Genomic DNA, 108842 nt, shown 5'->3' with positions numbered 1-108842 from the left:
TCGGTGACGTCGGCAAAGACGGTTGGCTGGACGTAATAGCCTTCGCCGGAGACATTGTTCGGAATGCCGCCGCCGGCGATCAGCGTCGCGCCCTCGGCTTTGCCCTTTTCGATATAGGAGAGCACTTTTTCCCGCTGGGTCCAGGAGACCATCGGGCCTATCTGCGTTGTCTCCTCCATCGGGTCGCCGATGATCATCGCCTCGGTGCGCTTCTTCAGCCGCTTCAGGAATTCCGCCTTGATCTTGCGGCTGACGAACACGCGGGTCCCGTTCGAGCAGACCTGGCCGGTCGAATAGAAATTCCCGAGCATGGCGCCGCCGATGGCGCTGTCCATATCGGCGTCGTCGAAGACGATCAGCGGCGACTTGCCGCCGAGTTCCATGGTCACATGCTTCAGGCTTCCGGCAGCGGCGGCCGCCACCTTGCGGCCGGTCGGCACCGAGCCGGTGAGCGAAACCTTGGCAACGTCAGGATGGTTGACGAGTAGCGGCCCGGTGTCGCGGTCGCCCTGGATGACATTGTAGAGGCCCTTCGGCAGACCTGCCTCCAGCAATATCTCGGCTATCTTAAGCGCGCCGAGCGGCGTGTTCTCCGATGGCTTGAAGACCATGGCGTTGCCGGCGATGAGCGCAGGCGCCCCTTTCCAGCAGGCGATCTGCTGCGGATAGTTCCAGGCGCCGATGCCGACGCAGACGCCGAGCGGCACGCGCTTGGTATAGGCAAAGTCGCCGCCGAGCGGGATATACGAGCCGTTGAGGCCGGCCGCGGCAATGCCGCCGAAGAATTCGAAACTGTCGGCGCCCGATGTCGGGTCCGCGACGATCGTCTCCTGGATCGGCTTGCCCGTATCGAGCGTCTCGAGCTCCGAGAGTTCGCGATTGCGCTCGCGCATGATGTCGGCCGCTCGCTTCAGGATGCGGCCGCGCGCCGTCGGGCTCATCGCCGCCCATTCCGGCTGCGCGCGCTTGGCCGCGGCGATCGCCATTTCGACGATTGCAGGCGTTGCCGCATGCAGCCGGGCGATCACCTCGCCGGTGGCGGGGTAGATGCTCTCGATCACGGTGCCGGCGGCATCCTCGACATATTCGCCGTCGATGAAGTGCGATGCTCTAGGTTGGGCTTTCATCTTATTCTCCGCGCGGATAGCGTTTGGATTCTTCGAGGATGTTCAGGTCCATGTGGTTTCTCATATAGCGCTCGGAGGCGCGTTGCAGCGGCTGGTGGTCCCAGGGGTAATAAGCGCCGTTGCGCAGAGCCTCATACACCACCCAGCGTCGCGCCTGGCTTTCGCGCACCGCCGCGTCGAAGGCGCCCATGTCCCAGCGCTCTTCCCGCTTGCCGCGGAAAAGCGCGACGACCTCGGCAAAGTCCGGATCGTCGGCGAGATTGTTGAGTTCCAGCGGGTCGATATCAAGGTCGAAAAGCTGGTCGGGATCGAGCATGCAATGGATATATTTCCACTTGCCCTCGCGAATGCCGACGATCGGCGCATAGGACCCTTCGGCCGCATATTCCATCAAGACAGGCGCGGTGCGCTCAACCCCGTTCATCATTGGAACGAGGCTCATGCCATCGGTCCATGGCCTGACCTCGTCCATCGATATGCCGGCGAGTGCCGCAAGCGTCGGCGTAACGTCGAGGTTCGAGGTCGGGGTGACGTGCAATCCAGGCTTGATGCCCGGTCCCGCGATCATCAGCGGCACGCGGGCAGAACCCTCGAAGAAGCTCATCTTGAACCACAGCCCGCGTTCCCCAAGCATATCGCCATGGTCGGAGCAGAACAGGATGAAGGTATTATCGAGCATCCGCGTCCGGGTCAGCGTGTCGATCAGGTCGCCGATCTTCTCGTCGAGATAGGAGATATTGGCGAAATAGGCCTGCCGCGAGCGGCGCACATTCTCTTCCGATACGTCGAAATTGTCGTAGTCGCAGGCGTGGATGAGCCGCTTCGAATGCGGATCGAGCTGGTCCTCGGGCAGGGCGCCGATCTCGGGCGTCAGCTGTTCACAGCCCTCGTATAGATCCCAGAACTTTCGGCGCGCAACATAGGGATCGTGGGGATGGGTAAAGGACACTGTGAGGCACCAGGGTCGCCGGCCCTGATCGTCGTTTTCGCGCGAGAGATGATAGAGCTTCTGGTTGGCGAGAAAGGCGACCTCGTCGTCATATTCCATCTGGTTGGTGATCTCGGCGACACCGGCGCCGGTGACCGAGCCGAGATTGTGATACCACCAGTCGATCCGTTCTCCGGGCTTGCGATAGTCAGGAGTCCAGCCGAAATCGGCGGGGTAGATGTCGGTGGTCAGCCGCTCCTCGAAACCATGCAGCTGGTCCGGCCCGACGAAATGCATCTTGCCGGAGAGGGCGGTGTAATAGCCGGCACGGCGAAGGTGGTGCGCATAGGTCGGGATCGACGAGGCATATTCCGCGGCATTGTCATAGACGTTGGTCCGGCTTGGCAATTGACCCGCCATCAGCGAGGCGCGGGCAGGGGCGCACAGCGGCGAAGACGTATAGTTGTTGCGGAAGCGCGCCGAGCGGGCCGCAAGCGCCTTCATGTGCGGCGCATGCAGGAAATCAGCCGGACCATCGGGAAAGAACTTCCCATTGAGCTGATCGACCATGATGATCAGGATATTCGGCTTCGTTTCGGTCACAGGGTCGGTCCTTTAAGATCAAAATCACATTGGATGCGGAGCTTGCCCCTCACCCTAACCCTCTCCCCGCAGGCGGGGAGAGGGGACGACAGAAGGTGCCGCATCCCCTTCGCCCCGCTTGCGGGGAGAAGGTGCCCGAAGGGCGGATGAGGGGCTCTTCAGTTCCGCGCCGAATGCCCCAAGCTGCACCCCCAAATAATCCTCCGTCAGCGCGATCGAAGCCTCGATACCGATCGGCGCCGAGCGCAGACTTTGGCGGATATAAAGCCCATCGATCATCGCGGCTGCGCCCTCGGCAATACGTTCCGCGTCATGACGCGCGCACAGATGCCGCAGACTGGCAAGAAGGTTCGAGCGCAACCGGCGGGCATAGATGACGAGGAAGCGCCGCGTCTCCTCGGAGCGCTGCGCCTCGGCGTAAAATGCAAGCCAGGCCGCGATCGTCTCCGGGGAAAACTGGTCCGCCTGGAAACTCACGCGGATGAGGGCGGACAGCTTCTCACGTGGCGTATGAACTGATTGAATCGCTTTCACGGCGTCCTGATGCAACTGCTTCAAAAGACTCCGGATTGTCTCGATCAGCAGGTGCTCCTTGCTGCCGAAATAATGGTGCGCCAGCGCCGGCGAAACCCCAGCCTCACGAGCGATCTCGGACATGGTGACAGACAGCGAGCCGTGATCGCCGATCACCCTGAGCGCCGCATTCACCAGCGCCTTCCGGCGCACCGTCTCCATTCCGACTTTCGGCATAGTCCACCTCCGTTATCAGGGAATAGTATTTTTGATTGATCCATCAATCAATAAAAAATTTATGGGATTTATTTTCGCTCACAGGTAGTGGAAAGCTTGACGACTAGCGCGTTCGGTACATGTAGTTCATAATTCCAAACGGCCAATGGCAAGCGAAAAGGGGTGAGATCATGGTCACTGTCCTGGGTGAACTGCCGTCGTCGGCAATGCGGGCAAAGTGGGGCTGGTTTGTAGGGCTCGGCGTGCTGCTACTCGTCTGTAGCTTCATCGCTTTTGGCAATCTGTTCGTCGCAACTGTCGTATCGGTTTATTATGTCGGCATGCTGATGTTGATCGGCGGTATCGTCTATCTGGTGCATGCCTTCCAGGTCCGCACCTGGGAGCATATCATCACCTGGACGTTGAACGGCCTGCTCTACACGCTTGCCGGCATCTTCGCCTTCATCAACCCTATCCTCGCCTCGGCTGCCCTGACGCTGCTTCTTGCGGTCACGCTGATTGTCGCCGGCGTTCTACGCATCTGGGTCGGCCGCCGGTTGAAATCGTCAAGCGGATGGGGCTGGATACTGTTCGGCGGCATCGTCACCGTGCTGGCGGGCGTCGTCGTCGCCCTTGGCTGGCCGGTCAATAGCCTCTGGATCCTGGGCCTTTTCCTGGCGATCGACCTGTTCTTCCAGGGCTGGACGCTCGTCGCCTTCGGTCTTGCCGTCAAGAAGTAACCCGGGCGGTGGATAACGGGTACAACATTGGTAACGAAGCGCTACTTTTTGACAAGAAGCGTGAGCAGGCGTAACCTTTGTGGGGTAGCCGTCGTTGACGGCCTGGATACTGCAAGGCGTCCTGATGACCAAGGCGCTAGAGCGCCGCTCTTCCGAAAGGATGTGCAGAGGTCGCTCTAACACTTTGGAAATGTTGCATGATTTATCTTGAACCGAATGCGGTTTAAGGCGTTATGCAATAGCGAGCAATCGTCGGACCCATGACGGAAAACGGTCATGTGTCTCCCGAGCAGGGTTTCTGCCCACTGGTAAAAAGGGAGGAATATCATGCCGATGGTAACCGTTTCCATCTCTCCGCTGCAGGTCGCCGGCATTCGTGCGGCCATCGACAACGGCAGCTATGCCTCGAGCAGCGAAGTTGTGCGCGAGGCTCTGCGCATGTGGGACGCGGCGCGCAAGCGCGGCGAACTATGCGATATCAAGCGCGCGGCCAATTCCCCTGACGACAAGGCCAGGAGCGGCAATCGCTGTGTCGCCGATATGTTTGCCGATTATGAAGCGGAACGCCGCCGCCACGCCTAACGGAAGACGGATGTCACCTAAACGACGCGCTCAGTGAAGGCCTTCGAGCGCGTCGCAACGCGTCGTTCTGAGGCGATGCGGTTTTGTCGATGGCGGTTCGGCAGCGAATTCTAACGTAACGCCATAGCTGATTCACGCGATAGTGGCACAATTGCGCGCATATCTGCGTTTTCACAAAAGTTTCACGAAGGAGAAAGGTTTCGTTGATCGTTCCCGGCGAAGGTCCGGCCGAACGTGAAACGAGAACCGTCGTGGAGACTGGCATGTCTGTGGCTGCCGCTACCGAACTAGGAATGCTGCGCCGCTACGCCAGCGATCAGCTCGTGACACTGGCGAAGGTCGTTGTCGAAAGTGCCTTTCAGCCGATCGTGGAAGCCGGCACCGGCGCAGTCTTCGGCTATGAGTCCCTGATGCGCGGTCAGGAGCGGATCGGCTTCGAGAGCCCCATCGACATTCTCGACGAGGCGGAGCGCATCGGCCAACTCCTGGCGCTTGAGCAGATGGTCTCGAGCAGGGCGCTCGCGAAATTCTTGACCCTTCCCAACAGGGCGACCGCCACGCTTTTTCTCAATCTCGATGTTCGATTGATCGCAAGCGGCGAAGAGCTCCTGGACGGTCTCTTGCAGCACCTGAAAAACGCCGGCATCAAGCCGTCTTCCATCTGCTTCGAGTTGTCCGAACGCTTCGACAACAGCAAGGTGCCGGAGTTTGCGGCTCTCGTTGCCAAGATGCGCAGGACCGGTTTCAAGCTGGCGGTCGATGATTTTGGCGTCGGCCATGGCGAGATGAAGCTGCTTTGCGACCACGCGATCGACTATCTGAAGATCGACCGCTATTTCATCTCAGGCATCGATGGGAACGCTCGCAAGCGCCACCTCCTGAAGAACATCGTCAATATCGCGCACGTCCTCGGGACACGTGTCGTTGCCGAGGGCATCGAGACCGAGGCCGAGTTCCTGGTCTGTCGCGATTTCGGCGTGGACCTGGTGCAAGGCTGGTTCATCGCCCGTCCGACCACCCTGGTCAACGAGCTGAAACCCTCTTTCCCGCATCTGCGCGATCTCGGAAAACCCAAAGGCAGCCATCAGGCGCTCGACGAAATCCTCATCCGCAAGCAGATCGAGATGCTGCCGACGGTGAACGAAAACGACAATATCGACAGCGTCTTCGAACTCTTCCGCCGCAATCCGCGCCAGTCGTTCTTTCCCGTCGTCAGCGCCGATAACGAGCCGCGCGGCATCATCCCCGAATATCATCTCAAGGAGTATATCTATCAGCCCTTCGGCCGCGAGCTTCTGAAGAACAAGGCCTACGCGCGCGCAATCTCGCATTTCATCGAGAAGGCGCCGATCGTTTCCCTCGATTCAGGCGCCGATAAGCTGCTGGAGATTTTCGCCAATATGGAAGGCAGCAGCTGCCTGATCGTCACCGAAAACATGCGCTATGCCGGCATCGTCTCCGCCGCCTCGCTCCTCAAGGTCATCAATGAAAAACAGCTGAAGGTCGCGCAGGACCAGAATCCCCTGACCGGCCTGCCCGGCAACCGGGCCATCGGCGAATTCATGCAGGCCGCCGTCCGCGACGGCGATGTGACGCGTCATTTCTGCTATTGCGATTTCGACAATTTCAAGCCGTTCAACGATGCCTATGGCTTCCATTTCGGAGACCATGCGATCTCGCTCTTTGCCTCGCTGATGCACCGCTATTTCTTCGCGGATCACCACTTCCTCGGCCATGTCGGCGGCGACGATTTCTTCATCGGCGTCACCGGCTCGAGCGTAGTAGAGCTCGGCAAAGTCATCGATCGGCTACTTACAGATTTCCATGACGGGGTATTTGCCCTTTATTCGGAAGCAGATCGCGCTGCCGGCCGCATGAAGGGCCATGACCGCAGCGGCGCCGAGACCTTCTTCCCCCTCATGCGCTGCTCGATCGGCGTGCTCGAATTGCCGAGAGGTCTCGTCATCGACGATGTCAGCCGCGTCGGCACTGCCATTGCCGGCATCAAGGCGAAAGCCAAGGAAAGCGACAGCGGCGTCGTCTTTCACCCGATCGGCGATGCCTATTGACCGAGACCAATTGCCGCCCTTGCCATCTGGCTCCTTTCCAAGCCGATCGCGCTGGACTATGTCCATAGCTCCGAGGGGACAGAGGAGGCCGGTCGATGAGTTTGCCAACTGAAATGCGCTATGTGGCGCTCCCGTCCTTCGGCCCTCCCGAGGCGATGACGATCGTCAAAGGGCCGCTTCCGGTCCTGAAGCCGGGGGAAATTCTCGTCCGTGTCGAGGCGATCGGCGTCAACCGGCCGGATATCGCCCAGCGTCAGGGCACATATCCGCCGCCGAAGGAAGCAAGCCCGATCCTTGGCCTTGAGATAGCCGGCGAAGTCGTTGACGTCGCAGAGGGCACCAGAGAATTCGCCATCGGCAACAAGGTCTGCGGCCTGACCAACGGCGGCGCCTACGCCGAATATTGCGTGTTACCCGCCGGCCAGGCGCTCCGCTTCCCGAATGGCTACGACGCGATCAAGGCGGCGGCTCTCCCCGAAAACTATTTCACCGTCTGGGCCAACCTGTTTCAGATGGCCGGACTGACGGAAGGCGAAAGCGTGCTGATCCACGGCGGATCGAGCGGCATCGGCACCACGGCCATCCAGCTCGCCCACGCATTCGGCGCCGAGGTCTTCACGACGGCGGGTTCGAAGGAAAAGTGCGAGGCCTGCGAGAAGCTTGGCGCAAGGCGCGCGATCAACTACCGCGAGGAAGATTTCGCCGAGGTCATCAAGGCTGAAACCGCGCATGGCGTCGACGCTATTCTCGACATGGTCGGCGCGGATTATCTCGAGAGGAACCTGGCTTCGCTCGCCAAGGACGGCTGCCTGTCGATCATCGCTTTCCTAAGCGGCTCGATGGCCGAAAAGGTCAACCTCGCCCCGATCATGGTCAAGCGCCTGACCATCACCGGCTCGACCATGCGCCCTCGCAGCCCGGAAGAGAAACGCGCCATCCGCGACGAGCTGCTGTCCGAGGTCTGGCCACTGCTCGACGCCGGCACCATCGCCCCGCTGATCGACAAGACCTTCGCCTTCGACGACGTCGTCGAGGCACACAGGCTGATGGAAACCAGCAGCCACATCGGCAAGATCATGCTGAGGGTGGGTTAGTTGGAGTTTGGGTCTGGGGTCGCGGGACGGGGGCGTTAGGGCTATTCCGAAGTCCTGGCAGAAACCCCCTCTGTCGGCGACGCCGACATCTCCCCCACAAGGGGGGAGTTTGACCGCAACGTCTCTGCGCCCCTGACAGCTGCGGACCGTGCGTGGGAAAAGAACGATCTCCCCCCTTGTGGGGGAGATGTCACGCAGTGACAGAGGGGGGTAAGCCTCCACATGCTCCAATCGTCAAAGCGGAATCTCCGTCTTCGAAAGCCGCTTTTAGATAGGCCCTGATCGCTTCGGGACTATCCAGATGTTTGATGGATCCCATACCCTAGTTTCGAGTGCCATCGATCAACCTTTTCGCGAGTAACTCTTCATACCTATCTCATCTGTCGTCATCGCGCGCGCCTGCGCTCGGCAACGCCAAACAGTTGGCAATCCATCACCCACCCGCTATCAATGCCCAGACCAAATCTTTGAGAGAGCGCCTGCATGTCCAATCCTGTCTGTGTCGAAGTCACCCGCGGAAACCTCGTCGAGAGCCGGCATAGTGCCTCGGTTGCTGTAGTCGATGGCGATGGCAAGCTGGTCTTCTCGCTCGGGGATGTCGATGCCGCCGTTTTCCCGCGCTCGGCCTGCAAGGCCATGCAGGCTCTGCCGCTGGTCGAGAGCGGCGCTGCGGATGCTTACGGCTTTGGAAACAAGGAGTTGGCGCTCGCCTGCTCGTCGCATAGCGGGCAGGATGAGCACGTGGCGCTCGCCGCTTCGATGCTCGCCCGCGCCGGGCGCAATGTGGATGCGCTCGAATGCGGCGCCCATTGGTCGTTCGACCAGAACACGGTGATCCACCAGGCCCGCACCATCGACAAGCCGACTGCCCTTCACAACAATTGCTCCGGCAAGCATTCGGGCTTCGTCTGCGCCTGCTGCCACCAGGACATCGATCCCAAGGGCTATGTCGGCTACGATCATCCGCTGCAACAGCAGATCCGCGACACGATGCAGAGCCTGACCGGCACAGCACTCGGCGTCGACAACTGCGGCACGGACGGTTGCTCGATCCCCAATTACGCGGTCCCGCTCAAGAGCCTCGCCCATGGCTTTGCCAAAATGGCGACCGGCGCCGGCCTTGAGCCATTGCGTGCCAAGGCCTCGCGCCGGCTGTTCGAAGCTTGCATGGCCGAGCCCTTTTATGTCGCCGGTACCGGCCGCGCCTGCACGGCGCTAATGCAGCTCGCTCCCGGCCGAATCTTCGCCAAGACCGGCGCCGAAGGCGTCTTCTGCGCTGCTATCCCGGAAAAAGGCATCGCCATCGCGCTCAAATGCGATGACGGCACCGGACGGGCCGCCGAGGCAGTCGTCATGGCAACGCTTGCCCGCTTCTTCGAAAAGGGCGGGGAGGTCCATGAAGGCCTTATGGCCATGGCCAACAAGTCCCTCAGGAACTGGAACGGCATCCACGTCGGCGACATCAGGGTCACCTCAGCGCTGACAAACTGATTGTCCCGAAAAAGGCCGTTCCCGGCTTTATGTAACTTATTGCTAATATAATTCAGCAAAATCCGCGGGCCGTTAATGTGGATTTCAGCTGTTTGCGTACACTCTTCCCTCATGTGATTTCGTCTTGGCCGTCATGAGGTGGAGGCATGTTCGCGGGTCGTTATATCTGGTGGGGTTTGGTCAGTATCGCGGGGTTCCTGTTCTTCGCGGTCTATTTCGATTACGTCAGCTGGGCGATCGTTCAGGGCTCCGGCTGCGCCAAGAGCGCCGGCTCCTGCGGGCCGCTCATCGATTTCCTCTCGGGGACGGTGAAGCCCGGCGGTGTTTGGCTGGCAGGCATCATCCTGTTCGTCTGCACCGTCGCCCGCATAAATTACCTCAAGCTCAGTCCTCTCTGGTGCGCGGCCGTGGCCGTATGGTTCGTGGCGATCGGCCCATTTCCGATGCTGTTCACCAATATCTGGCACGGCGAATTGCAGTTCCAGGCGATCTTCGATGCGCTGCCGATGCCGCTGCTTTTTCTCGCAGCTTTCGGTGCCTATCTGGCTCTGCCGTTCGAGGAAAATGGACGCGAACCTTTCGGGCCATGGCGGCCTCTGCATTACTTAGTGGCTCTCGCCGCCGCTCATTCCGTCTTGCTGGCAATATCGGAGAACTCGGCGTTCCCGCTGTTCCTGTCGGAGGAACTCCGGTTGACGGGCCTGGCGGCGACCATTGCAGGCATCCAGCCGCAGGCGATCTATCTCCTGCAGTTCGGCACCATCGACGATACCGCCTCTTATGTCGCCCTTGTCATTTTCATCCTGTCCTTGCTCGGCAGCCTTCTGCCTGAAAGATGGGTTGCGGCCGGCGGAAAATCGCTTCAGCCTTTCACGCAGGCAGGATCGCCACGCCGGCGTTCCGGTAGGGCTTGAGACTGTCCTCGCCAAGGCTGCGCGGCACGATCATCCCTGAAATGGCCGCCAGCGGCAGGATGTGGCATGGGGACACGGCGTCGAGCTTCTCCTGCGTCACCGCTACAAAGGTCTGGTCGGAACATTGCGCGATATGTCGCTTGATCGCGGCCTCCTCGAAGTTGCCCGTGGATAGCCCGCGCGAGGGATGGATCGCGGTAACGCCGAGGAAGAAGATATCCGGCCGCACCGTCGAGATCGCCGCCATCGCCGCCGCACCCGTCGCCACCATCGAATGCTTGTAGAGCCAGCCGCCGATCAGGATCACGTCGGCCGTCGGGTGATGCTCGAGTTCGCCGGCGATCGTCGGGCTATGGGTGACGAGCGTGAAGGCGAAATCCCGCGGCAGATGCCGGGCGATCTCCTCGGTCGTCGTCCCGCCGTCGAGAAAGATCGTCTGGCCCGGCCTTACCATGCCGGCGGCATAAGCCCCCAATTCCCGTTTCTCGTTCGACGATAGATTTCGCCGGGCCGAAAAGTCCGGCAGGGGAGGGGCGATCGGCATGGCGCCGCCGTGAACGCGCTTCAGCAATCCCTCCGCCGCCATTTCCCTGAGATCGCGCCGGATCGTGTCCTCCGAAACATCGAGGCTCTCGGCGACGCGCTTGGCGATCACCTGTCCGTCCCGGCGCAGGATGTCGAGGATCGTCGTTTGGCGTTGACTGGTCAGCATGCACGCTCCTGCATGAAATTGCGCGATTTCAAGTACATTATCGAATCAGACTCGACAATCAAGAAAAATAACGCATATTCGTGCAAATTCCCGCATGAGGCGGGAGAAAAGGAGAAACGACATGCTGATTTTGATTGCCGGCCCCTATCGCTCGGGCACCAACGACGACCCTTCAAAAATGGCTGAGAACCTGGCCCGGCTGGCTGAGCCGTCCTATGCCCTGTTCCAGGCCGGCCACCTGCCGATGATTGGCGAATGGGTGGCGCTCCCGGTCTGGCACACCGCCGGTGGCAAGGCGGTCGGCGACGACCTCTACGAGGAGATATTTCATCCGACGGCTGGCAGGCTGCTGCAGCTTTGCGAAGGCGTGCTCAGGCTTGAAGGCGCGAGCAAGGGCGCAGACAACGATGTCCGCATCGCCCGCGAACGCGGCATCCCGGTCTGGCATAGCCTGGCGGAGGTCCCGGGCTGCGCATGACCGAAAGGGGGCCGGTCGCAATGCGCCGGTTCCATCTGCCCATAATCTCTCCATCAAGCGCGTTTCCGCCACCCCGGGAACGCGCTATAAGTTGCTTGTAAGAGGGAGAGAAGAATCAGCATGCTGACATTATATTTTTCGCCGGGAACCTGCGCGCTCGCCAGTCTCATTGCACTCGAAGAGGGCGGCATGGCTTATGAACCGAAACGGGTGGACACCTCGAAGGCCGAGCATTTGACGCCGGAATATCTGGCGATCAACCCCAAGGGCCGCGTCCCCGCAATGGTGACCGAACGGGGCGCGCTGACGGAAACCCCGGCTATTCTCGCCTATATCGCCCAGGTCGCCTCGTCGGCACGCCTGGCGCCACTCGATGACTTCTTCGCGTTCGGTCGCATGCAGGCTTTCAACAATTATCTCTGCTCGACCGTGCATGTGAACCATGCGCACGGTCGTCGCGGCGCACGCTGGACGGACGATGCTGCCGCGATCGAGACGATGAAATCCAAGGTCCCCCAGACGATGGGCGACAGCTTCACCATCATCGAGGACAAGATGCTGGCCGGCCCCTGGGTCATGGGCGACAGCTATTCGGTCGCCGACGGCTACCTCTTCACGATGGCCCGGTGGCTTGCCAGCGATGGCGTCGATCGCAGCCGTTTCCCGAAGGTAAGCACCCATCACGACCGCATGCTGACCCGCCCGGCGGTGCAAAGAGCGCTTGCGGTGGAAAAGGCCTGATCAACTCTAGTCAAAGCTCGCCCTCAGCTTGCGCGGCGCCCGAAACCGCCACGCGTCGGCGAGCCTTTGCTTGAGCTCGTCGTCGCCGATCACCGCCGCCCGCAACGGCAGCGACGGCCAGCCGCGATAATGGTCGGTCTGATAGTAGATCTCGGGCGCCATTTCGATGAGCGGCTCCTTGTCGGCGATAGGGATCGCCAGCACGATCGTTTCGGCATTCTTGACGGAAACAAACGCCTTTCCGCCGACCTTGAGCGCCGGCGTCCCATAGTTCGTCCCGATCTCGACCTCGGGAAGGCCGGCCTCGGTTGCCAGCCTCTGCAGGCGGTCGAAGACTGTGTCGATGTCGGCGCTGGTCATGGTTGTTCGCCCCCGGTGGTCTTGACCGGATTATACGGCCGCAGACATTTCCTCCAAGAGGGGACGACCTCGTTTGTCGCGGTCTTTCGATCAATCACGAAGATCAGGGACGACAGAAGGCGCGTCTATCCCCTTCGCCCCGCAAGCGGGGAGAAGGTGGCCGACAGGCCGGATGAGGGGCCGTGGCGAGTTCTGCGTCCACCCGTCCAAGGTTCTCGGGCATCAGCGGCAAATCCGCCAGTTCCAGCAGCGACATGGCCGCGAGGTCAGGGTGCAGCAGCGGATCGGCTTCGCCGGCATTGGCGGGGGATTTGATAGACCTGAAGAAAATCTGCAGCAGCGACATGGCTGCCTCCTTTCTCCGTTCCCAGGGAAGCTCAACAAGAGAGGCAATTCCGGAACGAAACCTGTTTCATGCCGCCAAGATCGCGCCAGAACCAAAAAAATTCAATTGAGAATGCAAGGCCGCCGCTATAGATATCCTATATGCAAAACCTCAATAGCGTGCATCTGAACGGCCTGCGGGCACTGGAAGCGGTTGGCCGTCTTGGCTCGCTTCAGGCAGCGGCGGACGAGCTTGGCGTGACGATCGGTGCAGTCAGCCAGCAGATCATCAAGGCGGAAGCCCAGCTTGGCCGCAAGCTGTTCGATCGCACGCCGAAGGGCATGGTGGCGACCGAGGCGGGCTTGCCGGTGCTGGCGCGGCTGGGCGAGGGTTTCCAGATATTGTCGCAGGCGGTGTCGGCGGCGCAGCGCCAGGACGATACGATCCTCACCATATCGGTGGCGCCGATCTTTGCGGCACGCTGGCTCGTCCATCGCCTTGATCGATTCTCGGCCTGCCACCCGGATATTCGCCTGCGCATGTACGCGACAATGCAGATCGTCGATCCCTCAAGTTCCGATGTCGACATCACTATCCGCGTCGGGGCAGGCAAATGGCCGGGTGTCAAAACCGAGCTGCTTCTCGCGCAGGAAGTCTTTCCGGTCTGTTCGCCGGCGATTGCCAGCAAGCTGAAGTCGCCTGAGGAAATATTGGCCGTTCCGGCCATCATCGACGGGCCGGCGATGTTTACCTGGGAGGTCTGGTTGCGCGAGGTCGGCCTGTCCGGTGCAACCATGGTGCCGCGCCATGTCTTCAACGACGCGTCTCTCTGCCTCGACGCCGTCATCGCCGGGCAGGGCGTCATGCTCGCCTGGCAGACGCTCGCCGCCTACGCGCTGGAACACGGGCAGCTGGTGGACCCCTTCGGCATCCGCGTCCGTACCGGCTTCGGCCACTATTTCGTGACGCCCGAAGGCGTGAGAGAGCCGAAGAAAGTCACCGCGTTCAAGAACTGGATCCGCGACGAGATGGCGGAGAGCATGCGCATTTTTGCCTGATGCATGTCGCCCAAAAGTGCGCAGCGGTTTTGGGATAACGACATGCACAAATAAATGCAGCGCCTACTCCGCTTCTTGCATCCTTGTCGCCTGCATCGCCTTGTAGCCGGCCCGCGACTGGCAGCGGTCGATCCAGGCCTTGAGATTGGGACGGTGGTCGAACAGCATCTTTTCCGACTGCACGTAGCGAAGCACTTCGGCAAGGTTGATATCCGCCGCGGTGAAGCCATCGCCAACGATGTAGTCGCGACCGTCGAGATGCTGCTCGAGCACGTCGAGCGGGCGCTTCAGCGAACGACAGGCAGCCGTGATTACAGCCTGACCGGCCTCGCTGTTTTCCTTTCCGTGATCGTATGTCAGCACGACCTTGATCGTATGCGGTTCCAGGGTTGTCGCGGCGAAGGTCGTCCACATGATCAGCGATCCGCCTTCCTCGACGGTCTTGCCGGCAAGCGGTCCGCCGTATTTCCGGGCGAGGTAGAGGTTGATGGCAAGCGATTCATGCATCACGAAGTCGCCGTCCTTGATCGCGGGGATCAGGCCCATCGGGTTGATTGCGACAAATTCAGGAGACATCGTATTGATCGGCGCGTCTTTCGCGAGAGGATTGTCGAGACGCCACGCTTGAATGACGGGTACCGACTTGAACTCGATGCCAAGCTCCTCCGCCATCCAGTAATTGCGCGAGGCGCGCGAGCGATAGACGCCGTAGATCGTCAGCATTGTTGCATCCCCTTTATTATCGGCACGACGCTATGCAATCGCCGGCTAAAACGAAAGCGGTCGGCGTTGATATCGTGATGAATGCTTTTGATGGGTCGCGTCAGCCGAGCCGGTTGCGCTCGATCGTCAGGTTGCGAAATGACGAGCTGGCGGTGACGAGATCAGCGGACGCTGCCTTGTCCCAGAGAAAGCCGACGATCGCTCCCTTCGCCGCATCCTCGAACAGATTGTCCGAGATGACAGCACTGCCGGCGCCGTCGGCCACGGAGACGGCACAGCCGACACCGGAATGCCTGATGATGTTGCCGGTGGCGACGACGTTTCGGAGATAGGGACCCCAACCGAGCTTCAGGCCCCAGAGTGGGGCATTCTCGATGACGTTGGAGGCGATCAGCGTGTCGGCCTCGGCTGAAATGCCGATGCCGAAGCCGCCGTCCTGCTCATAGGGTGCCTTCAGCGACAGGTTGCGCACGACGTTGCCGGTGACGCTGGCCAGCCGGCCGCCCTTGTCGAAATTGGCGATCGAGATGCCGTTGGCAGCGCCGTTGATCAGGTTGCCGCTGACAACGGCACCCTCGAACTCGAATTCGCAGAAGATCGCCGTCTCGCCGGATCGCAGGCACTGGTTGTCGCTGATCTGCACGTTTGAGGCGGAGTTTGCCCTCACGGCGGTGAAGGCGCAGTCGGAGATGTGATTGTTGTTGACCATGACGTTGTTGGCACGAAAGACATTCACGCCATTGCCGTTCTGGCCCGTGCCTCCGTCGTTGGCGCCAATCCTCGAGATGCGGTTGCCGGTGACGATGGTGCCGTCCTCGCCCTTCTCCCAGCGGTGGACAAGGATGCCGCCATTGCCGCAATCCTCGACGCGGTTCCCGGTGATCGTGAGGTCTGTCGACTGGACGGCATAGATGCCGGCGTCGGCCGCACCGGAGATGCGGCTGCGCTCGATCCGCCCACCGCTGCGCTCCAGCTGCAGCGCGTGCTTCCGGCTGCCGGCGATCTCGCAATTGTCGAGCAGAACCTCGCCGACAGCGGAAAACTGCAGCAGGGCGCTCGCATAGTCGGCAAGCCAGCGATTGGCGCCGTCGATGACGAGGTCGGTCAGCTGGATGCGCTTTGCGCCGGTCGCTGCCATCAGGTGGCCGTCGCCGCCGTAGACGATCCGCGTGGCGCCGGGCACGCCGATCAGCCTCGTATTGTCGGGAAGGGTAAGGTTCGAGACGGTGTAGGTGCCGGGCGGCAGGAAGACCGGTGCCTTGTCGCGCGCCGCCGCATCGATCATCGCCTGGAGCTTGCGGCTGCCATTGTCGGTCGCATCAGGCGTCGCCTTGAAGGCGACGGCATCAATGGCGCCGCGCATGTCTGCCGACGCGACCTTTGCAAGTGGCGCCGCAAAGACCCGCGGGGCAAGGGTCGCGGCTGCGGCAGCGCCTGTCAGGGCGGCGATGATCTGGCGGCGGGTGAGCATGTTCAACTCCGATCTACCCCGATGTGCATGCAGGAATCATGCCGCGCAGATTGTGCCGTTATGGGACGTCGGCGAACCGCGCATCCGGTAAATTAGGCATTTTTGCCGAGCGTTTGATGCTCCCTTTACCTTTCCAGTTAAGCCAGTCGAAGGAAAATGGTTGTATAAGCAAATTATATTCAATTTTTCCGTTCTCTGCTGGTTGATGGCGACGTTAGAGAAGTGCGTATCATGCGAAAGAAAAGCACTCTGCGATTGCTGGCGAAGCCACCCCTGGCCAGTCAAGGCACGGACGCTGAACGGCTGCAGGCGGTGACGCAGGCGCTGCTGGCCTTTGGCGCCCATGATGTCGTAAGCCGCATCGACGACCTCAGGTTCCGCGCAGCCGTCCACGAGCTTCCAGACTTTTTCTACATCAAGGACCGCTCCAGCCGCTTCTTGTATGCAAACTCCGCGACCGCCCGAAGTGTGGGCGTCGACGACCCCACGACACTTGTCGGCAAGACCGACTTCGAGCTGTGGAGGCATGAGAAGGCGGTGGAATTCATGCGGATCGAACAGGAAATTATCGCGACGGGCGAACCGCGGCTCGACGTGGAGGACTGGATTCCTCCCGTCGGCGACGGAGAGATGACCTGCCGACTGACATCCAAGATGCCCCTGCGAAACGACCGGAATGAGATCATCGGCCTCATCGGCATCTCCCGGGATATCACCGAGCGCAAGCGCCAGGAACAATTGCGTCGCCGCCAGGCGGAGATCCTGGAAATGATTGCCAAGAACGAACCGCTGGAAGCGATCCTCGAAGCGCTGGTGTTGCTGGTTGAAGAGGAGCTATCGGGCATTAGCGGCTCTATCTTGCTGCTCGACCCGGATGGTCTCCATCTTTTCCGTGGCGCAGCGCCAAACCTGCCGGCGGCCTACAACAAGCTTATCGACGGCGTCGCTATCGGTCCGAAGGTCGGTTCCTGCGGCACGGCGGCGTGGCGTGGCGAAAGGGTGATCGTCTCCGACATCCGGACGGACCCGCTGTGGGAGGACTTCCGCGGCGTCGTTTCCCAATTCAATCTGCGATCCTGCTGGTCGACGCCGATCGTGACTGCCCAACGCAACGTCCTCGGCACCATCGCTCTCTACTCGCCTCAGGTCCGCGAGCCGACGGAGAGCGAGCTGGAGATGGTGGCTGTGGCGACCCATATCGCCGGCATCGCCATCGAGCGCAAACGCGCCGAGGACCGCATCTATTTCATGGCGCATCACGACGACCTGACGGGATTGCCCAACCGCGCTTTCCTCAAGGATCAGATGGCAAGGATCCTGTTTCAGGCGCGGCGCCACAATCGCAGGGTTACCGTCGCCTATATCGACCTCGACAATTTCAAGGACATCAACGACGGCCGCGGTCACGCCGCCGGCGATGACGTGCTGAAGGAGATTTCCGCGCGCATGGTCAATTGCGTGCGCGCCTCCGATATCGTCGTCCGTCTCGGCGGCGATGAGTTTCTCGTGGTTCTCGTGCACCAGGCAAGCCATGATGCCGGGATCATCCGCCGTCTGCGCGAGCTCAAGAGGGTGATCGCCCGACCCCTGAAGATCCAGGGGTGCGATATCGTCGTTACCAGCAGCATCGGCGTCGCGTCCTTCCCTGATGATGGGCACACCCAGGAGGAGCTTCTCGCCAACGCCGATGCCGCGATGTACCGGGCGAAGAACCTCGGCCGCAACACGATGCAACATTACACGCGCCAGCAAGACACCCGTAAATCCGTGCCGCTCAGCGAAGAGGAGGAACTTCGCTACGCGATCGCGGCGAACCAGCTCTTCGTCGACTATCAGCCGCAGATCGAGCTCGCATCCGGTAGGATCGTCGGGACCGAGGCGCTGGTGCGCTGGCGTCATCCGACGCTGGGCCTGTTGCCGCCAAGCCAGTTCATACCGCTCGCAGAAGATACCGGGATGATCATTCCGCTCGGCCTTTTCGTACTCAACGAAGCCTGCCGTCAAAACAAGTCCTGGCAGGATCTGGGCCTGCCGCCGATGATCGTCGCCGTCAACGTCTCGGCAAAGCAGTTCGGAGATCCGGCACTGGCCGAGCACGTCGTCGAGGCGCTCCAGGCGAGTGGCCTCGAGCCGCAATGGCTGGAACTGGAACTCACCGAGAGCACATTGATGGACGATGCGCCCCGCGCGCTTTCGGTCATGCAGGCGCTGAAGGCCTTGGGCGTTCGCCTGTCCATCGATGATTTCGGCACAGGCTATTCCAGCCTCTCGGCGTTGAAGACGTTTCCCTTCAACCGGCTGAAAATGGACCGGTCGCTGGTCGATGCCCTGCCGCGCGACGACACCACCGTTGCCATCGCCTCGGCAGTGATCTCGCTCGCCCGCAAACTGAAGCTCTCCGTCGTCGCCGAGGGCGTCGAGACTGACGAGCAGCTGGAATTCCTGCGCGAAAGCCTTTGCGACGAAGCCCAGGGCTACCTCATATCGAGGCCGGTCGCGCCCGACGCGATCGAACGCCTGCTGCAAGAGCGCAAGATGCTGGCAAGCCGGGCGTGAGCGTCCCGGCGGCTTCCAGGCGCTCGTTGCGATATCCTCACATCATCAGGTGCCTGGCCTTCGGCCAGACATACCAGCCAGCGATGCCTGCCACGGCAATCCAGATTCCAACGATCACCAGCAATCCTGCTCGACTGACGGGACGGCCCTCCTGCTGCGAGGCAAGACCGCGAAACTCGGCCATCAGCACCGGCGGCACGAGGCGCACGGCAAGCAGAATGCCGAGCGGAACGATGAGCAGGTCATCGAGATATCCGATGATCGGAATAAAATCCGGTATCAGGTCGATGGGCGAAAGTGCGTATGCGGCAACAGCGCCGGCGACAATCTTTGCCGATGTTGGCGTCCGCCGATCCCTGGCGGCCAGCCAGAGCGCAATGACATCGCGCTTGATCAGTCGTGCCCACCGTTTTGCAGCTTGAATTCCGTTATCCAGGATCATTGCGCACCGAGCGGCCCCTAAGATTAGCCGGAGCCCACTACAATCGAATTAAAGAACCGCTCGCAACAGTAAAAACAGTCCCGCTCTGGCCCTCGACGGAAATGCCGCTATCTTGGCTCGGATGAGGCCTGACGCGTTGCTTTATCCAGCCCCCGAAGGGCTCTTCTGTCCGCTTGGCGGATTTTACGTCGATCCCGTGCGTCCGGTCGACCGCGCACTGGTGACCCATGGCCATTCCGACCACGCAAGATCGGGCCACCGGCATGTGCTCGCCACCCGCCAGACCCTCGACATCATGCGGCTGCGCTACGGCGATGACTTTGCCGGCGCCGAACAGGCGGCGGCCTTCGGCGAGGAGATCGACATCAATGGCGTCAGGGTGAGCTTTCATCCGGCAGGCCATGTACTCGGCTCCGCCCAGATCGCCATCGAAAAAGACGGCATGCGCATCGTCGTCTCCGGTGATTACAAGCGCCGCCCCGATCCTACCTGCGCCGCCTATGTGCCGGTGCCTTGCGACGTCTTCATATCAGAGGCGACCTTCGGCCTGCCGGTGTTTCATCACCCCGACCCGATGGCGGAAACGCGGCGCCTGCTCGCCTCGCTGAAGCAATTCCCCGAGCGCACGCACATGGTCGGCGCCTATGCGCTTGGCAAGGCGCAGCGGGTCATTCGCCTCCTGCGCGACGCGGGCTACGACAAGCCGATCTACATCCACGGCGCGCTGACGAAGCTTTGCGAATACTACATCAGCCAGGGCATCGAGCTTGGCGAACTGCTGCCGGCGACGATCGAAAGCCGTGGCGACCAGACCATGTTCCATGGCGCGGTCGTCGTCGGCCCTCCATCTGCCTTCGCCGATCGCTGGGCGCGGCGCTTCCACGACCCGGTCGCAGCCTTCGCTTCCGGCTGGATGATGGTCCGCCAACGCGCCAAGCAACGCGGCGTAGAGCTGCCACTGGTCATATCGGACCATTGCGACTGGCCGGAACTGATCGAAACCATCTCGGAGCTGAAACCGGGCGAAGTCTGGGTAACCCACGGTCGCGAGGAGGCGCTGGTCCGCTGGTGCGAACTCCAGGGCATCAAGGCCAAGCCCCTGCATCTGGTCGGCTATGAGGACGAGGGGGATTGATGGGAAGCGAGCGGGAAAGCACGTCGGCGGCGGCATCCTCCCCCTTCTCCCCAGCGGGGAGAAGATGCCCGTTAGGGCAGATGAGGGGGTGGAGGAGCGATAGCGACGACCGGAAGGACTTGGCACGACCGTCACCGTTTCCGCCGCGCCGCCCCCTCATCCGCCCTTTGGGCACCTTCTCCCCGAGGGGAGAAGGAGACATCAGGGGAGGAGCGGCATGAAAGCCTTTGCAGACCTCCTCGATCGCCTGGTCCTGACACCAAGCCGCAACGGTAAGCTCAGGCTGCTGACGGATTACTTCCGCGATACGCCGGACCCTGATCGCGGCTATGGCCTGGCCGCGATCGCGGGGACGCTGGAGGTCCGGGACGTCAAGCCGGCCATGCTGCGCGATCTCGTGCTCGAGCGGATGGACGAGGTACTGTTTCGATATTCCTATGACTATGTCGGCGATCTCGCCGAGACGATTTCGCTGGTCTGGGACAACGAGGTCGACATCGAGCGCGCGGGTAGCACTCAGCCAGGATTGGCCGAGGTCATCACCGAGATGAACGCGCTTGGCCGCACCGAGGTCCGCGCCTACGTCCGCCAGATGCTCGACCGGCTCGATCCGTCCGGACGCTTCGCTTTCATCAAGCTGGCGACGGGGGCGATGCGGATCGGCGTGTCCGCGCGTCTTGCCAAGCAGGCGCTGGCTGAGCTGTCCGGCAAGGACGTCACCGAGATCGAGACCCTGTGGCACGGGCTGCAGCCGCCTTACGAGACGTTATTCCAGTGGCTGGAGGGCAGGGGCGACCGGCCCGTGCTGGCGACGCCTGCCATCTTCCACTCGGTCATGCTCGCCAATCCTGTCGAGCCGGGCGATCTGGACGGTCTCGCTCCCGCCGATTTTGCCGCCGAATGGAAATGGGACGGCATCCGCGTCCAGCTGTCGCGTTCGGGATCGACGGCAAAGATCTATTCGCGCTCCGGCGACGATATCTCCGGCGCCTTTCCCGATATCGTCGATGCGATCACCTTCGAAGGGGTGGTCGACGGCGAACTGCTGATCGGCGGAACCACGCGCTCCAACAGCCCGACGCGAACATTCTCCGACCTGCAGCAGCGCCTGAACCGCAAGACCGTCAACGCGAAAATGCTGGAGGAATACCCCGCCTTCATCCGCGCCTACGACCTGCTTTTCGACGGCGAGGAGGATGTGCGGGCACGCGGCTTCATCGATCGCCGCGGCCGCCTGTCGGAGATCATCGACACAGCCCCGCACGACCGCTTCGACCTGTCGCCGCTGGTCGATTTCTCGTCCTGGGACGAGCTGGACAAGCTGCGCTCGGCACCACCTGATCCTGTCATCGAAGGCGTCATGATCAAGCGCCGCGACAGCCCCTATCAGGCCGGACGCCTGAAGGGACCCTGGTTCAAGTGGAAGCGCAATCCGTTCAACGTCGATGCCGTGCTGATGTACGCGCAGCGTGGCCACGGCAAGCGCTCGAGCTACTATTCGGATTTCACCTTCGGCGTCTGGTCGACGACGCCGGAGGGCGAACAGTTGGTCCCCGTCGGCAAGGCCTATTTCGGCTTCACCGACGCGGAACTCGAGGTGCTCGACAAGTTTGTCCGCAACAACACGACCGAACGCTTCGGCCCAGTGCGCGCGGTCCGGGCGGAGCGCGATTTCGGCTTCGTCGTCGAAGTGGCGTTCGAAGGCATCAACCGCTCGACCAGGCACAAATCAGGCGTGGCCATGCGTTTCCCGCGAATTGCCCGCCTGAGGCCGGATAAGCCGCCTTATGAGGCCGATCGGCTGGAAACCTTGGTGGCGATGATTGACGCAAAGGCTCCCTCTGCCGAATATTAGAAACAGCCTGATTCCTCACCACAATGTGAGTTGGCGCTGACTTTCATCCTGTGCGAGAGTTTTGCTCGCCGGGTGTTCATGGACGGAGCATGCAGAATGCCTGAAGTAAAAGCGTATCGTCCGACCCGTCGCATGTTGCTGGGCGGCTTTGCCGCGTCCCTGCTGCTGCCGAAAATCACAAGCGCCGCGCCTGTTACGGCTGCCGCAGCAGTTCCCGCGGTCGCATCGGCAGCGGATGCCCACCCCGATCCCATCCAGTTGACCGGCGATTACGCACACGAACGCCGCAAATTCCGCACCGACCTTTTGAACAAGGGCCCAGCGCCCGATACTTTCGAACCGCTCGTTGCCCCGCCGCAGGCCGATCAGATCTTCTACAAGACCGGCTATGGTGGCGAACTGGAGCTTGTCGCCTGGGTATCGCGCTACGACCGGAAGACGAAATCGCGCCCGGCCGTCCTCTTCCTGCACGGCGGCAATGCGATCGGCCAGGGCCACTGGCTGCTGATGAAGCCCTATATCGACGCCGGCTATGTGGTGATGATCCCGTCGATGCGAGGCGAGAACGGCCAGAAGGGCAATTTCTCCGGCTTCTACGACGAGGTTTTCGACGTCCTGGCAGCGTCGGATCGGCTACGGCACCTGCCGGGCGTCGATCCACACCGCATGTTCATCGCAGGTCACAGCATAGGCGGCACGCTGGCGATGCTGGCCGCAATGTCGACCAAACGTTTCCGCGCCGCAGCCCCGATCTCCGGTGATCCCGATGCATTCGCCTTCTTCGATCGCTATCCCCAGGATATCCGCTTCAACGACAAGAACCCGCACGAATTCGAGATGCGCTCGGCGGTCTGCTACGCCCACAGTTTCAAATGCCCGATCAAGCTGATGCACGGCACGGGAGAAACGCACTTCGTCACGCGCCTTGGCCTGGTCGCCAAGCGCGCCCGCGCCGCCGGCGTCAACATCGACGTCGCCATGCTCCCCGGCAACCACTTCTCAGCACTCCCCGCCGAGATCGAACAGAGCATCCAGTTTTTCAAAAGCGTGGCGGCTTAGAAAGGCTACCCCATCAGTTTGTCTATCAGCGCACTCGCCGCCTCTGCAATCACGGTGCCGGGCGGGAAGATTGCGTCGGCTCCGGCAGCTTCGACTGCGGGAAAATCCTGGGGTGGAATGACGCCGCCGACGGCGATCAGCGTCTTGTGGGCGCCGCGGCGGGCGAGCGCCTCTTTCAGTTCCGGCACCAGCGTCAGATGGCCGGCCGCAAGCGACGATGCGCCGACGACATCGACGCCTTCGCGCACAGCCAGGTCGGCGACCTCCTCCGGCGTCTGGAACATGGCGCCGACGACGACGTCGAAGCCGAGATCGGCGAATGCCGTGGCGATGACCTTCTGGCCGCGATCATGGCCGTCCTGGCCCATCTTGGCGACGAGGATGCGAGGCTTCTCACCGCGTTTTCGAAGGAATTCCTCGACCTTCGCCACCGCCTTGTTGAACACGGGATCGTTGCTGCCGACCTCGGCGCGATAAACACCGGAGATCGTCTTCACCTCGGCAACGTGGCGGCCGAAGGCCTTCTCCATCGCCAGCGAAATCTCGCCGACCGTTGCCCGGGCGCGTGCCGCCTTGATCGCAAATTCCAGCAGGTTGCCGGTGCCGTCCCGAGCGGCGGCGGTCAGCGCATCCAGCGCATTCTCGACGGCGGATGTCTCGCGCGTGCCCTTCAACTGCTGCAGCTTCGATAGTTGCCGTGCGCGGACCTCGGAATTGTCGACCTTCAGCACATCGACCTCGATATCCGTCTCCGGCCTGGCGAAGTTGATGCCGACGACGATCTGGTGCCCGCTGTCGATGCGCGCCTGCGTCCTTGCCGCTGCCTCTTCGATCCGAAGCTTCGGAATGCCCTTTTCGATCGCCTTCGCCATGCCGCCCAGTGTCTCGATTTCCTCGATATGGCTGAGCGCCCGGGCGGCAAGATCATGCGTCAATCTCTCGACATAGGCGGAGCCGCCCCAGGGATCGATGGTCCGCGAAGTGCCGGATTCCCTCTGCAACATGATCTGCGTGTTGCGGGCGATCCGGGCCGAGTGGTCGGTCGGCAGCGCCAGCGCCTCGTCGAAGGAATTGGTGTGCAGCGACTGGGTGTGCCCCTGCGTCGCGGCCATCGCCTCGACCATCGTGCGGATGATGTTGTTCATCGGATCCTGCGCCGTCAGCGACCAGCCGGAGGTCTGGCTATGGGTGCGCAGCGCCAGCGATTTCGGGTCCTTGGGCGCGAAGTTCTTCTTTATCAGCGCCGCCCAGATCAGCCGCGCCGCACGCATCTTCGCGACTTCCATGAAGAAATTCATGCCGACCGCCCAGAAGAACGACAGCCGCGGTGCAAAGCTGTCGATATCAAGCCCGGCGGCAACCCCGGCGCGGGCATATTCGATACCGTCGGCGATGGTATAGGCAAGCTCAAGGTCGGCCGTCGCTCCGGCTTCCTGCATGTGATAGCCGGAAATCGAGATCGAATTGAATTTCGGCATCCGCCGGCTGGTATAGCTGAAGATGTCGGAGATGATCCGCATCGAAGGCTGCGGCGGATAGATATAGGTGTTGCGTACCATGAATTCTTTGAGGATATCGTTCTGGATCGTGCCGGAAAGCTTGTCCTCGGAAACGCCCTGTTCTTCCGCCGCGACGATGAACAGCGCCATGATCGGCAACACGGCGCCGTTCATGGTCATCGACACGCTCATCTCGTCGAGCGGTATGCCGTCGAACAGCTGGCGCATGTCGAGAATGCTGTCGATCGCCACGCCCGCCATCCCGACATCGCCGGCCACCCGGGGATGGTCGCTGTCATAGCCGCGATGCGTGGCCAGATCGAAGGCAACGGAAAGCCCCTTTTGCCCGGCCGCCAGATTGCGCCGATAGAAGGCATTGGACTCCTCCGCCGTCGAAAACCCGGCATACTGCCGGATCGTCCAGGGCTGCTGCACATACATCGTCGGATAGGGTCCGCGGATGAAGGGTGCGGCACCGGGATAGCTATCGAGGAAATTCAACCCCTCGAGATCGGCCGCCCCATAGACGCTCTTGACCGCGATGCCCTCGGGGGTCTGCCACGGATCGGCGGCGATTTCGGCGGCGGTGGCTTTCGGGCGCGACCAGGGGAGGGCGGAGAAATCGGGGATCATGGCCGGCGCTCCATTGATGGTGCCGAGGCTGCTGCACCCCCCTCTGTCGGCCGTGCCGACATCTCCCCCACAAGGGGGGAGATCAATATGCGGCGAGTGCGGCATCCTCCAAATCTCCCCCCTTGTGGGGGAGATGTCACCGCAGGTGACAGAGGGGGGTATCCTTGCTCCGAACCAATCGTCATATCCCCATCTCCTCATCCAGCCGCACCGCCTTCAACCCGGCGACATCCACCGCGACCAGCGGCCCAAGCACCTCCACCGGCCGCTCGACCTTGGCCGGAAACAGCGTCGTCCCCACGATCAGTCTATTCGGACGCTTTTCACGCGACCGAGCAATCATCGCCTTGAGCGAACCATCCCCGATCGCCGCCGAAAGCCCGCCACGACGCTCGATATCGCCGAAAATCTCCCACGCCGTCTCCGCCAGCGCATCCGTCAGCGCCTCGACTCCGCCGGCACCGGCCGCGGGATCGTTGACGTGGTCGAGATGGCTCTCGGCGATCAGCACCACTTGCGTATTGCGGGCAAGGCGGCGGGCAAGCGGGTCGGGGATGCCATGGGCGAGCGTATACGGCAGCACCGAGATTTCGTCGGCACCGCCGGTGCCGGCCGCAAACACCGCGATCGTGTTGCGCAGGATGTTGGTTTCCGGGTCGAGCCGCGTCAGCATGCGGTAGCTGGTTTCCATGAACAGATGCGCCGAGAGCGAGGGATCGCAACCACAGGCCTCGGAGAGCCGCGCGAAGATCAGCCGCGCCGCCCGCGCCTTGGCGATGGTCACGAACTGATCCTGGTCGGCGGAAAGGCAAAGGCTGATCGCGCCAAGCATCGTATCCGGAGCGATGCCGTCCGCATCCAGCACCCGCAGATATTCGGCGACTGCCGCCGCCACGATGGCCAATTCCTGCGCCTCCGTCCCGCCGGCATTATGCACCGGCCGTCCATCGGCGTTGAGAATGGTGCCGGATACGCCCACGGCCTGAAGATGCCGGAACCGGTCGGCAGCCCGACCAAGATCTGCCTCGCCTCCCGAAAGGGCGGCAGCTGACAGCGGATCGAGACCGAAGTGGACGGCATGCGCAGTGCCGGCCATCGCCGCCACGACATGATCCGCCAGCTCGGCAGAATGCGAGCCGGCCTCGATTCGCAACGAGAAATTCTTGTCCGAAGATGCATCGGCAAGCCGAGCAGGGATGTCCCGCACACCGCTGACGTCGAGCCCCAGCCCGAACGCCGAAGGACTATCCTTCATCACCAGGCTGATGCCGCTCGCCCCATTGCCGCGGTCATCGGCCAATTGCGCAAAGGCACGTTCCGTGTCGGGATCATCCATGCGCTGGGTGACGGTCCAGGGCTCCAGCGGCCGACGCCGCATCATCGGCGTCGCATCGGCGCGGCGCGCGTAAAGCGGCTGGATCGCGATACCGTCATCGGTTGCCGACACCAGCGTCTCGGCAAAATCCGCGCCCTTCAGCGCCTTGCCGACCAGCTTCAGCCATGCCTCGTGGTCAGTCGCGGCAAAAGCCTGCGGGTCCAGAATGTCAGCGTCCATGCGATCCTCCGTCGGACGGTGTTTTAAAGCATGATCCCGAAAAGTGCGAAGCGGTTTTCGGATGAGATCATGCGAAAGCAAGCAAGCCGGTGATCCTGAAGGGCACGAAGCGGTTTTCGGCAAACTGAGCTGGTGAAAGGTCGGCGTCGGACAGCTTCACCCATTGCCTTTAATCATGCAGAAAATAAATCAAGGTTGTATTTAAAAATATATCTCGCACTGCTTGCTTTGAAATGTCATTAGCGGAGGCACCTCGAACGGATTTGAGATAACATGTGCAGACGACTGTCGCTGATACCTGTCGCTGTTTTGCTCGTCGTGGGTTGGATGGTACTTTCGGGGTTCGACCATCTGACGCAATCGATATTTGGCAGCGGCGGCAGCGCGTCCATGAGCGTGGAACCGTACGAGATTCTGCTGCGCAACGCTGCCTGGCCTTCTGGCCGGTATTCGGGTGCCCGCGACAAATTTACGGAGTGGAAACTGGTCGTCCCGCGAGCTTATCTCGTGAACGAGATCGGTACAAATGGCGCTATTTACTGGCCGGTACAAGCAAGATCAAGAACAAGGACTACAGGCGATGCCTTGCTGGACTGGCTCGCAGGACGCCACTATCAATCGTATTATCCAGACTTGGATACCGTCCTCGACTCCGCTTCATCCGAGTTAAAACCAGCAGTCTTCGCTAGCGAGGAAGAACGACGACAGTCATTTGTCGGCATTGGTTTGGGGAACCGCAGTTCGTTTCCCGATGTGCCAGTGGCAGATTATTGCGTTCGGGAAGACGACGCCAATGCGCTCCTAAAATCAGTTGGAAGCAACGTTACGCTATACGGCTGTATGGCGGAGATGCCACGCTGCAATATCAAGACGATCCTGGACGGATGGACTGTCGACATTACCGTTCCCCGGCGCCTTTACAACCAGCCGGATAATATGTGCCGCATAGCCCGTGCTTTTCTCAATAAATATACGACGAAGCGTGATCCGTATTATCCTCCGAGCGCTCTTGACGAAACCAACGCCACCCCTCCTTCCCGAACGCCAGCCTCGCGCCAGCCGTGACTGCCATCATCGCCCCGACCTAACTGTATTCACGCGGTTTCGATGATGGCTGATCATATGTCCTTTTCCCGCCTTCTGCTTTTGGCCGCCGGCCTTTCCTGCGTCGCCTATCTGGCGAGCTGCAGCATCATACCCGATACCGGCGCCACCGATCCGGATCGCTTTGTGCTCGAAACCGCGCCGGTCTTCTACAGGCCGGAAGGGATCGATCCCGACAAGGTGAAGCGCCTGCCGGTGCAGCCGGTGCCGCAGGTGCGCGATCTCTACCAGACGCAGTTCCACCAGACCTACGGCCTGCCGGTCTCCAACCCGGTGCACGAGGCGATGTACGGGCAGCTGAACGAAGACGATTTCACGCTTCCGGCGGTCCCCTACAAGCGCATCGATCCACGCTTCCTGCGCCAGGAAATCAGCTATCGCACCACGGAGAAGCCTGGCACGATCGTCGTCGATACCAGGAACTATTTTCTCTATCTCGTAGAGCCCGGCGGCAAGGCCATGCGCTATGGCGTCGGCCTTGGTTCCGCCGGCTACGCCTGGTCGGGCAGGGGCGTCGTCCAATGGAAGCAGAAATGGCCGCGCTGGACGCCGCCGTCCGAAATGGTTGCCCGCGAGCCGGAGATCAGGCCGATTTCGGCTGAGCGCGGCGGCATGAACCCGGGCCCGACAAATCCACTCGGCGCCCGCGCGCTCTATATCTACAACAATGGCAAGGACACGCTCTATCGCGTCCACGGAACGCCCGACTGGCAGTCGATCGGCAAACCGACCTCCTCCGGCTGCGTGCGCATGCTGAACCAGGATGTCATCGATCTCTACAATCGCGTTCCGGCAAGATCGGCAATCGTGGTGATGTAACGGCCGCTGACGCGGGTTCCGACTGTTGCATAATTTTGCCCCTGCGCCGAATTCGGCCCAGGCGATTACGCAATCGCCACAAATTTGCGTGATGTTGCATCTGCGTGATAGCGGTGCTCGTTCCAGCCCTTTAAGTTGGCATTAAGCCTTGGCGTTCTTCAATTGCGGGAACTGATTCGGCTCGCTGCCGTTTTCGACAATCCCGCCGCCCGCGCACCATGGAATGATGCCAGATGAATCTGCCCTCCTCTCTTTCTCGCCGCAAGTTTTTGGCCTTCGCAGGCATCGGCGCCGCGTCGACGCTCGCCGGCTGCGCATCGTCGGCCGGCCCGGGCATGCAGACCGTGGAATACCGCGACCCATACTACACAGGCCCCGTGGGCGGAGGTCTGTTCGGCTCCGGCCTGTTTGGCGGTGGGTTGGGCGAACAGCCGGACCCGGCCGTCATATACGCGCCGCAGGAAGACAACGGCTTTCTCCTCCCTGCCATACCCTACCAGCAGATCGACCCCCAGTTCTATCGCCAGCGCGTCGCCAATACGACAGGCCAGCCCGCCGGCACGGTCGTCGTCGACACGCGGACGCGCTTCCTCTACCTCGTCGAAAGCGGCGGTGGCACCGCGATGCGCTATGGCATCGGCGTGGGCCGTGAGGGCTTTGCCTGGCAGGGCGAGGGCGTCATCCAGTGGCGCCAGAAGTGGCCGCGCTGGAATCCGCCGAACGAAATGGTCGCCCGCCAGCCCGAACTGGTCAAATATTCGATCGACAATGGCGGAATGGACCCGGGTCTCAAGAACCCGCTCGGCGCTCGTGCCCTCTATATCTTCCAGGGCAATCAGGACACGTTCTATCGCCTCCACGGCAATCCGGATTGGCGCTCGATCGGCAAGGCCGTATCCTCCGGCTGCATCCGCATGCTGAACCAGGACGTCATCGATCTCTATGATCGTGTTCCGAGCAAGGCCCGCATCGTCGTCATCCAGTAGACGGCTTATTTTTACGCAATTCCGGACGCAAAACCGCTGCGCACTTTTGCCGGAATTGCCCTAGACCGCAGCTCACACGGCTGCGGTCAAATTCGACCGTAGCTGGTGCAGCCGTTCGCGCAGGCTCCCCATTTCCTCCATGCTGCAACCGGCCGCATCGCCGATCGCAGTCATGATCCCGTCGACCTCGCTCTTCATTGCGCTGCCGGTTTCGGTCAGCGAGACGATGACCTGACGTTCGTCCCTCGGGTCACGGGTCCGCCCGATCAGGCCGTTCTGCTCCAGGCGCTTCAGCAGCGGCGACAGCGTGCCCGAATCGAGATCGAGCTGCTCGCCGATTGCCTTGACCGGCAGCCGTCTTTTCTCCCAGAGCACCAGCATCACGAGATATTGCGGATAAGTGAGCCCGACGCGATCGAGGATTGGCTTATAAGCACGGGTAAAGGCATGCGCCGTCGCATAGACGGCGAAGCAGAGCTGCCGCTCCAGCCGCTTTTCCTCTTCCGGTATTGTCAGCTTCACATCCTTGTCAGTCATCTCGTCCTGCCATTCAACCAAGAGATAAGTGTTCCAGCTTCAATTTTCAAAAGCAAACGACAAAATCATATTGCGCACAATTAAATTGTGCGATACACAAGATCATCCAAACGAAAAAAGGAGCTTGGACATGCCTATTCTCTACACCACCAAAGCATCCGCCACCGGCGGCCGTGCAGGCCATGCCGCATCCGAAAACGGCGTGCTCGACGTAACGCTGACGGTTCCGAAGGAACTCGGCGGCGATGGCGCAACCGGCACCAACCCCGAGCAGCTGTTCGCCGCCGGTTATTCCGCCTGCTTCCTTGGTGCTTTGAAATTTGTCGCCGGACAGCAGAAGATCAAGGTCCCGGAAGACACGAAGGTCACGGCAACGGTCGGCGTCGGCCCGCGCGAAGATGGCGGCGGCTTCGGTATCGAGGTTTCGCTGTCGGTTCACATCCCTGGTATGGACAAGGCCGAAGCCGAAAAGCTCGCCGCCGCCGCCCACATCGTCTGCCCCTACAGCCACGCCCTGCGCACCTCGACCGAGGTCCCGGTAACGGTGGCCTAGTTCATCTCTTTTCACCTTCTCCCCTCGGGGAGAAGGTGGCCGAAGGCCGGATGAGGCGCTCTTCCTCCCTCTGGGGGAAGTGGTCTCAACATAGCGATTAGATCGTCTGCAGGATCTCATCGTGGGTTGTACCCGCAATAAAGCAGTCACTGGCCCCTCCCAGCATCTTCTGAAACTCGGGATCGGTATTGATCTTCTGATGTTCGCGTTCATACGCCTGCAAGTCGTCATGCGTGGAATACCAGAATACCCTGGTCGGATTTCCGGCAAGCGGTCGACTGGCCGTGATCTTTATGTTGTGCTTTTCTTCAATCAGCTTTGCTGCGCTTTTAACGAAGGCAAAGGCATCAGGTAGTTTTCCGGATGCGATCGCCGCACTACGAATCCACGTGATCATAGGTAACTCCATTGGGTTTTTGACGAGGGCCGAGCGGTAAACACTAGGGGCTTCTGCTGCCAGATTCTGTCAGCAGCCTGGCCCAATGCTGTTCAGCGCGGTTGTTTCGGCCGTTTCCCGTAGGCCACCAGAAATGCCTCGACCGATGCATCTGCGTGCCGTTCAAGCTCAGTTTTCGAGCGCGGGTTGCTGTTTCCGGTAAACATGGCTTCGTTCATGGGAATCCAAAGAAGCATGCCAAAGAAATGGCTGGCTGCCAGATAGGGGTCAGGAACCTCGAGCAGGTCCCGGGCCGCAAGCTTCTGAAAGCACGACGCCATAGTTGCCAACATCCGCTCGAAGCCTTTTTCGTACCAGTCGCGGCCAAGTTGGGGCATTCGATCTGCATTGGCGATGATGAGGCGCCGCAGCTTCAACAACTCTTCATCCAGCAGCATCGTCACCAAACGTCGAGCCAGCTGATGCAGGCCACCCTTCATGAAGCAATCTTCGGAGAGCAGCGTCGCCACCAGTTCGATGACATCGTTGGTCCGGACAGCGGTGGATCGGACAACTTCGGTAAAGAGCGTCTCCTTGTCCGTGAAATGCTTATAGACCGTCTGTTTGGAGACCGCCGCGTTGGTGGCGATTTCCTCCATGCTGGTTCCGTCATATCCCTTGCTGACAAACGCCGCCGTGGCCGCTTTTATGATTTCGCGATCCTTACGGGCTGACCTGCTCTCATTGTCGATTTCCATTCCCATCGAGCTTAGTACTAGACAGTACCGTACCCGAATGCTAGTAAAATTCGGGTACTAGACGGACTAGTACTCATAACGACGCGATAGGTGGAACCGATGACAAAGATGATTTTTGTGAACCTGCCGGTAAGCGATATTTCCAAATCAACAGCCTTCTATGAGGCCGTTGGTGGCACCAAAAACCCGCAATTCTCGGATGAAACGGCCTCATGCATGGTATTCTCCGAGACAATTTACGTGATGCTGCTGACTCATGATAAGTACAAGTCATTCACCCAGCGGCCCATCGCCGACGCGCACAAAACTAGCGCCGCGCTCCTCGCTACGACTGTCGATAATCGCGCCGATGTCGACAGCATCGTCGATATTGCCGCTGCCAATGGAGGCGTCGCCGATCCCAATCCGAAGCAAGATCACGGCTTCATGTATGGGCGCAGCTATGAAGACCCGGATGGTAATGTTTGGGAAATCATCTGGATGGCTGCCGCATCGTAGCACTCGGGGCCGATGTGGGTTCTCACCACAGGCGGAGCGCCGCGCTTCATCTGTGCAGCTCACGGGAACTGTGGCATAACTGAGCCATGGCAATGAATGTCTTGGCGGTCCATCGTGACACAGTCGGGACGGAACAGGCGGCGGGCAGTTCACTTGCAGCCGCCTATTCCGTGGGCGTTCTCTGCTGGCTGCTGTCCGCCGGCGTCTATATCGCGGCGAAATGGGTCTCTTCCGAGATGCCGCCCTGGGCGCTCTGTTTCTGGCGCGTTCTGATCGCCTGGGCTATCCTGATGCCGATCGTGCGTCGGCATTTCGGCGACATGGTCGTGCTGGCGCGGGCTCGCGCCCTCGAACTCCTTGTCATTGGCGGCATGGGGCTGGCGATCTGCCAGGGCATGATATTTGTTGGCCTCGAACATGCCGATGCCACCACCGCCGGCATCATCATCGCCCTGATCCCGATCATCACCATGATCCTTGCCCGTCTGGTTCTGTCCGAGCCGATGGGACGCTGGCAGGTGATCGGATCGATCCTGGCCTTTCTCGGGATCGTGGTCATCATCATCAAGGGCAGTCCGGCCGCGCTGCTGCGGCTCGACCTCAATCCCGGTGAATTGTGGATCGTCGCCGGCGCGTTCTGCTTCAGTCTCTATACCGTCCTGCTCCGCCGGGCGAAATTCGATATGAATCGCCTGGCGCTCCTAGTGCTGCTGCTCGGTGCGGCGGTGCTGACGGCGCTGCCCTTCTACCTGTTCGAGCTATTCCTAGATGAGCGCTCGACGCTCAACGGCAGCGGGCTCATCGCGCTCGCCTATGTCGCGATCCCCGGCGGCGCAATCATGTACTACCTCTTCAATCGCAGCATCGAGGCCCTGGGCGCGGCGCGGGCCGGCGTCCTCCTCTACATCCAGACCATCTTCATCGCCGTGCTCGCCTATCTGATCCTCGGCGAGCAGTTGCAACGCTATCACCTCGAAGGCGCGGCACTCATCATCGCCGGCTTGCTTCTCATCATCCTGCTGAAGCCGAAGACCAAGGCTGCGGCAAGCGCCTGAGGGCGAGGGCAAGCGGACATCGCTGGTCGCGGGTCTTCGTCACAGAACTCATGAATCGCGCAACGAAGGCTCTGCGCTCGCGATTTGATCCAGATTTTCGATCAGCCGCTCAAGCAGATCGACAAGTTGCACCGCTTCCGCATCCGTAAACCCGGTCAATGCTTCACGATTCCCTTGGAACAGGGTCGCAGTTGCCTCAGGCATGCGTTCCTGTGCGGCCTTGGTCAGCACGATACGGCTGCTCCGACCGTCCGCCGGATCGCGTGTCCGCTTTATCAAGCCATCCCTCTCCATGCGAGCGAGCATCTGGGCCATCGGCGGTTGCTCTACCCTGGCGAAGCGGGCGAGGTCGCGCTGCGTGCTCGCGTTACCATTCTGCAGCGCGACCAGCACAGGCAACTGGCCAACACCGAAGCCGAGCGGTTTAAGGCGTGTTTCGCTAAGGCGGGCAAACCCCCGCGCCGCAAGACTGATGAGATGCCCCGGCGTAGAAAGCACGTCTTCATCCATTCCGCTCACCCCTTGCTGTGCTTGACTACGAGATACATATGTACATATATATCTCGATACGCGGTAGTAGGCAATGTCGCTTCGATGCCGCCCAGCTATTCTTTCAATCTTCATTGAGGAAACGATATGTCGGAAAATGACATCCAAATGCTCAAGCGCATTTATGACAGCTTCAACGCGAGAGACATCGATGGTGTACTTGCCGTACTTGCCGATGATGTCGCCTGGGCCAACGGCATGGATGGAGGCCACGTCCATGGTCGCGAGGCCGTGCGCGACTACTGGACGCGTCAATGGGCTGTCGTTAGCCCACACGTTGAGCCGGCAGCATTCGAAGAAACGAAAGATGGTGCCGTAGCTGTCGAGGTGATCCAGTCAGTGTTTGACCTCAACGGCCAGCCGCTGGAGGGGCAAACCCATGGCCTAAAGGACAAGACCGTAACGCACATCTTCCGCCTGGAAGCCGACAAGATCGTTCGCTTCGATATCCAGGATGCGCCGTAAGCATCGCGCGAAACTATGCTGGGAAGACCGTTCCTGCGGCACTTGAGACCCAGGCCGGCGTCTCGGGTTGGCCCGAGGCGGACATTAACCGAACCCAACGATACAAGCCAGGAAGCCGCCACCTGCTGTTACATATCAGCGTTGCATAACAAGGCGTATGCGTTTGCCTAAGATGAGATCATAAGGCGCCTAGCTGATGCACAAGAGGGTCTTTATGATGGATTGGGTCCCTATAGTCTTCGTTACGTTTAAGGTTCTCGCGTTAGGCACGGCCATGTTCTTCGCCATCAAGTGGCATTACGATCAAGGGGAGAAGGGGGAGAGGCGAGCGGTACTACGCTCGGGCGGCAAGATGGCCGCAGTCTTCGTTCTAGCGCTACTAGGCGTGGGGCTCGTCGCCTTCATCCTTAGCAGGATGCTCGGTTTGGACTTGAGCTTCCCATGATGGCATCAATAATGTACCTAGCCCCGCAGGGGCTCCCGGAGGGCCGACGAGACCTTCGGTGTCATTAGTCGGTCTCTAATGACATGGATTCTGGCTCCTTCGGTGGGCAGATTCTCCTGTGATCGGGAGGGTTTCAGATGGCGGGGTTTCAGTTCGCGCACATGTAGAATTTCAGCCGGAAGGGAGACAAGGGAGGCCGCACGAGCGACCTGAAGCTAACGTCTCCTATTGGCGCGATCCGGAAGGTTCCGGACTTCCGCCTGTCGGCCCAGTGCGGAGTTTATTGCGAAGCCACGTCGATTCAGTATGATTAAAACTTCGATTGATCAGCCAGTGGGATCGACGTGAAGATGCTAGCGTTCGAAAGTGACTGGTCACGTTTTCACGGCGACACCCCGCCTTTGGCATTCATGTTAATAGAGGTAGCGGGAAAGCCGTGGGTTCGTTTTCACGCTCTAGCTGACTCCGTCCGGTATGCGGAGACCGACGAAGAGCGCGGCGAAATTCGGCGAAGGGCGATCACTTTGGCGAATGACACCCTTGGAAGAAACGCCGAATGCTGGCTGGTTCAGTGTCGGATCGAAGGGTATTCAAAGCCGTACTGGAAGCCCCTTGAGACCAATCCTGATCCTGGGCTTAGATTTCGTGACGATGACGATGATTTTCATTGGGTAGCATCGGTGTCATGTGTTTTCTGGCGAGAAGAAGTCTTCAATGATCTTCTGAAAGACGTTGCCGACGACGCCACAGGGCCGACGCTTTGGTGCAACCGACAGACTGGTAAGGTATTCGCGCCGTACGATGGCGGCTTCGACATTTTCCCGACTTCCACGGCTGAGGTCGTCGAATTAAAGGAGCGCCACAAAGCCTGGTTGTCCGTGGAACCGTCGGGCCTTTAGCGAGAAGCGTGACCGCCGACGTCCGCAAATGGCGCAATCCGGAAGAGCTTTGTTCGCAGTCGGCCCACGGCAATGGCGCAATTACCTCCTCCACCCAAGCTTTCGCCATCGAGCGCCACCGAAAATCCAACATACTTCTTTTCTTCTGCAAATAATCGTCTATATATTTGCTGAGGAAAGGAATTCTCATGGCAATGGTCCAAACGGCTGAAAGACCCGGCGCCAGGGAGGCGGCGGTCATTACCAAGGCGGCGGTGAATGCGGCGGATAGGCTGGGGCTCAGCGCTCGGACGCTGGCGGCGGTGATCGGGGTTTCCGAGGCGACGGTATCGCGGATGAAGCGGCAGGACCTCAGTCTTGAGCGTGGTAGCAAGTCCTTCGAGCTGGCGATCCTTCTCGTGCGGCTGTTCCGCTCGCTCGATGCCATCGTCGGCGGCGACGAGGCTGTGGCGCGGCAATGGCTGCGCAATGCAAATCTCGCGCTCGGCGCCCCACCCGTCGAAAAGATCATCTCCATTTCCGGATTGACCGATGTCCTTGCATACCTGGACGCCCGCCGCGCTCTCGTCTGAGGCGCTGCCTGTCGCCGGCCGCTATTGGCGGCTGGTGGAGGCCCAGCATCAGGTCTCGACGCTGAAACTGGTGGATAATCTCGAGGAGCAGGCGCTGCTCGAACAGCTGCTGGAAGAAAGCAAGCCGGCCCTGCCGCCGGAATGCGCCGGCCTCGATTATCTGCTGGCCACACCCTTCCGCTACGGCGCCGTCTATCCGCACGGCTCGCGCTTTCGCCGCGCAGGGCGAACGCTCGGCGTGTTCTACGCCTCCGAAAAGGTGGAAACGGCGCTGGCCGAGATGGCGTTCTATCGGCTGCTGTTCTTTGCGGACTCGCCAGACACGCCGTTGCCGGGCAATGCAGCCGAATATACCGCCTTTGCCGCATCCGTCGCCACCGAGCGCTCCATCGATCTCACAAGGCCGCCGCTTGATAAGGACCGCAAGGCCTGGAGCGATCCCCTCGAATACGGCCCCTGCCAGTCGCTGGCCGAAGCGGCGCGGGCAGGGGGCATCGAGGCGATCCTCTACCGCTCTGTCCGCGATCCGCACGCCGGGAAGAACCTCGCGCTTCTGACAGCGCTGGGCTTTGCCGCCCGCGAACCGGTGGAGCGCCAGACATGGCGCATCCGCCTTTCGGCCACGGGCGTACAGGCCCTGTGCGAATTTCCGAAAACCCGCATCGGCTTCGTCAGCGCGGATTTTTCAGGTGATCCGAGGCTGGCCCGTCAGGCGATATGATGGAAGCTGCCGGTGCCCTGCACCTTATTTCTCAAATTCTCGGCGCGCTTCCTCCACCTGCTGGAGGTTTTCTGCCGCCCAGATCCAGACGCCGCAGAAGGCAGCGCCGAGGCTCATGCCGAGCGGCGTCAGCCTGTATTCGACCTTCGGCGGCACGACGGGATGAACGGTCCTCTTGACCAGCCCGTCGCGCTCCATCTGGCGCAACGTCTGCGTCAGCATCTTCTGGCTTATCCCTCCGACGAACTCTCCAATCCGGGTGAAGCGTAGCTCGCCCTTCTCTGCGAGAACCTCCAGGATCAGCATGGTCCATTTGTCGGCGACCCTGCCGATCAGGTCCTTCACCAGCACCTCGATCCGCGGGTCCAGATCATCGGGCGGCGTCGTGGCGCTATACCGCCTGGCCGCCGCAATCTGCTCGTCTGTAAACCGCGAAAGATCAGCCATGCGACACTCTCCTTTGGGAAGCTACGGCGCCGGGGAGCGCCTGCTTTCATTTAGAGAGCGTAATGCGCCGCGAGGGTGGCGGCAAGCCGGACCCAGCGCGCTAGACGCCGACTTGATCCGGGCCTTGTGCGGCCACGCCGAAGGGTTGGAAGTGTTTCAGGTTATGCGTGATGACCGTCAATCGGTGAAATTTTGCCGTGCCGGCAATGACGGCATCGGCGGCTCCGGGATTGTGCCCGGATGCAACCGCCAATGCCTCTAGCTGTCCAGACTCTACGGCGACGTCTCTGTCGAGCGGCAGGATATTGTGGCCATATATGGAAACCAGCCCCTTGAGCCAAAACCGGATGCCGGCCGCTTTCACGGTTGCGCCCCTGTGCTGCAACAGGTGCACGCCCTTTTCTATCTCGTGGATAGTCATCGCCGAGAGGTAAATGCCGTTCACTTTTTCCTGCTCGTCCATCCAGTCGCAAAACGCCTGCGTCGCGCTTGCCCTCGAGGGCGAGAACATCGAGATGGCGTTGGTGTCGAGGAGATAGCCGGTCACAGGTCGACGTCTCGCGACGGTGCAGGATTCCGGGCGAAGACATCATCCTCCAGGTCAAAATCGGCTGGAAAAGTCTTGAGGTACTGAACGAGGCTAGGCTGCTCCTTTTGGAGCGCCTTCTTTGCTGCTTCCGCGGCGCCGACGCTGACGATAACGGCAGCGGGTCTTCCGTGCCGGGTGATCGTGACGAATTCGCCGGCCGCGGCCTTGTCGACCATGTTCGAGAACCCGGCCTTGGCATCCTTGAGGCTAACCGTTGACATGCCAAATTCTCCATAAAGGTCACATATGACTACTTTATAGGTGAGCAGTCCTCCTGAATCAAGTCTCGAGCGCCCTCGATCGCAGTTCAGCAGAGCGCCAAAAGATCCGCCCGCAGATTGTCCGCGCCGCCCGAGCGCAGCGTTGCCTCGACTTCCGCGTGGGTCTTTTCCCAGATCGGCACTGCGGCTGAAAGGATAGCCTTGCCGTCCGGTGTCAGGGAAAGCAGCCGGCCGCGTTTGTCGTCGGGATTGCGGGCGATGGTCACCCAGCCGCGACGCTCCAGCGGCTTCAGCGCGGCCGTCAGCGTCGTCTGGTCCATCGCCAGAAGATCGGCAACGGGCTTCATGCCAGGCGGGTGAGGGCGGTTTAGAGACATCATCAGCGAAAACTGCCCGTTGGTCAGCCCCAGCGGCCGCAGCGCGACATCGAAGCGGCGGGCAAGAGCGCGGGCGGCGCGCTGGACGTGGAGGCAAAGGCAATTGTCGCGAACCAGCAGCGTCGTGGCGAAAGGAATCTCTGTAGTATTTGACATGCCATAGTAATATTGATATCAATGTAAATGTCAAGATAGGGAACAACGAACACGCCGAGGAGGGCGTAGTAAGATGAACCAGATCGTTTCGCGCGACGCATGGCTCGAAGCCAGCCGTAAATTGCTTGCCAAGGAAAAGGAAATGACCCGGATGCGTGATCGGCTCAATGCCGAGCGTGCGGCTATGCCCTGGGTCAAGGTCGAGGAGAATTACGTCTTCGACACCGCAAACGGCAGGAAGACCCTTTCCGAACTCTTCGACGGCCGCAGCCAGCTGATTGTCTATCACTTCATGCTCGGACCCAACTGGGAGGCCGGCTGCCCCGGCTGCTCGTTCCTCGCCGACCATCTCGACGGTGCCCTTCCGCATCTGACCAATCACGATGTAACGCTGGTTGCCGTTGCGCGCGCGCCGCTTGCCAAGATCGATGCCTACAAGAAGCGCATGGGCTGGCATTTCCCCTGGGTTTCGTCGGCCGGCAGCACCTTCAACTTCGATTATAACGTCTCCTTCACCGAGGAGGATCTGGCGAAGGACAAGGTGATCTACAACTTCACCGCCATCGACGCCGCCAACGGCAACGACGAGCTTCCGGGCCTCAGCGCCTTCTACAGGGACGAGGCGGGCAACGTCTTCCACACCTATTCCAGCTATGGCCGCGGTCCCGAAGACCTGATCGGCACTCTGATGATCCTCGATCGTGCGCCCAAGGGCAGAAACGAAGGTTCGACGATGGATTTCGTCCGTCGCCACGACGAATACGGGATGGCGAAACAACAGGCTCACGTCCACTGATTTGGAGCGCTGTCACTGCCGGGAGGACTGGAAGATGAAAACCGCCACACCGACGAAGGAACATGCGTTTCTGCAAAAGCTCGTCGGCAACTGGGATATCGTTGCCGACGCCATGGCCAGCAATCCGGAGCATGCGACCTGGCGGGAAACCGTCCGTTCGCTGCACGGCCTCTGGGTCGTGGCGGAGGGGCATGGCGAAATGCCGGGTGGCGGCGCCGCTTCCACCATGCTGACGCTCGGCTACGATCCCGATAAGGGAAGATATGTCGGCAACTGGATCGACAGCGTCATCAATCATATGTGGATCTATGAGGGCCGGCTGGACGAGAGCGGTCGCACGCTGCTTCTGGAGACGGAAGGGCCTGATGTCGAGACCAAGGGCCGCACGGCGCGCTACCAGGAGTGCGTCTCCTTCGAGGACGATGACAACCGCACTTTTACCTCGCATATCCTCACGCCTGATGGCAGCTGGCGCCAGCTCATGACGATGCAATATCGCCGTCGCGTGTAACGGAGAGTAAACCAAACTTCTCCGACAGCCTAAAAAGCGCATCTGGCCTGAAAACGTTCGGTTTTGCAGCTTGTGTCGCTGCGGATTGCCCCATACCATTTCGTTGGGAAGTAGGCGCTGACCGGGGAGATGGAAATGGCGCATACGCATGGCAAGTTCGTCTGGTACGAGTTGATGACGAGTGACATGGCCGCGGCGGAGATTTTCTATAGCGAGGTCGTCGGCTGGAAGACGCAGGATGCAGGGGTCGAGGGCATCCACTACACCATGTTCACCGTCGACGGCCGTCCGGTCTCAGGCGCAATGAGCCTGCCCGAAAGCGCCCGCAGCATGGGCATCCCGCCATTATGGCTCGGCTACATCGCCGTTGACGATGTCGACACGCTGGCAGCCGATATCGTCATCGACGGCGGCGTCGTCCATCGCGCCGCGGCCGATATTCCGGGCATCGGACGCTTCGCCATCGTCGGCGATCCGCAGGGTGCGGCCTTCGCGCTTTTCCGGGGGTTGTCGAGCCGGCAACCACCGCCCCCGCAGGACACGCCTGGTTACACCGGCTGGCACGAGCTCTATGCCGACGACAGCGAGGAGGCATTCTCCTTCTATTCGAAGACTTTCGGCTGGCAGCTGAGCCGCGATTTCGACATGGGCGCGATGGGCATCTACAAGATCTTCGGCCTTGAAGGCGGCGAGATGGGCGGCATGATGGAAAAGCCGGAAACCATGCCGACGCCGTCCTGGATCTTCTATTTCACCGTCCCCGCCATCGACGCCGCCGCCGAGCGCGTGACCGCGGCCGGCGGGCAGATCATCAACGGCCCGACGGAGGTCCCCGGCGCCTGGGTCCTGCAGTGCCTCGACCCCCAGGGCGCCATGTTCGCCCTGACCGCCGCGGTGCGGTAACTGTTCTCAAGGCGGCCAACAGGTCAGGATGGGCCGCTGATGGCAGCGCCTTCATCGGCGCTAGCGACGTGTTGCCGCACCGCAGCATGGCCAACTGATACCGTTCTGTCACAAATACGATGGCACTGATGCGGGATAATGGCGACGTTCGATAGGGTGGCGCGTGTCCGGAAGGGCCGCTAGGGTCACTCTATCCCTCTGAAATGTTGGATAATTTTATCCCTGAATCGAATCCGATCACGGAATTATGCAACAGCAACGTCTGTCACTGAATAAGAGAAGTCCCCCAATGAAAAAGATGATTCTGCTCGCAGCATTCGCAATGCTGGCATCAAACGCGATGGCAATGTCCCGCCACGACTCCAGCTCGCTTACCTGTTCGGCCATCCACGACAAGATCGCTCAGGAGGGCTCGATCGTGTTGCGCTACCCATCGCATCGCGACCCGAACCTGATGATGTATAATCGCTACGTCGCAAATTCGATGTCCTGCATCGGGCAGGGAAGCATGTCCAGCGCGACCGTGCCGACGCGCGATGATCCGAACTGCAAGGTAAGGATGTGCAATCCCGTGACCGGCAAGGGCCCGAATAAAAATCACTGAAGCCCTTCGGGCACTGAGACCGGCGCGGAGATCCGCGCCGGTTGCTCCAGCTGTGCAGAGGGCCGCAACCTGAAGGGCCTCGCAGCCAGTTTTTCCGCAGATGCGACAAAGGCCGCTATCATCAGTACCGCGCCGGCCGACACGATAAAAAGCGCTGCCGTCGATAGTTGAGAAGCCGGCTGAAAGACGTTCAAGAGCGACTGCAGGATGAAGGCACCGAACGTGTAGTGATTGAGGTAGAGCGGATAGCTGTAGCTGCCGAGGTACCGGATGATCTTCCGCTCACGGTCTTGGAGCCTGCCCTCGATCGCATCGGCATGGACGATGCCAACGACCGTGAACGAGATTGCGGCAATCCAGATGCTGGCCGCCGCAATGCCGGCGCCCCACCGCAGCTCCCTGTAGGTAACGATTTCCACGATGCACATAATTCCCGCCAGCAGCAAGGTGCCTCTGGTCGGGGCCGAAAGCCTACCGCGCATGCCGGACCACAGCAGCATGCCCAGTGCGAAGAAGACGCCGTAGCGCAACAGGAAAACCTTGGAAGGGAAACGGGAAAGCAGCTCGTAGAGTTGCTCGTTGGTGAGGAAAGCGGCGGTCCAGACGACCAGATAGACGGTACTTGCAGCACAGATCATCTTGGCGAGCATTTCCAACGAGATCCGGGCGGCAGCGATGATCGTGATACCGACTGTCGTATAGAACACGGCTTCAACGACCAGAGACCACACGACGCCATCGATATACGGGCCAATCGGTGAGAGCGTTGCGGTTTTGAGGAGGCGGATGACGAGCGAAGGCACGCTCTCGCCGGCCAGCGACAACACCGCAAAGCCGATAAGGCTCGATATCCAGAGCGCCGGCAGAATTCTCAATGCGCGCAGATGAATGAACTTCAAGGCGCCCTGCAGGCCGCGGGCGTTCTCGGCGCTCATTGCGATGACAAGGCCGGAAATGACGAAGAAAATCTCGACGCCGACGTCACCCACGTGGGCGAAAGGCGAGAGGAAAGGGAAGGCCAGCTCCCCGGTCATGGAATTGACGAAAGACGAAAAATGATAAAACACGACCAGGCAGGCAGCAATGATCCTAATCAGGTCTACCGCATAATAGTGACTCCGACTTATACTTTTGTGCATTTGTCCCCATCCACAAAGCTGCAGGGGCCGTAGGTGCCCTGACAATGTTGTGTCTTTGCGTACTGGTCGGCATGCACCTGGCGTTTGCCGGGCTGAGGGGTCCGGAGATCAGGGACATCGCCTACGGTCCTGGAACCAGCAACAGGATGGATATCTACAAGCCCTCTGGTGCAGGGCCATTTCCTGTTATCATCTACATCCATGGCGGCGGCTGGTGGAATGGCGACAAACGGTTCATCTCCCGGGATGACCTGGACTACATGCTGTCAAAGGGTGTCGCGGTGGCGGCGATCAACTACCGCAATCTTGTGGAGGCCGATCGCGACCGCATCTTTCCGCCTGTGCTGGCGCCTCTTGAGGATACGAAGGCCGCCTATGAATATCTGGTGAGGAACGGCGCCGGTGTCGGTATCGATGGCCGGCGAATTGCTGCCTATGGAGGCTCGGCGGGAGGGTTCAACGCGCTCTGGCTAGGCCTGTCGCTACAGAAGAACCAGCCCGCGGAAGGGCTGAGGGCAATCGGCGGCATCGATGCGCAGACGACGATCGACCCCTTTGAAATGCGTGATTGGGTCAGCCCGTCGATCAATTATGGCGGCCACGCCTTTGGCCTGCCGGAGGAGGATTTCTCCTCCTTTCTCGCCAGGCGCGAGAATTTCCTCGGCTATATCGCGGCTCTTTCTCCCTCGTATCTTGTCGGCGCCGGGTCCCCACCCACCGTGCTTCTCTATTCCGAGGATTTGCAGCATACTCAAGGCGACCACATGTCGTTGGTGCACAGCCCGCAATTCGGCTCCGGCTTTGCGCGGGCTGCCAGGAAGAGTGGCCAGGAAGTCACCTTGCTTGACGGCGCCTCCGGCAATCGGGAACGCTACACCACCTTCTTCGATTTTCTGATCGCGCATGTTCTGAACTGACCCTCCGAGCCGCAAAGGAATTATTCCATGGCAGACCAGAAACGCCCGCTGCAGCCTGGAGAAACCGCGCCCGCTTTCGCACTGGCCAGGGCCAACTTCGAGGGAATGGTCTCTTTCGCCGACTTGAGCGGTCGCCCGTTCGTAATCGGCTTCTTTCGCGGGCTGCACTGCCCGTTCTGCCGGCGTCAGGTGGCGCAGCTTGCCGGCGTACAGCCGGTCCTGCGCGCCGCCGGGGTGGAGACCGTTGCGGTTATCAACACGCCGGTGGAACGCGCTCGCCTGTATTTCCGCCACCGACCGACGCCGGTAACGCTTCTATGCGACCCGGACTGCCGCACGCATCGGGCCTACGGCGTGCCGCATGCCGCGTTTCTGCCCGATGGGAGCACCGAGCAGCCCGAATGGCCCTATCGCACAACGATGGCGCAGTTCCAGGCGGCGCGGATCAACCCGACGGGAGAGCTGCCGGAACCGCTGCAGCCGATGGAAGGCAACACGATACTCAACGCCAAGGACGGCTTCGAGCTTGAAGACGCCGATAATGAGATGTTAGCGAACCACGCCACCCAGCTCGTCGGGCACTTCCTGGTCGATGCGAACGGAACGATCGGCTGGACGCAGATCGAGGCGCTCGACGGACCGAACAGCCTTTCCATCTTCCCGACTGCGGCAGAGATCATCGCCGCAGCAGGCAACCTTGGACACTGACCTTCCTGAGCTGGCCACCGATGGATCAAAATTGGTAGTTCGTCCGTTGTCGGTGTATGTATGGTTCTACCAAGCGGGTAGGGCAATCGCCCCATGCGCTGCAAGAGCGCCCAGCGCTGAACGGAGTTTGAGATTGGCCGTTGCCTTCACCAAGGAAGAGAGTTTCGAAACTGCTTCGGAAACCCTGCTGCCCGACCGCACCATTTCGCCTCACCCCAACCTTGTTACGGAAGCGGGATTGAAGGCTCTGGAGTCGCAGCTCCAACAGGCTCGCGAGGCCTACGATGCGACCAGCACGATCGAAGACGTGAACGAACGACGGCGGCAGGCAGCAAACCCCTTGCGCGATACGCGCTACTTTGCGGCAAGAGTTCACACGGCTCAGCTTGTCTCTGGCCCTGCTTCAACTGACACTGTTGCCTTTGGGAGCACTGTAACCTTCGGCCGCAACGATGGGCGCGTGCAGACGTACCGGATCGTGGGAGAGGACGAAGCGGATCCAAAGACCGGATCGATTTCCTTCGTATCGCCAGTGGCAAGGTCTCTGATGGGCAAGGCCATTGGCGATGTAGTGGGCGCAGGCGATCAAGAGCTCGAGATCATCGCCATTTTGTAAAGCGTCCAGATGGCCTGTTGCCGACCCGCCCGCGTTCTGCGGCGCCATGGTGGTTGGCTTTTTCACAGTTATAAGTTGCATTTTTAGCCACCATATGCATACTGGCTGATTTCGTCAGGCGAGGATTGCAATGGATTTCATGCGGCTGTTGAAGTCGTTCGAGGAGTTTCTGTACGAGATTGCCTCGTGGATAGTGTTCTATCCGATAACAATGTGGCGAACGCTTCGACACCCGTCGGCAATGATGCGCTACGCAGATATCGAGTTGCTCGACAATGAAGCCGATCAATATATCGATACGCTAAGCCCGCCTCTATTTCTTCTAGTGACCTTGGTGATTGCCCATAGTCTCGAGTTAAGCCTTTTGCCCAAGGAAACATCAGTCGTTCTTCCATCCTTTCTCGCCAGCGCGGATGCCAATCTGGTGATCTTTCGCGAGATCTCCTACAGCCTCTTCCCTCTGTTCATGGCTTCGAAACTCTTGCGCAAATCCAGGACGTCGTTGGACAGGAGAACGCTCCGGCCGCCGTTCTACAGCCAGTGCTACGTCGCAGCGCCATTCGCGCTCGGCATCAATATAGCGACGATCTTGGTACGTATGGGGGGAGATGTATTGATACCGACGGGCCTTGCGGTCTTTTTGTTGGTCTTGGTCTGGTACGTGACCATTCAGACCCGCTGGTTTCGAGCCGATCTTGGCGTCTCCACGACGAAGGCAGCGTTCATGGTGCTCATCACGGTCTGCGAGGCTCTGGTTGCTGTGATCTTGGTAGGAGCGATTGTCGTCACCGGCATCCCTGGCGGTTCCAGTTGGGCGTCTTCACTAAAAGCCTTGCGCGCATTGCGGCCGTATCCGACGTATTCAAGAGCCGTCCAAGCGCCGCTCTAGCCGAAGCACCCGATCGTCTTTCACAAGACGTCATAGCGCAGATGCAGGACATCCTGTTCCAGGCGTTCCACCGTCTTCAGCGACAGGTGCCTGGCGTCTCCGGAAAGCCTGTCGAATGTCGTTGGCGTATTCCCAATGCCGTCCGCGATCGGAAGCAGCAGGAGGCTGATCTCGTCGACCAGGCCTGCGGTCAGGAAGGTTCCGTTGATACCGCCGCCGCCTTCGAGCAACAGCCGCTCGATGCCGAAATCTTCTGCGAGGATTTCGAGCGCCAGCGACAGGTCGATCTCCGAACGTCCGGCGAAGATATAGGAAATGCCGTCGCGGCGAAGTTCGGCGAGATGGTCGTCCGATACCTCTTCCGTCAATATCATGACGAGGGGATCGCCGCCGATCTGCCCGATGTTCATATGCAGCCTGGCGCTTTGGTCGACGGCAATGGCATAGGGGCCGCGATTGGCCGCTTTCCACGTAGCACGCGGATAGGTCTCCGTCGCGGCAGTCGGCTGCGGATCGCCTTCGGCAAAATCCGCCATCGTTATGCGCCCGACGATCCACGCATCCCCTTTGAGGTCATGATGGATGCGCTCATATGCGGCATGCAGTTGCGCCATCATGTCTTCCGGCCAATGCTTTGTCGCGATCCGGCCGTCGATGCTGGACGCCATATGCATGATGACGCGTGGTTTCACTTCCATCTCCCAAAGCGTAGCAAGCGGCCATCAGACGCCTGCTTGAACTCAATATTCCTGCGCCGTCGGCCGGAACAGTATTTCGTTGATATCGACATCTTCCGGCTGGCTCATGGCAAAGGCCACCACCCTTGCGAATGAATCGGCGGGGATGGCGATGGTTTCGTAACTTGCGCGGACGTTCCGAGCGATGTCCTCTTCGGTTACGCTGTTTGGCAGCTCGGTGTCCACAGCTCCGGGGGAGATGATGGTGGTGCGGATATTATAGGGCTTCACCTCCTGCCGCAGGCCTTCGGATATGATCCGGACAGCATGCTTTGTTGCCGCATAGACCGCTCCGCCGGCCCTGACCTTGTGGCCCGCCACCGAGGAGACATTGATGATGTGGCCGCTCTTCTGCTCTTTCATGTAGGGCAATACCGCGCCGATACCGTAGAGGACGCCCTTGATATTGACGTCGATCATCCGGTCCCAGTCCTCGATCTTGCCGCGCTCCAGCGGCGAGTGCGGCATGAGACCGGCATTGTTGATGATGACGTCGACGCGGCCGTGAAGCTTCGCCGCCCGATCGACCAGGTTCTTCACCTGGTCGAAGTCGGTGACGTCAGTCTGGACGGCGGCATCGTCACCGAGCGAAAGCTCCGCGGCCAGAGCCTGGAGCCTGTCGAGGCGCCGTGCTCCAAGAGCAAGCTTTGCCCCACCCTTGGCCAGCAGCCGGGCGGCCGCCTCGCCAAGTCCGCTGCTTGCGCCTGTTATGACGACGACCTTGCCTTCGATCCCCTCGGTCATGGCTTCACCTCTCGCTGGTTGATATCGGCTATGTTTGTCCCCTTGGGCCAAAGGCGTCAACGGTCGACCCGTGCCTGCAGATGCGCCGGATAGCGATCTCCCTGCACAGTGATCTTCGAGACCGCATCGGCGATGGCGCTGAGGTCGTCCGCCGTCAGCACGACAGCCGCCGCACCGATATTTTCCTCCAGGCGATGCAGCTTCGTCGTTCCGGGGATGGGCACGATCCAGGGCTTCTGGGCCAGCAGCCAGGCAAGCGCGATCTGCGCCGGGGTTGCCTTCTTTTGTGCCGCGATCTCGCCGAGCACGTCGACAAGCGTCTGGTTGGCCTTCCGTGCCTCCGGTGAAAAGCGCGGCACGACGTTGCGGAAGTCCGTGCTGTCGAAGGTCGTCGTTTCGCTGATCGCGCCGGTGAGGAAGCCTTTCCCCAGCGGACTGAAGGGCACGAAACCGATGCCGAGTTCCTCGAGCGTCGGAATGATCTCTGCCTCGGGCTCACGCCACCAGAGCGAATATTCGCTTTGAAGTGCTGCCACCGGCTGGACCGCATGAGCGCGGCGGATCGTCTTCGGTCCCGCTTCGGAAAGCCCGAAGTGCTTGACCTTGCCTTCGCTGATCAGGTCCTTCACCGTACCCGCGACGTCCTCGATCGGAACGGCAGGATCGACGCGGTGCTGGTAGAACAGGTCGATGACATCGGTCTTCAGGCGCTTGAGCGCGGCCTCGGCAACGTCCCGGATATGTTCTGGACGGCTGTTCATGCCGCTCTGACCACCCTCGGCGTTGAAATCGAAGCCGAACTTCGTGGCGATCACCACCTCGTCGCGAAAAGGAGCAAGCGCCTCGCCGAGCAGTTCCTCGTTCTTGTAGGGCCCGTACGCCTCGGCGCTATCGAAAAACGTCACGCCGCGTTCAAAGGCTGTACGGATCAGCTTGATTGCCTCCTGGGTCTCCGTGGCCGGGCCGTAGCCAAAGCTCAGGCCCATGCATCCGAGACCAAGAGCGGAGACTTCCAGACCGCTATTTCCGAGTTTACGCTTCTGCATTTTCGTCTCTCCTTGTTCAACCCTGGTACTGTTCGTCGGAAACCTGTTCCATCCAGTCGACGACCTTGCCGTCGAGCGACTCCGCAATGGCGGTGTGTGTCATCGCGGTCGTCGGCGATGCGCCATGCCAATGCTTCTCGCCCGGCTCGAACCAGACGATATCGCCGGGGCGGATCTCCTCGATCGGCCCGCCTTCACGCTGAACCCGGCCGAAGCCGGAGACGACAAGCAGGGTTTGGCCGAGCGGATGGGTATGCCAGGCGGTGCGTGCTCCCGGCTCGAACGTGACCGTCGCTCCGCCGACGCGTGCCGGAGGAGTGCTCTGGAACGGCGCGTCGATGCGGACTGTGCCGGTAAAATAATCGGTCGGTCCCTTGGCGGAGGGAGCTGATCCGTTCCGTTTGATGTTCATGACAATGTCCTTTCCGAACACGCGCGGCCAACGAGCCGCTGATGACAGGACATTTAGTGCACGCGATTACCCATGATTAGATGGTAGAAGTGGCAAAGCCTTATGAGAAAGTTTCATGAATGCCGCGTCAGCCGATCAATGACCTCGTTGCCTTCCTCGCCGTGGCGCGCGAGCAGAGCTTCACCAAGGCGGCAGCCAAATTGGGCGTTTCCCAGTCTGCGCTCAGCCACACGATCACCGGGCTCGAGAAGCGGCTTGGCGTCCGGCTGCTGACCCGCAACACCCGTAGCGTCTCGTCTACCCAGGCGAGCGAGCGGCTGCTTCAGAACGTCGGCCCGCACATGGACGAGATCGAAGGCGAGCTCGCAGCACTCAGCGAATTCCGCGACAAGCCGGCGGGCGCGATCCGCATCACGGTCGGAGAGCACGCCGCCAATGCGGTCATCTGGCCTGCCTTGGCGAAGCTTCTGCCTGACTATCCGGACATCCATGTCGAGGTCATCGTCGACTACGGCCTGACCGACATCGTCGCCGAGCGCTACGATGCCGGTGTGCGGCTTGGCGAGCAGGTGGCCAAGGACATGATCGCGGTGCGGATCGGGCCTGACATGCGCATGGCTGCCATCGGTTCTCCCGATTACTTCGCACGCCGCCCGCAGCCCCTGACACCGCACGATCTCACCGAGCACTCCTGCATAAACATGCGCCTGCCGACCCATGGCGGCATCTATGCGTGGGAATTCGAAAAGGACGGTCGCGAAGTGCGGGTTCGCGTCGAAGGCCAGCTCGTATTCAACAACATCGCGCTGAGGCTGAACGCCGCATTGGATGGGCTGGGATTGGCTTATCTGCCAGCGGATGTCGTGCAGCCGTACATCGGCGACGGACGCCTCGTCCGCGTCCTCGAAGACTGGTGTCCGCCATTTCCGGGCTATCACCTCTACTATCCGAGCCGGAGGCAGGCATCGGCGGCGTTCGCCCTCCTTGTGAACGCGCTTCGATATCGCGCCTGATGCTTCGGCTCGCTTGAGCCGATTGCCAGACACTCTCCTTCCGGTATGTATCGAACTTTTCAGTGCCTTCTTTCCATAAGAGAGCGGTCGACCTAATTTGGTGTGACAACCAAGGAAGGTGATTGCGATGAAAATGACAGGCAATACGGTTTTGATTACCGGCGGAGGCTCGGGCATCGGCAGGGCACTGGCGGAAGCGTTTCACAAGCTCGGCAATCAGGTCATCATTTCGGGCCGCCGCCATGCCGCGCTCGCCGAAGTGACGGCAGCCAACCCCGGCATGAAATCCCTGACGGTCGACATGTCTGACAAGGACAGCCTGAAGGTGCTCGCCGCCGAGCTTTCCAGCACCTATCCCAAGCTGAACGTGGTGATCAACAATGCCGGGATCATGAAACTGGAAGATATGAAGTCGGCGCCGGATTATCTGGCTGTCGCCGAGGAAACCATAGCGACAAACCTGCTCGGGCCCATCCGTCTGACGGCGGCCCTGCTGCCGCATCTGCAGCGCCAGCCGCAAGCCGCGATCCTCACCGTGTCGTCGGGGCTTGCCTTCGTGCCGATGGTGTTGACGCCAACCTATTCGGCCACCAAGGCGGCAATCCATTCCTATTCGATGTCGCTGCGCCGGCAACTCGAGGGCACGGCGGTCGACGTCATCGAAATCGTCCCGCCCTACGTCCAGACGACGCTGATGGGCGACCACCAGGCAAGCGACCCGATGGCCATGCCGCTAGACGAATTCATCGCCGAGGTCATGGAAATCCTGTCCACCCGGCCAGACGCTGCCGAGGTCGTCGTCGAGCGTTGCAAGCCGCTGAGATTTGCAGCCGAGAACGGCAATCTCGATGGCCTCTTCCAGGCGATCAATTCCAGGAACCATTGAGGCATTCGACGGTTGCCCCGTGCGCCTTCATCGCACGGTACAGCGACATCAATGTTGCGCAGCCATGAACCGCAGCGCCATGTGGATCTGCGCAACGACAGCGGCCCCTTCGCCGACCGCAGCCGCCACCCGCTTGGTCGACGCGGCACGAACGTCGCCGATCGCGAAGAGGTTCGGCACGCTGGTCTCCAGCGGAAGGGCAGGCCGGGTGCAGGCGGCGGCTTCTCCGCGAAACGGCTGCCCGGTGAGGACAAAGCCGTTGCTGTCGGTTTCGGCATATTTCCGGATCCACGCCGCATTCGGATCTGCCCCGATGAACAGGAACATGTGGCGAAGCGGGAAGCGATGTTCGGCGCCAGTCGTTCGGTCGCGCAGGACCGCGGCCGAAAGCCCGCGCAGCCGATCGCCCTCGAGGGAAACGACCTCGCAATTGGTGTGAATCTCGACGTTGGGAAGGGCCGCAATCCGCTCGATCAGGTAGCGCGACATGGTTTCTTCCAATGGTCGCCGGACGACAAGCCGCAATCGCTTGACCTGCGGCGCGAGGAAGGCCACCGCCTGTCCGGCCGAATTGCCGCCGCCGATAAGCGCGATCTCCTCGCCCTCGCAAAGCTTGGCTTCGATCGACGATGCCCAGTATGACACGCCGGCCCCCTCGAACGCCTCGATACCGGCGATTTCGGGCCGACGATAGCGCGCGCCGGAGGCGACAATGACAATGCGTGCGGTGACTGCGCCGCCGCGCGCAAGCTTCAGGGTCAGCACATGCGTCTTTGCATCAGGCGGAGACGGCACGAGATCGAGCACCTCCAGCGGCAGCGCGATCTCAGCGCCGAACTTCAGGGCCTGGTTGAAGGCTCGCCCGGCAAGCGCCTGACCGGAAATACCTGTGGGAAATCCGAGATAATTCTCGATCCGCGCCGATGCGCCCGCCTGTCCGCCGACTGAGCGTTCGTCCAGCACGATGACGCTGAGCCCCTCGGACGCGGCATAGACGGCGGCCGCAAGCCCGGCCGGTCCGGCCCCGACGATCGCCACGTCGTAAGTCACGTCGGACTTCAGATCCGGCGTCATGCCGAGGCACAGCGCGGCTTCGATATCGGTCGGATTTTTCAGCACCGTCCCGTTCGGGCAGACCATCAGCGGCAGTTCCGCCGGCAGGACACCGAGCCGCTCGATCAGGGCGAGCCCCTCTTCATCAGACGAGGCGTCGAGAATGATGTGGGGATAGGCGCTCCGCGTCAGAAATCCCTGCAGGCGCGTCACCGCACTGCTGCCGGGCACCCCGACCAGCACGGACCCGGCACCACCCGCATTGATCAATGAGACCCGACGAAGAATGAAGGCCCGCATGATGATCTCGCCGACATCGGCCGAACCTATGACCAGCGCCCTGATATGGGCGCCATCGAAAGAAACGGCGGTGCAGCCGCCAGGTCCCGCCCGGCCGCGCACGAGCGAGGGCCGGCCCGAGAGCTGGTTGACCTCGCCGCTGAACTGGCCGGGATGATGGGTGGTGACATAGACCTCATGCGAAAGCCCCTCGTGGCGAAAGACCTCGAGCGATCCTTCCAGCACCAGCCAGGCAGGCACGGTCCTGTCGCCGATCTCGTAGACGATTTCTCCGGCCGTGAAGTGGCGCCGTTCGGTGCTGGCGAAGCGCTTTGCCGTCTCCATCTGATGTGCGGTGAGAACCGGAAACATTTGATGATCACGCGAGCCGATGTCTGCCATTGGATCCTCCACGATCGGCCGCGCCGTCTGCGACCGTCAGAAATTGAGGTGATAGGTGCCGGTCAATAGTAGCGCGGTATTGGTCCGCGCTGCGGGGTCTGGTCCGGCAACTCGACGAACACCTCATCGACGAAGCACCAGCCCCAACCCTCCGGCGGATCGTACCCCTCGATGATGGGATGCCGCGTCTCGTAGAAATGCGATGTCGCATGCTGGCCGGGCGATTGATCGCAGCAGCCGACATGTCCGCATTCGCGGCAGACCCGCAGATGAAACCATTCTCCGCCCGTCGCCAGGCACTCCTCGCACCCGAGCGTCTTGGGAGTGACGGATCGGATCGTTGCCTCGTGGCTGCAGCCTGCCATTGTCAGTCTCCGCTTGTCGGTGAAATACCAGAATAAGCCAAGCGGCTGCCACCACAAGCCGCCAAGCTTAATTAGTAAACGCGGCAGTTCAATCTCGCTACCCCTCGCAAAGTATAGGCAATGGCAGGACCCCTCCTCAACCCTCCCCACAAGGGGGAGGGGGCCAAGGTGCCGCCCGCTCAGCGTTAAATCATTGCCCATCTGCACAGGATGCCTGTTGATGGCTCAAGGGGGTGCGGCAGGTTAACTCCCTCCCCCTTGTGGGGAGGGTTGGGGGGCTTTCCTCGGGCTTTACTTCAAAGCCGTGGCTTCATCCCTTTCACAGGCTCTTGAACACCAGGCACGTGCCTCCGGCCTTGCGGATGGCCGAGCATGTCTCGGTTGCCTCGGCTCGCGTTTGCCTTCCGATCCTTGCCGAATAGCGCGGGCGAAAACCGAAGTCGCGGTCGCGCTGGCGGATGATGAGCGGTTGCTCTTCGTTCAGCGGGGCAGGGAGCCTGCGAACGGCGTTGGCGAACAATGATCGTGCAACGTCGTTGCGCGGGCCGGCGGCAAGCTGGACACCCCATGGAGCCCAGACCCCGTTCGCCTGCTCGACCGGAGCGACAAGGCGCCGGCTATTGGCGAGCGTCACGCATGCGTCCAGAAACGGCTTGCCGCGATCGAGAAGCGGAAGGGCGAGCTCGCCGGCCGGTGTTTCCCATTCCTCAACGGTATGGCCGGTAATCCCCAGCACATAGCTCCGCGTCTCGAAGGGCAATGAGCCTGACGTCAGGAAGTCGGAAAGTCGTTGCTCGCCAGCATTATAGGCGGCTGCCGCAAGGCCGAGATTGCCGAAGCGCGTCCGCAGATCGTCAAGATATCGAGCCGATGCCCGAAGCGCCTCGAGCACGTCGAGGCTGTTTTCCAGGCCGCGCAATTCGGCAGTACCCGGCATGAATTGCGCAATCCCGCGAGCACCTTTCGGGCTGATGGCGTCGGCCCGAAAGCGGCTTTCCCGCCAGATCAACCTCGCCAGATAGTCCGGCGGCAGGCGATTGGCGCTGGCAAAATGCTCGATGGCGACGCAGAGGTCATGATTGAAATCATTCGCCTTGATGCAGAGCGTCTCTCCGGGAGCGAATTCCGACGCACCTGAGTAAAGACAGGCAGGCGCTGCGGCTGACGGCTCGGAGAAGGCGGGCGGGGCGCTGGCGGCAAATGACAGGGCGAAGGCTGCGGCGGGCAACCACGCAGAGATGCGTGGCCAAATGCCTGAATTTCGCCGAATGACGTTCATCCTCGATGCGCCCTGCAGCCGTCCCCAAACTGACCTAGCCAGTCCTGTATAACAGCCGCTCGCCGGGATGCGCAATCAGGTACCGCGGTCAAAGTCCCGCGTCGGCAATCGGCAGGCAGCAGGCGCGCCCCCGAACCTACCGTTTCAGGCTGCCCAATATTCCCCGCACCAGCGCCCGCCCGACCTGGGTCGCCACAGTTCTCGCGACACTTTTCAGCGCCGCCTCCACGATCGTTTCCCGCTGGTAGCCGGAGCGTCCGGCAGGTTTCGACTGTCCGTTGTCGTTGCTCGTGCCGAAACCCGGCAAGCTCCAGTGCCCGCTCGCATTGTCGTTGTCGGCTGATGTCACCGGCGGCTCCTTGGCCGCATTCTGGTCGCTCGCCTTGCGGGCGCGGGCGATGAGAATTTCATAGGCGGATTCGCGGTCGATATCCGTGTCATAGATTCCGGCGACGGGGCTGTTGGCCATGATCCTCTGGCGCTCCTCGTCGGTGACCGGCCCGACGCGGCCGGACGGCGGGCGGATCAGCGTCCGTTCGACGATCGACGGCGCACCCTTGCCTTCGAGCGTCGAGACCAGCGCTTCACCCGTTGCGAGATTGGTGATGACGGTCGCGCAATCGAAGTCCGGATTGGCCCGGAAGGTATCGGCCGCGGTCTTCACGGCTTTCTGCTCGCGCGGCGAATAGGCGCGCAACGCATGCTGCACCCGGTTGCCGAGCTGGGCGAGCACAGTCTCCGGGACATCAAGCGGGTTCTGCGTCACGAAGTAGACGCCGACGCCCTTGGACCGGATCAGCCGCACGACCTGCTCGACGCGCTGCGTCAGCACCTTCGGCGCGTCGTCGAACAGCAGATGCGCCTCGTCGAAGAAGAAGACCAGCTTCGGCTTGTCGGGATCGCCGACCTCGGGCAGGTCCTCGAACAGTTCGGACAGCAGCCAGAGCAGGAATGTCGCGTAAAGCCGCGGGTTCATCATCAGCTTGTCGGCGGCAAGCACCGAGATCTGGCCGTATCCATTCTGGCTCGTGCGCATGATGTCGCTGATCTTCATCGCCGGCTCGCCGAAGAAATTCGCGGCACCCTGCTGTTCCAGCACCAGCAATCCGCGCTGGATCGATCCAACAGATGATTTCGAGATCAGCCCGTACTGGTTCGACAGCTCCGAGGCGTTCTCGCCCATGTAGTTCAGCAGCGCCTGGAAATCCTTCAGATCCAGCAGCGGCAGTCCGCCCTGGTCGGCAATCTTGAAGGCGATGTTGATCACACCTTCCTGCGCCTCCGAGGCATCCATCAGCCGCGCCAGCAAAAGCGGCCCCATCTCGGCGATAGTCGTGCGGACGCGATGGCCCTTCTCGCCGTACAGATCCCAGAAGATGACCGGAAACTGCTCGAACTCGTAGGGCGAAAGGCCGACTTCCTCGGCCCGCTTGACGAGGAAATCCTTCGGCTCGCCCTTGGCGGCGATGCCGGAGAGATCGCCCTTGATGTCGGCGCAGAACACCGGCACCCCGGCCTTGGAAAATCCTTCGGCCAGCACCTGTAGCGACACCGTCTTGCCGGTGCCGGTAGCGCCGGTGACGAGGCCATGGCGGTTGCCGAATTTTAGGGCCAGATATTCCGGCTTGTTGATGCTGTCATCCGGCTTACGGCTTGCCCCGAGGAAAATCTGTCCATCCTGCTCAATCAAGTCTCGTCTCCCTCAGACCGGTGCAGGCCGCCGTCGAAGGCTGCCCGAAGCGCGTTCATCGAATTGTCCTGAACTCGTTATAAGGAGGGACTTGCAGCGCGACAACCTTTCGCATGGCAAAGGGCGCCCTTAATAAAACGCTGGCCTGGAAACAGGCCCGCCTTGAGTTGCCTGGATAAGTGAAATACGCTGATGCAAGCATGAAAAACACAAGCTGGAGGCCCACATGAACGAAATCATAGACCAGATCGCGGCCAAGGCCGGCATTGCCCCCGACGTCGCGGAAAAGGCGGTCGGCATGATCCTCGGCTTCCTGCAGCGCGAGGCGCCGGATGGACCGGTGGCAAAGATGATCCAGTCCATCCCCGGCGCGTCCGACCTCGTGGCGCAATATAACGGCGCCGAAAGCACCAGCGGTGGCGGCGGCATCCTTGGCGGCCTGATGAGCGCCGTCGGCGCCGGTGGCGGCGTCATGGCGCTCGGCCAGCAGCTGATGAGCAGCGGCCTCGGCATGGGCGAGATCACCACGCTCGCCAAGGAAACCATCGCCGTCGCCCGCGAGCACGCCGGCGACCAGGTCGTCGACGAAGTCGTCGGCTCGATCCCGGGCCTGAGCCAGTTTATTTGAGGGCAACAGCTTTAGACAAAGGCCCCGCGGAGCAATCCGCGGGGCTTTTTTGATGGGCAGGAAGCCCCCAGCTCGATCCTTCGAGGCCCATCTCGGCTCACGCCTCGAAGGGCACCTCAGGATGAGGACCTCCGCATTTGCCGCGGTATTGCTCTGAGGCCCGCGGATTTGCCGCCTTGCCTGGCTAAGGGCGGATCTCGACAGGCCGCAGGCCGGAGCCTCGAAGGACGAGGGCGGGTGACAAAGGGGCCTGGTTGCGGCTTGATATTGCTTGGATGCAGCTGAGTCGCCCTGCAACCCCGGAGTGAGCAATGGTGAAATGGGATGGTTCATATACCTGGCACAAGCCACCGTCGATGACCGGTGCGCCGGATCGATTGAAGGTGGCAACCTGTCAATTCCCTGTCCTGCATGACGTCTCCACCAACACGCGGGAGATTATCCAGCTGATCGCAGCAGCGTCGTTGGCGGGAGCGGATGTTGCCCATTTTCCCGAATGCGCCATTTCCGGCTACGGTCCGGAGAATTGGCCGGACTGGTCGGGATTTGACTGGGATTTGGTCGACGCGGCGGTGAGCGAAGTTCGCGCCGCTGCCAGCCGCCATGGCATCTGGATTGCGGCTGGATGCGTCTATCGAGACAATGATCGGGATAAGCCCCTCAACTCTGTCTACCTCATCGATAGGCGCGGCGCGGTCTCGGGTCGCTACGATAAACAGGCATGCTCGCAAAACGACCTGCGCGCATTCTCAGCAGGCAGGGGGCCAGCTCGAATGGAGATCGAAGGCGTTCGCTGCGGCTTCCTGATCTGCCGGGATTGGCAGCTTCCCGAGCTTTGGCATGAATACGATGACGTGGAACTCGTCCTCCATTCGGCCTGCAGCGATGGCCAAGGCCGAGACAAGAACGAAACCCACACCATCCCGCCCTTGATACAATCCTATTCAAGGCTGCATCAGTTCGCGGTGAGCAGTTCCAATTCCTGCCGGCCAAGCCAGGATTACCCAAGCCTGTGGGTCGAGCGCAGCGGCCACATGGGCAAACAGGCCACGCGCCACGAAACAGGGTTCATCGTCAATGCCCTTGCCGATGACCCGGAGCAGGATCGCTTCTTCGAAGCGGTGCGCGCGTCTCTACGAGACGAAAGAGCGAGGCGCGCCACTCTCTGACGGCTGCTGGAACCCGGGTCCGGACCAGCCGGATGTCTTTCAGTGATCCGCCAGCCAGTCCCGCAATGCGGCGTTGATCCGCGATTGCCAGCCGGGGCCTCCGGCACGAAAGCGGTCGATTATATCGCTATCCAGCCGGATCGTCGTGGAGGTCTTTGGATTATCGGAGTTCGGCCGCCCGCGCTTGAACGGCGCTGAATTGATCCTGTCGGCCCATTCGGGCAGGGACAAATCCGGGGCGTCATCCGGGTCTTTCCAGCCGGTCTTGATAGGCGTGCTGTTCGCGGTCATTGGCCTTCCTCATGCTTATAATGCGCTCATGCCCATCGCGCGGTGTCCAGACGACCACGACCATCCGTCCATCTAGTCGGCCGATCGTGAAGCATCGGCGCTCGCCGTAGTCCTTGCGATCATCCTCGATCGTTATGTGATTGCCCGCAAACACCTCCTCGCAACGCGCGAAGTCAAGTGAGCGCTCCGCCAAGGCCTTGTCCCGCTTCGGTGGATCGAAAATGATTGCCATTATTGTTACTACAAAAATTGGATATCTGCAATGCGACGATCGTGGCAACCTTGGCGGGTGGAAGATAGGTGTCTTCAGGAAGGGCCCGGAGGGACCGATCGATAAGGCGCCCCAGATCGATCCTTCGAGGCCCATCTTGGCTCGCGCCTCGAAGGGCACCTCAGGATGAGGACCTCAGGATTTGCCGCGGTATTGCTCTGGGGCCCTGCGGATTTGCCGCCGTGCTTGGCTAAGGGCGGATCTCGACAGGCCGCAAAAGATCAGCCCTCATCCTGAGGCGCGGAGGCCGCAGGCCGGAGCCTCGAAGGGCGAGGGCGGGTTGAATGTCAGCGTTTCACCGCAACCATGAATATCCGCGGAAACCGCAGCAACACGCGTCCGTCCGACATCTCGGGATAGACCTTTTTCAGCCGCTCCAGATAGGCGGCGGTGAAGGCTTCGCGGTGTTGTTCGCCGGCGTGGTCGAGATAGGGGCGCAGGCCTGTGCCCTTGACCCATTCGGCGATCGCCGCAGCGTTTTCCAGGGCGTGGTTGTAGGCGGTGTGCCAGATATCGACGCGAGCGGATTTGGCGATCAGCCTGTCGTAATAGACTGATGAGGCGGGCAAGGGGTTGCGGCGGACGCTCTTCTTTTCGAAGGCTTCGCGCCAGGGGCCGTCATGTGCGGTTTCTTCCATCATCAGATGACTCGGCTCGCCGAGATTATCAGGCATCTGCACGGCGAGAACGCCGCCGGAGGCCAAGCCGTCCATAAGCCCGTCGAAAATGTCGAGATGGTTGGGCAGCCATTGGAAGACGGCATTGGCAAACAGCAGGTCCGCCGGTTGGCTCGGGCGCCAGGTGGCCAGATCCGCCTCGATGAAAGGCGTTCCCGGCATGCGTTTGCGCGCTGCCTCCAGCATGTTCATGTCGCTGTCGAGCCCGGAGACGCCGGCAGCGCCGAAGCGCTCCACGATCAGCTCCGTCGAGTTGCCGGGCCCGCAGCCGAGGTCGATGGCGTGGCGCACGCTGTCGAGCGGCACCTGGGCCAAAAGGTCCCGCGCCGGGCGCGTCCGTTCGTCTTCGAATTTCACATATTGGCTAGCGGACCATGCCATGCTGCGGCTCCTTTTAGAGCATGATCCCGAAGAGCGCGAAGCCGCTTTCGGAAAAGATCATGCCAAATCAAAATAGATGAGCAAGGTGATGGTTCGAAGATCACGCCGCCAGAATGTGGATTCCATGGGCGTTTGCCGCCACGATCATCTGCTCTGCGGCTTCGTCGTCGGGTGTCCCGTCGGTCGGCTTGCTGCTGTCTGCGGCTTCGAAATAGACGGCCATTTCCTTGTCGACGATCGCCGAGAATACGCAGGGAGCGGGGCCGGGGTTCGAATAGCCGTGTGGCACATGTGCCGGGATGCTGACGATATCGCCGGCGATTGCCTCGACTTCCTGCAGCCCGCTATCGCTCATGCGCTGTATCGTCAGGCTGCCTTCGAGAATGCGGAAGACTTCCGGGCTGGCATGGCTGTGGAGAGGCGTGCCGCCGCCGGGCGAGACGGTGACGTCGAAGATATTGAGCCAGGTGCCTTCAAGGCGCGCCCGGCGTTCCACATGGTCGGCCAGCACGAAGACACTCTTCGTGGTAGACGCCTCGGTGGCGGTGTTCGAGTTGGACATCATGTCGCTTTCTTGTTTTCTTCTTCTTGAGGACGCGTCCGTTAGACCCTTGTGTCGGCTTTGGCAACTCCACCAAAGTCTGAGGCCACCGCGACAGATGTCCGGTATTTTGCCTGATTCAAAGCAAATTCCTTCGCTTGCGGTAGCTGACGCAATCCTTCACAGCACCTATCAAAACCTGGTGATCACGCTGATCCCGATCCCCTCCGCCTTATCAAGCGTCGTGAGCATGGATGCCGCCTCCTCGAGACTGATGCGCCGGCCGATCAGTTTTTGCGGGGTGATCTTGCCGGCTTCGAGCATCGAGAGCATTGCGTCGTAGCGCCAGGCCTGCATGCCGTGGCTGCCATAGATTTCCAGTTCATGGCCGATGACCTGCGACATCGGTATCGCGGGCGTCGCATGTTCGCCGAGCATCAGGCCGACCTGCACGTGACGGCCGCGGCGGCGCAGGTTCTTGATCGAGTTGAAGCAGGTGGAGGGATGCCCGAGCGCATCGATCGAGACATGCGCGCCGCCCTTGGTGATCTCGCGCACGGCTTCCGGCACGTCGGCAACCTCGGCGGCATTGATGGTTGCGACCGCACCGCATTCACGCGCAAAGGCCAGCTTCTCCTCGGAAAGGTCAATGCCGATGGCGTTGGCGCCGAGCGCCGTGGCGATCATGATCGCCGACAGGCCGACGCCGCCGCAGCCATGCACCGCGATCCACTCGCCGGGCCGCGTCTTGCCCTGGTCGGCAACGGCGCGAAACGACGTCGCGAACCGGCAGCCGAGACTTGCCGCCGTCGCATCGTCGATCGTGTCGGGCAGGTGGACGAGGTTGGTGTCGGCATAGTCTATCGCGACATATTCGGCAAAGGAGCCCCAATGGGTGAAGCCGGGCTGGAACTGGTTCGGGCAGACCTGCTGGTTGCCGGAATGGCACTCGGAGCAGTGACCGCAGCCGGAAACGAAGGGAACTGTGACCCGGTCTCCGACCTTGAACCGCATGACGCCGCGCCCCGTCGCCACCACCTTGCCGGCAAGTTCATGGCCCGGCACATGCGGCAGGTGGATGTCGGGATCGTGCCCCATCCAGCCATGCCAGTCGCTGCGGCAAAGGCCGCTCGCCCCAACGGCAATGACGACGCCGTCCTCGCCGGGCGTCGGGTCCGGCAGGACCCTGATCTCCGGCATCTTCTGGAAGGCGTCGTAGTACATGGCTTTCATGGCATCGGCTCCTCACCATGGTCGGCATATCCGGCGGCATGGCTTCACGCCGCCGAGCGACTACCGATTGAACCCGCGCGGCGTGATGCCTGTACAATCGATGGCACCGCACGAATCCGGGCTGTAAGGTCCGGGCTGGTTTCTGACATCCGGTCGGTTGTGCTGCCGGTCGGGCTGCCTGTCCGGCCGAGGCCGGTTCTGGGACTGGTCGCGGTCCGGACGCCGTCCTTGCCAGTTGCGGTCCGACCGCCGGTAATCGCCGCGGTCGTCCCAACGGCGGTTCGAATAGTTGTTGTAGCGCCTGTAGGGACGATAGCCGTCATAGTATCCGCCATCATATCCGCTGCTATAGACGACCCCGTAGCTTCCGCCGTAGCCGCCACCATATCCGCCATCATCGACGCAACCCGCAAGCGAAAGACCTGTCAGCCCGATCGCAGCGGCCAATTTGAAAATATTCATGAAAACCAAACTCCTCTACCCCAATGCTTATGTAAGTGCTTGGAGCAAAGTGGCAAGCCTATCCAGAGGCGGAGGTAAAATTTCTGTCTCCAGGAAGGCTACTATCCGCGCGATGCAGCGACATCGATTCCGGCCGATAGAAGGCTGATAGTGCTTTATCGCTGTCATTCAGGCCTCGACGCCAATGTCACTTCGGCGCCATATGCATCGCGAAATTGGCTGTCCTGCCCCACAGGCCGATCGGAAGCGTGGTGAAGCAATGCTGACGTGTAGCCCTGCGAATGGCTGCCCTCGATCAACGTGACGTCGGCATTGCCAGGATTGTCGGAGTGCTCGAACCATTCGACGGGATGCCGCAGAAAATTCATTTCGAACGCCCTGTTGGTCACGCCGTGGCCGACGATCACGACATTGTCGCTGCCATGATTGGCGTCGTGCATGACCGTTTGCAGAAACAGGCGGACCCGCTGCGCCACATCCGCTCGGCTTTCGCCATCCGGTGGCCGCGCGTAGAACTTTCCGCTGTCGCTACGCAACCTCGCCCACTTTTCGAACTCGTCGGGAAATTTCTGTTTTTGTTCGGCATGGTCGTAGATCTCGGTAAAGAGGCCGAAATCCTGCTCCCGCAACAGGTAATCCTCGCTGATATCGCCAACGAGCTTCGCCGGCAGGGCCTCGAGCAAGGCATCCTTGCTCTGCCGCGTCCGTAGAAAAGGCGAGAACCAGATGCGCAGCCGGTGGAGCCCCGCGCCCGGCACTCCGTCCAGATAGGTCGCGATTGCCCTACCGGCTTCCACGGCTTGTCGATGTCCCCATTGCGAAAGCGGGACGTTGGGATCGCCATATTGGCGATAGGCCTTTCCGTTGAGGTTACCAAGGGATTCGCCATGGCGAACAAGAAAGATGCGCATCGGCCATCCCGCGTTTTCGATATGGAGCAGCCGTTATCATGAACGCCCGGCGATGTCAGGGCAATGATCTCGGAAAGGCCAATCCCGCCCGACTGACAGCCGCGACCGAATATTGCGCGGCCCCATGCCTTCGCTGCCTTTTGTTGCGAAAGGATCGGCGGCAGCAATTTCCGCTTGACCCTCCGACTGCGCGGGGATTTCACTTCTGGCGCTTTCAAGGAGACGAAAAATGGCAGTCGATACAACCCCGCGCTCAACGACCTGGACCTTTGTCGACGGCGAATGGCTTTCCGGCAATCCGCCTCTGATCGGCCCGACCTCGCATGCGATGTGGCTGGCCTCGACAGTCTTCGACGGAGCCCGCTGGTTCGACGGCATCGCGCCTGATATCGACCTGCATTGCCAACGCATCAACCGTTCCGCCCGCGCCATGGGCCTCGATCCGGTCAAGACGCCGGAGGAGATCGAGGCGCTGGCCTGGGAGGGTGTGAAGAAGTTCGACGGCCAGACGGCGATCTACATCAAGCCGATGTACTGGGGCGAGCATGGTTCCGCCGGCAGCGTCGTCGCGGTCGATCCCGAGAGCACCCGCTTCGCGCTCTGCCTGTTCGAAGCACCGATGAACAACGCCAAGCCGTCTTCGCTGACGGTCTCGCCTTTCCGCCGCCCGTCGCCCGAAACCGCGATGACCGACGCCAAGGCCGGCGCGCTCTATCCGAATAGCGGCCGCATGATCATCGAGGCGAAGCGCCGCGGCTTCGACAATGCACTGGCGCGCGACATGAACGGCAACGTCGTCGAGACGGCCACCTCGAATGTCTTCATGGTCAAGGACGGAGTGGTGTTCACACCAGTCGCAAATCGCACCTTCCTTGCGGGGATCACGCGTTCGCGTGTCATCGGCCTCCTGCGCCAGGCCGGCTTCGACGTCATCGAGGCCACGCTCTCGGTCGACGATTTCATGACGGCCGACGAGATTTTCACCAGCGGCAACTATTCGAAGATCGTCGGCGTCAACCGCCTCGACGACCGCGAGTTTCAGCAAGGCCCGATCGCCCGCAAGGCGCTCGACCTCTATATGGACTGGGCCCGGTCGAAAAGCAGCAGCGAGGAATAGAGCTCTCTTCACCTCCCCCTTGATGGGGGAGGTCGCAGCGCAGCTGCGGGTGGGGGTGATCCTTGGTTGTCGCAATAGGCCACCCCACCCCGGCATCCTGAGCTTGTCGACGCCCATTTCAACGCTCCGGGATAGTATTCTGAGAGAGTAATATGCCGCTCAGGCAAATATCGTAAAATTAGTCCCCCATTTTTCCCAATATTGTGATACCTTCCATGTAAGTGATGCTCGTCGATGACGAAGTCACAACCAAAATAACCGTTCCGATCTATCTTGGATTATTCGCCCTCATCGGTTCTTCAGACTGCACTGCGCCCCGTGCGCGCTGTTTGTAATGACCTCGATGAAGTCTCGATTGCTCCATCACGTCGGGCATCTGAAAACTCTGGCGCTAAAGTCGTCGAGCATGTCTATTTAAAGGTATTCGATCATGGCTCTCAGTTTCCCCAATCCTAGCCGCAGCTATGATGCAGCCGCCCACCGTATCCGCTTCACCGGGCACGACGGCATGTTCGAAGTGCCGTTCCTCGTCGAGGCCGATGTCTTCACCGAGGCCAGCACCGAGGCAGGCTATCTCGCCGCTTTCGACAGCGCCCGCGAAGGCATCCAGAATGTCGCGCGCAAGGCCTATTCCTATGCCCGCAAGCGCATGTACATCCTGACCCAGGCTGATTTTCGCTAGGGCAGTTTGCCCCCGCTTTGCTGCGGGAACCATCGTCGGCTCAAACCGTTTTGTCCTCACTTCAATTCTGAAGAGGGGATCACGGCATGTCGACGAAAACTCCATTCGAAACAGATCGCGGCAATGGCGGCGAAACGCATCAGCACGTCCCGGAGAAGGGCTCGCATGCGCATGACGACACGGCGCATCTGACCACCAACCAGGGCATCCGCGTCTCCGACAACCAGAACAGCCTGCGCTCCGGCGAGCGCGGCCCGACGCTGCTTGAAGACTTCGTGCTGCGCGAGAAGATCTTCCATTTCGACCACGAACGCATTCCCGAGCGCATCGTCCATGCCCGCGGCTCGGCGGCGCACGGCTATTTCGAGTTGTACGAATCCCTCGCCGACATCACCAAGGCCGACCTTTTCCAGCGCAAGGGCGAGAAAACCCCTCTGTTTACGCGCTTCTCGACGGTTGCCGGCGGCGCCGGCTCGGTCGACACGCCGCGCGACGTCCGTGGTTTCGCCGTCAAGTTCTATACCAAGGAGGGCAACTGGGATCTGGTCGGCAACAACATCCCCGTTTTCTTCATCCAGGATGCCATCAAGTTCCCCGATTTGGTCCACGCCGTGAAGATGGAGGCCGATCGCGCCTTCCCGCAGGCCGGCAGTGCCCACGATACCTTCTGGGACTGGGCGTCATTGATGCCGGAATCGACGCATATGCAGATGTGGGCGATGTCGGATCGCGCCATCCCGCGTTCGCTCCGCATGATCGAAGGATTCGGCATTCATACGTTCCGATTGGTCAATGCCGCGGGCAAAAGCTCCTTCGTCAAGTTCCACTGGAAGCCGAAGCTCGGGCTGCAGTCGACGCTATGGGACGAGGCGCTGAAGCTCCAGGCCGCCGACAACGACTATCACCGCCGCGATCTCTGGGAAGCGATCGACACCGGCAATTTCCCGGAATGGGAACTCGGCCTGCAGGTGTTCGATCAGGCGTTTGCCGATAGCCTGCCCTATGACGTGCTCGACGCCACCAAGCTGATCCCGGAAGAGGTGATCCCGATCCGCATCGTCGGCCGCATGGTGCTCGACCGCAACCCGGATAATTTCTTCGCCGAAACCGAGCAGGCCGCCTATTGCCCGGCAAACATCGTCCCTGGTGTCGATTTCACCAATGACCCGCTGCTCCAGGGCCGCCTGTTCAGCTATCTCGATACCCAGAAGTCCCGGCTGGGCACGGCGAATTTCCACCAGATCCCGATCAATGCGCCGAAATGTCCGGTCATGAACTTCCAGCGCGACGGCCAGATGCAGATGAACGTGCCGAAGGGCAGGGCCAACTACGAACCGAACAGCCTGACGGCGCACGGCGAGGACGGTGGCCCGCGCGAATGTCCGATGACGGGTTTCCGCACTGCCGAAGGTCGCCCTGAGGGTGAAGAGCAGGGCGGCAAGCTGCGCGTTCGCGCCGAGCTTTTTGCCGATCATTACAGCCAGGCCCGCCTCTTCTGGAAATCGCAGACGGATTCCGAGCGTTCCCATATCGCCTCATCCTTCGTCTTCGAGCTGTCGAAGGTCCAGCTCCAGCAGGTGCCGCTGCGGGTGATCGGCAATCTGATCAATGTCGATGCGGATCTGGCAAAGCGCGTCGCCGCCGGTCTTGGCATCGAGCTGCCGAAGCAGAATGATCCGGCCCGCACTCCGTTCGACACGGATCCGTCGCCCGCACTCTCCATCCAGAAGAACATGAAGGAGACGCTGAACGGCAGGAAGATCGGCATCCTGATCGCCGACGGCAGCGATGCCGCCGAGCTTGCCAAGCTGCAGAAGGCGATAGACGACGCGGGCGCCACGCCCTTTGTCGTCGCCCCCAAGGTCGGCGGCGCCAAGCTTTCCGACGGCAAGACGACGAAGGCCGACGGCCAGCTTGCCGGCTCGCCCTCGCAGCTGTTTGATGCTGTCGCCGTGCTGCTGTCCGCCGAGGGCACAAAGTCACTGCTCAAGGAAGGCGCAGCCGTCCAATGGGTGATGGACGCTTTTGGCCACTTGAAGGCGATCGGCTCCAACCCCGCCGCCAAACCCTTGCTAGACAAGGCAGGTGTCGTCCCCGACGCCGGCATCACCGCCCTGGACGCCAATTTCCCAAAAGCCGCCGCCAAGCGCTTCTGGGACCGCGAGCCGAATGTACGCACGCTGGCCTGACGCTTTCACCCTCCCCTTGAGGGGGAGGGTCGGCACAAAGTGCCGGGGTGGGGTGACCGCCACAGACACCCAAAGGTCACCCCCACCCACGCGTTCCGCGCGACCTCCCCCATCAAGGGGGAGGTAATGCCCGACAGCCCCCGTCGTCGACACAGTCCGGCAAATATGATAAATAACTAAAATACTGTCGCACCCGCTCCGAGCCATCCTGAGCGGTGGTTTCCGGGGGGAATTGCCATGGCAGACACCAAGTGGACCATTCACGGCCGCGAATTTACCAATTGCAATTGCGCCTACGGCTGTCCATGTCAATTCAACGCTTTGCCGACGCACGGCCACTGCAAGGCAGTGGTTGGCGTGCAGATCGACACGGGGCATCACGGCAATACCAAGCTTGACGGCCTGCGGATCGCCGGCATTTTCGCCTGGCCTGGAGCCATTCATTTCGGCAACGGCGAGGCGCTGCCGATCGTCGACAAACGCGCCGACGCCGCGCAGCGGGACGCGATATTGCGCATCATGAGCGGGCAGGACACCGTGCCAGGCGCAACGATGTTCAATGTCTTCGCGTCTACGTTGACCAAGGTCCACGATCCCGTTTTCGTCGACATCGACTTTGCGGTCGATGTGAAGAAGCGGCGGGCGAAGCTGAAGGTTGCCGGCTACATCGAGCAGCGCGGCGAACCCATCGTCAACCCGGTGACCGGTGCCGAATACCAGGGCGCCATCGTGCTCGACGCGGGCTTCGAATACACCCGCGCGGAAATGGGGCGTGGCTGGTCGAAGACGGAGGGGCCGATCAAGCTCGATCTCGCCGACAGCTACGGCCAGTTCGCCGAACTCCATCTCTGTCAGGATGGTATAATCCATTGATGTCTGAAGCCGATGCCGGGCTTGACGCGCTATTGAAGCGAGACCGCGTCGTGGTCGCCGCGGCTTTGATAATATTGACGTTCCTCGCCTGGGCCTATGTGCTCTGGCTCTCCACTCATATGATGATGCCGGGCGCGGCAGCCTCGCCCGGCGACATGGCCGGCATGGACATGGGCTCCGACAACATGGCAGGCATGGACATGAGTGCCGCAGCGTCTCCCGATGCTGGCATGGCGGCTGCGATGGCGCCTGGCTTCCGGGCCTGGGCTCCAGCCGATTTCGCCTTCATGTTCGCCATGTGGTCGGTGATGATGGTCGGCATGATGACACCGTCGGTGGCACCCATGATCCTGCTTTATGCCGCCGTCGGACGCAAGGCAGCGGGAACTGGCACGCCTTTCGCGTCGACAGGCTGGTTCCTTGCCGGCTATCTCGTGGTGTGGCTGGCCTTCAGCGCGCTGGCGACATGCGCCCAATGGGCTTTGACCGCGCTGGCTCTCCTCACGCCGATGATGGCGACCGCAAGCGTGACCCTCGGCGGCATCCTGCTCGTCGCGGTCGGGCTCTATCAATGGACACCTCTTAAGGAAACCTGCCTGCGAGCCTGTCAGGCACCGCTCGGTTTCCTCATGGCGCATGGCGGTTTCCGTCGCGAACCGCGCGGCGCGGTCCGTCTTGGCATTGCCCACGGCGCCTATTGTCTCGGCTGCTGTTTCGCCCTGATGGCGCTCCTTTTCGTCGGCGGCATCATGAACGTTCTCTGGATCGCCGGCCTGACGATCCTCGTCCTCCTCGAAAAGATAGTCCCGACCGGCCGCCTCATCCCACGAATTTCCGGCGCCCTGATCGCCTTGGCTGGGTTGTGGCTATTGGTCCGCGCGAGGTGATGCGCGGGAAGTCGACCATCCACTTGACGGGGAGGCTCGGCACGCAGTGCTGGGGTGGGGTGACCTTTTGTGACACCCAAGGATCACCTCCACCCGGAGCTCAGCTGCGACCTCCCCCATCAAGGGGGAGGTGAAGAGCCTGCCTTACACCTCAACCTCCTTGGGCCTCACCATCCAGCTGTAACAGGCACATGCCGCCAGAAGCACGGCTGTGCCGAGGAATACCGCGCGCATGCCGATATGGCCGCCGACGAAGCCGCCGAGGACCGGGCCTGCGACCTGGCCTGCATATTGCGAGGAGATCGAGAGGCCCAGCGCGTTGCCGACCGCGGCATCCGGCACATTGTGGCGGATGACGGCGGTGATGCAGGGCAGGAGCCCGCCGAGCGCCACGCCCATCAGGAAACGCAGGACGATCAGCTGCCAGGCGCTGGTGACGAACGCCTGCGGGATCAAAAGCAGGGCGGCAACGCCGAGCGCCGCGGTGATGACGGTCCAGTAGCCGATCCGGTCGGCGAGCTTGCCGAGGCGGGAGGCCGACAGGATGCTGCCGAGCGCCGCCACCGACATGACGATGCCGGAGACCATGGTGACGCTCGATTGGTTGTCGACGATCTGCGCGACATAGACGGTGATGATCGGCTCTATCGACATGTTGGCGAGCATCAGCATCAGCCCGGTTGCCAGCATGGCGATGACGGGTCCCTTGTCGGGGATGGATTTCCAGCCGCCGCTTGCCTTGGCTGCCTTCTTGCGCGCATGAGACTTCTCCTCCTTGAGCAGGAAGGTTGTGGCGAGGAAGGTGATGAAGATCACGGCGCCGGCCGCGAGGAACGTGCCGCGAATGCCGATGTACTGCGGCAGCGCCCCGCCGACCAGCGGGCCGACGAGATTGCCAGCCATGACGCCTGACGCGAGCATGCCCAGCGCCCAGCCGGAGCGTTCCCTCGGCGTCTGCGTCGCGACCAGCACCATCGAGCCCGAGGCATAGCCGCCGGCAAGCCCGGTGAACAGTCTGAGGCCGACAAGCTGCCAGACATTGCCGGCCATGCCCATCAGCGAGATCGCTACGGTCATGCCGAGACTGGCGCGAATGAGCATCAGCTTGCGGCCATAGATATCACCGAGCCGGCCCCAGAGCGGCGCGACCAGGGCGGCGGCGAAGAACGTGGCGCCGTAGGCTATCCCCGACCATTGCACGACGGCCGCCTTGTCGGTGACGCCGAGCTCCTCGACATAGATCGGCAGGAACGGCAGGAGCAGCGTCATGGCGATGATGGTGGTGAAGGAACCGACGAGGCAGATCACCATGTTCCGTATCCAGTATGCGGTCTCAGGTTCCGCCGTCGTGGTTTCCCATCGCGTCTCAGTCATTTTCTCGAGCCTTCATTCACTGTGTAGTCGATCGCGGTCGTGCCGGTGGCGAGGATGTGCCCCTTGGCAGCCGCCAGGAGATCGGCGCGCGAAAAGATCGGGGGAAGCGGCAGCTCAGCGACGTCGAGCGCGTAGATTGTCACGACGTAGTGATGAATGCGTTCGTCGTTCCAGGGCGGGCAGGGGCCGAGATAGCCGCCATGCGGGCCGTTCTTCAACGTGCCGTCGCCGGCACCGTTCTGCCCGCGTCGCCCGTGAATGGTCTTCTTCAGCGCCAGCCCTTCCTTGGATACGCCGTCGCCATCGGCACTTTCGGCAAGATGCGTGACCCCTGCCGGGATATCCGCAAGCACCCAGTGCACGAATTCCATCCGGGCGACGTCGTGCAGGATCATGGTCCCGGGCTTGTTGAAATCCGAACGATCGACCGGCACCGTCGGATCGACCATGGTCAGCGCATAGGAGCGCGTACCGGCCGGTCCTTTCGACCATGAAAGCGACGGGCTCTCGTTTCTGCCGGGCCGGGACTTGCCGTCGCGGGTGGCGACGCAGGAGGCACTTTCCGGCGCAAGCATGTTGCCGGGTTCCCGCTCGCCGAAGCGAACCGTGAGTTCGGCGGCAGCCGCCGGAAGCGCTGTCGCAGCAGTGGTTGCGGCAATCAGGATGGCGCGAATGAACCGGGTCGTGCTCTGCATGGTTTGTTTGCCCTCTCATGTCAGTGGAATGTTCGGATGGGCGAGACCTAGCAGGTTGCCCGACACGGCTGCGTACGGAAACGCTCAAAATTTGCTCGCAGGCGCTCAGCCCGATATCTTCTCCCGGTCCGGCGTGCCGGCGCGCATCCGCTCGGCAAAACGGCGCGGCGAGCGATAGCCTGATGCAAGCGCTGCTTCGCGCAACGACAATCCGTCGTCCGACAGCATCGTCTTCGCCAGCGCCACGCGCTCTGAAGCCAAGAGCTCGCGCAACGACGCGCCTTCTTCCGAAAGCCGCCGCCGCAACGTCGCATTGCTGGTCGCGAGTTCCGCAGCGATGATGTCAGCGGTCCAGGCGCGATCCGGCTGCCAGCGCACCAGCGACCGCACCGTCTCGGCCATGGTCTCCGGCCTCACCGGCAGCGCACCGCGCATGCCGAGCACCATCAGCACCTCCATGACACGATGTTCGACAAGCACCGGCGGCAGGTTGCCGGCAGCGATGCCTTCGCCCGCATGGTGGATCGCGGCGGCGAGAACCACATCGAGCGGGACGTCTAGCCGCCCTGCGCCACGCGTCGGCGGAAAGGCGGCCGCCGCCCGGCGGACCAGCGGATCGGGAACATCGATGAAGACGGCGCGGTAGGCGCCGCTATGCGGATCCGGATCATTGACGACGTCGCCGCGCCAGCCAGCCGGCAACACCAGCACCGTGCCCGTCGGAAATCTCAGGTGCCGGCCCATGGTGACGAGCTCTTTTGCGCCTTCGACGATGACAGCGATCGACATCCGGGAAAACGCAGCCCCGGCAATGCGCTCGCGTTCATGGGTGACGAACGTGAAGAGGAAAGACGCCCCGGTAAGCTCGGCAATCGGAATGTCGGGTCGATTGTCCCTCGCTGCCAGATGGCGCAGTCGGTCGAGTATCAGATGAGCCCCGGGCATCGGAGGCGTGCCTTTCATTGTCGTCAGGAAACACACTCTGAACCATGGCAACGGGGATGCCAAGGCACCGCCGCCTGCGTCTGGTTGCCGCCACATCCAAAGGATGCTATAAACCGGTTGCGTTTTGCAATCGGTTATGGCGGAGGTACACATGAGCGATCTCGAGAAATTCCGGGGTGAAACCGCCCGCCGCGTCTACGAGGCATACCTCGAAGGCCGGCGCGACCTCGTCGCCGCGGTGCTGACGGAAGATTTCACCTTCTCCAGCCCGCAGGACGACCACATCGACCGCAAGACCTATTTCGAACGCTGCTGGCCGGAAAAGCCGCCGTTTCGCGCGATCCATATCGAACATCTCGTCTTCGATGGCGATGTCGCATTGATCGGCTACCGTGCCGAAAAGCTCGATGGCGGCGCCTTTCGTAACGTCGAGGTCATGCGCTTTGCAGGCGGCAGGATCGCCGAAATCACCGTTTATTTCGGCCGGAATGTCTGACTGTCAGAGCGCTGGAATTCGCGCGACGAGCGCCTGAAGCGCAACGGCCTGGCCCGCCAGCGGCATCCTCGGCCCCTTCACGAACGGGATAGCGCCGGACATCGACATCTGGCCGAGCGCGACGACGGAGGCGCCTTCGGCATAGGCAGCGTCCGTCGCCTCCGCGATCGCTTCAAAATAGCCGGCTTTGTCGTTGGCTTTGAACAGGTCCCACGCGCCGGCAATCAGGCGAACGTCGATCGTCGCGCCGGTGGTCCGGGCCGCCTCGGCAAACAAGGCGGTCGTCGGGTCAATGGTCGTTTCCAGCGTGCAGAGAACCACGACGCTGCCGCCTCCGGCCACGGCCTTTTGCGCCAGAGCGGCATCAGCTCGTAATATGGGAGTATCAGCCTCATGGACGGCGATCTCGGCCGCAGGCCCGAGCGTCGAGCACGTCAGGAGAACGCCGTCGACATCCTGCCCGAGCATCGTCAGCACCGAACGGGTCTCCGCCTCGATCTCCGCCGTCAGCCCGCCGGCTATTTGCGCAGCGTCCAGCAGGTCGGCCCGCACGGTGTGACGAAGCGTGCCTGCCGGCAGGCCCAATCGCTCGGCCGCCTCTTCGAAGGCAGGGATGTTGCTCTCGTGGGTGTGAAGGCAGGCGATGGTCATCGGTCTCTTCTCTCTGTGTTAGCTAATACGAGTCCATTTACAATTTAAAAGAGAAATGCCTCTCATCTTCTTCGTAAAAGTGAGGTAGACCACCTCGGCAGGGAAAGCAGACGTACCGCGCCAGCAGGTGCATCGGGGAGGACAGGCCGCCCCGACCAGGCGAAGGCCTCGCTGCTGAAATGGAGGTGATCTATGTGGTGGATACCATTTAGCTTCACGCTGATCCTAAGAAAAACCCGCACAAGCTGGCAAGCTACCGTGCGGGTCCAATTCTTGGGATAAGTAAGCGGTGACTGGGGTTCGCGCCCCAGTCACTACTCCAGATATAGCCACAAAATCATTTCTCGGCAAGGCACTTCACCTCAACGCGCTATTCCGTGCGTAGCTTTGCGCATCTTTCGGTTGTTTGTGACAGTTACATGACCATATCATGACACGTGCAACGGAAACGGATTGTGAGAATGAGCGAAAAGAAGCGGAAGAAGGTCTACGAGGCGCTGCTTGATGGCGCCTGTCACGGCCTGACGGACGAGCGCCTTTACAAATTTGTGCTTGAGCATTGCCCGAAGACGAACAGCAAACGCATCGTGCGCGCCTCGCTGCTGGCGCTTGAAGATCCCCACGTCAAGGATGTCAACGTGCTCCACGTCATTTACGCTCTGGCCATCAAGCACCGTCTGAAAGAGGAGGCTGCAAAAACAGCCGGGGACACCGACGATGACAAGGCCGCTGAACCGGAAAGCCAAAGCGTGGCGGCGGAGTGACGCCGGGCGTGCCGCCAACCCGCTGAGATCAACCGGCGACACCTACTAGCCGGTCGGCGCTGACGGCTTCACCTTCGCTGTGTGAAGGAGAAGCCGGATTTCGGCCACGGCTGTATTGCCGTGGCGAACGACCCACGACCTTCTTGAAGGCCGTGCTGAAGGCGCTTTCGGATTCATAGCCGAGCGACAGGGCAATAGCGGAAACCGGATCGCTGGAATTCACCAGCCGGTCCCCGGCCAGCAGCATCCGCCAGCGCGTTAGGTACTCCATCGGCGACGTCCCAACAGTCTGCTTGAATTTCAGCGCGAAGGTCGACCGCGACATGCCGGCGCGGGCCGCCAGCGCCTGTATCGTCCAGCGATGCGCCGGATCGTCATGCATGGCATTGATCGCCGCACCCATCTGTTTATCGGCGAGCGCGAACAGCCATCCGACGCCACCTTTCAGCCCTTCCGCCATGTGCAGCCGCAGGGCCTGAACCAGCATCATATGGGCGACATGCTGGATCACCAGGAAGCCGCCCGGCTGCTGCTCGCGCAGTTCCTGCATCATCCGCTCCACCGACCACCGCAACGCTGCCTGATCCGACTTTTTCCGCAGGTGCACGATGGGCGGCAGCATCCGCAACAGGATGCCGGCATGGTCGCCCGCAAGCGCAAAGCGGCTGCTGACAAGCAGAAAATCGCCGCCACCATTGTAGGAGACGATGCCGCCGGCCCGCGCATTCGAGAAAACCGTACCGGCTTCGACAGACGGCAAAGCCATGTCGGTCGCAAGGCGGAACGGCCGCCCGCTCGGCAGCAGGAAGCAATCTCCTGTTTCCAGCCGCACCGGGTCGGCAACGCCTTCCACTGACAACCAGCACCAGCCGGAAACGACAGCGCCGCATTTGATGCTTTTCTGCTGGTCGGGAAACTGGATCGACCATGGTCCAGCCGCATCAAAGCCGGCGGACATATAACTGCGCGGCTTCAGCAGCGACAGCACATCAGAGAGCGGATCCATGGGGCATCCCGGACGATTGCGAAGATAAAACGGACTTTAGAGCATAGATCGTATTTCCTCAATCACCTAACTTCAGCATCACAGGGCTGCGAATGCAGTCGTGAAACGAAGTAAAGGAGAAATCGCCATGCGTGTCTTCGTCACCGGCGCTACAGGTTTTATCGGGTCTGCCATCGTCAGGGAGTTGATCGAGGCCGGCCATCAGGTGCTCGGTCTCGCCCGCTCGGATGCGGCTGCCACGTCTCTCTCCGCCGTCGGCGCGCAGGTGCATCGAGGCAATCTCGAGGACCTCGAAAGCTTGCGAAGCGGGGCATCCGCCGCCGATGGCGTCATCCACACCGGCTTCATCCACGACTTCTCCAAATTCAAGGAGAATTGCGAGATCGACCGGCGCGCCATCGAGGCGATCGGGCAAGCGCTTGCCGGCACCGAGCGCCCGCTGATCGTCACCTCTGGAACAGGACTTCTGTCGCCGGGCCGCCTTGCGACCGAGGAAACCGCGCCCGCCTACGGATCCGCCATCCCCCGCGTCTCGGAACAGGCAGCCCTTGCCGTAGCGGCTCAAGGCCCGCGCATATCGGTGGTCCGTCTGCCTCCGTCGGTCCACGGCGACGGCGATCACGGCTTCGTGCCGATCCTGATCGGCATCGCCCGCGAGAAGGGCGTCTCGGCCTATATCGGCGAAGGGCTGAACCTTTGGCCGGCGGTGCACCGGCTCGATGCGGCTCGTCTCTACAGGCTCGTCCTCGAGAAAGGTGCGGCCGGCGCCCGCTATCACGGCATCGCCGAAGGGGGCGTGCCGTTCCGGGATATCGCAGCCGTCATCGGCCGTCGCCTGAACCTGCCGGTCGTCAGCAAGGCGCCGGAGGAAGCAGCAGACCACTTCGGCTGGTTCGCGCATTTCGCCGCAATCGACAACCCGGCCTCGAGCGAGCGCACGCGGGAACAGCTGGGATGGCAGCCGACACAGCCCGGCCTGATCGCCGATCTCGACCGCCCGCGCTATTTCGAAAGCTGAGGAGGCATGGCCGGCGGCGTCCATCGCCGCTGGCCAGATCGACCCTGACCGTCCAAGGACCGCTGCTACGTCTTTTCTCTGCCGTAAAATCGAATGAGCCGGCTTTCCGCCCATGCTGCGGCTTGTTTCGTGCATGGGGCCGACTAAGATCGCGCGGCAATTGCAAGGGCGAGAATCAGAGTGACAGCAGCGGTCGAGGCCTTCATCAGGCGCTGGCAGGGGCAGGAGGGCGGCCAGGAGCGGGCGAACTACGCGCTCTTTTTGACCGAACTTTCAGATCTTCTCGAATTGCCGCATGCCGACCCGCCTCGGTCAGCACCGAAGGCAACGACTATGTCTTCGAACGCGTGGTCAAGGAGGCGGCCCGCGAAGGCGCCGCGTCGAGCAAGCGCATCGATCTCTACAAGCGAAATTGCTTCATCCTCGAGGCCAAGCAGAGCCGTCTGGCCGGCGACAAGAAGCTGACGGACCAGCCGGAAACCTTGCCGCTGCGGGGCATCGCCGCCGCGCCGCGTGGCCGAAGGGGTGCCGGCAGGGCCTGGGACGTGCTGATGATGAATGCCCGCGCCCAGGCGGAAAACTATGTCAGGCTGCTGCCCGCCGCCCACGAGCCGCCGCCCTTCGTGCTGGTCTGCGATGTCGGCCACTGCATCGAGGTCTATGCCAATTTCCGCCGAGATGGCAAAGCCTACGACCAGTTTCCCGATCGGCGCTCATTCCGCATCTATCTGGAAGATCTGCGCGACGCAGATATCCGCCAACGCCTGCGCACCATCTGGACCGAGCCGGTGTCGCTCGATCCCTCCCGCCACGCCGCAAGGGTGACCCGCGAGATTGCCACGCGCATCGCCAAGGTATCGCAGGCGCTGGAGAAATCCGGTCACGCCACCGAGGAGGTGGCGAGCTTCCTGATGCGCGTCCTCTTCACGATGTTCGCCGAGGATATCGAACTCCTGCCGAAGGACAGCTTCAAGGGCCTGCTCATCGACTGCGTAGAGAAGCCGGAAATATTCCCCGGCATGATGGAAGACCTCTGGAAGGCCATGGATGAAGGCATCTTCACGGCGACAATCCGCCAGAAGGTCAAGAAATTCAACGGCGAATTCTTCAAGAAGCGCAAGGCGCTGAAACTGGCAAAGGAAGAGATCGGCGAGCTTGTCGCGGCGGCCAGCCATGATTGGAAGGATGTCGAGCCGGCGATTTTCGGCACCTTCATCGAGCAGGCGCTCGACCCCGATGATCGCAGAAAGCTTGGCGCGCATTATACCCCGCGCGCCTATGTCGAAAGGCTGGTGATCGCCACCGTCATCGATCCGCTGCGCGCTGAATGGGGGCAGGTGCTGTCGACGGCCGAGCGGCAGATGGCCGAGGCGCGCAACGACGCGGCCGTGAAGACCGTGCAGTCCTTCCATGAAAAGCTCTGCGATACCAAGGTGCTGGATCCGGCCTGCGGCACCGGCAATTTCCTCTATGTCTCGCTGGAGCTGATGAAGAAGCTGGAAGGCGACGTCCTCGAAGCCCTGAACGACCTCGGCGGGCAGGAGGCCTTGACCGGGCTTGAAACCCACACCGTCGATCCGCATCAGTTTCTCGGGCTGGAGCTTAATTCGCGCGCCGCGGGGATTGCGGAGCTGGTCCTCTGGATCGGCCATCTGCAATGGCATTTCCGCACCAAGGGTGCGGCACCCTCCGAGCCGATCCTGCGCGCCTTTCACAATATCCAGTGCGTCGACGCGGTGTTGAAATGGGATGGCTATCCGATGCCGAAAGTGGTCGACGGCAAGGAGGCCTATCCCAATCCCCGCCGCCCCGACTGGCCGAAGGCGGATTATATCGTCGGCAACCCGCCCTTCATCGGCGGCAAGGACATCCGTGCCCGCATGGGCGGTGCCTATGCCGAAGCCCTGTGGAAGGCTCACAGCCACATGAACGAGAGCGCCGATTTCGTCATGTACTGGTGGGATCGCTCGGCCGAACTCCTGCTGAAAAAGGGCTCAGGCCTCAAGCGCTTCGGCTACGTCACCACAAATTCCATCAGCCAGGTATTCCAGCGCCGGGTGATGGAGCGCCATCTGAACGCCAAGAAGCCGGTGTCGCTGGTCATGGCCGTCCCCGATCATCCCTGGATCAAGATCAGCAGCGACAGCGCCGCCGTCCGCATCGCCATGACGGTCGCCGAAGCCGGCAAGCATGAGGGCCTGCTGCTCGAAGTGACGGCGGAAGAGGGCGTCGACACCGACAGCCCGATGATCCTGTTCGACGAGAAGCGCGGGACGATCAATTCGGATTTGACGGTTGGGGTGGATGTGACGAAGGCGATTGCGTTGAACGCCAACGTCGGCATCTCCTCTGCAGGGATGAAGCTACACGGATCAGGTTTTACTGTAACGCCAAAAGAAGCAGTGCTCCTTGGGCTAGGTAGACGCCCCGGATTGCAAAACTACGTTCGCGGATATCGAAATGGCCGAGATTTAATGGCCCGATCGCGCGGGCTCCTTGCTATCGATATGTATGGGATGACTGCAGAAGGAGTGCGAAGCAATTATCCCGAAATTTACCAGCATCTGTTGCTGGCCGTTAAACCGGAGAGGGACACGAACAGAGATGCTGACATCAGACGCAGGTGGTGGTTGTTTGGTAGAACGCGTGATGAAATTCGACCGGCGTTGGCAGATCTTTCGCGCTATATCGCAACTGTCGAAACAGCCAAGCACCGCGTGTTTCAGTTTCTCGACGCGTCAATTCTGCCGGATAACAAGTTGTTAGCTATAGCACTGCCGACAGGCTTCACACTGGGCATACTCTCCTCGCACATCCACGTCACCTGGGCTCTGCGTGCTGGTAGCTGGTTGGGTGTTGGCAATGATCCGGTATACGTCAAATCCCGCTGCTTCGACCCCTTCCCGTTCCCCATTGCCACCGACACCCAGAAACAAATCATCGGTGACATCGCCGAGGAACTCGATGCCCATCGCAAGCGCGTGTTGGAAGCCCATGAGCACCTGACGCTGACCGGACTGTACAATGTGCTGGAGCGGCTGAAGGCGGGGGTGGGGTCGGCCGATCTCGACGCCCGGGAGCGCCGCATCTTCGATGACGGGCTGGTGCTGATCATGAAGGAGCTGCACGACAGGCTCGACGCAGCAGTGGCCGATGCCTATGGCTGGCCGGTCGATCTCAGCGAAGAGGAGGTGCTGGCAAACCTCGTCGCTTTGAACAAGGAACGGGCGAAGGAGGAGAAGCGCGGGCTTGTGCGCTGGCTGCGGCCGGACTACCAGATCCCGCGTTTCGGCTCGGACAAGGAAAAGGCCGAGCAGCTCGAGGCAGATCTCGGCGGCTCCGCCGAACCGGTCGGCAAGCCCGGCGCCAAACCGTCCTTCCCCGCCAATGACAGCGAGCAGACGGCGCTGGTCTTCAATACGCTGATCGAGGCAGGCGGCGCGCTCAACGCGGCCGATGTTGCTGCGCGGTTCAAGCAGGGCCAGAAGATACACCGGGCCGTCTCAAGCGTGCTGGTCTCGCTCTCCCGCCTCGGCCTGATTTCCACATCGGACAACGGCCGGACCTTCGCCTATCGTCGCGCCGCATAAGGCCATGAAAACAACGGCTTGACGCACGCCTTAGCGCATCTCGAAGCGGTGCTGCAGCTTATTCGGGTCGAGGCCCCTGAGGGCGATGGAGGCGATTGCGGTCGGCATCAGGGCTTCGACCTCGTAGATCGACCAGGACCGTTTCCACGCGCCGCGTTGGCCACAGCGGAAACGCAGCGCCGCATGGGAGGGGGCACCGCCTTCGTTTTCCCAGGCTTCGAGGGCGACGGCGTAGGGCGGGTTTGGCTTATGGTCCATGTGTCATGTCCTCCCGGTTTGTGCGACAGGGGAATATGTCGGAAGTCGAGCAGCGGTTTTCGGCGGCTGGATCAAGGGCCGGATGGATATGACCGGCCGGGCTTCAGATCAGCCTGTTGTTCTCGAATGTCTGTCGCGTGCGGCGAAGTTCGCCTGTCGTGTCGGCATCTTCGCGTTTGATCTCGGCGCGCGCCTTCATATGGGCGACGCGGGCAATGGAGATTTCCGGCTTCTTGACGACGGCAGCAACGACAACCGGCTTACGCTTGAAAAAGAACGTCATGTGAACCTCCTTGAATGGGTCGGCCGCGCACGATCCATGGCTTCGGCAGAACTGCCGATATCAATCGCGGGGTCGAATGTTGCTGGTCATCCGGGAGTGCCCCAGGTCTTTAGCGTTGTAGGTCTTTAACGTCGCAGGTCTTTAAACGTTGCAAGTCTTTGGCGTCGCAAGTCGCGAACGTTGCAAATCCTTGTCGTTGCGGGTCCCAATCTTGCCGCCCAGGCGCAGATAAGCATCCTCCCGCAAGCGGGAGATCGGCCGGCATGTATGTCGGTCGTGGTTAGCGTCCTAAGGGATCGGACGGCTAGTCAACTCTGGCTTCAAACCGCGACGGCAGGCCTGTTGCCTTATTCGGCAGCGGCGGTCGAAACGGCTTCATAGGCCTCGATATCGCGCTCCTGCGAAACCCGCTCCTGAGCGACTTCGTCGTTGCGCATGCGATATTGAGGAGAATTGTCCCTGACAGGCAGGAATGCGACGATCTGATAGACGTCGGCTGCCTTGGGCGAGAGACCGCGTCGGCTCTTGAGGCGAACGGTCTGGCCGATAGGGAAGCGATGAACGGACATGTTGTTTTCGTCTTTCCGGCCACGTCGATCGCTGCCGTCATGGCGCGCTTCGCATGGTCCTCTTGTTTCAGGCCGGTTTTATCTTGGCTAACGCGAGGTCCGGCCCCGTCATGTCAGGCAAGACGGTTTTAACCGCCTGCCGGACATTCGGCCATGATCGACATCGGGAATATGCAGGCTGCCAGTACATCCGTGGTCAGCATTGCAATATCTCGTCGATCACGCCAATTTCAGATTGCCGACGAAGCTTCGGCCCTTGCCGTCCTGTTCGATCTCGAAGGTCAGTTTCTGACCCTTGACGAGTGTCTCGATACCGGAACTGGTGACCGCTTTCGCATGAACGAAAATCGCCAGGCTACCGTCGGACGGCTGAATGAAGCCGTAGCCCTTTTCGCCGTCGAAATTCTTGACTACGCCACTGAACATCTTGGTCCCCTTGAGCAATATATATCGCAACGACGACGTTTTGCCGCGTTCGAGACCATACGATTTGAGGAGATCGGCGGATCGAGAGCGTCTCGCTCCGCAAAGTGCCAAGCTGCCCAAGACGATTGTTCTCTACTAGAAGGTGAATGAGGTCTAATTAAGGCCGACTTGTGGTAATCCCGCTTCCGCCTTCATTTCGCCTTGATCGGCAGATGCGCCAGCGGGGGAAGGCGCACCTTGTCCGACCCGAGCTGGCTGCCGATCTCCGCCTTTTTCTGCTGCTTGTCGTAGACGCAGATGACGGTCACTTTCGCTTTCGACCCCTTGGGAATGCCGGAGACCAGCGCCAGGCCATAGTGTTCGCTCCCGGTCGGATCGACGACGACCAGGGGGTGGGCAATCTGCTCGCCGACCGCCTCGGTGCATTTAAGCTCGACATCGCGGGCGAACTGTTTCCAGGCCTCGTCGGAGGAGGCGCCGGCAGTGGTTGCCGCCGAGAGCAGGGCAAGCCCCACGGCAACTGCGATATTGCGTCCGTGCATTATGTCTGTCCCCCCTCTGGCGGCCGCCATTGCGGCAAAACCGGCTCTTCGAGCATAAGATGCATCTGGCTGAAATAAAGGCAAATTTTCTGTCAGGCGACCGTTTTTTGGCATTTGGCAGGTTGCCTCCTCCGGGTTCCGCTCCTATGTTCCGCTCACCTGCCCAAGGATGCAATCTGTTGCCAAAAGGAGATAAGACCATGGCTTTCGAATTGCCTGCACTTCCCTATGACTACGAAGCTCTCGTCCCTTACATGTCCAAGGAAACCTTGGAATTCCACCACGACAAGCACCACAAGGCCTATGTCGACAACGGCAATAAGCTGGCGGCCGAGGCAGGCCTGAGCGACCTTTCGGTCGAGGACGTCGTCAAGAAGTCCTTCGGCACCAATGCCGGCCTGTTCAACAATGCGGCCCAGCATTACAACCACATCCATTTCTGGAAGTGGCTGAAAAAGGGCGGCGGCGGCAACAAGCTGCCCGGCAAGCTCGAGAGCGCCTTCGCCTCCGACCTCGGCGGCTATGACAAGTTCAAGGCCGATTTCATTGCTGCCGGCACCACCCAGTTCGGCTCCGGCTGGGCCTGGGTTTCCGTCAAGAACGGCAAGCTCGAAATCACCAAGACCCCGAACGGCGAAAACCCGCTCGTCCACGGCGCCACCCCGATCCTCGGCGTCGACGTATGGGAACACTCCTATTACATCGACTACCGCAACGCCCGCCCGAAATACCTCGAAGCCTTCGTCGATAGCCTCATCAACTGGGACTACGTCCTGGAACGCTACGAAGCCGCTGCGAAGTAAATTTCGGTATTCGGTTCGATTGATTTGCACCCGGCGCTGAGGTCAGCGCCGGGTGTTTTTGTTGATTGGTCAGGACTGAACCCGAAAGCACCGAACGCCGCATGCTCTCGGAAATTGCGGTCGAACGTTCAGCCCTCATCCTGAGGTGCAGTTCGCAGAACTGCCTCGAAGGACGGGCGCTTGGGCGGATGTCGCGGCGTCTTGAAAGTAGCGGGCGGAGGTGGCCATCCCTCGTGGTTCGAGGCCCGCCACCTCCGCCTTCGCTCCGGCAGCGAGGCACCTCATCATGAGGAATGGGGCGGCAGCGCCAACGATTGCCTAAGCCACCTCCATATTTTGTTTCAGTGGCGCATCCTCCGATCTTGCGCTATACGTGTATAGCAAATGGAGACCGGATCATGTTGGCCTTGCGACTGCCGCCTGAAATAGAGACGCGTCTGGATGAGCTTGCCAAGAAAACCGGACGCAGCAAGAGCTTTTATGCTCGCGAAGCTATTCTTGCTCATCTCGATGATATCGAAGATGTATATCTCGCCGAAAGACGCCTGGAAGACCTTCGAAGCGGGAAAAGCGACACAGTTCCTCTTTCTGACCTGATGAAGCAGTATGGCCTGGAGGATTGAATTCCAGCGGTCTGCTGAGCGCGAACTTCAAAAACTTGGGCACGAGGCGGCCCGCAGAATCCTTACATTTCTCAACGATCGGATTGCCAACCTAGACGATCCCCGGTCGATCGGAGAAGCGCTAAAAGGCTCGGAGCTTGGGGATTTTTGGAAGTATCGCGTCGGCGACTACAGGATCATCGCGCATATTGATGACAGTACTGTGAGGATTTTTATAGTGCGTGTGGGCAATCGAAGAGAGGTATATAGGCGCTGAGAACTCAGGCCGATCGCCCCCCTAAGCCACCTCCGGCTTCGAGACCCACCCGCTCACCCATAGCTCCCGCAACCCTTCTCCTTCCCCCTTGAACCACCGCCCCGCCGCCTCGCAGTGCTCGATGCGGTCGCTGCGGAAGTTGCGGATGGCCTGGCGCAGTTCGCACCAGGCGACGATGTTGGCGGTTTGCGAATAATAGATCAGCGCGATCGGCCGGATCGTCCTCTCGGTGGAGTTGCCGTACTCGTCGCGATAGCCGATCTCGAGCTTCTCCTCGTCGCGGATGGCGCGGCGCACCAGCGCCAGGTCGATGCCTGAAGGCGAGGGGAGACCGGCTCCCCAGACATGCAGCGCATTGGCGTCGAGCGCCTGGCGCAGCGGTTGCGGTACGGCACCGGCAATCTTGCGGCTCACCTGTTTTGCCGCCTGTTTCAGTTCGCCGTCGCCCGTCCGCTCCAGAAGCGCCAGCGCCAGAACGATCGCCTCCATCTCCTCGATCGAGAACATCAGCGGCGGCAGGTCGAAACCGGGCCGGAGGATATAGCCGATGCCGCGCTCGCCCTCTATCGGCACCCGCATCGCCTGCAGGGCTGCGATATCGCGATAGACCGAGCGCACCGTCACCTCGAGCTTCTCGGCGATCGAGGCCGCTGTCACCGACCGCTTCGCCAGCCGCAGGATCTGGATGATCTCGAACAGGCGCGACGCCTTGCGCATTTTAGTGTCTCCCGACCAACACTCCTGACAATACCCCGTCAGTTGGCCTGCCGTATAAAACCACCCATCACACTGGCAAACAAGGAGATCCGCAGGAGAATTCCCTCGGATCATGATGGACAACTGACATGGCTTACAGCGAAAATCTCTGGCTCTATTTCATTCTCCTCTTCGGCATCATCATCGTGCCCGGCATGGACATGCTGTTCGTGCTTGCCAATGCGCTGACCGGGGGCAGGAGTGCCGGCCTCGCGGCGACAGGCGGCATCATGCTCGGCGGCGCGGTCCATGCCTTCAACGGCGCGCTCGGCATCGGGCTATTGGCGAGTTTCCTGCCCTGGCTGTTCAATCCGCTGCTCGTCGTCGGTGCGCTCTACATGGGCTGGATCGGCGTGACGCTGATGCGCAGTTCGATCACGGTCGGGAGCACCTTGGCCGGTAGCCATTCCTCCTGGCGCGCCTTCCGGCAGGGCGCCGTCACCTGTCTGATCAACCCCAAGGCCTATCTGTTCATGCTCGCCGTGTACCCGCAGTTCCTGAAGCCGGCCTATGGTCCGATCTGGATCCAGGGCGTCATCATGGGGCTGATGACGGTCGGCGTGCAGCTCGCCGTCTACGGGACGCTTGCGGTCACCGCAGGGCGCAGTCGCGATCTCCTGATATCCAACCCCGGCGCCACGGCGCTCGCGGGCCGCATCGCAGGCGCACTGCTGGTCGTAGTCGCAGCACTTGGCCTGTGGCATGAATGGCGGGCATCATGACCGAAGGCTTAAGCAAGCGGAAACAATAGCTTGGGCTGATCGCATTGAATCATTTTGGCAACGCCCTAAAGTAAGCCGGGAGCAACGATGTTTGAAATGCCGGGGGCAGCGACATCAGGCTCGATGATCCGATGTTTCGGAAATATGACACTGATTTTATTGAACTATCACCACTTTGTTACTTCATCGCCGGCGTCAAAACCGGCAAACATGACACCGCGAATAAAGCCCACCGCATATGCGGCCAGATCACAGGAGTGGGACTATGAATTGGAAAGCGATTGCGACAGCAGTGGTGTTTGCGGGCGTGGCCTTCGGCTCCGTCGTCGCGGCAGACGGCACCCATGACAGCCGTGTCGCGTTGATGAAGAAGGTCGGCGGCGCTGCTGGCGCACTCGGTGCCATCGCCAAGGGCGACAAGCCGTACGACGCCGATGCCGTCAAGGCGGCGCTGACGACGATTGCCGAAACCGCAAAGGTTTTCCCCGACCAGTTCGGCCCGAGCAGCGACAAGGCCGACAAGGAAGTCAACCCAAAACTCTGGGACAACATGGACGACTTCAAGGCCAAGGCTGCGAAACTTTCCAGTGATGCAGAGCTGGCGCTTGCCCAGCTTCCGGCCGATTCGGCCGGCGTCGGCGCAACGCTGAAGACGCTCGGTGCCGACTGTGGCGCCTGTCATCAGGCCTATCGCATTCTGAAGAATTAGCGATGGGCGCAGTCGCGGGGCCAATCCTCGCGGTTCGAGGTATACCGAAACACCTTCTCCCCCCGGGGAGAAGGTGGCCCCGAAGGGGTCGGATGAGGGGCTTCCGTCCGCCCAATGCTCAAGACAAGCACCCTCTAGCTGTACCGCCCCCTCATCGCCTCGCTCCGCCCGGCACTTCTCCCCAAGGGGAGAAGGGGGAGGCCGCGGCACCGACAGTGGTAGCCCGCAACATGCGGGGAGAAACCCTCTCCAGATGCAGTGGTCGTTCCTGCCAGTTCTCGGGGGTGTGCGTCGGTGGCATCCCTGCTAGTCTTTTTGCCCGAAGCGGTCTTCAAGGGATGATGTCATGGTTGCACGGTTCACAAGATGGCTTCTCTGTCTCGTCGGCGCGGCCCTCATCGGCTTTGCGGCCTTCTATTTCATCACCAAACCGGCACCGTTTCCCGAGAGTCATTGGGCCGGCCTCGGCGATCCCGATATCAAGAACGGCGAAATGGTCTTCTGGGCCGGCGGCTGCACGAGCTGTCACGCAGCTGAAAAGGCCACGGGTGATGCAAAGCTGGTTCTGTCGGGCGGCCTCGCGCTGAAAAGCCCCTTCGGCACCTTCCATGTGCCGAATATCTCGCCCGATGAAAAAGCCGGCCTCGGCGCCTGGACGCTTGCCGATTTCGGCAACGCAATGAAGCGCGGCGTCGGCAAGGGCGGCGAGCATCTCTACCCGGCCTTCCCCTATGGCTCCTACTCGAGAATGACCGACAAGGACGTCAACGACCTCTGGGGCTTCCTGAAGACCTTGCCGAAAAGCGACAATGTCGCGCCGCCGCACGAGCTGCCCTTCCCATTCAACATCCGGCTGGCGCTAGGCGGCTGGAAATTCCTTTATTTCAACGACCAGCCGCGCGTCGTCCTCGCCAATGCCGACGACAAGATCAAGCGCGGCCAATATCTTGTCGAAGGCCCCGGCCATTGTGGCGAATGCCACACCCCACGCGATGCGTTCGGGGGTTTTCTGAACGGCAAGTGGCTCACCGGTGCGCCAAACCCCGAGGGCAAGGGCCGCATCCCCGACATCACGCCGGGCTCGAAGGCGGTCGGTTCCTGGAGCGCAAGCGACATCGCAAACTATCTCGAGACCGGCTTCACGCCGGATTATGACAGCGCCGGCGGCTCGATGGCCGAGGTCCAGCAGAACATCGCCCACCTCCCGGCCTCCGACCGCGAGGCGATCGCCGCCTACCTGAAGGTGGTACCGTCGCATTGATGCAACAATAGCTTGGCATTCTGCAGTTTCGGTAGCGCCGAAGACCAATTCATGGTTGCAGGATCGCTGTATATGCTTATTTATATGTATGCTTTGAAGCTCATGCGAATGTTTTGCAGGGGATTTTCTCGTGGCCTACAAAGGCATTTTATGCATTTCGAGCGCAAGTTTGGCGCTTTGCATGTCCGCTGAAACGTCCCAGGCAGCATGTAATCTCACTGCCACCGTTGGCGACAGCAACTACGTGTGCGACAGCGGAACCAGTCCGCAGCTGAACGACCTCGACGGCAACAATACGCTGATTTTCCCCGTTGGAGGTACCGGCCTGGTCACGGGAAGCGTGACGTTCGGCAATGGCAACGACACTGTCCAGATGAATTCCGGTATTATTCGTGGGCAGCTTATCCAGCAGGGCGGCAACGACAAGATTACAATTACCGCGGGTGAGGTCGATGGTCTTGTCAGCCAAGGCCTTGGCAACGACGATTTCCAGATGAGCGGCGGCGCCATAGCCTCGTTGGACCAGGGCGCGGATCTGGATACTTTTTCGATGTCCGGCGGCCGGATTGTCGGTACCTTCAACGGCGGTGACACCGTCGTGATTACGGGTGGGCGCATCGGCGCCGTCAATCTGGAACTCAACGACAACACATTCACCATGTCCGGGGGCACCATCGACAGTAACGTGGTGAGCCTCGGGGGTGTCGACACTATCTCCGTCTCGGGCGGTACTATCTTCGGCGGCATCAGCACCGGAGATGGACCCGACGTTGTCACTGTGACGGGCGGCAGCATATCGAGTGGCATACTGACCGGTAACGGCGACGATCGCTTCGTCTGGAGCGGCGGCGCCATCCTCAATGCCGTCCAGCTCGGGGCTGGCAACGACACCGCTATAGTGTCGAACGTCTTCCTGACGAACAATACTGGCGCCGCGAACCAGCTTTTTGCGGGTACTGGAACGGACAGCCTGACGCTGAGCAATGTCCTTGCCGACCGCCTGGCGCGCTTCAACAGCTGGGAAAACATCTCGATCACCAACAACACGCTGTTTGTGTTTGGCGGTAACCTCGTCCTTGGCGATGCGGGGACGGGCACCGGCACACTTTCGGTGGACGCGTCCAGTACGATTGTCGCCGGTTTGAATGTGGCGCTATTGCCGTTTAATTCGGCGCTGCTGGTAAACCTCAACAATTCGGGCACTATTGATCTCACCAAAAATCCAGTCGCGACGGACAGCCTGACCATCAACGGCAACTACACCGGAAATGGCGGTTTCCTGCTTTTGGACACGGTGCTCGACGCCGACGCCTCGCCTTCCGACACGTTTGTCATATCACGAGGCACGGTGACCGGGACGACCGGTGTCACCATCGTCAACCATGGCGGACTTGGCGGCCTGACGACCCAGGACGGCATCCTTGTCGTCCAGGGTATCAATGGCGCCAGCACCGGCTCCGGCACATTCGCTCTCGGCAGCGACGTTGCCGCCGGCGCCTACGAGTATTTGCTGTTCAAAGGCGGTGTATCGGCCGGATCGACGGAGAACTGGTACCTGCGCTCGGAGCTGATCCCTCCGCCTCCACCTCCGACACCTCCGACGCCGCCTGAGCCTCCAACGCCTCCTGAGCCTCCGATCCCGCTCTATCGCATCGAGGTGCCCACCTATTCGGTGATCGGGCCGGCTGCGCGGGAAGCCACGCTGGCGACGCTCGGAACGGTGGAGGAGCGCCGCAGCGAGCTGAGCGCTGGCAACGGCGAGAGTTATGTCTCGGCGGGCTGGGTACGTACTTTCGGCAATTCGACAAGCGAGAAATGGTCGGGCACGGTCGATCCGTCGATCCACGGATCACTTTACGGCATAGAGGCCGGTGTCGACTTATATGGCCATGAAACTGCAAGCGGACATCGCGACATCGCCGGTCTGTTCGCCGGCTACTCTCATTTTGACGCCGATGTGAAAGGGTTTGCGCTTGGCCGGCACGACCTCAAGACCGGTAGCCTCGATCTCGATGCGACGAGTGTCGGCGCCTACTGGACCCACACCGGACCCTCCGGCTGGCACCTGGACGGCGTCGTCATGGGCACCTGGTTCGGCGGCGATGCCCGATCCACCCGGGGCGTTGGCATCGACATCGGCGGATCGGCTTTGACCGTGTCGCTGGAAGCCGGTCAGCCCGTATCCTTGTCTGAGAGCTGGACGATCGAACCGCAGGCGCAGCTGATCTGGCAGCAACTGTGGCTGGACAATCAGACCGACCACTATTCTTCCGTCCGGTTCGACACAGACGACAGCCTGACCGGCCGCATCGGCGCCCGTCTGCAGGGCCGCTACCAGCTTGAGAGGGGAACGCTGAAACCATACCTCAACGCCAATCTCTGGCATTCGTCGAGTGGAGCTGACGTCGTGACGTTCGGCGCTGATCCGATCAGGACCGAACTTGGAGGCACTTCGGTCGAGCTCGGCGGCGGTGTGAGCTACGAATTCACCAAATCTCTTAGTGCCTTTGTGGCCGCAAACTATGCCTTCAATATCGATAGCAATCACTTCGAGACCGTTTCCGGCAATGTCGGCCTCAAGATCAGATGGTAGGAGGGCGGCTCCTACCGCCAGACGATCGCCGCAACCTAAAGGCAGTATAGTCGCCTTAATGCAACACTAGTTCTGCAATCTAAAATTTTATCTATTTTACAGTGCAAATTTAGGGTTGCATGACCTCGTCATATGGCTTCTGAACCTCACGTGGATGTTTCATTTGGGGGTTCGGTCGTGGTCAATAGAGGCATACTATACCTTTCGAGCTCGGGTCTGGCACTTTGCATGTCGATCGAAGGTTCGCAGGCAGCATGTAATCTCGCGCCGACCTCCGGTAACAGCAGCTACATATGCGATAGCGGTACCAGTCCCCAATTGAACGACAACAACGGCGACAATACGCTGACCTTCCCGGCTGGAGGGACTGGCTCGGTCACGGGAAACGTCACGTTCGGGAGTGGCGCCGACACCGTCCAGATGAATTCCGGTACTATTCATGGGCAGCTTGAGCAGGGCGACGGTGCCGACCACCTGATAATTACGGCAGGTGAGATCAGTGGATCCGTCAACCAAAGCGTTGGTGTCGACGACTTCCAGATGACGGGGGGCAGCATTGCCTCGTTGGATCAGGGCAACGGGCTGGATACTTTTTCAATGTCCGGCGGCCGCATTAACGGGCTCTTCACGAGCGGTGACCGCGCGGTGATTACAGGTGGGCGCATTGGCACCGTCGAACTGGTTGTTTGGGACAACGTATTCACCATGTCGGGCGGTACCATCGACCATGACGTGACAGCCACCACCGGTAAAGACACCATTTCCATTTCGGGCGGCACAATCGGCGGCACCATCGACACCGGAGGCGGTCATGACGTTGTCACGGTGACAGGCGGCAACGTTGGAAAGGGCATAAATACCGGCGACGGCAACGATAGCTTTGTCTGGAGCGGCGGCATCATCCTCGATCCGATCCGGCTCGGGGCAGGCAGCGACACTGCTTCGCTGTCGGATGTCGCCTCGGCCAACATTGGCAGTATGACCAGGCTTTCCGGTGGCGCGGGAACCGACAGCCTGACACTGAGCAATATCTTTGCCGACGGCCTGCCGCGCTTCGATAGTTGGGAAAATATCGCGGCCACCAACGCGACGCAGCTTCTGTTTGGCGGCGACCTGATCCTTGGCGATGCCGGCACGGGCACCGGCAGAATCTCGCTGGACGCCTCAAGCACGATCTCCGCCGGCGGGTTGAACGCATCGATCGCCGCATTCACGCATGGAAAGCTCGCCAATCTATTCAACGCAGGCCACATAAATCTCACTGGCAATTCCAGCGCGTCGGACAGCTTCACTGTCAAAGGCAACTACACCGGGCAGGGTGGGCACTTGCTGTTGGATACGGTCCTCGGCGCCGACGGTTCGGCTTCTGACAAGCTGATAGTATCAGGCGGCGCTGCGACCGGATCGACGGGTATTGATATCACAAATCGTGGCGGGCTCGGCGGGCTGACGACGCAGGATGGCATACTCGTCGTCGAGGGCATCAACGGTGCGAACACGGGCTTCGGCACATTCGGTCTCGGCAGTAATGTCGCCGCCGGCGCGTATGAATATTATCTTTTCAAGGGTGGGGTGACGTCGGGATCGGCGGAAAACTGGTATCTGCGCTCATCCCTCAAGCCGGTGCCCACTCCAACGAAGCCGCCGATGCTGCCGGAAAAAGAGGGCGGCAGGCCCCCGGGACTCCTGTTTGCCGTTCCCCCCTCAGTCGAGTTGCTTCCGCCGCTCGCTCTCGTGCCAGATTTCCCTGAGGCTCCCGCGACCACACCGGCGCTGCCGCCGGCCCCTGTGCCTGAAGCCCCGGAGGTTCCCGCGACCACACCGGCGCTGCCGCCGGCCCCTGCGCCTGAAGTCCCGGAGGCTCCCGCGATCACACCGGTCCCGCCGCCGGCCCCCGCGCCGGTCCCCCCTGAGGTTCCCGCAACCACACCGGCGCTGCCGCCGGCCCATGTGCCTGAAGCCCCGGAGGTTCCCGCGACCACACCGGTCTCGCCGCCGGCCCCCGGGCCTGAAGCCCCCGAGGTTCCCGCGACCACACCGGTCTCGCCGCCGGCCCCCGGGCCTGAAGCCCCCGAGGTTCCCACGGCCACACCGGCTGAACCGCCGGCCCCCGAGCCGGAACTCCCTGAGGTTCCCGCGACCACACCGGCTGCACCTCCGACCTCGGTGCCCGAAACCGCCGCGGCCCCTCTCGTGCCACTTCCGGGTGAAGAAACTGGGCCCCCGCCCGCGGGAGCCACGCCCTTGCACGACAATGTCGTTCCGCTCTATCGCCTGGAAGTGCCGACCTATTCGGTGATCGCGCCGGCGGCTCGCGAGGCGGCCATGGCGACGCTGGGTACATTTCACGACCGGCGCGGCGACCAGGGAATCGTCGATACGAACGATTATATTTCAGCAGCTTGGCTCAGAGCCTTCGGTCAGGCGACCAAGCAGACATGGTCGGGCACGGTCGACCCGTCGATCGATGGCGACCTTCACGGAATTCAGGCGGGCATCGACCTGTTCGGCTCCGAAACCGCGGAAGGTCAACGCGATGTCGCAGGCCTGTTTCTCGGCTATGCGAGCCTCGACGCCGATATCAAGGGCCAGGCGCTTGGCCGCAGCCACCTGAAGACCGGCAAGCTCGATCTGGACGCCACCAGCGTCGCCGGATATTGGACCCACATCGGCCCCTCCGGCTGGTATCTCGACGGCATCGTCATGGGTACATGGTTCGGCGGCGATGCGCGATCCACCCGGGGCGTCGGCGTCGGCATCGGCGGGTCCGCCGCTACCGTGTCACTGGAAGGCGGTGCGCCGATCCGTCTGTCGGACAACTGGTCGCTCGAACCGCAGGCGCAGGTGATCTGGCAGCATCTGTCGCTCGACGACCAATCCGACCGCTATTCGTCCGTCGCCTTCGATAACGACGACGGCGTAACCGGCCGCATCGGCGCCCGTCTGCACGGCAATTATCAGCTCGATCAAGGGACGCTCAGGCCATATCTGAAGGCCAATCTCTGGCATGCCTTCAACGGTACCGACGCGCTGACGTTCGGCGTCGACCCGATCAGGACCAGGCAGGGAAGCACTTCGCTCGAGCTTGGCGGCGGCGCAACCTACGACTTCACCAAATCGCTTAGCGCCTTCGCCACCGCAAGCTATGCCTTCAATATCGGTGGCAATCACCGCGAGACCGTTTCCGGCAATATAGGGTTGAGGCTGAAGTGGTAAGGGGAGGGCGCGCCGCGCCTTCATTCCAGCGCAATTAGCCTGAAATCTGCACCCGGATATGGTTGCAACTCAGGACCAGGCAGGGAAGCACTTCGCTCGAGCTTGGCGGCGGCGCAACCTACGACTTCACCAAATCGCTTAGCGCCTTCGCCACCGCAAGCTATGCCTTCAATATCGGTGGCAATCACCGCGAGACCGTTTCCGGCAATATAGGGTTGAGGCTGAAGTGGTAAGGGGAGGGCGCGCCGCGCCTTCATTCCAGCGCAATTAGCCTGAAATCTGCACCCGGATATGGTTGCAACGAAGCTGGAGGCAGGGCGGGCCGTCATGGAAGCAAGGGCGATACAGGACGTTCCCTATTTCAGCTAGTGGGAAGCACCTGACTTGACCGCTGCGGTACTGGCTGAAGGCGCATCGACAGCGCTTCTCAAGGACGCCCGATGGGCGTCCTCTGGCGCAGCCAATGTCGAAGAATATGCACGCTGGGCCGGCAACCTGTGCGGCATGGCCTGTTTGAAGATGATCCTCGCCGCCCGCACCGGCGATATAGTGCCAACCGTTTCCCTCGCCATGCAGTGCAAGGAATATGGCGGCTATGCTGTCGATCCCGAGGGCAATATCAAAGGCCTGATCTATGCGCCCTTCGTGCCTTTCGTGCGCGAAAGGTTTGCCATCGACGCTGGCGTCGTCACCGATATCTCCGCAGCCAATATCCCCGATATCCTTGCCGGATCGCAATTCTTCATCGCTTCCGTCCATCACTCCATCCGCTGGCCGGATACGGAGCCACCCTCCAGAGGCGGCCACCTGGTCCTCGTGACGGCGGCGACGCCCAATATCCTGCGATTTCACAATCCGTCGGGACATAACCTCGCCGCACGGGAAAACGTCGAATTGCCGATTGACGTCTTCAGCAGGTTCTTCGCCGGGCGCGGCATCGCGATCGGGTTCGGCTAACCGGCGTCGCGCGCATCGCCGCTCAAGCCAGCGCCTGCAGATAGCGCATGCCGGTAACCGGGCGGGCGGTGAAGTCCATATTTTCGTAGAAGCGGTGGGCAAGCACATTGCCGGTGGCGGCACTGACCGAGAGGTAGCCGCAGCCGGCCTTGCGTGCGGTCTCGCGGGCGCGGTCGACGAGGTGCTGGCCGATGCCGTTGCCGCGGTGTCCGTCGCGCACGAAGAGGTGATGCAGGTCCATGCCGCGCTGGCCCTCTTGCGCCCTGTAGAGCGGCACTAGGATGGCGTAGCCGAGAAGATGACCGTCCGCTTCCGCCACCAGTGCGGTGATCCAGGGCATCGCGCCGAAGAGGTCGCGTTCCAGCTGTTCCGGGGTGATGGCGGCCGCGTCGCCGTGGTGTGCGGCGAGGAGCTTGATCATCTCGTTGAGTTCGGGGAGATCGCGGGTCCTGGCGGCGCGAATGTTCAGCACCGGTGAGCGGGTCAGTGAAATTTCGCTGTCTTCGAGCATGGTCTCTGCGTCCTTTTTCGAAATGCCGTCAGGACGCTGCTGTCGCATACAACAAAGCCGCCTGACGGCGGCTTTGTTGACATGAAGATCTGTCGGCCGCCCTCTAGAGGTACAGCCAAAAATACGAGCTAACATTGTGCGCGTGCTTGATCATGACTGGTTAAATGATCCGAAATCCCGGTTTTGTCAATGGGGGGCTCTTCAGTCGAAAGGCTTCCATCTTCACAAGGAATATACTATACCCCCCTATAGTATTTAAAGAGGCCGCCATGTCCCATACCGTCCGTGAACAGACCAAGCTGCTTTCGAGGGTCCGTCGCCTCAAGGGGCAGATGGAAGCTGTGGAGCGGGCGTTGGAGGCGGAGCGGCCCTGCGGGGAGATCCTTCAGCTGCTCGCCTCGATCCGCGGCGCCTTGACGGGATTGACCGGAGAAATCCTTGAGGATCATCTCGAGGAACATGTTCTGCAGGCCGAGAGCGATACGGCCAGGCGACAGGCGGTGTCGGAGATTTCGGACGTGTTGAAGACCTATCTCCGATGATCGCCAATCGTGAAAATTACTGGAGATGAGCCAATGAGCATATCGAACGATAGCCTGAGCCACGAACATGTCTTCCTCGGCTCTGACCATCAGCGCAACGAGCGGCGCGTCTGGTTCGTCATCGCGCTGACCACGGTCATGATGATCGTCGAAATCGTCGGCGGAACGATCTACGGGTCGATGGCGCTGGTGGCGGACGGCTGGCATATGTCGACCCACGCCAGTGCGTTGCTGATCGCGGCGCTCGCCTATCTCTATGCCCGCCGCCAGGCCCGCAATCCGCGCTTCACCTTCGGCACCGGCAAGCTCGGCGATCTCGCCGGCTTTGCCAGCGCCATTGTCCTGGCGCTGATCGCTCTTCTAATGGCGTGGCAAAGCGTGGTTCGGCTCGAAAATCCGGTGGCGATCGATTTCAACCAGGCGATCCTGGTTGCGGTCGTCGGCCTCGGCGTCAACATCGCCAGCGCCTTTCTGCTCCGGGAAGATCATGGTCATTCCCACCACGGCCACGCGCACGGCCACAGCCACCATCACGATCACCACCATGATCACGGGCATGCCCAGGCCGGCGCCGACAACAATCTGCGCTCGGCCTATACCCATGTGATCGCCGATGCGATGACGTCGGTGCTGGCGATTGCGGCGCTCGTGCTTGGCCGGCGCTACGGCTGGGTATGGCTCGATCCGCTGATGGGTATCGTCGGCGGCCTGGTCATCGCTCAATGGTCGTGGAGCCTGATGCGCTCGGCCGGCTCGGTGCTTCTCGACGTCGTGCCCGCTGACGAGGAACTGCCGGCCGAAATCCGCGCGGCCATCGAGACCGGCGACGACAGGATCACCGATCTCCACGTCTGGCAGGTCGGCCCCGGCCACCACGCGGCCATCGTCGCAGTTGCCTCGGTGCAGCCGCGCGAGCCGTCCTTCTACAAATCGAAACTGGCATCCCTCGACGAGCTGTCGCATGTCACGGTCGAGGTGACGCCGCTGCGCGCTGCATGAAGCAGGGGATGCGCAGGACAGACGCTTGCCATATTCTCCGCGTAGCTCAGAATCCGCCTGATTCTGCCGGGAGGCCCTGCATGTCCGATATCATTTCACGCCGCCGACTTCTTGTCGGTACGGCGCTGCTCTTTCCCGCTTTGACATTTGCAGTCGCGGCGCGCGCCCAGACTGCAGGCGACGTCGTTCCCCCGGAGGAAGCTGCGCCCGCCGACACCAAGGCGGTGGACAATGCTGAAAAGCAGCTGGCTGATCTGGAAAAGAAGATCGGCGGCCGGCTCGGCGTTTCCGTGCTCGACACCGAAACCAATATCTCGCTCGGCTACCGCGAAACGGAGCGTTTTCCCCTCTGCAGCACGTACAAGCTGCTGGCGGCGGGCTTCGTCCTGTCGCGGGTCGACCGGGGCGCTGAAAAGCTCGATCGCCGCGTCACATTCGGCAAGGATGTGCTCGTGACCTATTCGCCGGTGACCGAGAAACACGCCGACACCGACGGCATGACCATCGCCGAACTCTGCGAAGCAGCGATCACGATGAGCGACAATACGGCCGGAAACCTGCTGCTCGACAGCTTCGGCGGACCGCCGGTGCTGACGGCCTGGCTGCGGACGCTCAACGATACGGAGACCCGCCTCGACCGGAAGGAGACGGAGGTCAACGAGGCAAAGAAGGGCGATCCCCGCGACACGACGACGCCTGACAGCATGCTCGATACAGTCGGGGGGCTGACGCTGGGCGATACATTGAGCGACGCGTCGCGGGAAGCGCTTGCCGGATGGATGGTCGCCAATACGACCGGCGGTCAACGCCTTCGCGCCGGGTTGCCGACGGAGTGGAAAGTCGGCGACAAGACCGGCACCGGCGACAATGGGTCGTACGCCGACGTCGCCATCATCTGGCCGGCGGACCGCGGCCCCATCTTGATCGCGGCCTATGTCACCGAGGCCACGGCGCCTATCGCCGACGTCAATACCGTCTTCGCCGAAGTCGGCAAGATCGTCGCCGGCATGGTGTAGGACGGGCAAATCTCATAGAAATCAAGGTGATACGGCGCTGATGTGAATCAAAACCGTATCGTCTTCATGTGGTTTGGAATTAGGTCAGCCGATTGCCAGGCCGGAGCCACTGTCGCTTGCCTCAGCGTCGTCGCCCTTTGCCGTGCCGTCCACGCCGAGCTTCTGCTTGATCTCCGTGGCGATCTCGTCGTTGATCGCCTTCTGGTCGGCGGCGGAAAGCTGCGAGAACTGATCTTCCGTCATATGGTGGGCCGAAAGGTACTGGGCGCGGATCTTCTCGGCCGGCGTCATGCTCGCAAGCTTGGCGAATTCGGCGAGCAGGTCCTCGGACGAGGTGTCTGCCGCAGCCGTATCACCTGAAGCCGTTGCGTCGTCGGTTGCCTCTGCGACAGACGATGCGCTGCCGGAGGACGCGCCGCCCGACTGGCTGAGCCAGAATCCTGATGAGATGGAGGAGGGGATGCCGCTTGACGTCACCGATGGTGCGGCAGCCTTCTGTTCCGCTTCGTCGTCGGGAAGCGAAAACGGCGTGCTGTCGTCGTTGGAACCGGTATCCGATTTGGACAGGGGGCTGCTGTAATAGCTCTGAAGCGCGTGATGGACTTTCATGGTCGATTCTCCCTGGGGCGTAGTCCCGAAAGGTGCAGGGCAATTTCAGGATAAGATGCTGTAAAATCAAATGGGTAGAGCGAGATGATGATTCTCGATTGGATCATCCTGTTCTAGAGATGCGAGAACGGTGACCGCGCAATCCTGCCCGGACCTTGCGTGCGCGGCAGCGCCCCTCGCCCTCACCCTCTCCCCGTAAGAACAGGGAGAGGGAACGACAGCGCGAGCAGCCGGATGAGGGGCCTTGCCTGATACAACAGCAGAGACAGCGCGCCTTGGTAGCCGCCCCCCGCCTTATGCCTGGTCTTCGGAAATGGGGCCGCCTGAGCGGCCCCATCTGATTTGCTACTGGATCATTTGCACAGCGGGCGGCGCGGCGGTTGCCTTCGAATAATCGGCACCAGGGCCGGAAGGCGGTGTCAGCGCATCGCCGGCACCCCACTCGGTCGGCTCTGCCGAAAGCGTGTATTTCAGCTGGCCACCATCGGCGATCTTCTCGAGTGGTAGCCACGAACCCTGATAGACGGCGCCATTGAGCTTCATCTCGCTGATGTAGCGAACGTCATCGAGCATCGCCTGCTTGTCCGTCCCGATGCGCACCTTCCGGCCGTTGCCAAGCCAAAGCGTGATGCCGGAAAACTGTGGCGTGGAGACCGCGAGACCGGCCTCGGATGGGATGACAGGGTAGAGGCCGAGTGCTGCCAGAACATACCACGCCGACGTCGCGCCCATGTCGTCATTGCCGGGCAGGCCACCCGGATTGAGCGAAAAGTTCTTCCGCATGATCACCGGGATGACGTACTGGCCATATTTCGGCGCCCCAGCCCAGTTGTAAGCCCAGGGCGTCTGGAAGCTCGGTTCGTTGCCGATGTAGAACTTGGTTCCACCTTCGCCAGCATTGAGATTCGAGCCAGTCGGTTCCGTTCCCTTGAACGGTTTGCTGTTGTCAAAGGAGAAAAGCGTATTCAACCGCGTGATGGCGGCGGCTTTGCCACCGAGTTTTCCGATCAGGGCCGTCCAGTCATGCGCGAAGGCCCAGAGATAGTGCGGTTCGGTCCCTTCGTGGAAGTTCCCGTTTTGCCAAACACCGGCCTTGTTCTTGGCGCGCAGCTTTATCTGGCTGGCACTGTCGTCAAATATGTTAGTCCAGTTTTTCGCCCGCAGGAACAGGCCGGCAATATCGGCCTGATCGCTACTGGCTGACGGCAGCTTGGAAAGAAAGGCCCCTGCGGAACGGTCGCTGGTGATCATCTCGACCGTTGCCGAAGACGCGTTCCACGCGGGTGTGGCGTCGGTTGCGATGTAGCCGAGGCTTAGATAGCCGGGCAGGGCAGGCTTGTCCGCGTTTCGCCCTTCGCTCAGTTTGTTGTTGCAGTGGCTGGTAGGGTCGAACACCGATTGGCGGACGAAGTCGCGCGCCTTTGCGAGATCGAATTTCTTGGCGCCAAATGCATAGGAACCGGCAATGACGTTGAGGGCATGGTCGCCTTGCATCGGAATGGTGTCTTCGCTGCCATCTACCCAATGAGGAAAGGCACCGCATTGCTGCGCGTCCGCAACCAGCGACTGCATCATCTCGCTGGCCTCGTCGGGGGCCACCAACGCGACGAGCTGCGCACCGGAACGGTATGTATCCCACATCGAGAAGCCGGAGTAATGGGTCTTGTATCCGGCGTCCTTGCCGTCGATCTTGAACGGATACTGCGAGACATTGGCTGTGTCGCGAACCGATAGCGTATCGTATGCCGCGGTCAGATCGTTTTGCTTCATGCTGCGATAGTCGCCGTTCACGTCGCTATAGACGGTTGGGCCGCTGAAGACGCGATAAAAGGCGGTATAGAACTTCTTCAGATTTTCGGTCGCCGCCGTCTTGAGCGCCGGCGTTGCCAGCTTGTCGATCGCTCCCGGCTTGCTCAGGTCCAGCTGGATCGTATTGAGCCGGTGGTTCCAGTTATCAGAGATTTGTTTCTTGATCTCGGCGAAGGATAGCGCGGAATTCTCGGTATCGAGATTGAGCTTGGCATTGTCGATGCTGACGGAAGAAATGCCGACCCGGAAATCCACGGTCTTGTCCGCGTCCGCCAGGTCGAACTGCAGCGTCGCAACATCGCCACCGGCGTCGGTGGCACTTGTCGATTTCAGAGGCTTGTTAAAGGTCGCATAGAAATAGACCGGCTGGGCCCAGGTGCCGTCGCAGAACGCGCTTGCAACGGCGTTGCCTGAGATGGATTTGCTGTCCGCTCCGATCTTGATGTCGACCAGACTGGGGTTGACGCCGTTGCTGTACTTGGCGCCGCTATTGTTCAGTTTCATGTTCATGATCAGAAAGGCCTTGGCAGCGTCGGCGTAGGTTAGCCGCATCGTGCCGGTGCGCGTCGTGGCAGTCAGTTCGGTTGTGATGCCGTTGCCGAATTTGACCTTGTAGTAGCCTGGTTCAGCGGCTTCATCGGTATGCGCGTAGGCAGCGCCTGAGCTGAGGCTCTGAGTGGCCGTATCGGCGGGGAGCATCGCGACAGCCCCCTGGCCGCGGCAGCCGGGGCCGTTCAGATGCGTTAGGTCGAAGAACTGGATGGTGGTGTCGGAGTAATAATATCCGCCGGACCCATAACCCCACGGCTGACCACTTCCCCTCGTATCGGGCCCGAAGCTCACCATGCCGAACGGCGTTTGCGCGCCGGGATTGACGTTGCCTGAGTGGCCGCCGCCGGTTTCGGTAATTTGTGTTCCGATAAACGGATTGACGAACTGCGTCAGGGCCACGTCCGCACGCGGGCGAAGAAATTCGACCGAATCGTTAATCGCTGTAAGTCGCGTCGTGAAGTCCGCGGTGTGGCTTGACAGCAGTTTGGTGACATCGTCGAGCGCTCGCGGCGTTGCGGCCAAACGTTCGGCAAGCGCTGCGGAGGCATCCGGGTCGTTGGCCGCAGTGGCAAGCGAGGCGGTCAGACTATCGACGTCGCTGAAAACCTTGGCCATGTCGCCGTCGGCCTTCGTCGCCTGCGTGAACTCAGCCTGCAGCACATTAGCCTGTCCAAGCAACACATTTAGCTTGTCCAGAACGTCCTGAGGCAGATCAGGTGTGGCTCGCACTGTGGCGATATCCGCAGTCGCTTTGCCGATGCCAGGCTCCAGCGCGGCAAGCGCCGCCCGATTGGCTTGAGCCAGCGGCAGCTTGCTCGAAACGGCCGGCACGTCGATCGCCGACATCTTCCAAAGCGTCAATGCCATGGCCTTCTTGTGGTCCGCGTCCGATCTGGCCTCCAGGGCCAGCAGTTTCTCTTGTGTTTCGTCGAGTGCAGCCGCGATAGCCATTTGCGCTTCCGCGAATGCGGCCGCTTTGGCCTTTTGCTCCTCGGCTAGAGCGGCCGTGGCAGCAATCGTTTTTTTTGCTTCATCCAGTGCGGCTGCAGTGGCCTTTTGCGCCTCGGCTAGCGCAGCTGTTTTGGCTGCTTGCTCTTCAGCCAGCATAGCCGCGGCAGTGGTGGCTTTTCGAGCTTCATCGAGGGCAGCGGTATTGGTTTTTTCGGCTTCGGCTTGCGCGGCCGTAGTCTCGTTATACGCTGTCACAATCTTGATATTATCGCGCTTGAGCGCATCCACCTCGGTCGTCAATAGGCCTAGGGCCTGCGCTCCGCTATCCGGCTTCGCCGCATCGGCAGTGAATGTGCTTGGCGCCGGCGGTGTCGCCTCCGCTGACTTCTTTGAATCGTTGCAGCCCACCAACATGGTGCAGCTGAGCAACGAGACGATAAACGTCCCCTTCGTCTTCATAAAATCTCCTCCCAATATAGAAACTTGAAAATCAGCAATTTAAATCGATTGCATAAGCAGATTGAAAAAAAGGATGCACAAGCATCCGTATGCATATCTTGTAAAATGATCTTTCTCGGCCGGTCAAAACTGCTTGAACTTCACGATGGTCTTCTCGCTGGCGCCCAATAGCGTCGCAAAGCCCTTTGTGAAGATAAGCGTTTCGGGCTCCTCCTCCCTCGCACTCCTCCTCAGCTGACTTGCTACACCGCTCTGCCAGTGTCAGTCAATTGTCACAATTAAACCGGCAAAACATTAGTTTGCGCTATTTAAGATTGTGAGCGGATGTGACCGGCTCCTCAGGGCAGCGTATAGGCCATGACATAGTCGCCGGGCTTGGTGCCGATCGAGCCGTGGCCGCCGGCGACGATCAGCACATATTGCTTGTTGTCGCCTGCGATATAGGTCATCGGCGTCGACTGGCCGCCAGCAGGCAGCCGTCCGCGCCAGAGTTCCCTGCCGGTGGTGAGATCGTAGCCGCGCAGATAGTTGTCGACCGCCGCGCCGAGGAAGGCGACGCCACCCTTGGTGATGATTGGGCCGCCGATGCCGGGCACGCCGATCTTGAAGGGCAGCGGCAGCGGCGTCATGTCCTGGACAGTGCCGTTCTTGTGCATATAGGCGATCTTGCCGGTTCGAAGGTCGGCGCCGGCGACATAGCCCCAAGGCGGCGCCTGGCACGGAACGCCGAGCGGCGACAGGAAGGGGCCGAGGAAGACGCCGTAGGGCGCCCCGTCATTGCGATTCAGCCCCTGTTCGCTTCCCTTCTGGTCCTGGCCTTTTGGCGGGATCTGGTCGCTCGGTATCAGCCGCGAGGTAAAGGCAAGATAGGTCGGCATGCCGAACATGACCTGGCGTTCCGGGTCGACCGCGACACCGCCCCAGTTGAACGTGCCGAAATTGCCGGGATAGATCAGCGATCCCTGCAGCGACGGCGGCGTATAGCGGCCCTCATATTTCAGCTGGTGGAATTTGATGCGGCAGGCGAGCTGGTCGAACAGCGACACCCCCCACATGTCCTTCTCGACAAGCGGATCCGGCATGAAGGAGAGATCGGAGAGCGGCTGCGTCGGCGATGCGCGGTCTTCGGGAATGGTGCCGGCGGGGGCGGGCACCTCCTTGACCGGGATGAGCGGTTCGCCGGTTCGCCGGTCGAGGACGTAGATGTCGCCCTGCTTGGTCGGGCCGACGAGCGCCGGCACGGTCGTGCCGTCCTTCCCCGTGATGTCTAGCAGCGAGGGCTGTGCGGGTACATCCATGTCCCAAAGATCGTGATGGACGAACTGGCGCACCCATTTGACTTGGCCCGTGGCGATATCGAGCGCCACGATCGATGACGAATATTTCTCGACGCTGGGGCTGCGGTTCATGCCGAGCTGGTCCGGCGGCTGGTTGCCGAGCGGCACGTAGATAAGCCCCAGTCCCTCGTCGACGCTGGAGACGGACCAGCTGTTCGGCGAGTTGGTGGTGTAGAACTGCCCCGCCGGCAACGGCGTCGTCACATCGGGATTGCCAGAGTCCCAGTTCCAGTCCAGCGCGCCTGTATTGATATCGAAGGCGCGAATGACGCCGGATTGTTCCTGCGTCGAGTAATTGTCGTTGACCGCGCCTCCGACGATGATCTTGCCGAGAACGGCCACCGGCGGCGATGTCGAGTAATAATAGCCGGCCGGATCATATTTCATATTGGTGTCGAGACGCAGCGTGCCCTTGTCGGCAAAGCTGGTGCACACCTGGCCATTGGCCGCATCGAGCGCAATCAGCCGGGCATCCGAAGTCGGCAGGTAGACCCGCTCGGCGCAGGCGCTGCCCGGAGGCGCTGCCACATCCCGGTAGTAGGTAACCCCGCGGCAGGTTTGGTGCTGGCGGTTTGGGTTCATGCCGGAGTTCGGGTCGTAGCGCCATTTTTCCTTGCCGGTCGCCGCGTCGAGCGCGATCGCCAGGTTATGCGGAGTGCAGAGGTAGAGCGTGTCGGCGATCTTCAGCGGCGTCACCTGATAGGTGGTTTCGCCGACATCGTCGGGACGCTTGACGTCTCCCGTCTGGTATTGCCAGGCAAGCTTGAGGTTGGCGACGTTCTGGGGCGTGATCTGGTCCAGCGGCGAGTAGCGCTGGCCATAGGGCGTGCGGCCGTACTGGTGCCATTCTCCATCAGGCACGTCGCCGCCCATCGCGGCTTTCGCTTGCACCGGAGTGTGGAGCGTCACCGGGCCGGGCAGTTCGCCGGCAAGATCGTGGGGATCGGTGGTCATCGAATAGATCGCGGCGCCGGCGGCAATGATGACAGGCACCGCCAGCGGCCAGGGATTGGCCGGGTATTGGCTGCCCATCGTGCTGCGGAAGCCGAGCGGACGGCGGATCCATGGCGTCAGCAGCCAGAGCCCGAGGATGATGATGAGGCCGCCGCGCGGGCCGAGCTGCCACCAGTCGAACCCCACCTCCCAGATCGCCCAGATCAGTGCTGCAAGGACCAGCAGCGCATAGACCCAGAGCGCCGCCGCGCGCCGCTTGAATAGCAGCACTGCCGTCGCCAGGAACATCAGACCGGCAAAGAGATAGAACGGGCTCCCGCCAAGCGCGACAAGCCACGCGCCACCGCCGCCCAGTGCCAATCCGATGAGGACGAAAAGGATCGAGGTAATGACGATCGCCATGCAGCAATTCCCGTGTCAATGCGGCCAAACGCCTGGCGCGACACCGAAGGTGACCGCCGGCCACGCAAGCAAATAGAGCAAGGCGGGTGCCTTTCAATGGCCACAATCTGACATTGAAGAATTTTGAGGACGAGGGCGCTTGCACGGATGCTCAGATAAGATTGCCTACCGTCAGGTCCCGCAGAAAGTTGCAAGCACCCGCTCGGAAACCTCGGGCGGCCGCGTATAGGGCGCGAAGGCCGGCTGGTCCTCATAGGGCTTTGCAAGCACCTCCAGCAGCGCTTCGAACAGCGAGAAATCACTCTCTTCGACTGCCGCGACGCTGGCCTGTTCGATCCGATGGTTTCTCGGGATGAACGCCGGGTTTACGGTCCGCATCGCCTTGGCGCGTTCGCTCGGCGATTGCCTATCGCGCAAAAGCCGTTCCCGCCAGCGGGAAAGCCAGGGCTCCGCCGCTTCGGATGATCTGAAGCCGCCCGTGAAAATCGCCTCGTTGGAAGCGCTCTCTGCAACATCGCAAAGCCGGCGGAAGGTCAGCGTGAAATCCGCCTCCTGCGTCTGCATCGTCAGGAGAAGCGCCTGGATGAGATCGAGGTCGCCGTCCTCGCCGCTGGCAAGGCCGATCTTCCGCCGCATGCCGTCGAGCCAGTGCGCCTGGAAGCGTTCGCCGAAGCTCTTGATCACCCCGTTGGCAAGCTCGACCGCGGTGTCCAGGTCCGGATCCAGCAGCGGCAGCAGCGTTTCGCCGAGCCGCGCCAGGTTCCATTGTCCGATGGCCGGCTGGTTGGCATAGGCATAGCGTCCGCGCTGGTCGATCGACGAGAACACTGTCGCCTGATCATAGGCGTCCATGAAGGCGCAGGGGCCGAAGTCGATCGTCTCGCCGGAGATCGTCATGTTGTCGGTGTTCATCACGCCATGGATAAAGCCGACATGCAGCCAGCGCGCAATCAGCGCCGCCTGTCGCTCGGTGACCGCTTCGAACAGCGCAAGGTAAGGGCGGATGCTGTCTCGAACATGCGGATAGTGCCGTTCGATCACATGGTCCGCGAGCGCCTTCAGGCCATCCGTATCGCCGCGCGCCGCAAAGAACTGGAAGGTGCCGACCCTGATATGGCTGGCCGCGACCCGGGTGAAGACCGCGCCGGGCAGGGCAGTCTCGCGATAGACCGGCTGGCCGGTCGTCACCGCCGCAAGCGCCCGGGTCGTCGGCAGCCCGAGCGCATGCATCGCCTCGCTGACGATATATTCTCGAAGCACCGGCCCGAGCGCCGCGCGCCCGTCGCCGCGCCGCGAAAACGGCGTCTCGCCGGCACCCTTCAACTGGATGTCGCGGCGCCTGCCATGGCGATCGATCACCTCGCCAAGCAAAATCGCCCGCCCGTCGCCGAGCTGCGGCACGAAATTGCCGAACTGGTGCCCGGCATAGGCCATCGCCAAAGGATCGGCGCCATCTGGAACGAGGTTGCCGGAGAAGATCGCTGCCCCTTCACGCTTCAGCCATTCGACATCCAGCCCGAGTTCCGACGCCAGCGCCTCGTTCAGCTTTATCAGCCGGGGCGAGGCGACCGTCGAGGGCATCTGCCGTGCAAAGAACTGCTCGGGCAGCCGTGCATAGCTGTTGTCGAACGGAAAATGCGCTTCTGGCGCGGTGCTGTCGCGAAGGGATTGGCTCATCAGCTTAAGGTAGGGCGCGTGGGCAGATGGCGCAAGGCAGGTCGGGAAGTCTTCGTCGGGACTTGCGACCGTTTCGAAGTAAGTAAAGCGATATAAATCATTCATTACTACTAAAGCAATTTATGATGGACTGCCCTGAAGAAGGGGTGATGACTATGCTTTGGTTCTTCTTCGGCTTTAACATGCGGCTCGGCCGGCTGCACTATTTCCTGAGCTGCATCGGGCTCGGCGTGGTCATGACGGCGATTATATTTGCGATGGTATCGTTCGCGTTCCGGAACGCCTCTCCAGGGACCGAGCCCTCGATAAGCGCATTTTTGATTCCAGCGCTTTTCCTGATCCCGCTGGTTCTGTGGGTCACGGTCAGCCTGCAGTCGATGCGTATCAGGGATATCGGCTGGAACCCGGCCTACGTCGTCCCGGCCTGGCTTCTGATCAGCGGTATCGACGCCTATGTGGCTTTCAAGATCCCGGAATGGTCGATCGGCAAGGAGCATACGCAGACAGTTGTCGGAGGGCTGGTGAACCTGTTCCTGACACTCGCCTTGATGTTCTGGCCCGGCAAAGGTTATGACGACGAGACCCCTGATTTCAGCGAGCCACGTCGCCTGAGAAGCGAGCCCTACACTCCGCCGCCCGCGCCGCCCAGAGCCGCCGCGCCCGCAATACGCAGGGATCCATCCGGTAAGCCAAGATTCGGCCAGCGGGGGCTTTGATTGGGGTGCAAGGAGGGGCTGTTATGCGGCGGAGCCCCCTCATCCGACCCTTCGGGCCACCTTCTCCCCGATGGGGCGAAGGAGATATGCCGCACCATCGATTCCCCCTTCTTCCCTCGGGGAGAAGGTGGCCCGGAGGGCGGATGAGGGGGCTCTCATTGCTCATTCCGGAATCTCAATAGACCTCCTGGCCGGATAAAAGCGAAGCACATCATCCCGCTCGAAAATCTTTCCCTCGATCGCCGCCAATATCGTCTCCAGCACCGCGCGTCGTTCGCGAAGGACTTCGTGGTTCCAAAACCTCAACACGGAATATCCATTTGCGTTCAGCCATTCCGTACGGATGACATCCGCTCCAGAATCTGAATGCTGGGACCCGTCGATCTCGACAATCATCTGTTTGTCGCGGCAGACAAAATCGACCACATAGGGTCCGAGCGGAATCTGTCGGGAGAACTTGTGGCCATTTAACCTCCGATCCCTCAAGTCGCTCCAGAGCCGATATTCCTCTTCGGTCTCATTGCGGCGAAGATCGCGAGCCCGCTCTGTCTTTCCCGGGCGCCGCTTTGTGATGTCAATATTGTCCGGCACCCGGAGCCCCCTCATCCGAGCCTCCGGGCACCTTCTCCCCGATGGGGCGAAGGGACGTATGCCGTACCATCGATTCCCCCTTCTCCCCTCGGGGAGAAGGTGGCCCGAAGGGCGGATGAGGGGCCTTCCGGTACAACTCGCCCCAAGCAGGCAACGACAATCGCAACCCACAAAGCAATATTCTCCTATAAATTGCAATCGCTATTTGGAAGGCAAATCTCTTGCCCGCGGTAGGATTTTATCCTACTTTATGCCCTCAATCGGAGCGCCGGCAATGAACGAAAAGCTCAGCATCACGCTTCCAAGCGAAATGGTGACAGCCATCAAGAGCCGGGTCGAATCCGGCAGTTACGCCTCGACGAGCGAAGTATTCCGTGCCGCCGTCCGAGTGTGGCTCCGGCAGGAGGAAGAGTACGAGGAGCGCATTGCCTCGATCCGCGCCCGCGTTCAGGCATCGCTTGATGATCCGCGGCCGAATTTGAGTGGCAAGGAGGTCAAGCAACAACTCAACGCTTTCTTCGAGAAGCGCCGCTAGCCCATGAAGCGCCTTCCAGTTGAATACCGCCCCGGCGCTTTGACAGACCTTCTTGAAATCGCCGACTACGTTCTCGGTCAAAGCCGCGATATCGCTACCGCGCAAAAATATCTCGACCGAATCTACGACCGTTGCGAACGAATCGGCGATGTCCCTCTTGGAAACGTCGCTCGCGAAGATCTCGGCGCAGGCATACGACTGGCTGTGTTCGAGAGAAGCGTGGTCATCCTCTATTTAGTCGAGGACGCAACCGTCTGGATCACGAACGTCTTCGCCGGTGGCAGGGATTACGAAGCGTTGCTGGGAAGCCACCCGGGCGACAACTAACCCTCATCCTCCATCTCCCGCGCCATCTCGGCCAGTTTCCGCACCGTGTTCAAATTCCGCGCCGTGCCCGCCTTCAGCGCCGGCAGCTTCAGTTTCGAGCGGCCGGAGCCGTTGGGGAAGTGGATGTAGATCTCGCGCCCGGCGATGCTGACCTCTTCGCCGTCGGGTGCGGAGAGTTTGTCGAGGGCGTCTTCGGGTGGGGGTTCGGCGAGGAACGTGACCAGCAGGTAGTTCGGCTTGGCGTGCGGAAAGGGAGAGCCGTCGGCAACCGCCTGCAGTTCCACGGCGCTGCGGAGGAGCACGCCGGGAGGCTTGCCCATCCGCTTCGCAAGCGCGTCCTCGAGCAGCTTCCGAACCCTCGCTTCAGCCCCATCCGAGCGGAAAAGTACATTGCCGCTCTGGATGTAGGTCTTGACGCCGGCAAAGCCGAGCTCTTCGCAAAGCTGCTTGAGCTCGGCCATCGGCAGCGCACCCGTGCCGCCGACGTTGACGGCCCTTAGCAGCGCGACATAGACCGGCATGGATGTCCTCCCGAGCGGCCTTACATCTTCCCCGCGACCTTGATGGCGAAGCTGTACTCGAAGGCGATTTCCTCAAGGCGCTGGAAGCGGCCCGATGCACCGCCATGGCCGGCGTCCATGTTGGTCTTGAGCAGGATCGGCGCATCCCCTGTGGTCTTGTCGCGCAGCTTGGCGACCCATTTCGCCGGTTCCCAATAGGTGACGCGCGGGTCGGTCAGGCCGCCGAGCGCCAGGATCGGCGGGTAGGGCTTCTCGCCGACATTGTCGTAGGGAGAGTAGCTGGCGATGTGGTCGTAGTCTTCGCGGCTGTCGATAGGATTGCCCCATTCAGGCCATTCCGGCGGGGTCAGCGGCAGGGTGTCGTCGAGCATGGTGTTCAGCACGTCGACGAAGGGAACGGCGGCGATGACGCCGGCAAATTTCTCGGGCGCCATGTTGGCGACGGCCCCCATCAGCATGCCACCGGCCGAGCCGCCCTCGGCGATGATGTTCGCGTAAGACGTGAACTTCTGTTGATTCAGATAATCTGCTGCCGCGATGAAGTCCTTGAAGGTGTTGGTCTTCTTGCCCATCTTGCCGTCGTCGTACCAGGAAAAGCCCTTGTCCTTGCCGCCGCGGATATGGGCGATGGCGTAGACGAACCCACGGTCGGCAAGCGACAGGCTGTTGGTGTTGAAACCGGCCGGAATGGCGATGCCATAGGCACCGTAGCCATAGAGCAGGCAGGGTGCCGATCCGTCGAGCACCGTGTTCTTGCGATAGAGCAGGGTGATCGGCACCTCGACGCCGTCCCAGCCGGGCGCAAAGACGCGGCGGGTGACGTAGTCTTCCGGATCGTGGCCGGAGGGAACCTCCTGCGTCTTCAGCAGCGTGCGCTCGCGCGTCATCATGTTGTAGTCGTAGAGCTGCGAAGGCGTCGTCATCGACGAATAGGAAAAGCGGATGACGTCGGTGTCGTATTCGGCAGCACCCTGCAGGCCGAGCGAATAGGCTTCCTCGTCAAAGCCGATCGCGTGTTCCTCGCCGGTCCGGCGATCGCGGATGATGATCTGCGGCAGGCCGTCCTTGCGCTCCAGCCAGAGCAGGTGGCGGGCAAAGGCCATGTGGGAGAGGATCAGCGTGCCCGGCTTGTGGGCGACCACCTCGCGCCAATGCTCCTTCTCGGGCGTCGCCACCGGCGCCTCCATGATCTTGAAGTCCTTGGCTCCGCCGTCGTTGGTGAGAATGTAGAAAACCTCGCCGCCCTCGGAGATCTCGTATTCGATGCCTGTCTCGCGCGCAGCCACCAGCTTCGGCTCAGCCATCAGGTCCTTGGTGGAGAGAATGCGGTATTCGCTGGTCTCGTGGTCATGGATGTCGATGAAGACATAGTCGTCGAGCAGCGAACCGCCGACGCCCATGAAGAAGCCGGCATCCTCCTCCTCGTAGACCAGCCGGTCTTCGGATTGCGGCGTTCCGATGATGTGATGCAGGACTTTCGATGGGCGATGGTTTTCGTCGAGCGCCGAGTAGAA

The 108842-nt window shown here is 61.1% G+C and carries 115 protein-coding genes and 1 pseudogene (2 of these 116 running past the window's edge); 62 read left to right on the top strand and 54 right to left on the bottom strand.

Going from position 1 to position 108842, the window contains the following annotated elements:
* The 3 genes in view from betB to betI are tightly spaced (at most 54 nt apart) and all read right to left on the bottom strand, a layout consistent with a single transcriptional unit that may run on beyond the window.
* A protein-coding gene (gene betB / locus CPY51_RS03165) for a betaine-aldehyde dehydrogenase (RefSeq protein ID WP_111158566.1) crosses the window boundary here: on the bottom strand, positions 1-1127 show its 5' portion. Its footprint begins 337 nt before the window's first position; 1127 of the gene's 1464 nt are visible here — the first part of the coding sequence; its start codon is at positions 1125-1127; the stop codon falls past the left edge of the window.
* A 1-nt stretch (position 1128) separates the two neighbouring features.
* Complete coding sequence (gene betC, locus CPY51_RS03160) at positions 1129-2658, bottom strand: choline-sulfatase (protein WP_111158565.1); 1530 nt, start codon at positions 2656-2658, stop codon at positions 1129-1131.
* Between the two features lie 54 nt (positions 2659-2712).
* Positions 2713-3408: a transcriptional regulator BetI gene (gene betI, locus CPY51_RS03155; protein ID WP_111158564.1), complete on the bottom strand. Its 696-nt coding sequence runs from the start codon at positions 3406-3408 to the stop codon at positions 2713-2715.
* 170 nt (positions 3409-3578) lie between these two features.
* Here betI and CPY51_RS03150 point away from each other — a divergent pair, with 170 nt between their 5' ends.
* The 6 genes from CPY51_RS03150 (at position 3579) to CPY51_RS03125 (ending at position 10277) form a co-directional block, all read left to right on the top strand.
* A complete protein-coding gene (locus CPY51_RS03150) occupies positions 3579-4127 on the top strand; it encodes an HdeD family acid-resistance protein (protein ID WP_111158563.1) in 549 nt (182 codons plus the stop codon).
* Between the two features lie 327 nt (positions 4128-4454).
* On the top strand, positions 4455-4709 hold the full coding sequence (locus tag CPY51_RS03145; RefSeq protein WP_111158562.1) for a ribbon-helix-helix domain-containing protein: 255 nt from the start codon (positions 4455-4457) through the stop codon (positions 4707-4709).
* 263 nt (positions 4710-4972) lie between these two features.
* On the top strand, positions 4973-6778 hold the full coding sequence (locus CPY51_RS03140) for a GGDEF domain-containing protein (RefSeq protein ID WP_111158656.1): 1806 nt from the start codon (positions 4973-4975) through the stop codon (positions 6776-6778).
* 95 nt (positions 6779-6873) lie between these two features.
* Complete coding sequence (locus tag CPY51_RS03135) at positions 6874-7872, top strand: NAD(P)H-quinone oxidoreductase (RefSeq protein WP_111158561.1); 999 nt, start codon at positions 6874-6876, stop codon at positions 7870-7872.
* A 483-nt stretch (positions 7873-8355) separates the two neighbouring features.
* The gene (locus tag CPY51_RS03130; RefSeq protein ID WP_111158560.1) at positions 8356-9363 is read left to right on the top strand and encodes an asparaginase; all 1008 of its coding nucleotides are present in this window, start codon (positions 8356-8358) and stop codon (positions 9361-9363) included.
* Between the two features lie 146 nt (positions 9364-9509).
* Complete coding sequence (locus CPY51_RS03125; protein ID WP_111158559.1) at positions 9510-10277, top strand: hypothetical protein; 768 nt, start codon at positions 9510-9512, stop codon at positions 10275-10277.
* Here the strand turns inward: CPY51_RS03125 and CPY51_RS03120 are convergent.
* A complete protein-coding gene (locus CPY51_RS03120; RefSeq protein WP_111158558.1) occupies positions 10234-10989 on the bottom strand; it encodes a DeoR/GlpR family DNA-binding transcription regulator in 756 nt (251 codons plus the stop codon). The two genes, CPY51_RS03125 and CPY51_RS03120, sit on opposite strands and share 44 nt — an antisense overlap.
* 121 nt (positions 10990-11110) lie before the next feature.
* Here CPY51_RS03120 and CPY51_RS03115 point away from each other — a divergent pair, with 121 nt between their 5' ends.
* Together CPY51_RS03115 and CPY51_RS03110 are read left to right on the top strand one after the other, a co-directional pair.
* Positions 11111-11467 carry a DUF4406 domain-containing protein gene (locus CPY51_RS03115; protein ID WP_111158557.1) on the top strand — a complete coding sequence of 119 codons (357 nt, stop codon included), beginning with the start codon at positions 11111-11113 and terminating at the stop codon, positions 11465-11467.
* Between the two features lie 120 nt (positions 11468-11587).
* The gene (locus CPY51_RS03110) at positions 11588-12208 is read left to right on the top strand and encodes a glutathione S-transferase family protein (RefSeq protein WP_111158556.1); all 621 of its coding nucleotides are present in this window, start codon (positions 11588-11590) and stop codon (positions 12206-12208) included.
* 6 nt (positions 12209-12214) lie between these two features.
* Here CPY51_RS03110 and CPY51_RS03105 read toward each other — a convergent pair whose 3' ends face one another.
* Both CPY51_RS03105 and CPY51_RS03100 read right to left on the bottom strand, forming a co-directional pair.
* On the bottom strand, positions 12215-12568 hold the full coding sequence (locus tag CPY51_RS03105; protein WP_111158555.1) for an MmcQ/YjbR family DNA-binding protein: 354 nt from the start codon (positions 12566-12568) through the stop codon (positions 12215-12217).
* Between the two features lie 103 nt (positions 12569-12671).
* Positions 12672-12914 (bottom strand): hypothetical protein, encoded by a 243-nt coding sequence (locus CPY51_RS03100; RefSeq protein WP_111158554.1) that lies wholly within the window; start codon positions 12912-12914, stop codon positions 12672-12674.
* Between the two features lie 140 nt (positions 12915-13054).
* Between CPY51_RS03100 and CPY51_RS03095 the strand changes: the two genes are divergently transcribed.
* Positions 13055-13951, top strand: a complete 897-nt coding sequence (locus CPY51_RS03095) for a LysR substrate-binding domain-containing protein (RefSeq protein ID WP_111158553.1) — start codon at positions 13055-13057, stop codon at positions 13949-13951.
* A 63-nt stretch (positions 13952-14014) separates the two neighbouring features.
* Here the strand turns inward: CPY51_RS03095 and CPY51_RS03090 are convergent, their stop codons facing one another.
* On the bottom strand, positions 14015-14674 hold the full coding sequence (locus CPY51_RS03090; protein ID WP_111158552.1) for a glutathione S-transferase family protein: 660 nt from the start codon (positions 14672-14674) through the stop codon (positions 14015-14017).
* A 100-nt stretch (positions 14675-14774) separates the two neighbouring features.
* Positions 14775-16145 (bottom strand): TIGR03808 family TAT-translocated repetitive protein, encoded by a 1371-nt coding sequence (locus CPY51_RS03085; RefSeq protein ID WP_111158551.1) that lies wholly within the window; start codon positions 16143-16145, stop codon positions 14775-14777.
* 231 nt (positions 16146-16376) lie between these two features.
* Here CPY51_RS03085 and CPY51_RS03080 point away from each other — a divergent pair, with 231 nt between their 5' ends.
* The gene (locus CPY51_RS03080) at positions 16377-18701 is read left to right on the top strand and encodes a sensor domain-containing protein (protein WP_111158550.1); all 2325 of its coding nucleotides are present in this window, start codon (positions 16377-16379) and stop codon (positions 18699-18701) included.
* Positions 18702-18738: 37 nt separating this feature from the next.
* On the opposite strand, the gene CPY51_RS03075 is transcribed toward CPY51_RS03080, so the two are convergent.
* Positions 18739-19143, bottom strand: a complete 405-nt coding sequence (locus CPY51_RS03075; protein WP_111158549.1) for a YkvA family protein — start codon at positions 19141-19143, stop codon at positions 18739-18741.
* A gap of 121 nt (positions 19144-19264) precedes the next feature.
* Between CPY51_RS03075 and CPY51_RS03070 the strand changes: the two genes are divergently transcribed.
* The 3 genes from CPY51_RS03070 (at position 19265) to CPY51_RS03060 (ending at position 23192) form a co-directional block, all read left to right on the top strand.
* Entirely contained in the window at positions 19265-20278 is a 1014-nt protein-coding gene (locus CPY51_RS03070; protein ID WP_111158548.1) for a ligase-associated DNA damage response exonuclease, read from the top strand.
* 217 nt (positions 20279-20495) lie between these two features.
* Positions 20496-22133 (top strand): cisplatin damage response ATP-dependent DNA ligase, encoded by a 1638-nt coding sequence (locus CPY51_RS03065; RefSeq protein WP_111158547.1) that lies wholly within the window; start codon positions 20496-20498, stop codon positions 22131-22133.
* A 96-nt stretch (positions 22134-22229) separates the two neighbouring features.
* Positions 22230-23192, top strand: a complete 963-nt coding sequence (locus tag CPY51_RS03060; RefSeq protein WP_111158546.1) for an alpha/beta hydrolase family protein — start codon at positions 22230-22232, stop codon at positions 23190-23192.
* A 5-nt stretch (positions 23193-23197) separates the two neighbouring features.
* On the opposite strand, the gene scpA is transcribed toward CPY51_RS03060, so the two are convergent.
* Together scpA and CPY51_RS03045 are read right to left on the bottom strand one after the other, a co-directional pair.
* A complete protein-coding gene (scpA, locus tag CPY51_RS03055; protein WP_111158545.1) occupies positions 23198-25324 on the bottom strand; it encodes a methylmalonyl-CoA mutase in 2127 nt (708 codons plus the stop codon).
* Positions 25325-25505: 181 nt separating this feature from the next.
* Positions 25506-26879 (bottom strand): methylmalonyl-CoA mutase family protein, encoded by a 1374-nt coding sequence (locus CPY51_RS03045; protein WP_111158543.1) that lies wholly within the window; start codon positions 26877-26879, stop codon positions 25506-25508.
* A gap of 273 nt (positions 26880-27152) precedes the next feature.
* Here CPY51_RS03045 and CPY51_RS03040 point away from each other — a divergent pair, with 273 nt between their 5' ends.
* From CPY51_RS03040 to CPY51_RS03030, 3 genes are all read left to right on the top strand, one after another.
* Positions 27153-27944, top strand: coding sequence for a hypothetical protein (locus CPY51_RS03040; protein ID WP_111158542.1), 792 nt, complete (start codon positions 27153-27155; stop codon positions 27942-27944).
* 57 nt (positions 27945-28001) lie between these two features.
* On the top strand, positions 28002-28802 hold the full coding sequence (locus CPY51_RS03035) for a L,D-transpeptidase (RefSeq protein WP_111158655.1): 801 nt from the start codon (positions 28002-28004) through the stop codon (positions 28800-28802).
* A 233-nt stretch (positions 28803-29035) separates the two neighbouring features.
* On the top strand, positions 29036-29788 hold the full coding sequence (locus tag CPY51_RS03030) for a L,D-transpeptidase (RefSeq protein ID WP_111158541.1): 753 nt from the start codon (positions 29036-29038) through the stop codon (positions 29786-29788).
* A gap of 72 nt (positions 29789-29860) precedes the next feature.
* Here CPY51_RS03030 and CPY51_RS03025 read toward each other — a convergent pair whose 3' ends face one another.
* Entirely contained in the window at positions 29861-30325 is a 465-nt protein-coding gene (locus CPY51_RS03025) for a MarR family winged helix-turn-helix transcriptional regulator (protein ID WP_111158654.1), read from the bottom strand.
* Between the two features lie 130 nt (positions 30326-30455).
* On the opposite strand from CPY51_RS03025, the gene CPY51_RS03020 reads away from it, so the two are divergent.
* Positions 30456-30878 (top strand): organic hydroperoxide resistance protein, encoded by a 423-nt coding sequence (locus CPY51_RS03020; protein ID WP_111158540.1) that lies wholly within the window; start codon positions 30456-30458, stop codon positions 30876-30878.
* A gap of 97 nt (positions 30879-30975) precedes the next feature.
* On the opposite strand, the gene CPY51_RS03015 is transcribed toward CPY51_RS03020, so the two are convergent.
* Positions 30976-31275 (bottom strand): NIPSNAP family protein, encoded by a 300-nt coding sequence (locus tag CPY51_RS03015; RefSeq protein ID WP_111158539.1) that lies wholly within the window; start codon positions 31273-31275, stop codon positions 30976-30978.
* A 92-nt stretch (positions 31276-31367) separates the two neighbouring features.
* A complete protein-coding gene (locus CPY51_RS03010; RefSeq protein WP_111158538.1) occupies positions 31368-32012 on the bottom strand; it encodes a TetR/AcrR family transcriptional regulator in 645 nt (214 codons plus the stop codon).
* 99 nt (positions 32013-32111) lie between these two features.
* Here CPY51_RS03010 and CPY51_RS03005 point away from each other — a divergent pair, with 99 nt between their 5' ends.
* Positions 32112-32510, top strand: a complete 399-nt coding sequence (locus CPY51_RS03005; RefSeq protein WP_111158537.1) for a VOC family protein — start codon at positions 32112-32114, stop codon at positions 32508-32510.
* 86 nt (positions 32511-32596) lie between these two features.
* Positions 32597-33565, top strand: coding sequence for a DMT family transporter (locus CPY51_RS03000; RefSeq protein ID WP_111158536.1), 969 nt, complete (start codon positions 32597-32599; stop codon positions 33563-33565).
* Between the two features lie 48 nt (positions 33566-33613).
* Here the strand turns inward: CPY51_RS03000 and CPY51_RS02995 are convergent, their stop codons facing one another.
* Positions 33614-34075, bottom strand: a complete 462-nt coding sequence (locus tag CPY51_RS02995) for a MarR family winged helix-turn-helix transcriptional regulator (protein WP_111158535.1) — start codon at positions 34073-34075, stop codon at positions 33614-33616.
* Between the two features lie 126 nt (positions 34076-34201).
* Between CPY51_RS02995 and CPY51_RS02990 the strand changes: the two genes are divergently transcribed.
* The 5 genes from CPY51_RS02990 to CPY51_RS02970 all read left to right on the top strand — a co-directional run bounded on the left by CPY51_RS02990 (position 34202) and on the right by CPY51_RS02970 (position 37216).
* Entirely contained in the window at positions 34202-34579 is a 378-nt protein-coding gene (locus CPY51_RS02990; RefSeq protein WP_111158534.1) for a nuclear transport factor 2 family protein, read from the top strand.
* Between the two features lie 217 nt (positions 34580-34796).
* A complete protein-coding gene (locus CPY51_RS02985; RefSeq protein ID WP_111158653.1) occupies positions 34797-35024 on the top strand; it encodes a hypothetical protein in 228 nt (75 codons plus the stop codon).
* 350 nt (positions 35025-35374) lie between these two features.
* Complete coding sequence (locus CPY51_RS02980) at positions 35375-35923, top strand: DUF3885 domain-containing protein (RefSeq protein ID WP_111158533.1); 549 nt, start codon at positions 35375-35377, stop codon at positions 35921-35923.
* 194 nt (positions 35924-36117) lie between these two features.
* Positions 36118-36495, top strand: coding sequence for an antitoxin Xre-like helix-turn-helix domain-containing protein (locus tag CPY51_RS02975; RefSeq protein ID WP_420820661.1), 378 nt, complete (start codon positions 36118-36120; stop codon positions 36493-36495).
* Entirely contained in the window at positions 36455-37216 is a 762-nt protein-coding gene (locus tag CPY51_RS02970) for an RES family NAD+ phosphorylase (protein WP_111158531.1), read from the top strand. Before CPY51_RS02975 ends, CPY51_RS02970 begins: the two co-directional genes overlap by 41 nt.
* Before the next feature lie 24 nt (positions 37217-37240).
* Here the strand turns inward: CPY51_RS02970 and CPY51_RS02965 are convergent, their stop codons facing one another.
* From CPY51_RS02965 to CPY51_RS02950, 4 genes are all read right to left on the bottom strand, one after another.
* Positions 37241-37663 (bottom strand): winged helix-turn-helix transcriptional regulator, encoded by a 423-nt coding sequence (locus CPY51_RS02965; RefSeq protein ID WP_111158530.1) that lies wholly within the window; start codon positions 37661-37663, stop codon positions 37241-37243.
* A gap of 100 nt (positions 37664-37763) precedes the next feature.
* Positions 37764-38210, bottom strand: coding sequence for a type II toxin-antitoxin system VapC family toxin (locus CPY51_RS02960; protein WP_111158529.1), 447 nt, complete (start codon positions 38208-38210; stop codon positions 37764-37766).
* A complete protein-coding gene (locus tag CPY51_RS02955; protein WP_111158528.1) occupies positions 38207-38473 on the bottom strand; it encodes a type II toxin-antitoxin system Phd/YefM family antitoxin in 267 nt (88 codons plus the stop codon). Before CPY51_RS02955 ends, CPY51_RS02960 begins: the two co-directional genes overlap by 4 nt.
* Before the next feature lie 86 nt (positions 38474-38559).
* A complete protein-coding gene (locus CPY51_RS02950; protein ID WP_111158527.1) occupies positions 38560-39006 on the bottom strand; it encodes a MarR family winged helix-turn-helix transcriptional regulator in 447 nt (148 codons plus the stop codon).
* Positions 39007-39079: 73 nt separating this feature from the next.
* On the opposite strand from CPY51_RS02950, the gene CPY51_RS02945 reads away from it, so the two are divergent.
* The 4 genes from CPY51_RS02945 to CPY51_RS02930 all read left to right on the top strand — a co-directional run bounded on the left by CPY51_RS02945 (position 39080) and on the right by CPY51_RS02930 (position 41820).
* Positions 39080-39802 carry a DUF899 domain-containing protein gene (locus CPY51_RS02945; protein WP_111158526.1) on the top strand — a complete coding sequence of 241 codons (723 nt, stop codon included), beginning with the start codon at positions 39080-39082 and terminating at the stop codon, positions 39800-39802.
* A gap of 34 nt (positions 39803-39836) precedes the next feature.
* Entirely contained in the window at positions 39837-40313 is a 477-nt protein-coding gene (locus tag CPY51_RS02940) for a DUF1579 domain-containing protein (RefSeq protein ID WP_111158525.1), read from the top strand.
* 135 nt (positions 40314-40448) lie between these two features.
* Entirely contained in the window at positions 40449-41216 is a 768-nt protein-coding gene (locus CPY51_RS02935; protein ID WP_111158524.1) for a VOC family protein, read from the top strand.
* 289 nt (positions 41217-41505) lie between these two features.
* The gene (locus CPY51_RS02930) at positions 41506-41820 is read left to right on the top strand and encodes a hypothetical protein (protein WP_111158523.1); all 315 of its coding nucleotides are present in this window, start codon (positions 41506-41508) and stop codon (positions 41818-41820) included.
* On the opposite strand, the gene CPY51_RS02925 is transcribed toward CPY51_RS02930, so the two are convergent.
* A complete protein-coding gene (locus CPY51_RS02925; RefSeq protein WP_111158522.1) occupies positions 41814-42959 on the bottom strand; it encodes an acyltransferase family protein in 1146 nt (381 codons plus the stop codon). The two genes, CPY51_RS02930 and CPY51_RS02925, sit on opposite strands and share 7 nt — an antisense overlap.
* 44 nt (positions 42960-43003) lie before the next feature.
* On the opposite strand from CPY51_RS02925, the gene CPY51_RS02920 reads away from it, so the two are divergent.
* From CPY51_RS02920 to CPY51_RS02905, 4 genes are all read left to right on the top strand, one after another.
* Positions 43004-43876, top strand: coding sequence for an alpha/beta hydrolase (locus CPY51_RS02920; RefSeq protein ID WP_111158521.1), 873 nt, complete (start codon positions 43004-43006; stop codon positions 43874-43876).
* Between the two features lie 27 nt (positions 43877-43903).
* Positions 43904-44584 carry a redoxin domain-containing protein gene (locus tag CPY51_RS02915; protein ID WP_111158520.1) on the top strand — a complete coding sequence of 227 codons (681 nt, stop codon included), beginning with the start codon at positions 43904-43906 and terminating at the stop codon, positions 44582-44584.
* A 133-nt stretch (positions 44585-44717) separates the two neighbouring features.
* Positions 44718-45200 (top strand): transcription elongation factor GreA, encoded by a 483-nt coding sequence (greA, locus tag CPY51_RS02910; RefSeq protein ID WP_111158519.1) that lies wholly within the window; start codon positions 44718-44720, stop codon positions 45198-45200.
* Positions 45201-45330: 130 nt separating this feature from the next.
* Positions 45331-46089 (top strand): permease, encoded by a 759-nt coding sequence (locus CPY51_RS02905; protein ID WP_111158518.1) that lies wholly within the window; start codon positions 45331-45333, stop codon positions 46087-46089.
* 20 nt (positions 46090-46109) lie between these two features.
* On the opposite strand, the gene CPY51_RS02900 is transcribed toward CPY51_RS02905, so the two are convergent.
* Genes CPY51_RS02900 through CPY51_RS02885 form a run of 4 tightly spaced genes read right to left on the bottom strand, consistent with a single transcriptional unit; the run spans position 46110 to position 49028 of the window.
* Positions 46110-46781 carry a dihydrofolate reductase family protein gene (locus CPY51_RS02900; RefSeq protein WP_111158517.1) on the bottom strand — a complete coding sequence of 224 codons (672 nt, stop codon included), beginning with the start codon at positions 46779-46781 and terminating at the stop codon, positions 46110-46112.
* 48 nt (positions 46782-46829) lie between these two features.
* Positions 46830-47570, bottom strand: a complete 741-nt coding sequence (locus CPY51_RS02895; RefSeq protein ID WP_111158516.1) for an SDR family oxidoreductase — start codon at positions 47568-47570, stop codon at positions 46830-46832.
* 56 nt (positions 47571-47626) lie between these two features.
* Positions 47627-48616 carry an aldo/keto reductase gene (locus CPY51_RS02890; RefSeq protein WP_111158515.1) on the bottom strand — a complete coding sequence of 330 codons (990 nt, stop codon included), beginning with the start codon at positions 48614-48616 and terminating at the stop codon, positions 47627-47629.
* A gap of 16 nt (positions 48617-48632) precedes the next feature.
* Positions 48633-49028, bottom strand: a complete 396-nt coding sequence (locus CPY51_RS02885) for a (R)-mandelonitrile lyase (RefSeq protein ID WP_111158514.1) — start codon at positions 49026-49028, stop codon at positions 48633-48635.
* A 119-nt stretch (positions 49029-49147) separates the two neighbouring features.
* Between CPY51_RS02885 and CPY51_RS02880 the strand changes: the two genes are divergently transcribed.
* Together CPY51_RS02880 and CPY51_RS02875 are read left to right on the top strand one after the other, a co-directional pair.
* Positions 49148-50041, top strand: a complete 894-nt coding sequence (locus CPY51_RS02880) for a LysR family transcriptional regulator (protein ID WP_111158513.1) — start codon at positions 49148-49150, stop codon at positions 50039-50041.
* A 127-nt stretch (positions 50042-50168) separates the two neighbouring features.
* On the top strand, positions 50169-50927 hold the full coding sequence (locus tag CPY51_RS02875; protein ID WP_111158512.1) for an SDR family oxidoreductase: 759 nt from the start codon (positions 50169-50171) through the stop codon (positions 50925-50927).
* Positions 50928-50975: 48 nt separating this feature from the next.
* Here the strand turns inward: CPY51_RS02875 and CPY51_RS02870 are convergent, their stop codons facing one another.
* From CPY51_RS02870 to CPY51_RS02855, 4 genes are all read right to left on the bottom strand, one after another.
* Entirely contained in the window at positions 50976-52661 is a 1686-nt protein-coding gene (locus CPY51_RS02870) for an FAD-dependent oxidoreductase (RefSeq protein ID WP_111158511.1), read from the bottom strand.
* A 62-nt stretch (positions 52662-52723) separates the two neighbouring features.
* Positions 52724-53026, bottom strand: coding sequence for a UBP-type zinc finger domain-containing protein (locus CPY51_RS02865; RefSeq protein ID WP_111158510.1), 303 nt, complete (start codon positions 53024-53026; stop codon positions 52724-52726).
* A gap of 319 nt (positions 53027-53345) precedes the next feature.
* Positions 53346-54305 carry a lytic transglycosylase domain-containing protein gene (locus tag CPY51_RS02860; protein ID WP_111158509.1) on the bottom strand — a complete coding sequence of 320 codons (960 nt, stop codon included), beginning with the start codon at positions 54303-54305 and terminating at the stop codon, positions 53346-53348.
* A gap of 136 nt (positions 54306-54441) precedes the next feature.
* On the bottom strand, positions 54442-55992 hold the full coding sequence (locus CPY51_RS02855; protein ID WP_111158652.1) for a helicase HerA-like C-terminal domain-containing protein: 1551 nt from the start codon (positions 55990-55992) through the stop codon (positions 54442-54444).
* A gap of 229 nt (positions 55993-56221) precedes the next feature.
* Here CPY51_RS02855 and CPY51_RS02850 point away from each other — a divergent pair, with 229 nt between their 5' ends.
* Together CPY51_RS02850 and CPY51_RS02845 are read left to right on the top strand one after the other, a co-directional pair.
* Positions 56222-56623, top strand: a complete 402-nt coding sequence (locus CPY51_RS02850; RefSeq protein WP_111158508.1) for a hypothetical protein — start codon at positions 56222-56224, stop codon at positions 56621-56623.
* 311 nt (positions 56624-56934) lie between these two features.
* A complete protein-coding gene (locus CPY51_RS02845; protein WP_111158507.1) occupies positions 56935-57792 on the top strand; it encodes a carbon-nitrogen hydrolase family protein in 858 nt (285 codons plus the stop codon).
* A 39-nt stretch (positions 57793-57831) separates the two neighbouring features.
* On the opposite strand, the gene CPY51_RS33695 is transcribed toward CPY51_RS02845, so the two are convergent.
* The 7 genes from CPY51_RS33695 to CPY51_RS02810 form a co-directional block, all read right to left on the bottom strand.
* The gene (locus tag CPY51_RS33695; RefSeq protein WP_111158506.1) at positions 57832-58083 is read right to left on the bottom strand and encodes a BrnA antitoxin family protein; all 252 of its coding nucleotides are present in this window, start codon (positions 58081-58083) and stop codon (positions 57832-57834) included.
* The gene (locus CPY51_RS02835; protein ID WP_111158505.1) at positions 58034-58315 is read right to left on the bottom strand and encodes a BrnT family toxin; all 282 of its coding nucleotides are present in this window, start codon (positions 58313-58315) and stop codon (positions 58034-58036) included. Before CPY51_RS02835 ends, CPY51_RS33695 begins: the two co-directional genes overlap by 50 nt.
* Positions 58316-58641: 326 nt before the next feature.
* On the bottom strand, positions 58642-59412 hold the full coding sequence (gene tam, locus CPY51_RS02830) for a trans-aconitate 2-methyltransferase (RefSeq protein WP_111158504.1): 771 nt from the start codon (positions 59410-59412) through the stop codon (positions 58642-58644).
* A gap of 100 nt (positions 59413-59512) precedes the next feature.
* Positions 59513-59977, bottom strand: coding sequence for a cupin domain-containing protein (locus CPY51_RS02825; RefSeq protein ID WP_111158503.1), 465 nt, complete (start codon positions 59975-59977; stop codon positions 59513-59515).
* Between the two features lie 168 nt (positions 59978-60145).
* The gene (locus tag CPY51_RS02820) at positions 60146-61186 is read right to left on the bottom strand and encodes a zinc-dependent alcohol dehydrogenase family protein (protein WP_111158502.1); all 1041 of its coding nucleotides are present in this window, start codon (positions 61184-61186) and stop codon (positions 60146-60148) included.
* A gap of 60 nt (positions 61187-61246) precedes the next feature.
* The gene (locus tag CPY51_RS02815; RefSeq protein WP_111158501.1) at positions 61247-61648 is read right to left on the bottom strand and encodes a hypothetical protein; all 402 of its coding nucleotides are present in this window, start codon (positions 61646-61648) and stop codon (positions 61247-61249) included.
* A gap of 164 nt (positions 61649-61812) precedes the next feature.
* Positions 61813-62559, bottom strand: a complete 747-nt coding sequence (locus CPY51_RS02810) for a histidine phosphatase family protein (protein WP_111158500.1) — start codon at positions 62557-62559, stop codon at positions 61813-61815.
* A gap of 229 nt (positions 62560-62788) precedes the next feature.
* Between CPY51_RS02810 and CPY51_RS02805 the strand changes: the two genes are divergently transcribed.
* From CPY51_RS02805 to CPY51_RS02785, 5 genes are all read left to right on the top strand, one after another.
* Complete coding sequence (locus CPY51_RS02805; protein WP_111158499.1) at positions 62789-63676, top strand: branched-chain amino acid aminotransferase; 888 nt, start codon at positions 62789-62791, stop codon at positions 63674-63676.
* Positions 63677-64106: 430 nt separating this feature from the next.
* The gene (locus CPY51_RS02800) at positions 64107-64358 is read left to right on the top strand and encodes a DUF1488 family protein (protein WP_111158498.1); all 252 of its coding nucleotides are present in this window, start codon (positions 64107-64109) and stop codon (positions 64356-64358) included.
* A gap of 86 nt (positions 64359-64444) precedes the next feature.
* Entirely contained in the window at positions 64445-66547 is a 2103-nt protein-coding gene (locus tag CPY51_RS02795; protein WP_111158497.1) for a catalase, read from the top strand.
* Positions 66548-66784: 237 nt separating this feature from the next.
* Positions 66785-67420: a DUF1326 domain-containing protein gene (locus tag CPY51_RS02790; RefSeq protein WP_111158496.1), complete on the top strand. Its 636-nt coding sequence runs from the start codon at positions 66785-66787 to the stop codon at positions 67418-67420.
* Positions 67420-68307: a DUF2182 domain-containing protein gene (locus CPY51_RS02785; protein ID WP_111158495.1), complete on the top strand. Its 888-nt coding sequence runs from the start codon at positions 67420-67422 to the stop codon at positions 68305-68307. Before CPY51_RS02790 ends, CPY51_RS02785 begins: the two co-directional genes overlap by 1 nt.
* A gap of 144 nt (positions 68308-68451) precedes the next feature.
* Here CPY51_RS02785 and CPY51_RS02780 read toward each other — a convergent pair whose 3' ends face one another.
* From CPY51_RS02780 to CPY51_RS02770, 3 genes are all read right to left on the bottom strand, one after another.
* Positions 68452-69681, bottom strand: a complete 1230-nt coding sequence (locus CPY51_RS02780; protein ID WP_111158494.1) for a multidrug efflux MFS transporter — start codon at positions 69679-69681, stop codon at positions 68452-68454.
* Positions 69678-70376, bottom strand: a complete 699-nt coding sequence (locus CPY51_RS02775; RefSeq protein WP_111158493.1) for a YbhB/YbcL family Raf kinase inhibitor-like protein — start codon at positions 70374-70376, stop codon at positions 69678-69680. Before CPY51_RS02775 ends, CPY51_RS02780 begins: the two co-directional genes overlap by 4 nt.
* A gap of 105 nt (positions 70377-70481) precedes the next feature.
* Positions 70482-71321 carry a helix-turn-helix transcriptional regulator gene (locus CPY51_RS02770; RefSeq protein ID WP_111158492.1) on the bottom strand — a complete coding sequence of 280 codons (840 nt, stop codon included), beginning with the start codon at positions 71319-71321 and terminating at the stop codon, positions 70482-70484.
* 151 nt (positions 71322-71472) lie between these two features.
* On the opposite strand from CPY51_RS02770, the gene CPY51_RS02765 reads away from it, so the two are divergent.
* Positions 71473-71817 (top strand): nuclear transport factor 2 family protein, encoded by a 345-nt coding sequence (locus CPY51_RS02765; protein WP_111158491.1) that lies wholly within the window; start codon positions 71473-71475, stop codon positions 71815-71817.
* 3 nt (positions 71818-71820) lie between these two features.
* Here CPY51_RS02765 and CPY51_RS02760 read toward each other — a convergent pair whose 3' ends face one another.
* Complete coding sequence (locus tag CPY51_RS02760; protein ID WP_111158490.1) at positions 71821-72468, bottom strand: aspartate/glutamate racemase family protein; 648 nt, start codon at positions 72466-72468, stop codon at positions 71821-71823.
* Positions 72469-72929: 461 nt separating this feature from the next.
* Here CPY51_RS02760 and CPY51_RS02755 point away from each other — a divergent pair, with 461 nt between their 5' ends.
* Positions 72930-73232 (top strand): hypothetical protein, encoded by a 303-nt coding sequence (locus CPY51_RS02755; protein ID WP_111158489.1) that lies wholly within the window; start codon positions 72930-72932, stop codon positions 73230-73232.
* A gap of 28 nt (positions 73233-73260) precedes the next feature.
* Here CPY51_RS02755 and CPY51_RS02750 read toward each other — a convergent pair whose 3' ends face one another.
* Positions 73261-74238: an AraC family transcriptional regulator gene (locus CPY51_RS02750; RefSeq protein ID WP_111158488.1), complete on the bottom strand. Its 978-nt coding sequence runs from the start codon at positions 74236-74238 to the stop codon at positions 73261-73263.
* Positions 74239-74365: 127 nt separating this feature from the next.
* Here CPY51_RS02750 and CPY51_RS02745 point away from each other — a divergent pair, with 127 nt between their 5' ends.
* Together CPY51_RS02745 and CPY51_RS02740 are read left to right on the top strand one after the other, a co-directional pair.
* Positions 74366-75256: an SDR family oxidoreductase gene (locus CPY51_RS02745; RefSeq protein ID WP_111158487.1), complete on the top strand. Its 891-nt coding sequence runs from the start codon at positions 74366-74368 to the stop codon at positions 75254-75256.
* Positions 75257-75603: 347 nt separating this feature from the next.
* Positions 75604-78846 (top strand): class I SAM-dependent DNA methyltransferase, encoded by a 3243-nt coding sequence (locus CPY51_RS02740; protein WP_244598394.1) that lies wholly within the window; start codon positions 75604-75606, stop codon positions 78844-78846.
* Positions 78847-78876: 30 nt separating this feature from the next.
* On the opposite strand, the gene CPY51_RS02735 is transcribed toward CPY51_RS02740, so the two are convergent.
* The 5 genes from CPY51_RS02735 to CPY51_RS02715 form a co-directional block, all read right to left on the bottom strand.
* On the bottom strand, positions 78877-79104 hold the full coding sequence (locus CPY51_RS02735; protein ID WP_111158486.1) for a hypothetical protein: 228 nt from the start codon (positions 79102-79104) through the stop codon (positions 78877-78879).
* A 103-nt stretch (positions 79105-79207) separates the two neighbouring features.
* On the bottom strand, positions 79208-79387 hold the full coding sequence (locus CPY51_RS02730; protein ID WP_111158485.1) for a hypothetical protein: 180 nt from the start codon (positions 79385-79387) through the stop codon (positions 79208-79210).
* Positions 79388-79734: 347 nt separating this feature from the next.
* Complete coding sequence (locus CPY51_RS02725) at positions 79735-79956, bottom strand: hypothetical protein (RefSeq protein WP_111158484.1); 222 nt, start codon at positions 79954-79956, stop codon at positions 79735-79737.
* A gap of 219 nt (positions 79957-80175) precedes the next feature.
* Positions 80176-80382, bottom strand: coding sequence for a cold-shock protein (locus CPY51_RS02720; RefSeq protein WP_111158651.1), 207 nt, complete (start codon positions 80380-80382; stop codon positions 80176-80178).
* Between the two features lie 191 nt (positions 80383-80573).
* Positions 80574-80924, bottom strand: coding sequence for a hypothetical protein (locus CPY51_RS02715; protein ID WP_111158483.1), 351 nt, complete (start codon positions 80922-80924; stop codon positions 80574-80576).
* A gap of 200 nt (positions 80925-81124) precedes the next feature.
* Between CPY51_RS02715 and CPY51_RS02710 the strand changes: the two genes are divergently transcribed.
* From CPY51_RS02710 to CPY51_RS02700, 3 genes are all read left to right on the top strand, one after another.
* A complete protein-coding gene (locus CPY51_RS02710) occupies positions 81125-81727 on the top strand; it encodes a superoxide dismutase (RefSeq protein WP_111158482.1) in 603 nt (200 codons plus the stop codon).
* Positions 81728-82125: 398 nt separating this feature from the next.
* Positions 82126-82350, top strand: coding sequence for a type II toxin-antitoxin system RelB family antitoxin (relB, locus tag CPY51_RS02705; protein WP_111158481.1), 225 nt, complete (start codon positions 82126-82128; stop codon positions 82348-82350).
* Positions 82334-82606 carry a type II toxin-antitoxin system RelE family toxin gene (locus CPY51_RS02700; protein ID WP_111158480.1) on the top strand — a complete coding sequence of 91 codons (273 nt, stop codon included), beginning with the start codon at positions 82334-82336 and terminating at the stop codon, positions 82604-82606. Before relB ends, CPY51_RS02700 begins: the two co-directional genes overlap by 17 nt.
* Before the next feature lie 21 nt (positions 82607-82627).
* Here CPY51_RS02700 and CPY51_RS02695 read toward each other — a convergent pair whose 3' ends face one another.
* On the bottom strand, positions 82628-83323 hold the full coding sequence (locus CPY51_RS02695) for a helix-turn-helix transcriptional regulator (protein ID WP_111158479.1): 696 nt from the start codon (positions 83321-83323) through the stop codon (positions 82628-82630).
* A 128-nt stretch (positions 83324-83451) separates the two neighbouring features.
* On the opposite strand from CPY51_RS02695, the gene CPY51_RS02690 reads away from it, so the two are divergent.
* The 7 genes from CPY51_RS02690 to CPY51_RS02660 all read left to right on the top strand — a co-directional run bounded on the left by CPY51_RS02690 (position 83452) and on the right by CPY51_RS02660 (position 92820).
* Positions 83452-84084 (top strand): LysE family translocator, encoded by a 633-nt coding sequence (locus CPY51_RS02690; protein WP_111158478.1) that lies wholly within the window; start codon positions 83452-83454, stop codon positions 84082-84084.
* A gap of 265 nt (positions 84085-84349) precedes the next feature.
* Positions 84350-84793 (top strand): c-type cytochrome, encoded by a 444-nt coding sequence (locus CPY51_RS02685; protein WP_111158477.1) that lies wholly within the window; start codon positions 84350-84352, stop codon positions 84791-84793.
* Positions 84794-85139: 346 nt separating this feature from the next.
* Positions 85140-86054 carry a cytochrome c gene (locus CPY51_RS02680; protein WP_111158476.1) on the top strand — a complete coding sequence of 305 codons (915 nt, stop codon included), beginning with the start codon at positions 85140-85142 and terminating at the stop codon, positions 86052-86054.
* Between the two features lie 181 nt (positions 86055-86235).
* Complete coding sequence (locus CPY51_RS02675; RefSeq protein ID WP_111158475.1) at positions 86236-88647, top strand: autotransporter family protein; 2412 nt, start codon at positions 86236-86238, stop codon at positions 88645-88647.
* 228 nt (positions 88648-88875) lie between these two features.
* The gene (locus CPY51_RS33690) at positions 88876-91863 is read left to right on the top strand and encodes an autotransporter domain-containing protein (RefSeq protein ID WP_111158474.1); all 2988 of its coding nucleotides are present in this window, start codon (positions 88876-88878) and stop codon (positions 91861-91863) included.
* Positions 91864-91925: 62 nt separating this feature from the next.
* Complete coding sequence (locus CPY51_RS02665; RefSeq protein WP_195909395.1) at positions 91926-92096, top strand: autotransporter outer membrane beta-barrel domain-containing protein; 171 nt, start codon at positions 91926-91928, stop codon at positions 92094-92096.
* Positions 92097-92247: 151 nt separating this feature from the next.
* On the top strand, positions 92248-92820 hold the full coding sequence (locus CPY51_RS02660; protein ID WP_244598393.1) for a C39 family peptidase: 573 nt from the start codon (positions 92248-92250) through the stop codon (positions 92818-92820).
* Between the two features lie 22 nt (positions 92821-92842).
* On the opposite strand, the gene CPY51_RS02655 is transcribed toward CPY51_RS02660, so the two are convergent.
* Positions 92843-93331 carry a GNAT family N-acetyltransferase gene (locus tag CPY51_RS02655; protein WP_111158650.1) on the bottom strand — a complete coding sequence of 163 codons (489 nt, stop codon included), beginning with the start codon at positions 93329-93331 and terminating at the stop codon, positions 92843-92845.
* A 269-nt stretch (positions 93332-93600) separates the two neighbouring features.
* On the opposite strand from CPY51_RS02655, the gene dmeR reads away from it, so the two are divergent.
* The 3 genes from dmeR to bla all read left to right on the top strand — a co-directional run bounded on the left by dmeR (position 93601) and on the right by bla (position 95888).
* Entirely contained in the window at positions 93601-93873 is a 273-nt protein-coding gene (dmeR, locus tag CPY51_RS02650; protein ID WP_111158649.1) for a Ni(II)/Co(II)-sensing transcriptional repressor DmeR, read from the top strand.
* 33 nt (positions 93874-93906) lie between these two features.
* Entirely contained in the window at positions 93907-94872 is a 966-nt protein-coding gene (dmeF, locus tag CPY51_RS02645) for a CDF family Co(II)/Ni(II) efflux transporter DmeF (protein WP_111158472.1), read from the top strand.
* 80 nt (positions 94873-94952) lie between these two features.
* Positions 94953-95888 (top strand): class A beta-lactamase, encoded by a 936-nt coding sequence (gene bla, locus CPY51_RS02640; RefSeq protein WP_111158471.1) that lies wholly within the window; start codon positions 94953-94955, stop codon positions 95886-95888.
* A gap of 84 nt (positions 95889-95972) precedes the next feature.
* Here the strand turns inward: bla and CPY51_RS02635 are convergent, their stop codons facing one another.
* From CPY51_RS02635 to CPY51_RS02620, 4 genes are all read right to left on the bottom strand, one after another.
* The gene (locus tag CPY51_RS02635) at positions 95973-96497 is read right to left on the bottom strand and encodes a hypothetical protein (protein WP_111158470.1); all 525 of its coding nucleotides are present in this window, start codon (positions 96495-96497) and stop codon (positions 95973-95975) included.
* 345 nt (positions 96498-96842) lie between these two features.
* Positions 96843-100268: a GH92 family glycosyl hydrolase gene (locus CPY51_RS02630; protein WP_206607222.1), complete on the bottom strand. Its 3426-nt coding sequence runs from the start codon at positions 100266-100268 to the stop codon at positions 96843-96845.
* Between the two features lie 338 nt (positions 100269-100606).
* Positions 100607-102961 (bottom strand): glucose/quinate/shikimate family membrane-bound PQQ-dependent dehydrogenase, encoded by a 2355-nt coding sequence (locus CPY51_RS02625; RefSeq protein WP_111158469.1) that lies wholly within the window; start codon positions 102959-102961, stop codon positions 100607-100609.
* A 171-nt stretch (positions 102962-103132) separates the two neighbouring features.
* Positions 103133-104638 carry a protein adenylyltransferase SelO gene (locus tag CPY51_RS02620; protein ID WP_111158647.1) on the bottom strand — a complete coding sequence of 502 codons (1506 nt, stop codon included), beginning with the start codon at positions 104636-104638 and terminating at the stop codon, positions 103133-103135.
* A gap of 149 nt (positions 104639-104787) precedes the next feature.
* Between CPY51_RS02620 and CPY51_RS02615 the strand changes: the two genes are divergently transcribed.
* Complete coding sequence (locus CPY51_RS02615; RefSeq protein ID WP_111158468.1) at positions 104788-105354, top strand: DUF805 domain-containing protein; 567 nt, start codon at positions 104788-104790, stop codon at positions 105352-105354.
* Between the two features lie 18 nt (positions 105355-105372).
* Positions 105373-105508, top strand: a pseudogene (locus CPY51_RS34185) (endonuclease domain-containing protein); the annotation flags it as partial.
* Positions 105509-105516: 8 nt separating this feature from the next.
* Here CPY51_RS34185 and CPY51_RS02610 read toward each other — a convergent pair.
* Complete coding sequence (locus CPY51_RS02610) at positions 105517-105945, bottom strand: endonuclease domain-containing protein (protein ID WP_420820656.1); 429 nt, start codon at positions 105943-105945, stop codon at positions 105517-105519.
* A gap of 274 nt (positions 105946-106219) precedes the next feature.
* On the opposite strand from CPY51_RS02610, the gene CPY51_RS02605 reads away from it, so the two are divergent.
* Together CPY51_RS02605 and CPY51_RS02600 are read left to right on the top strand one after the other, a co-directional pair.
* Entirely contained in the window at positions 106220-106480 is a 261-nt protein-coding gene (locus CPY51_RS02605; protein WP_111158466.1) for a ribbon-helix-helix domain-containing protein, read from the top strand.
* A 3-nt stretch (positions 106481-106483) separates the two neighbouring features.
* A complete protein-coding gene (locus CPY51_RS02600) occupies positions 106484-106807 on the top strand; it encodes a type II toxin-antitoxin system RelE/ParE family toxin (protein WP_111158465.1) in 324 nt (107 codons plus the stop codon).
* Here the strand turns inward: CPY51_RS02600 and CPY51_RS02595 are convergent.
* On the bottom strand, positions 106804-107328 hold the full coding sequence (locus CPY51_RS02595) for a DUF1697 domain-containing protein (protein ID WP_111158464.1): 525 nt from the start codon (positions 107326-107328) through the stop codon (positions 106804-106806). The two genes, CPY51_RS02600 and CPY51_RS02595, sit on opposite strands and share 4 nt — an antisense overlap.
* A gap of 20 nt (positions 107329-107348) precedes the next feature.
* Positions 107349-108842, bottom strand: the 3' portion of a protein-coding gene (locus CPY51_RS02590) for a S9 family peptidase (RefSeq protein WP_111158463.1). 600 nt of this gene lie beyond the right edge of the window; 1494 of the gene's 2094 nt are visible here — the last part of the coding sequence; the start codon falls outside the window, past its right edge — the gene reads right to left on this strand; its stop codon occupies positions 107349-107351.

This window comes from Arminella tubonensis (assembly GCF_003240585.1).
GTDB lineage: Bacteria > Pseudomonadota > Alphaproteobacteria > Rhizobiales > Rhizobiaceae > Rhizobium > Rhizobium tubonense.
Note: the sequence above shows the minus strand (reverse complement) of the source record. Positions and strands in the feature narration are given on the sequence as shown.

What these genes read in the sequence shown, in the direction of transcription:
- betI (WP_111158564.1), bottom strand. Translation starts at nt 3,408, where the DNA reads ATGCCGAAAGTCGGAATGGAGACGGTGCGCCGGAAGGCGCTGGTGAAT.
- CPY51_RS03150 (WP_111158563.1), top strand. Translation starts at nt 3,579, where the DNA reads ATGGTCACTGTCCTGGGTGAACTGCCGTCGTCGGCAATGCGGGCAAAG.
- CPY51_RS03145 (WP_111158562.1), top strand. Translation starts at nt 4,455, where the DNA reads ATGCCGATGGTAACCGTTTCCATCTCTCCGCTGCAGGTCGCCGGCATT.
- CPY51_RS03140 (WP_111158656.1), top strand. Translation starts at nt 4,973, where the DNA reads ATGTCTGTGGCTGCCGCTACCGAACTAGGAATGCTGCGCCGCTACGCC.
- CPY51_RS03135 (WP_111158561.1), top strand. Translation starts at nt 6,874, where the DNA reads ATGAGTTTGCCAACTGAAATGCGCTATGTGGCGCTCCCGTCCTTCGGC.
- CPY51_RS03130 (WP_111158560.1), top strand. Translation starts at nt 8,356, where the DNA reads ATGTCCAATCCTGTCTGTGTCGAAGTCACCCGCGGAAACCTCGTCGAG.
- CPY51_RS03125 (WP_111158559.1), top strand. Translation starts at nt 9,510, where the DNA reads ATGTTCGCGGGTCGTTATATCTGGTGGGGTTTGGTCAGTATCGCGGGG.
- CPY51_RS03120 (WP_111158558.1), bottom strand. Translation starts at nt 10,989, where the DNA reads ATGCTGACCAGTCAACGCCAAACGACGATCCTCGACATCCTGCGCCGG.
- CPY51_RS03115 (WP_111158557.1), top strand. Translation starts at nt 11,111, where the DNA reads ATGCTGATTTTGATTGCCGGCCCCTATCGCTCGGGCACCAACGACGAC.
- CPY51_RS03110 (WP_111158556.1), top strand. Translation starts at nt 11,588, where the DNA reads ATGCTGACATTATATTTTTCGCCGGGAACCTGCGCGCTCGCCAGTCTC.
- CPY51_RS03105 (WP_111158555.1), bottom strand. Translation starts at nt 12,568, where the DNA reads ATGACCAGCGCCGACATCGACACAGTCTTCGACCGCCTGCAGAGGCTG.
- CPY51_RS03100 (WP_111158554.1), bottom strand. Translation starts at nt 12,914, where the DNA reads ATGTCGCTGCTGCAGATTTTCTTCAGGTCTATCAAATCCCCCGCCAAT.
- CPY51_RS03095 (WP_111158553.1), top strand. Translation starts at nt 13,055, where the DNA reads ATGCAAAACCTCAATAGCGTGCATCTGAACGGCCTGCGGGCACTGGAA.
- CPY51_RS03090 (WP_111158552.1), bottom strand. Translation starts at nt 14,674, where the DNA reads ATGCTGACGATCTACGGCGTCTATCGCTCGCGCGCCTCGCGCAATTAC.
- CPY51_RS03085 (WP_111158551.1), bottom strand. Translation starts at nt 16,145, where the DNA reads ATGCTCACCCGCCGCCAGATCATCGCCGCCCTGACAGGCGCTGCCGCA.
- CPY51_RS03080 (WP_111158550.1), top strand. Translation starts at nt 16,377, where the DNA reads ATGCGAAAGAAAAGCACTCTGCGATTGCTGGCGAAGCCACCCCTGGCC.
- CPY51_RS03075 (WP_111158549.1), bottom strand. Translation starts at nt 19,143, where the DNA reads ATGATCCTGGATAACGGAATTCAAGCTGCAAAACGGTGGGCACGACTG.
- CPY51_RS03070 (WP_111158548.1), top strand. Translation starts at nt 19,265, where the DNA reads ATGAGGCCTGACGCGTTGCTTTATCCAGCCCCCGAAGGGCTCTTCTGT.
- CPY51_RS03065 (WP_111158547.1), top strand. Translation starts at nt 20,496, where the DNA reads ATGAAAGCCTTTGCAGACCTCCTCGATCGCCTGGTCCTGACACCAAGC.
- CPY51_RS03060 (WP_111158546.1), top strand. Translation starts at nt 22,230, where the DNA reads ATGCCTGAAGTAAAAGCGTATCGTCCGACCCGTCGCATGTTGCTGGGC.
- scpA (WP_111158545.1), bottom strand. Translation starts at nt 25,324, where the DNA reads ATGATCCCCGATTTCTCCGCCCTCCCCTGGTCGCGCCCGAAAGCCACC.
- CPY51_RS03045 (WP_111158543.1), bottom strand. Translation starts at nt 26,879, where the DNA reads ATGGACGCTGACATTCTGGACCCGCAGGCTTTTGCCGCGACTGACCAC.
- CPY51_RS03040 (WP_111158542.1), top strand. Translation starts at nt 27,153, where the DNA reads ATGTGCAGACGACTGTCGCTGATACCTGTCGCTGTTTTGCTCGTCGTG.
- CPY51_RS03035 (WP_111158655.1), top strand. Translation starts at nt 28,002, where the DNA reads ATGTCCTTTTCCCGCCTTCTGCTTTTGGCCGCCGGCCTTTCCTGCGTC.
- CPY51_RS03030 (WP_111158541.1), top strand. Translation starts at nt 29,036, where the DNA reads ATGAATCTGCCCTCCTCTCTTTCTCGCCGCAAGTTTTTGGCCTTCGCA.
- CPY51_RS03025 (WP_111158654.1), bottom strand. Translation starts at nt 30,325, where the DNA reads ATGACTGACAAGGATGTGAAGCTGACAATACCGGAAGAGGAAAAGCGG.
- CPY51_RS03020 (WP_111158540.1), top strand. Translation starts at nt 30,456, where the DNA reads ATGCCTATTCTCTACACCACCAAAGCATCCGCCACCGGCGGCCGTGCA.
- CPY51_RS03015 (WP_111158539.1), bottom strand. Translation starts at nt 31,275, where the DNA reads ATGATCACGTGGATTCGTAGTGCGGCGATCGCATCCGGAAAACTACCT.
- CPY51_RS03010 (WP_111158538.1), bottom strand. Translation starts at nt 32,012, where the DNA reads ATGGAAATCGACAATGAGAGCAGGTCAGCCCGTAAGGATCGCGAAATC.
- CPY51_RS03005 (WP_111158537.1), top strand. Translation starts at nt 32,112, where the DNA reads ATGACAAAGATGATTTTTGTGAACCTGCCGGTAAGCGATATTTCCAAA.
- CPY51_RS03000 (WP_111158536.1), top strand. Translation starts at nt 32,597, where the DNA reads ATGGCAATGAATGTCTTGGCGGTCCATCGTGACACAGTCGGGACGGAA.
- CPY51_RS02995 (WP_111158535.1), bottom strand. Translation starts at nt 34,075, where the DNA reads ATGGATGAAGACGTGCTTTCTACGCCGGGGCATCTCATCAGTCTTGCG.
- CPY51_RS02990 (WP_111158534.1), top strand. Translation starts at nt 34,202, where the DNA reads ATGTCGGAAAATGACATCCAAATGCTCAAGCGCATTTATGACAGCTTC.
- CPY51_RS02985 (WP_111158653.1), top strand. Translation starts at nt 34,797, where the DNA reads ATGGATTGGGTCCCTATAGTCTTCGTTACGTTTAAGGTTCTCGCGTTA.
- CPY51_RS02980 (WP_111158533.1), top strand. Translation starts at nt 35,375, where the DNA reads ATGCTAGCGTTCGAAAGTGACTGGTCACGTTTTCACGGCGACACCCCG.
- CPY51_RS02975 (WP_420820661.1), top strand. Translation starts at nt 36,118, where the DNA reads ATGGTCCAAACGGCTGAAAGACCCGGCGCCAGGGAGGCGGCGGTCATT.
- CPY51_RS02970 (WP_111158531.1), top strand. Translation starts at nt 36,455, where the DNA reads ATGTCCTTGCATACCTGGACGCCCGCCGCGCTCTCGTCTGAGGCGCTG.
- CPY51_RS02965 (WP_111158530.1), bottom strand. Translation starts at nt 37,663, where the DNA reads ATGGCTGATCTTTCGCGGTTTACAGACGAGCAGATTGCGGCGGCCAGG.
- CPY51_RS02955 (WP_111158528.1), bottom strand. Translation starts at nt 38,473, where the DNA reads ATGTCAACGGTTAGCCTCAAGGATGCCAAGGCCGGGTTCTCGAACATG.
- CPY51_RS02950 (WP_111158527.1), bottom strand. Translation starts at nt 39,006, where the DNA reads ATGTCAAATACTACAGAGATTCCTTTCGCCACGACGCTGCTGGTTCGC.
- CPY51_RS02945 (WP_111158526.1), top strand. Translation starts at nt 39,080, where the DNA reads ATGAACCAGATCGTTTCGCGCGACGCATGGCTCGAAGCCAGCCGTAAA.
- CPY51_RS02940 (WP_111158525.1), top strand. Translation starts at nt 39,837, where the DNA reads ATGAAAACCGCCACACCGACGAAGGAACATGCGTTTCTGCAAAAGCTC.
- CPY51_RS02935 (WP_111158524.1), top strand. Translation starts at nt 40,449, where the DNA reads ATGGCGCATACGCATGGCAAGTTCGTCTGGTACGAGTTGATGACGAGT.
- CPY51_RS02930 (WP_111158523.1), top strand. Translation starts at nt 41,506, where the DNA reads ATGAAAAAGATGATTCTGCTCGCAGCATTCGCAATGCTGGCATCAAAC.
- CPY51_RS02925 (WP_111158522.1), bottom strand. Translation starts at nt 42,959, where the DNA reads ATGCACAAAAGTATAAGTCGGAGTCACTATTATGCGGTAGACCTGATT.
- CPY51_RS02920 (WP_111158521.1), top strand. Translation starts at nt 43,004, where the DNA reads ATGTTGTGTCTTTGCGTACTGGTCGGCATGCACCTGGCGTTTGCCGGG.
- CPY51_RS02915 (WP_111158520.1), top strand. Translation starts at nt 43,904, where the DNA reads ATGGCAGACCAGAAACGCCCGCTGCAGCCTGGAGAAACCGCGCCCGCT.
- CPY51_RS02905 (WP_111158518.1), top strand. Translation starts at nt 45,331, where the DNA reads ATGGATTTCATGCGGCTGTTGAAGTCGTTCGAGGAGTTTCTGTACGAG.
- CPY51_RS02895 (WP_111158516.1), bottom strand. Translation starts at nt 47,570, where the DNA reads ATGACCGAGGGGATCGAAGGCAAGGTCGTCGTCATAACAGGCGCAAGC.
- CPY51_RS02890 (WP_111158515.1), bottom strand. Translation starts at nt 48,616, where the DNA reads ATGCAGAAGCGTAAACTCGGAAATAGCGGTCTGGAAGTCTCCGCTCTT.
- CPY51_RS02885 (WP_111158514.1), bottom strand. Translation starts at nt 49,028, where the DNA reads ATGAACATCAAACGGAACGGATCAGCTCCCTCCGCCAAGGGACCGACC.
- CPY51_RS02880 (WP_111158513.1), top strand. Translation starts at nt 49,148, where the DNA reads ATGCCGCGTCAGCCGATCAATGACCTCGTTGCCTTCCTCGCCGTGGCG.
- CPY51_RS02875 (WP_111158512.1), top strand. Translation starts at nt 50,169, where the DNA reads ATGAAAATGACAGGCAATACGGTTTTGATTACCGGCGGAGGCTCGGGC.
- CPY51_RS02870 (WP_111158511.1), bottom strand. Translation starts at nt 52,661, where the DNA reads ATGGCAGACATCGGCTCGCGTGATCATCAAATGTTTCCGGTTCTCACC.
- CPY51_RS02865 (WP_111158510.1), bottom strand. Translation starts at nt 53,026, where the DNA reads ATGGCAGGCTGCAGCCACGAGGCAACGATCCGATCCGTCACTCCCAAG.
- CPY51_RS02860 (WP_111158509.1), bottom strand. Translation starts at nt 54,305, where the DNA reads ATGAACGTCATTCGGCGAAATTCAGGCATTTGGCCACGCATCTCTGCG.
- CPY51_RS02850 (WP_111158508.1), top strand. Translation starts at nt 56,222, where the DNA reads ATGAACGAAATCATAGACCAGATCGCGGCCAAGGCCGGCATTGCCCCC.
- CPY51_RS02845 (WP_111158507.1), top strand. Translation starts at nt 56,935, where the DNA reads ATGGTGAAATGGGATGGTTCATATACCTGGCACAAGCCACCGTCGATG.
- CPY51_RS33695 (WP_111158506.1), bottom strand. Translation starts at nt 58,083, where the DNA reads ATGACCGCGAACAGCACGCCTATCAAGACCGGCTGGAAAGACCCGGAT.
- CPY51_RS02835 (WP_111158505.1), bottom strand. Translation starts at nt 58,315, where the DNA reads ATGGCAATCATTTTCGATCCACCGAAGCGGGACAAGGCCTTGGCGGAG.
- tam (WP_111158504.1), bottom strand. Translation starts at nt 59,412, where the DNA reads ATGGCATGGTCCGCTAGCCAATATGTGAAATTCGAAGACGAACGGACG.
- CPY51_RS02825 (WP_111158503.1), bottom strand. Translation starts at nt 59,977, where the DNA reads ATGATGTCCAACTCGAACACCGCCACCGAGGCGTCTACCACGAAGAGT.
- CPY51_RS02820 (WP_111158502.1), bottom strand. Translation starts at nt 61,186, where the DNA reads ATGAAAGCCATGTACTACGACGCCTTCCAGAAGATGCCGGAGATCAGG.
- CPY51_RS02815 (WP_111158501.1), bottom strand. Translation starts at nt 61,648, where the DNA reads ATGAATATTTTCAAATTGGCCGCTGCGATCGGGCTGACAGGTCTTTCG.
- CPY51_RS02810 (WP_111158500.1), bottom strand. Translation starts at nt 62,559, where the DNA reads ATGCGCATCTTTCTTGTTCGCCATGGCGAATCCCTTGGTAACCTCAAC.
- CPY51_RS02805 (WP_111158499.1), top strand. Translation starts at nt 62,789, where the DNA reads ATGGCAGTCGATACAACCCCGCGCTCAACGACCTGGACCTTTGTCGAC.
- CPY51_RS02800 (WP_111158498.1), top strand. Translation starts at nt 64,107, where the DNA reads ATGGCTCTCAGTTTCCCCAATCCTAGCCGCAGCTATGATGCAGCCGCC.
- CPY51_RS02795 (WP_111158497.1), top strand. Translation starts at nt 64,445, where the DNA reads ATGTCGACGAAAACTCCATTCGAAACAGATCGCGGCAATGGCGGCGAA.
- CPY51_RS02790 (WP_111158496.1), top strand. Translation starts at nt 66,785, where the DNA reads ATGGCAGACACCAAGTGGACCATTCACGGCCGCGAATTTACCAATTGC.
- CPY51_RS02785 (WP_111158495.1), top strand. Translation starts at nt 67,420, where the DNA reads ATGTCTGAAGCCGATGCCGGGCTTGACGCGCTATTGAAGCGAGACCGC.
- CPY51_RS02780 (WP_111158494.1), bottom strand. Translation starts at nt 69,681, where the DNA reads ATGACTGAGACGCGATGGGAAACCACGACGGCGGAACCTGAGACCGCA.
- CPY51_RS02775 (WP_111158493.1), bottom strand. Translation starts at nt 70,376, where the DNA reads ATGCAGAGCACGACCCGGTTCATTCGCGCCATCCTGATTGCCGCAACC.
- CPY51_RS02770 (WP_111158492.1), bottom strand. Translation starts at nt 71,321, where the DNA reads ATGCCCGGGGCTCATCTGATACTCGACCGACTGCGCCATCTGGCAGCG.
- CPY51_RS02765 (WP_111158491.1), top strand. Translation starts at nt 71,473, where the DNA reads ATGAGCGATCTCGAGAAATTCCGGGGTGAAACCGCCCGCCGCGTCTAC.
- CPY51_RS02760 (WP_111158490.1), bottom strand. Translation starts at nt 72,468, where the DNA reads ATGACCATCGCCTGCCTTCACACCCACGAGAGCAACATCCCTGCCTTC.
- CPY51_RS02755 (WP_111158489.1), top strand. Translation starts at nt 72,930, where the DNA reads ATGAGCGAAAAGAAGCGGAAGAAGGTCTACGAGGCGCTGCTTGATGGC.
- CPY51_RS02750 (WP_111158488.1), bottom strand. Translation starts at nt 74,238, where the DNA reads ATGGATCCGCTCTCTGATGTGCTGTCGCTGCTGAAGCCGCGCAGTTAT.
- CPY51_RS02745 (WP_111158487.1), top strand. Translation starts at nt 74,366, where the DNA reads ATGCGTGTCTTCGTCACCGGCGCTACAGGTTTTATCGGGTCTGCCATC.
- CPY51_RS02735 (WP_111158486.1), bottom strand. Translation starts at nt 79,104, where the DNA reads ATGGACCATAAGCCAAACCCGCCCTACGCCGTCGCCCTCGAAGCCTGG.
- CPY51_RS02730 (WP_111158485.1), bottom strand. Translation starts at nt 79,387, where the DNA reads ATGACGTTCTTTTTCAAGCGTAAGCCGGTTGTCGTTGCTGCCGTCGTC.
- CPY51_RS02725 (WP_111158484.1), bottom strand. Translation starts at nt 79,956, where the DNA reads ATGTCCGTTCATCGCTTCCCTATCGGCCAGACCGTTCGCCTCAAGAGC.
- CPY51_RS02720 (WP_111158651.1), bottom strand. Translation starts at nt 80,382, where the DNA reads ATGTTCAGTGGCGTAGTCAAGAATTTCGACGGCGAAAAGGGCTACGGC.
- CPY51_RS02715 (WP_111158483.1), bottom strand. Translation starts at nt 80,924, where the DNA reads ATGCACGGACGCAATATCGCAGTTGCCGTGGGGCTTGCCCTGCTCTCG.
- CPY51_RS02710 (WP_111158482.1), top strand. Translation starts at nt 81,125, where the DNA reads ATGGCTTTCGAATTGCCTGCACTTCCCTATGACTACGAAGCTCTCGTC.
- relB (WP_111158481.1), top strand. Translation starts at nt 82,126, where the DNA reads ATGTTGGCCTTGCGACTGCCGCCTGAAATAGAGACGCGTCTGGATGAG.
- CPY51_RS02700 (WP_111158480.1), top strand. Translation starts at nt 82,334, where the DNA reads ATGGCCTGGAGGATTGAATTCCAGCGGTCTGCTGAGCGCGAACTTCAA.
- CPY51_RS02695 (WP_111158479.1), bottom strand. Translation starts at nt 83,323, where the DNA reads ATGCGCAAGGCGTCGCGCCTGTTCGAGATCATCCAGATCCTGCGGCTG.
- CPY51_RS02690 (WP_111158478.1), top strand. Translation starts at nt 83,452, where the DNA reads ATGGCTTACAGCGAAAATCTCTGGCTCTATTTCATTCTCCTCTTCGGC.
- CPY51_RS02685 (WP_111158477.1), top strand. Translation starts at nt 84,350, where the DNA reads ATGAATTGGAAAGCGATTGCGACAGCAGTGGTGTTTGCGGGCGTGGCC.
- CPY51_RS02680 (WP_111158476.1), top strand. Translation starts at nt 85,140, where the DNA reads ATGGTTGCACGGTTCACAAGATGGCTTCTCTGTCTCGTCGGCGCGGCC.
- CPY51_RS02675 (WP_111158475.1), top strand. Translation starts at nt 86,236, where the DNA reads ATGTCCGCTGAAACGTCCCAGGCAGCATGTAATCTCACTGCCACCGTT.
- CPY51_RS33690 (WP_111158474.1), top strand. Translation starts at nt 88,876, where the DNA reads ATGTCGATCGAAGGTTCGCAGGCAGCATGTAATCTCGCGCCGACCTCC.
- CPY51_RS02655 (WP_111158650.1), bottom strand. Translation starts at nt 93,331, where the DNA reads ATGCTCGAAGACAGCGAAATTTCACTGACCCGCTCACCGGTGCTGAAC.
- dmeR (WP_111158649.1), top strand. Translation starts at nt 93,601, where the DNA reads ATGTCCCATACCGTCCGTGAACAGACCAAGCTGCTTTCGAGGGTCCGT.
- dmeF (WP_111158472.1), top strand. Translation starts at nt 93,907, where the DNA reads ATGAGCATATCGAACGATAGCCTGAGCCACGAACATGTCTTCCTCGGC.
- bla (WP_111158471.1), top strand. Translation starts at nt 94,953, where the DNA reads ATGTCCGATATCATTTCACGCCGCCGACTTCTTGTCGGTACGGCGCTG.
- CPY51_RS02635 (WP_111158470.1), bottom strand. Translation starts at nt 96,497, where the DNA reads ATGAAAGTCCATCACGCGCTTCAGAGCTATTACAGCAGCCCCCTGTCC.
- CPY51_RS02630 (WP_206607222.1), bottom strand. Translation starts at nt 100,268, where the DNA reads ATGAAGACGAAGGGGACGTTTATCGTCTCGTTGCTCAGCTGCACCATG.
- CPY51_RS02625 (WP_111158469.1), bottom strand. Translation starts at nt 102,961, where the DNA reads ATGGCGATCGTCATTACCTCGATCCTTTTCGTCCTCATCGGATTGGCA.
- CPY51_RS02620 (WP_111158647.1), bottom strand. Translation starts at nt 104,638, where the DNA reads ATGAGCCAATCCCTTCGCGACAGCACCGCGCCAGAAGCGCATTTTCCG.
- CPY51_RS02615 (WP_111158468.1), top strand. Translation starts at nt 104,788, where the DNA reads ATGACTATGCTTTGGTTCTTCTTCGGCTTTAACATGCGGCTCGGCCGG.
- CPY51_RS02605 (WP_111158466.1), top strand. Translation starts at nt 106,220, where the DNA reads ATGAACGAAAAGCTCAGCATCACGCTTCCAAGCGAAATGGTGACAGCC.
- CPY51_RS02600 (WP_111158465.1), top strand. Translation starts at nt 106,484, where the DNA reads ATGAAGCGCCTTCCAGTTGAATACCGCCCCGGCGCTTTGACAGACCTT.
- CPY51_RS02595 (WP_111158464.1), bottom strand. Translation starts at nt 107,328, where the DNA reads ATGCCGGTCTATGTCGCGCTGCTAAGGGCCGTCAACGTCGGCGGCACG.